The 115,343-nt window shown below is 42.9% G+C and carries 97 protein-coding genes and 1 riboswitch; of the genes, 54 read left to right on the top strand and 43 right to left on the bottom strand.

The features are described 5' to 3' along the window. Nucleotides 1-118: 118 nt before the first annotated feature. A complete protein-coding gene (locus tag VL121_RS09730) occupies nt 119-979 on the bottom strand; it encodes a fumarylacetoacetate hydrolase family protein (RefSeq protein ID WP_325404661.1) in 861 nt (286 codons plus the stop codon). Nucleotides 980-1,113: 134 nt separating this feature from the next. Between VL121_RS09730 and VL121_RS09735 the strand changes: the two genes are divergently transcribed. The 3 genes from VL121_RS09735 to VL121_RS09745 are packed head-to-tail and all read left to right on the top strand — an operon-like array spanning nt 1,114 to nt 5,590. Beyond that, complete coding sequence (locus VL121_RS09735; RefSeq protein ID WP_325404663.1) at nt 1,114-2,550, top strand: cobalamin-dependent protein; 1,437 nt, start codon at nt 1,114-1,116, stop codon at nt 2,548-2,550. After that, nucleotides 2,534-3,628 carry a PDDEXK nuclease domain-containing protein gene (locus tag VL121_RS09740; protein ID WP_325404665.1) on the top strand — a complete coding sequence of 365 codons (1,095 nt, stop codon included), beginning with the start codon at nt 2,534-2,536 and terminating at the stop codon, nt 3,626-3,628. Before VL121_RS09735 ends, VL121_RS09740 begins: the two co-directional genes overlap by 17 nt. 6 nt (nt 3,629-3,634) lie before the next feature. Further along, complete coding sequence (locus tag VL121_RS09745) at nt 3,635-5,590, top strand: methylmalonyl-CoA mutase family protein (RefSeq protein WP_325404667.1); 1,956 nt, start codon at nt 3,635-3,637, stop codon at nt 5,588-5,590. Between the two features lie 97 nt (nt 5,591-5,687). Here VL121_RS09745 and VL121_RS09750 read toward each other — a convergent pair whose 3' ends face one another. After that, on the bottom strand, nt 5,688-7,634 hold the full coding sequence (locus VL121_RS09750; RefSeq protein WP_325404669.1) for an LTA synthase family protein: 1,947 nt from the start codon (nt 7,632-7,634) through the stop codon (nt 5,688-5,690). Nucleotides 7,635-7,700: 66 nt separating this feature from the next. Here VL121_RS09750 and VL121_RS09755 point away from each other — a divergent pair, with 66 nt between their 5' ends. The 6 genes from VL121_RS09755 (at nt 7,701) to VL121_RS09775 (ending at nt 12,720) form a co-directional block, all read left to right on the top strand. Further along, nucleotides 7,701-8,954 (top strand): sterol desaturase family protein, encoded by a 1,254-nt coding sequence (locus VL121_RS09755; RefSeq protein ID WP_325404671.1) that lies wholly within the window; start codon nt 7,701-7,703, stop codon nt 8,952-8,954. 21 nt (nt 8,955-8,975) lie between these two features. Then, on the top strand, nt 8,976-10,028 hold the full coding sequence (gene rlmN, locus VL121_RS09760; RefSeq protein WP_325404673.1) for a dual-specificity RNA methyltransferase RlmN: 1,053 nt from the start codon (nt 8,976-8,978) through the stop codon (nt 10,026-10,028). Nucleotides 10,029-10,060: 32 nt separating this feature from the next. Beyond that, nucleotides 10,061-10,264: a type II toxin-antitoxin system VapB family antitoxin gene (gene vapB, locus VL121_RS09765; protein ID WP_325404676.1), complete on the top strand. Its 204-nt coding sequence runs from the start codon at nt 10,061-10,063 to the stop codon at nt 10,262-10,264. Beyond that, complete coding sequence (locus VL121_RS21695) at nt 10,264-10,599, top strand: type II toxin-antitoxin system VapC family toxin (protein ID WP_414635412.1); 336 nt, start codon at nt 10,264-10,266, stop codon at nt 10,597-10,599. The genes vapB and VL121_RS21695 overlap by 1 nt, the downstream gene beginning before the upstream one ends. Nucleotides 10,600-10,674: 75 nt before the next feature. Continuing rightward, on the top strand, nt 10,675-11,991 hold the full coding sequence (locus tag VL121_RS09770) for a pseudouridine synthase (RefSeq protein ID WP_325404678.1): 1,317 nt from the start codon (nt 10,675-10,677) through the stop codon (nt 11,989-11,991). 6 nt (nt 11,992-11,997) lie between these two features. Next, nucleotides 11,998-12,720 carry an RluA family pseudouridine synthase gene (locus tag VL121_RS09775; RefSeq protein WP_325404680.1) on the top strand — a complete coding sequence of 241 codons (723 nt, stop codon included), beginning with the start codon at nt 11,998-12,000 and terminating at the stop codon, nt 12,718-12,720. A gap of 171 nt (nt 12,721-12,891) precedes the next feature. Here the strand turns inward: VL121_RS09775 and VL121_RS09780 are convergent, their stop codons facing one another. After that, on the bottom strand, nt 12,892-15,270 hold the full coding sequence (locus VL121_RS09780) for a ribonucleoside-diphosphate reductase subunit alpha (protein WP_325404682.1): 2,379 nt from the start codon (nt 15,268-15,270) through the stop codon (nt 12,892-12,894). A 188-nt stretch (nt 15,271-15,458) separates the two neighbouring features. Continuing rightward, entirely contained in the window at nt 15,459-16,427 is a 969-nt protein-coding gene (locus VL121_RS09785; RefSeq protein WP_325404684.1) for a ribonucleoside-diphosphate reductase small subunit, read from the bottom strand. A 124-nt stretch (nt 16,428-16,551) separates the two neighbouring features. Then, nucleotides 16,552-16,838: riboswitch (cobalamin riboswitch) on the bottom strand. Between the two features lie 408 nt (nt 16,839-17,246). On the opposite strand from VL121_RS09785, the gene VL121_RS09790 reads away from it, so the two are divergent. Then, nucleotides 17,247-17,585, top strand: a complete 339-nt coding sequence (locus tag VL121_RS09790) for a hypothetical protein (protein WP_325404686.1) — start codon at nt 17,247-17,249, stop codon at nt 17,583-17,585. Nucleotides 17,586-17,758: 173 nt separating this feature from the next. On the opposite strand, the gene VL121_RS09795 is transcribed toward VL121_RS09790, so the two are convergent. Further along, entirely contained in the window at nt 17,759-18,655 is an 897-nt protein-coding gene (locus VL121_RS09795; RefSeq protein WP_325404688.1) for a helix-turn-helix domain-containing protein, read from the bottom strand. Nucleotides 18,656-18,810: 155 nt separating this feature from the next. Between VL121_RS09795 and VL121_RS09800 the strand changes: the two genes are divergently transcribed. The 8 genes from VL121_RS09800 to VL121_RS09835 all read left to right on the top strand — a co-directional run bounded on the left by VL121_RS09800 (nt 18,811) and on the right by VL121_RS09835 (nt 26,327). Further along, nucleotides 18,811-19,671 (top strand): DUF4440 domain-containing protein, encoded by an 861-nt coding sequence (locus VL121_RS09800; protein ID WP_325404690.1) that lies wholly within the window; start codon nt 18,811-18,813, stop codon nt 19,669-19,671. Nucleotides 19,672-19,705: 34 nt separating this feature from the next. Then, entirely contained in the window at nt 19,706-20,509 is an 804-nt protein-coding gene (locus VL121_RS09805; protein ID WP_325404692.1) for an SMP-30/gluconolactonase/LRE family protein, read from the top strand. Between the two features lie 46 nt (nt 20,510-20,555). Beyond that, nucleotides 20,556-21,722, top strand: a complete 1,167-nt coding sequence (locus tag VL121_RS09810) for a PQQ-dependent sugar dehydrogenase (RefSeq protein WP_325404694.1) — start codon at nt 20,556-20,558, stop codon at nt 21,720-21,722. Nucleotides 21,723-21,796: 74 nt separating this feature from the next. After that, nucleotides 21,797-22,906 carry an alpha/beta hydrolase gene (locus tag VL121_RS09815; RefSeq protein ID WP_325404696.1) on the top strand — a complete coding sequence of 370 codons (1,110 nt, stop codon included), beginning with the start codon at nt 21,797-21,799 and terminating at the stop codon, nt 22,904-22,906. A 15-nt stretch (nt 22,907-22,921) separates the two neighbouring features. Continuing rightward, nucleotides 22,922-23,647 (top strand): carboxymuconolactone decarboxylase family protein, encoded by a 726-nt coding sequence (locus VL121_RS09820; protein ID WP_325404698.1) that lies wholly within the window; start codon nt 22,922-22,924, stop codon nt 23,645-23,647. An 18-nt stretch (nt 23,648-23,665) separates the two neighbouring features. After that, nucleotides 23,666-24,775 carry an alpha/beta hydrolase gene (locus VL121_RS09825; RefSeq protein ID WP_325404700.1) on the top strand — a complete coding sequence of 370 codons (1,110 nt, stop codon included), beginning with the start codon at nt 23,666-23,668 and terminating at the stop codon, nt 24,773-24,775. 8 nt (nt 24,776-24,783) lie between these two features. Next, nucleotides 24,784-25,275: a cupin domain-containing protein gene (locus VL121_RS09830; RefSeq protein ID WP_325404701.1), complete on the top strand. Its 492-nt coding sequence runs from the start codon at nt 24,784-24,786 to the stop codon at nt 25,273-25,275. Nucleotides 25,276-25,343: 68 nt separating this feature from the next. Next, nucleotides 25,344-26,327: an aldo/keto reductase gene (locus VL121_RS09835; RefSeq protein ID WP_325404702.1), complete on the top strand. Its 984-nt coding sequence runs from the start codon at nt 25,344-25,346 to the stop codon at nt 26,325-26,327. Nucleotides 26,328-26,352: 25 nt separating this feature from the next. Here the strand turns inward: VL121_RS09835 and VL121_RS09840 are convergent, their stop codons facing one another. Next, entirely contained in the window at nt 26,353-26,592 is a 240-nt protein-coding gene (locus tag VL121_RS09840; protein WP_325404704.1) for a hypothetical protein, read from the bottom strand. A 284-nt stretch (nt 26,593-26,876) separates the two neighbouring features. Between VL121_RS09840 and VL121_RS09845 the strand changes: the two genes are divergently transcribed. Together VL121_RS09845 and VL121_RS09850 are read left to right on the top strand one after the other, a co-directional pair. Beyond that, the gene (locus VL121_RS09845) at nt 26,877-27,965 is read left to right on the top strand and encodes an NAD(P)-dependent alcohol dehydrogenase (protein ID WP_325404706.1); all 1,089 of its coding nucleotides are present in this window, start codon (nt 26,877-26,879) and stop codon (nt 27,963-27,965) included. A 74-nt stretch (nt 27,966-28,039) separates the two neighbouring features. Beyond that, complete coding sequence (locus VL121_RS09850; RefSeq protein WP_325404708.1) at nt 28,040-28,948, top strand: sugar phosphate isomerase/epimerase family protein; 909 nt, start codon at nt 28,040-28,042, stop codon at nt 28,946-28,948. Between the two features lie 324 nt (nt 28,949-29,272). On the opposite strand, the gene VL121_RS09855 is transcribed toward VL121_RS09850, so the two are convergent. Continuing rightward, the gene (locus VL121_RS09855; protein ID WP_325404710.1) at nt 29,273-29,830 is read right to left on the bottom strand and encodes a hypothetical protein; all 558 of its coding nucleotides are present in this window, start codon (nt 29,828-29,830) and stop codon (nt 29,273-29,275) included. Nucleotides 29,831-29,921: 91 nt separating this feature from the next. On the opposite strand from VL121_RS09855, the gene VL121_RS09860 reads away from it, so the two are divergent. Then, nucleotides 29,922-33,842 (top strand): hybrid sensor histidine kinase/response regulator transcription factor, encoded by a 3,921-nt coding sequence (locus VL121_RS09860; protein ID WP_325404712.1) that lies wholly within the window; start codon nt 29,922-29,924, stop codon nt 33,840-33,842. A 55-nt stretch (nt 33,843-33,897) separates the two neighbouring features. Here VL121_RS09860 and VL121_RS09865 read toward each other — a convergent pair whose 3' ends face one another. Next, nucleotides 33,898-35,571 (bottom strand): hypothetical protein, encoded by a 1,674-nt coding sequence (locus VL121_RS09865; RefSeq protein ID WP_325404714.1) that lies wholly within the window; start codon nt 35,569-35,571, stop codon nt 33,898-33,900. A 33-nt stretch (nt 35,572-35,604) separates the two neighbouring features. After that, the gene (locus tag VL121_RS09870) at nt 35,605-35,910 is read right to left on the bottom strand and encodes a hypothetical protein (RefSeq protein ID WP_325404716.1); all 306 of its coding nucleotides are present in this window, start codon (nt 35,908-35,910) and stop codon (nt 35,605-35,607) included. A gap of 184 nt (nt 35,911-36,094) precedes the next feature. Between VL121_RS09870 and VL121_RS09875 the strand changes: the two genes are divergently transcribed. Further along, nucleotides 36,095-36,865, top strand: coding sequence for a glycosyltransferase family 2 protein (locus VL121_RS09875; RefSeq protein ID WP_325404718.1), 771 nt, complete (start codon nt 36,095-36,097; stop codon nt 36,863-36,865). 65 nt (nt 36,866-36,930) lie between these two features. On the opposite strand, the gene VL121_RS09880 is transcribed toward VL121_RS09875, so the two are convergent. Continuing rightward, nucleotides 36,931-37,155 (bottom strand): hypothetical protein, encoded by a 225-nt coding sequence (locus VL121_RS09880; RefSeq protein ID WP_325404720.1) that lies wholly within the window; start codon nt 37,153-37,155, stop codon nt 36,931-36,933. 86 nt (nt 37,156-37,241) lie between these two features. Here VL121_RS09880 and VL121_RS09885 point away from each other — a divergent pair, with 86 nt between their 5' ends. After that, nucleotides 37,242-38,975 carry an NAD+ synthase gene (locus VL121_RS09885; protein WP_325404722.1) on the top strand — a complete coding sequence of 578 codons (1,734 nt, stop codon included), beginning with the start codon at nt 37,242-37,244 and terminating at the stop codon, nt 38,973-38,975. A gap of 51 nt (nt 38,976-39,026) precedes the next feature. After that, a complete protein-coding gene (gene asnB / locus VL121_RS09890) occupies nt 39,027-40,910 on the top strand; it encodes an asparagine synthase (glutamine-hydrolyzing) (RefSeq protein WP_325404724.1) in 1,884 nt (627 codons plus the stop codon). Between the two features lie 187 nt (nt 40,911-41,097). Here the strand turns inward: asnB and VL121_RS09895 are convergent, their stop codons facing one another. Further along, a complete protein-coding gene (locus VL121_RS09895) occupies nt 41,098-41,538 on the bottom strand; it encodes a hypothetical protein (RefSeq protein ID WP_325404726.1) in 441 nt (146 codons plus the stop codon). A 306-nt stretch (nt 41,539-41,844) separates the two neighbouring features. Here VL121_RS09895 and VL121_RS09900 point away from each other — a divergent pair, with 306 nt between their 5' ends. The 8 genes from VL121_RS09900 to VL121_RS09935 all read left to right on the top strand — a co-directional run bounded on the left by VL121_RS09900 (nt 41,845) and on the right by VL121_RS09935 (nt 49,405). Further along, entirely contained in the window at nt 41,845-42,984 is a 1,140-nt protein-coding gene (locus VL121_RS09900; RefSeq protein ID WP_325404728.1) for a cystathionine gamma-synthase, read from the top strand. A gap of 31 nt (nt 42,985-43,015) precedes the next feature. Beyond that, nucleotides 43,016-43,762, top strand: a complete 747-nt coding sequence (locus VL121_RS09905) for a TIGR02757 family protein (RefSeq protein WP_325404730.1) — start codon at nt 43,016-43,018, stop codon at nt 43,760-43,762. 2 nt (nt 43,763-43,764) lie between these two features. Next, the gene (locus tag VL121_RS09910; RefSeq protein ID WP_325404732.1) at nt 43,765-44,085 is read left to right on the top strand and encodes a hypothetical protein; all 321 of its coding nucleotides are present in this window, start codon (nt 43,765-43,767) and stop codon (nt 44,083-44,085) included. A gap of 23 nt (nt 44,086-44,108) precedes the next feature. Next, nucleotides 44,109-44,453, top strand: coding sequence for a Spx/MgsR family RNA polymerase-binding regulatory protein (locus VL121_RS09915; RefSeq protein ID WP_325405171.1), 345 nt, complete (start codon nt 44,109-44,111; stop codon nt 44,451-44,453). A gap of 278 nt (nt 44,454-44,731) precedes the next feature. After that, a complete protein-coding gene (locus VL121_RS09920) occupies nt 44,732-45,358 on the top strand; it encodes a TetR family transcriptional regulator (protein WP_325404734.1) in 627 nt (208 codons plus the stop codon). Between the two features lie 21 nt (nt 45,359-45,379). After that, nucleotides 45,380-46,705, top strand: coding sequence for a TolC family protein (locus tag VL121_RS09925; protein WP_325404736.1), 1,326 nt, complete (start codon nt 45,380-45,382; stop codon nt 46,703-46,705). 30 nt (nt 46,706-46,735) lie between these two features. Continuing rightward, nucleotides 46,736-47,788, top strand: coding sequence for an HlyD family secretion protein (locus VL121_RS09930; RefSeq protein WP_325404738.1), 1,053 nt, complete (start codon nt 46,736-46,738; stop codon nt 47,786-47,788). Nucleotides 47,789-47,857: 69 nt separating this feature from the next. Further along, nucleotides 47,858-49,405, top strand: a complete 1,548-nt coding sequence (locus tag VL121_RS09935; protein ID WP_325404740.1) for a DHA2 family efflux MFS transporter permease subunit — start codon at nt 47,858-47,860, stop codon at nt 49,403-49,405. Nucleotides 49,406-49,472: 67 nt separating this feature from the next. Here VL121_RS09935 and VL121_RS09940 read toward each other — a convergent pair whose 3' ends face one another. The 4 genes from VL121_RS09940 to VL121_RS09955 form a co-directional block, all read right to left on the bottom strand. Further along, entirely contained in the window at nt 49,473-50,618 is a 1,146-nt protein-coding gene (locus VL121_RS09940; RefSeq protein ID WP_325404742.1) for a glycosyltransferase, read from the bottom strand. A 27-nt stretch (nt 50,619-50,645) separates the two neighbouring features. After that, complete coding sequence (locus VL121_RS09945; protein ID WP_325404744.1) at nt 50,646-51,446, bottom strand: alpha/beta fold hydrolase; 801 nt, start codon at nt 51,444-51,446, stop codon at nt 50,646-50,648. 136 nt (nt 51,447-51,582) lie between these two features. Continuing rightward, nucleotides 51,583-53,070, bottom strand: a complete 1,488-nt coding sequence (locus tag VL121_RS09950; protein ID WP_325404746.1) for a SusD/RagB family nutrient-binding outer membrane lipoprotein — start codon at nt 53,068-53,070, stop codon at nt 51,583-51,585. Between the two features lie 36 nt (nt 53,071-53,106). Continuing rightward, nucleotides 53,107-56,274: a SusC/RagA family TonB-linked outer membrane protein gene (locus tag VL121_RS09955; RefSeq protein WP_325404749.1), complete on the bottom strand. Its 3,168-nt coding sequence runs from the start codon at nt 56,272-56,274 to the stop codon at nt 53,107-53,109. A 580-nt stretch (nt 56,275-56,854) separates the two neighbouring features. Between VL121_RS09955 and VL121_RS09960 the strand changes: the two genes are divergently transcribed. Both VL121_RS09960 and VL121_RS09965 read left to right on the top strand, forming a co-directional pair. Beyond that, nucleotides 56,855-57,691 carry a UDP-2,3-diacylglucosamine diphosphatase gene (locus tag VL121_RS09960; protein WP_325404751.1) on the top strand — a complete coding sequence of 279 codons (837 nt, stop codon included), beginning with the start codon at nt 56,855-56,857 and terminating at the stop codon, nt 57,689-57,691. A 45-nt stretch (nt 57,692-57,736) separates the two neighbouring features. Then, a complete protein-coding gene (locus VL121_RS09965) occupies nt 57,737-58,732 on the top strand; it encodes a glycosyltransferase family protein (protein WP_325404753.1) in 996 nt (331 codons plus the stop codon). 32 nt (nt 58,733-58,764) lie between these two features. Here the strand turns inward: VL121_RS09965 and VL121_RS09970 are convergent, their stop codons facing one another. After that, on the bottom strand, nt 58,765-59,049 hold the full coding sequence (locus VL121_RS09970; RefSeq protein WP_325404755.1) for a hypothetical protein: 285 nt from the start codon (nt 59,047-59,049) through the stop codon (nt 58,765-58,767). 6 nt (nt 59,050-59,055) lie between these two features. Then, entirely contained in the window at nt 59,056-59,655 is a 600-nt protein-coding gene (locus tag VL121_RS09975) for a ribonuclease HII (protein ID WP_325404757.1), read from the bottom strand. Nucleotides 59,656-59,696: 41 nt separating this feature from the next. Here VL121_RS09975 and VL121_RS09980 point away from each other — a divergent pair, with 41 nt between their 5' ends. Together VL121_RS09980 and VL121_RS09985 are read left to right on the top strand one after the other, a co-directional pair. Then, nucleotides 59,697-60,737 (top strand): COX15/CtaA family protein, encoded by a 1,041-nt coding sequence (locus VL121_RS09980; protein WP_325404759.1) that lies wholly within the window; start codon nt 59,697-59,699, stop codon nt 60,735-60,737. Between the two features lie 342 nt (nt 60,738-61,079). Then, the gene (locus VL121_RS09985) at nt 61,080-63,365 is read left to right on the top strand and encodes a patatin-like phospholipase domain-containing protein (RefSeq protein WP_325404761.1); all 2,286 of its coding nucleotides are present in this window, start codon (nt 61,080-61,082) and stop codon (nt 63,363-63,365) included. Here the strand turns inward: VL121_RS09985 and VL121_RS09990 are convergent. Further along, the gene (locus VL121_RS09990; protein WP_325404763.1) at nt 63,292-64,215 is read right to left on the bottom strand and encodes a diacylglycerol/lipid kinase family protein; all 924 of its coding nucleotides are present in this window, start codon (nt 64,213-64,215) and stop codon (nt 63,292-63,294) included. The genes VL121_RS09985 and VL121_RS09990 overlap by 74 nt on opposite strands. Before the next feature lie 62 nt (nt 64,216-64,277). Further along, on the bottom strand, nt 64,278-64,835 hold the full coding sequence (locus VL121_RS09995; RefSeq protein ID WP_325404765.1) for a DsbA family protein: 558 nt from the start codon (nt 64,833-64,835) through the stop codon (nt 64,278-64,280). A 217-nt stretch (nt 64,836-65,052) separates the two neighbouring features. Between VL121_RS09995 and VL121_RS10000 the strand changes: the two genes are divergently transcribed. Continuing rightward, on the top strand, nt 65,053-65,790 hold the full coding sequence (locus VL121_RS10000; RefSeq protein WP_325404767.1) for an LOG family protein: 738 nt from the start codon (nt 65,053-65,055) through the stop codon (nt 65,788-65,790). A gap of 139 nt (nt 65,791-65,929) precedes the next feature. On the opposite strand, the gene VL121_RS10005 is transcribed toward VL121_RS10000, so the two are convergent. Further along, a complete protein-coding gene (locus VL121_RS10005; protein ID WP_325404769.1) occupies nt 65,930-66,340 on the bottom strand; it encodes an OsmC family protein in 411 nt (136 codons plus the stop codon). A gap of 183 nt (nt 66,341-66,523) precedes the next feature. Here VL121_RS10005 and VL121_RS10010 point away from each other — a divergent pair, with 183 nt between their 5' ends. After that, nucleotides 66,524-67,669, top strand: a complete 1,146-nt coding sequence (locus tag VL121_RS10010) for a methionine aminotransferase (protein WP_325404771.1) — start codon at nt 66,524-66,526, stop codon at nt 67,667-67,669. A gap of 401 nt (nt 67,670-68,070) precedes the next feature. On the opposite strand, the gene VL121_RS21700 is transcribed toward VL121_RS10010, so the two are convergent. From VL121_RS21700 to VL121_RS10040, 7 genes are all read right to left on the bottom strand, one after another. Next, entirely contained in the window at nt 68,071-68,196 is a 126-nt protein-coding gene (locus tag VL121_RS21700) for a helix-turn-helix transcriptional regulator (RefSeq protein ID WP_414635413.1), read from the bottom strand. Nucleotides 68,197-68,367: 171 nt separating this feature from the next. Next, nucleotides 68,368-68,511: a hypothetical protein gene (locus tag VL121_RS10015; protein ID WP_325404773.1), complete on the bottom strand. Its 144-nt coding sequence runs from the start codon at nt 68,509-68,511 to the stop codon at nt 68,368-68,370. 88 nt (nt 68,512-68,599) lie between these two features. After that, nucleotides 68,600-69,151 carry a hypothetical protein gene (locus VL121_RS10020; protein WP_325404775.1) on the bottom strand — a complete coding sequence of 184 codons (552 nt, stop codon included), beginning with the start codon at nt 69,149-69,151 and terminating at the stop codon, nt 68,600-68,602. 125 nt (nt 69,152-69,276) lie between these two features. Continuing rightward, the gene (locus VL121_RS10025; protein WP_325404777.1) at nt 69,277-69,441 is read right to left on the bottom strand and encodes a T9SS type B sorting domain-containing protein; all 165 of its coding nucleotides are present in this window, start codon (nt 69,439-69,441) and stop codon (nt 69,277-69,279) included. Between the two features lie 22 nt (nt 69,442-69,463). Continuing rightward, the gene (locus VL121_RS10030; RefSeq protein WP_325404779.1) at nt 69,464-69,766 is read right to left on the bottom strand and encodes an eCIS core domain-containing protein; all 303 of its coding nucleotides are present in this window, start codon (nt 69,764-69,766) and stop codon (nt 69,464-69,466) included. Nucleotides 69,767-69,771: 5 nt separating this feature from the next. Continuing rightward, nucleotides 69,772-70,239 carry a thioredoxin-dependent thiol peroxidase gene (bcp, locus tag VL121_RS10035; RefSeq protein WP_325404781.1) on the bottom strand — a complete coding sequence of 156 codons (468 nt, stop codon included), beginning with the start codon at nt 70,237-70,239 and terminating at the stop codon, nt 69,772-69,774. 134 nt (nt 70,240-70,373) lie between these two features. After that, nucleotides 70,374-72,080 (bottom strand): M23 family metallopeptidase, encoded by a 1,707-nt coding sequence (locus VL121_RS10040; protein WP_325404783.1) that lies wholly within the window; start codon nt 72,078-72,080, stop codon nt 70,374-70,376. A 508-nt stretch (nt 72,081-72,588) separates the two neighbouring features. Between VL121_RS10040 and VL121_RS10045 the strand changes: the two genes are divergently transcribed. Next, the gene (locus VL121_RS10045; RefSeq protein ID WP_325404784.1) at nt 72,589-72,783 is read left to right on the top strand and encodes a hypothetical protein; all 195 of its coding nucleotides are present in this window, start codon (nt 72,589-72,591) and stop codon (nt 72,781-72,783) included. Between the two features lie 404 nt (nt 72,784-73,187). Continuing rightward, nucleotides 73,188-76,067 (top strand): carbamoyl-phosphate synthase large subunit, encoded by a 2,880-nt coding sequence (gene carB, locus VL121_RS10050; protein ID WP_325404786.1) that lies wholly within the window; start codon nt 73,188-73,190, stop codon nt 76,065-76,067. 274 nt (nt 76,068-76,341) lie between these two features. Here the strand turns inward: carB and lysS are convergent, their stop codons facing one another. Both lysS and VL121_RS10060 read right to left on the bottom strand, forming a co-directional pair. Then, complete coding sequence (gene lysS / locus VL121_RS10055) at nt 76,342-77,868, bottom strand: lysine--tRNA ligase (RefSeq protein ID WP_325404788.1); 1,527 nt, start codon at nt 77,866-77,868, stop codon at nt 76,342-76,344. 139 nt (nt 77,869-78,007) lie between these two features. Next, nucleotides 78,008-80,686, bottom strand: coding sequence for an MGH1-like glycoside hydrolase domain-containing protein (locus tag VL121_RS10060; protein ID WP_325404790.1), 2,679 nt, complete (start codon nt 80,684-80,686; stop codon nt 78,008-78,010). A 162-nt stretch (nt 80,687-80,848) separates the two neighbouring features. On the opposite strand from VL121_RS10060, the gene VL121_RS10065 reads away from it, so the two are divergent. Both VL121_RS10065 and VL121_RS10070 read left to right on the top strand, forming a co-directional pair. Continuing rightward, nucleotides 80,849-81,700 carry a sugar phosphate isomerase/epimerase family protein gene (locus VL121_RS10065; protein WP_325404792.1) on the top strand — a complete coding sequence of 284 codons (852 nt, stop codon included), beginning with the start codon at nt 80,849-80,851 and terminating at the stop codon, nt 81,698-81,700. A gap of 47 nt (nt 81,701-81,747) precedes the next feature. Then, a complete protein-coding gene (locus VL121_RS10070) occupies nt 81,748-83,079 on the top strand; it encodes a Gfo/Idh/MocA family protein (protein WP_325404794.1) in 1,332 nt (443 codons plus the stop codon). Nucleotides 83,080-83,180: 101 nt separating this feature from the next. Here the strand turns inward: VL121_RS10070 and VL121_RS10075 are convergent, their stop codons facing one another. Continuing rightward, nucleotides 83,181-83,513 (bottom strand): RNA recognition motif domain-containing protein, encoded by a 333-nt coding sequence (locus VL121_RS10075; RefSeq protein WP_325404795.1) that lies wholly within the window; start codon nt 83,511-83,513, stop codon nt 83,181-83,183. Between the two features lie 223 nt (nt 83,514-83,736). Here VL121_RS10075 and VL121_RS10080 point away from each other — a divergent pair, with 223 nt between their 5' ends. The 3 genes from VL121_RS10080 to VL121_RS10090 all read left to right on the top strand — a co-directional run bounded on the left by VL121_RS10080 (nt 83,737) and on the right by VL121_RS10090 (nt 86,592). Beyond that, on the top strand, nt 83,737-84,423 hold the full coding sequence (locus tag VL121_RS10080) for a DsbA family protein (RefSeq protein WP_325404797.1): 687 nt from the start codon (nt 83,737-83,739) through the stop codon (nt 84,421-84,423). Nucleotides 84,424-84,669: 246 nt separating this feature from the next. Beyond that, nucleotides 84,670-85,482 carry a hypothetical protein gene (locus VL121_RS10085; RefSeq protein WP_325404799.1) on the top strand — a complete coding sequence of 271 codons (813 nt, stop codon included), beginning with the start codon at nt 84,670-84,672 and terminating at the stop codon, nt 85,480-85,482. Nucleotides 85,483-85,608: 126 nt separating this feature from the next. Further along, nucleotides 85,609-86,592: an EamA family transporter gene (locus tag VL121_RS10090; RefSeq protein ID WP_325404801.1), complete on the top strand. Its 984-nt coding sequence runs from the start codon at nt 85,609-85,611 to the stop codon at nt 86,590-86,592. A 48-nt stretch (nt 86,593-86,640) separates the two neighbouring features. Here the strand turns inward: VL121_RS10090 and VL121_RS10095 are convergent, their stop codons facing one another. The 4 genes from VL121_RS10095 to kbl all read right to left on the bottom strand — a co-directional run bounded on the left by VL121_RS10095 (nt 86,641) and on the right by kbl (nt 90,390). After that, nucleotides 86,641-87,255, bottom strand: coding sequence for a tetratricopeptide repeat protein (locus VL121_RS10095; protein ID WP_325404803.1), 615 nt, complete (start codon nt 87,253-87,255; stop codon nt 86,641-86,643). Nucleotide 87,256: 1 nt separating this feature from the next. Further along, nucleotides 87,257-88,252 carry a VWA domain-containing protein gene (locus VL121_RS10100; protein ID WP_325404805.1) on the bottom strand — a complete coding sequence of 332 codons (996 nt, stop codon included), beginning with the start codon at nt 88,250-88,252 and terminating at the stop codon, nt 87,257-87,259. 63 nt (nt 88,253-88,315) lie between these two features. Continuing rightward, nucleotides 88,316-89,131, bottom strand: coding sequence for a class D beta-lactamase (gene blaOXA / locus VL121_RS10105; RefSeq protein ID WP_325404807.1), 816 nt, complete (start codon nt 89,129-89,131; stop codon nt 88,316-88,318). A 53-nt stretch (nt 89,132-89,184) separates the two neighbouring features. After that, a complete protein-coding gene (gene kbl / locus VL121_RS10110) occupies nt 89,185-90,390 on the bottom strand; it encodes a glycine C-acetyltransferase (RefSeq protein ID WP_325404809.1) in 1,206 nt (401 codons plus the stop codon). 158 nt (nt 90,391-90,548) lie between these two features. Between kbl and VL121_RS10115 the strand changes: the two genes are divergently transcribed. Then, nucleotides 90,549-90,758: a hypothetical protein gene (locus VL121_RS10115; protein WP_325404811.1), complete on the top strand. Its 210-nt coding sequence runs from the start codon at nt 90,549-90,551 to the stop codon at nt 90,756-90,758. A 180-nt stretch (nt 90,759-90,938) separates the two neighbouring features. Then, complete coding sequence (locus tag VL121_RS10120) at nt 90,939-91,874, top strand: hydrogen peroxide-inducible genes activator (RefSeq protein ID WP_325404813.1); 936 nt, start codon at nt 90,939-90,941, stop codon at nt 91,872-91,874. A 13-nt stretch (nt 91,875-91,887) separates the two neighbouring features. Here VL121_RS10120 and VL121_RS10125 read toward each other — a convergent pair whose 3' ends face one another. Then, a complete protein-coding gene (locus VL121_RS10125) occupies nt 91,888-92,721 on the bottom strand; it encodes an alpha/beta hydrolase (protein ID WP_325404815.1) in 834 nt (277 codons plus the stop codon). A gap of 68 nt (nt 92,722-92,789) precedes the next feature. After that, entirely contained in the window at nt 92,790-94,751 is a 1,962-nt protein-coding gene (locus tag VL121_RS10130; RefSeq protein WP_325404817.1) for a KUP/HAK/KT family potassium transporter, read from the bottom strand. Between the two features lie 230 nt (nt 94,752-94,981). On the opposite strand from VL121_RS10130, the gene VL121_RS10135 reads away from it, so the two are divergent. Beyond that, entirely contained in the window at nt 94,982-96,511 is a 1,530-nt protein-coding gene (locus VL121_RS10135) for a hypothetical protein (RefSeq protein ID WP_325404819.1), read from the top strand. A gap of 11 nt (nt 96,512-96,522) precedes the next feature. After that, nucleotides 96,523-97,521: a DUF6427 family protein gene (locus VL121_RS10140; protein WP_325404821.1), complete on the top strand. Its 999-nt coding sequence runs from the start codon at nt 96,523-96,525 to the stop codon at nt 97,519-97,521. A gap of 155 nt (nt 97,522-97,676) precedes the next feature. On the opposite strand, the gene VL121_RS10145 is transcribed toward VL121_RS10140, so the two are convergent. From VL121_RS10145 to murQ, 6 genes are all read right to left on the bottom strand, one after another. Further along, a complete protein-coding gene (locus VL121_RS10145) occupies nt 97,677-98,438 on the bottom strand; it encodes a sugar isomerase domain-containing protein (RefSeq protein ID WP_325404823.1) in 762 nt (253 codons plus the stop codon). A 25-nt stretch (nt 98,439-98,463) separates the two neighbouring features. After that, entirely contained in the window at nt 98,464-99,624 is a 1,161-nt protein-coding gene (locus VL121_RS10150; RefSeq protein WP_325404825.1) for an MFS transporter, read from the bottom strand. Next, complete coding sequence (locus tag VL121_RS10155; protein ID WP_325404827.1) at nt 99,625-100,572, bottom strand: ROK family protein; 948 nt, start codon at nt 100,570-100,572, stop codon at nt 99,625-99,627. It lies immediately after the preceding gene. A 101-nt stretch (nt 100,573-100,673) separates the two neighbouring features. Continuing rightward, nucleotides 100,674-102,509, bottom strand: a complete 1,836-nt coding sequence (locus VL121_RS10160) for a RagB/SusD family nutrient uptake outer membrane protein (protein ID WP_325404829.1) — start codon at nt 102,507-102,509, stop codon at nt 100,674-100,676. Nucleotides 102,510-102,517: 8 nt separating this feature from the next. Beyond that, on the bottom strand, nt 102,518-105,946 hold the full coding sequence (locus VL121_RS10165; RefSeq protein ID WP_325404831.1) for a SusC/RagA family TonB-linked outer membrane protein: 3,429 nt from the start codon (nt 105,944-105,946) through the stop codon (nt 102,518-102,520). A gap of 307 nt (nt 105,947-106,253) precedes the next feature. After that, nucleotides 106,254-107,060: an N-acetylmuramic acid 6-phosphate etherase gene (gene murQ / locus VL121_RS10170; RefSeq protein ID WP_325404833.1), complete on the bottom strand. Its 807-nt coding sequence runs from the start codon at nt 107,058-107,060 to the stop codon at nt 106,254-106,256. A gap of 225 nt (nt 107,061-107,285) precedes the next feature. Here murQ and purQ point away from each other — a divergent pair, with 225 nt between their 5' ends. Continuing rightward, nucleotides 107,286-107,966, top strand: a complete 681-nt coding sequence (gene purQ, locus VL121_RS10175; RefSeq protein WP_325404835.1) for a phosphoribosylformylglycinamidine synthase subunit PurQ — start codon at nt 107,286-107,288, stop codon at nt 107,964-107,966. A gap of 69 nt (nt 107,967-108,035) precedes the next feature. Continuing rightward, nucleotides 108,036-108,500, top strand: coding sequence for a protein-disulfide reductase DsbD domain-containing protein (locus VL121_RS10180; RefSeq protein ID WP_325404837.1), 465 nt, complete (start codon nt 108,036-108,038; stop codon nt 108,498-108,500). 91 nt (nt 108,501-108,591) lie between these two features. On the opposite strand, the gene VL121_RS10185 is transcribed toward VL121_RS10180, so the two are convergent. Further along, the gene (locus tag VL121_RS10185) at nt 108,592-109,173 is read right to left on the bottom strand and encodes an RNA polymerase sigma factor (RefSeq protein ID WP_324553693.1); all 582 of its coding nucleotides are present in this window, start codon (nt 109,171-109,173) and stop codon (nt 108,592-108,594) included. A gap of 319 nt (nt 109,174-109,492) precedes the next feature. Here VL121_RS10185 and uvrA point away from each other — a divergent pair, with 319 nt between their 5' ends. From uvrA to VL121_RS10200, 3 genes are all read left to right on the top strand, one after another. Then, nucleotides 109,493-112,384 (top strand): excinuclease ABC subunit UvrA, encoded by a 2,892-nt coding sequence (uvrA, locus tag VL121_RS10190; RefSeq protein WP_325404840.1) that lies wholly within the window; start codon nt 109,493-109,495, stop codon nt 112,382-112,384. A 152-nt stretch (nt 112,385-112,536) separates the two neighbouring features. Next, nucleotides 112,537-114,072 (top strand): glutamine-hydrolyzing GMP synthase, encoded by a 1,536-nt coding sequence (gene guaA, locus VL121_RS10195; RefSeq protein ID WP_325404842.1) that lies wholly within the window; start codon nt 112,537-112,539, stop codon nt 114,070-114,072. A 25-nt stretch (nt 114,073-114,097) separates the two neighbouring features. Next, entirely contained in the window at nt 114,098-115,294 is a 1,197-nt protein-coding gene (locus tag VL121_RS10200) for an ABC transporter substrate-binding protein (protein ID WP_325404844.1), read from the top strand. Nucleotides 115,295-115,343 lie beyond the last annotated feature (49 nt).

Genomic DNA, 115,343 nt, shown 5'->3' on the forward strand with positions numbered 1-115,343 from the left:
CATATATTCTGGTGTATTTTTTTATACTCGGCAATAACAGCAGGCTCATCTTTCAGATCCACGGCAAGGCAATATCGTTTCATTTTTCAACTTTTAAACCTAAAAGAATTAGCGGCAATTACCTGCTCCAGGCTACCAGGGTTTGTTTTGCCTGGCCCAAACCATCAATACCCAGTTCCACCACATCACCGGCTTTCAGGTAAACGGGCATTGGCTTCTGTCCTAATCCCACTCCTGCCGGCGTACCCGTAGTAATAATATCGCCGGGCAGCAGGGTCATAAATTCACTGAGGTAAGCAATTAAAAAAGGTATTTTGAAGATCAGGTTTTTACTGTTGCCGTTCTGCATGGTTTTACCATTAACGGTTAGCCATAAACGAAGATTATTAATATCAGTAATTTCATCGGGGGTTACCAGCCAGGGTCCCACAGGCGCAAAGGTATCGCAGCTTTTACCCTTCACCCACTGCCCGCTTCTTTCTAACTGAAACGCTCTTTCACTGTAATCGTTATGAAGCATATATCCCGCTACATAGTTCATGGCGTCTTTTTCTTCAATATAAGATGCTTTCCTGCCTATAACAACAGCCAGTTCCACCTCCCAGTCTGTTTTGGTACTGTTGCGCGGTATAACCACATCATCGTTTGGACCGGAAACCGCTGTTGTGGATTTAAAGAATATAATAGGTTCAACGGGCAACTGCATATTACTTTCAGCGGCATGATCAGAATAATTCAATCCAATGCAAATCAGTTTCGAAGGACGGCTCAATGGCGCGCCTAATCTTTCCGCGCTGTTCACTTCGGGGCATAAGGCTTCATTTGATTTCAGCCATTCGCCCAGGCGTTTGGCGCCATCTGTTGCAAAAAAATCTTCCGTATAATCTTCTCCAAAAGCCGAAACATCAATACGTTTACCGTTCTTCAATTCTATTCCGGGTTGCTCTTTACCTGACTTTCCAAAGCGAATTAATTTCATAAATCATCTGTTTTTGAGTGGACTAAACTACTTCCATTTTTTGTTCATGCCAAACCATTTTTTACGCAAACGGTTGAAAAGCTAACAAGCATTAGGATTTGGATTAATTTTAGGCATTCGTAATAGTAGCCAATATGAATAATCCATCAACTAATAAAGTACGGATAGTAACAGCGGCCAGTTTATTCGACGGGCACGATGCAGCCATCAATATCATGCGCCGCATACTGCAAAGTAAAGGCGCGGAAGTTATCCATCTCGGTCACGACCGGTCGGCCCGTGAAATTGTGGAATGCGCCATTGAAGAAGATGTGCAGGGTATTGCGCTTACCAGTTACCAGGGCGGGCACATGGAGTTTTTTAAATACATTAAAGACCTCCTTGATGAAAGTGGCAGTGGCCATATTAAAATTTTTGGCGGCGGTGGCGGCACCATCCTGCCGCAGGAAGCGGAGCAACTGCATCACTATGGTATTACCAGGATATACAGTCCTGATGACGGAAGGAAAATGGGGCTGGAAGGCATGATAGAAGACGTAATGGCCCATTGCAGCTTCTCCGTTACTGAAGTACCCGGGAGCCAAACTGAAGCCCTGCCGTTAGGTGAATACAGGGATACGAGGAAGGTTGCAAGAGCGATTACCCTGGCGGAAAAAGGGGAAAGCTATTCCACTATTTTAGCGTATAGAAAAGGTTCTGACCGGACTGATATTCCTGTTATTGGTATTACCGGAACCGGCGGGGCCGGAAAATCATCTGTAACCGATGAAATTGTACGCCGTTACCTGGGTGCTTTTGCCGATAAAACCATTGCTGTTATTTCGGTTGACCCCAGCAAGAGAAAAACCGGCGGCGCTTTGCTGGGAGACAGGATAAGAATGAATTCCGTTTCCGGTCCCCGCGTGTATATGCGTTCCCTGGCAACACGGGAAGACAACACAGCCATAAGTAAGGTGGCAAAAGATGCGATAGCCATTTGCAAAGCAGCAGGATATGATTGCATTATTCTTGAAACGGCGGGTGTAGGCCAAAGTGATGTGAGCATCATAGATTACTGCGATGTGAGCGTATATATAATGACACCGGAATATGGCGCGGCATCGCAATTAGAGAAAATCAATATGCTGGATTACGCAGATATTATCGCGATCAACAAATTTGATAAAGCAGGTGCGGAAGACGCGCTGAACGATGTAAGAAAACAATACAAACGCAATCACCTGTTATTTACAGCAGCTCATAACGAATTACCTGTGCTGGGCATATGTGCCAATACATTTAATGATAAAAGGGTAAATCATTTTTTTGAATTATTGCTACAGAAAATAAAAGCAAAAACAGGTGTGTCATGGGGCAAACTGTCAGCAAGCGTTTCGGGAGATGAGCAGGGAAGACAGGACGCCATTGTTATACCAGCAAGGCGCGTTCGTTACCTCAGCGAGATCAGCGACAGTGTGCGTGCTTACAATGCCCGTGTAAATGAACAAAGCCATATTGCATCACAACTCTACCAGTTAAACGGAGTAATTCAAATATTAAAAACACTACCTGAAAATGAAAAACACCACTAAACAATACCGGGAATGGCTGGTAGAATTAAAAAGGGATATCCAGAATTCAAAATTACAGGCAGTCTTGCAGGTAAACCAGCATATGCTATTGCTGTATTGGTACCTGGGTAAACAAATGACACAGAAAGTTGATGTTGAAGGATGGGGTGCAAAAATAATTCCACAACTGGCTAAAGATTTACAGAAACAGTTTCCGGACCTGCAGGGATTTTCGGCAAGAAGCCTGAAATATATGCGGCAATTTGCCAATACATATCCCGATTTACTAATTGGGCAGCAGCCTGCTGCCCAATTTAACAACACGCAATGGTTCCTGTCGAACCCTGATCTGGTAAGCATTCCATGGGGGCATCATATGTATTTGCTGGATAGAATTTTTGACAAAGAAGCACGCTTATGGTATATACAAAAAACCATTGAGCATAACTGGAGCAGGGCAGTGCTGCAGTACCAGGTACAAACAGATCTATTTCAACGACAGAAAAAAAATAAAAAACATTCTAATTTTCATCTTACACTACCCAAACCTCAAAGCAACCTGGCAAATCAGGTACTGAAAGCCCCGTATATATTTAATTTTCTGGCCTTTGGTGAAAAAATAACAGAACATGAACTGGAAACACAACTCATCAATCACATACAGGAATTTCTAATTGAACTGGGTGCAGGTTTCGCTTTCGTGGGGCGGCAGGTAAAATTTAAAATTGGAAGAAAAGATCATTTCATTGACCTGCTGTTTTATCATTTAATATTGCGCAGTTATGTAGTGATTGAATTAAAAATGGAAGGATTTGAACTTGCTCATACCGGCCAAATGAATGGCTATCTGAATTTTGTTAATGAGCATTTGAAACAGGCAACTGATAACTCTTCGATAGGTAAAATATTATGCGGCTCAAAAGACGAGGTAGAAGTTGATTTTGCTTTAAGCAATATCAATCATCCCATTGGCGTAAGCGATTATCGTTTTATCAAATCATTACCCCGGCAACTAAAGGGGAAATTGCCAGATGCAAAAGCTTTGCAAAATGAAATAAAGAAGTTTTTAGGTAAAAACAAGCGCTCCAAAAAACAATAACAACGCATGCAATCCATATTACAAAAACAATACGAGGCACTCGAAAGGAAATTAAATCCTGAAGTAAAACAATTGCTGGAAGAGTGGAAGGAATTGCAAAAAAAATACGAGGCAGATTTTTTTGAATATACCGTACGCGGCAAAACCATTAAGCAGGAAATCAATACCCTGTCTTTAAGCGGCACAAAAATTCCAAAAGTTGTTTTGCCTAATTATAAAGACTGGGGAGATATTGTACAATGGCAAATGCAGGAAAATGTGCCCGGTGAATTTCCCTATACTTCCGGGGTATTTGAACTGAAACGGCAGGGAGAAGATCCTACCAGAATGTTTGCCGGAGAAGGCGGCCCGGAGCGTACCAACAAGCGTTTCCATTATGTTTCTGCCGGCCAGCCTGCAAAACGGCTGTCTACCGCTTTTGACAGTGTTACCCTGTATGGTGAAGACCCGGCATACCGTCCTGATATTTACGGTAAAATTGGGAATGCCGGCGTTAGCATTGCAACGGTGGACGATGCCAAAAAACTATACAGCGGCTTTGATCTGTGCGATTCTTCCACTTCCGTGAGCATGACCATTAATGGTCCGGCTCCGGTGGTACTTGCGTTTTTTATGAATGCGGCCATTGACCAGCAATGCGAAAAATGGATAGAACAAAAAGGTTTATGGCAGGAAGTGGAGAAAGTAAGAAAAAAGAAATACGGGCATCAACCGCCGCCTGTATACTATAATCCTTCTTCCCCCGAAAGGTTACCGGATGGCAACAACGGGTTAGGATTACAATTACTGGGTTTGAGTGGTGATGAGGTATTACCCCGCGATGTATATGAAAAGATTAAGGCGGAAGCATTGCAGCAGGTACGCGGCACCGTACAGGCAGATATATTAAAGGAAGACCAGGCGCAAAATACCTGCATCTTTTCTACAGAGTTTGCCTTAAAACTGATGGGTGATGTGCAGGCATTTTTTATTGAAAATAAAGTACGCAACTTTTACAGTGTTAGCATTAGCGGATATCATATTGCGGAAGCGGGAGCCAACCCCGTTACCCAGCTTGCATTTACCCTCGCTAACGGATTTACTTATGTAGAGTACTACCTGAGCCGTGGCATGCCTATTGACAACTTTGCCCCCAACCTGTCTTTTTTCTTTAGTAACGGCATGGATCCTGAATACAGCGTTATAGGCAGGGTGGCAAGAAGAATATGGGCCAAAGCCATAAAATACATTTACCATGGCAACGAACGATCACAGAAATTAAAATATCATATTCAAACCAGTGGACGGAGCCTGCATGCGCAGGAAATTGACTTTAACGATATACGCACCACGTTACAGGCTTTATACGCCATTTACGACAATTGCAATTCATTACACACCAACGCATACGATGAAGCCATTACCACACCAACCGAAGAAAGCGTGCGGAGGGCTATGGCCATACAGCTTATTATTAACCGGGAACTGGGCTCGGCTAAAACGGAAAACTTTATACAGGGCAGCTTTGCTATTGAAGCCCTAACCAACCTGGTGGAAGAAGCGGTGCTTGCAGAATTTGACCGCATATCAGACAGGGGTGGTGTATTGGGCGCCATGGAAAGAATGTACCAGCGTAATAAAATACAGGAAGAGAGCCTTCATTACGAAAGCCTCAAACACTCGGGTGAGCTCCCGGTTGTTGGCGTAAATACCTTTTTAAATAAGAAGGGCAGCCCCACCCTTGTGCCGGATGAAGTAATCCGCAGCACCACAGAAGAAAAAGAACAGCAAATCGAAAATACCAGGGCCTTTCAAAAACGAAATGAAGAGCAGGCGGCTGAAAAACTGGAAGCGCTGAAGATAGCCGCAGGCAACGGCGAAAACCTGTTTGCCGTACTAATGAATACCGTTAAGTATTGCAGCCTCGGGCAAATTACCCATGCATTATTTGAAGTGGGCGGTCAATACAGGAGAAATATGTAATGCGCAGTAAAGATCTGCAGCACAAGGGAGTGACACAACGATGTCTTATAGCATTCCAAAGCCTGTTCCAAAACATGCTGTATACACCCTGCCGGTATTAATAGTTTAAAAAAGTATCATACAACACCTGCATATAAGCCTTGCCATCAGTAAGCAAACTATCGTTCATTGCTGCATCTGCACTTTTATGTACAGGAATTAAAAGCCGCTTTGCCCGGTTATCAAATATCAGTGTGTCTTTTGCAGTTAACCAGGCAAAGCCGTCATCGAAGGTATAGAACGCAAAGGGCTTCCTGTTTGGATTCAGCAAATCATTTCCCCATTTAAAAGCGGTATCCGTTATCTGCAATTGTTTAAGCAGTGTAGTGGCGATGTCGGTTTGCGAACCCATGCCGGTGATCTTTTGTCCGCGGTACGCTTCCTTCAGCACATCGCCAAAAAAAATAAGCGGAATATGATACCGTGCGGGTTCGTTAAACTTCCTGTCTCTCGGCAGATGGTGGCCATGATCTGCCACCAAAACAAAGAGGGTGTTTTTATACCAATCCATTGTCTTTACCGCCTCAAAAAAGCTTCCCAGCGAACGGTCGGTAAAATAGCAGGCATTTTTAAACTGCTCATTATGGGAATCTCCTGCAAAAACGGCGGGCATGGGTACAGTAAAAGGCTCGTGACTGCTTGACGTAATGATGTATGAGAAAAAGGGTTGCGCAGGGCGCTGCATTTCCGCTACATATTTATCCAGCAAACTCTTATCATCGGCGCCCCATTTATTAAATAATCCCGCATCCGAAAAATCTTCTAACCCCACAATATGATCAAAGCCGGCACGATGGGCAATGGCATTAAAACGGCCGAAGCTCAGCTCGCCACCATAATAAAACGCGTTATGATAATTTTCATTTTTAAGCGCAAGTGAAAGAAAAGGCATGTGCTCTATCTTCTCGGGCTGATTAACAATATTGGTTTGGGGTTGTGCAGGAAACCCGCTCAGCAATGCTATAATGCCCTGGTCGGTACGTACGCCACTCGCGTATATGCCGGTAAATAAAACCCCTTCCCTGATCAGCTTACTTATGTTAGTCGCCACCCCACTATCTCCTCCAAGTTCCTGTATAACATCGGCGGTAAAGCTCTCCAACTGAATAAAAACAATGTTAGGCCTTTGTTGTGTTAATATAAACCGGGTTGAATCATCGCCGCACTTTTGATATAAATGATTAACCCGTTCGGCCGCTTCACCGGGGGGCAGGTAGCTGTACATATTTTTTTGCCCGCTATGGCGGTTCTTTAAGAGACTGCTGCTGAGATGCCATGGCGTATTTACGGCAGCATGATTGACAACGGGGTAAGCGCTGAAATAAGCCACGCTTTCATTGACCGGTATTTGCTGCCAGCCGCCGCGGATACTTAAAAAAATAAGTGCAGGTATCAGCAGTAACTGAATGGAATAGGCGATTTTTTCATGGCTTAATAATTTTCCTGCCGGTATCTTCATTTTTGCTACTACCAGCCGGTATGCAATGCCCGCAATAACAAGCTCAGCCAGCATAATGAACAATAGCAACAGCAGTGGTGCGGATTTGCTGGTTTCAAAAGCCTCGGCAGGGTGAGCCAGCATGGAAACGGCGCGGTAATTGAGCTTTACACCCCAGTTTTCATATATGCCCAGATCGCCACCGGAAATAAGCGTAGTTATCAAAAGCAATAGCCAGGTATATATTTTTAATGTATTTTTAAAGAACAACGTTTGGGTAAACTGCTGAGCAATGAATAAAAGCAGGGGAATAGCGCTAAAATAGCCGGTCATAGAAAGGTCAAGCCGTAATCCATATACAAAAGCCTGTAGCATTTTCTCCGGTCCGGCTTCTTTAAACTGGCTGTAGTAATACAATACGAATACAAGGCGTTGCAGAAAAAAAATAAGTACCCAAAAAAGGTAGTACCTCAAAAAAAATAAAAAAGGCGTTGTTTTCCGCCAGTTTAATAAAAGGTTGCCCATGAATCGCTCCAATGCTTTACCTGAATAAGTATTTGTCTGCAAATTAAGTGTTATTCGTTAGTGCAGAAGTTTTAAAATGATACTAACTTTAGAGAGCGCTAATAAAGAATGGAAACGTATGGAAAAATATTGCTGATTGCCATGCCGGTGTTTTTGATGCTGGTATTGTTTGAAAAATGGTACGGCTGGAAAAAGGGGAATGATACGGTGTGCAATATGGATATGCTCAGCAGCCTGAGCAGCGGCGTTACCAATGTTACCAAAGATGTGCTGGGACTAAGTATTATCGTCATCTCCTATGAATGGATGTATGATCACCTGTGGCTGGTGCACATAAAAAATACTGCGCTTACTTATGCTATCGCTTTTATTGCGCTGGATTTTTCGGGTTACTGGACGCATCGCATTGCGCACGAATACAATTTTTTCTGGAACAATCATATCATCCATCACAGTAGCGAGGAATTTAATTTAGCCTGCGCCCTGCGCCAGAGCATTTCGGGCATTGTAAGCATATTTGTTATTTTTCTTTTGCCCGCGGCGCTATTGGGCGTGCCTGCACAGGTAATTGCCATAGTGGCGCCCCTGCAACTGTTCGCCCAATTCTGGTACCATACACAGCATATCGGCAAAATGGGTTTCTTAGAAAGCATCATTGTTACGCCTTCGCATCACAGGGTACACCATGCCATCAATAAGGAATACTTAGATAAGAACTATGGGCAGATCTTTATTTTCTGGGACAAATGGTTTGGTACTTACCAGCCCGAACTGAAGCATGTTCCGCCCGTATATGGCATTACCCGGCCGGCACAAACGTGGAATCCTATCAAAATTAACTTCCAGCACCTCTGGCTACTCATTAAAGACGCCTGGCGAACCAAAAGACTGGAAGACAAATGGCGTATATGGTTAATGCCTACCGGCTGGCGGCCTGCCGATGTAAGTGAAAAATACCCGGTATACAAAATTGAAGATGTATATCATTTTGAAAAATACAATCCTGCCACTTCAACGGCATTGCAGGTTTGGAGTTGGGTACAACTGGTTGTGCTGCTTATCTTTGTATCGTATTTATTTGCCCACATCGCGTCCATAGGCAGTCCTGCCCTATTTATTTACGGTGTATTTATCTTCCTGCACGTGTATGCCTTTACCGATTTGGCCGATGGGAATGCTTCCGCACTGGTATGTGAAAGCCTGAAGAATATGTTTGGCATGCTCATTCTCTACCGGCAGGGCAGTTGGTTTGGAGCGGAAGATGGTAATACGGCTATTAATGCCCTGCTGATGGTCTATTTTACAGGAGCCACTTTTATTACCGCATGGCTTGTTTACCGGCAGCAAATTCATCAACCGTAAACCTTTATATATCTTTGCGGGATGCAACCGGCAAAAAAACCAAATATTCGTGATTTAAGTCTGGAAGAAATACAGCAATATTTCGAAAAAGCGGGTGATAAGAAATTCAGGGCTAACCAGGTATATGAATGGCTCTGGCAAAAACATGCCCATCGCTTTGAGGAGATGACCAATTTAAGTAAATCATTGAGAACCAGGCTAAGTGAAGCCTTTATTTTGCCGGCCTTAACTTTGGACGCCTCCCAGTTTTCGGCGGATGGCACTATCAAAAGCCGTTTTAAAACGGTTGACGGACACCTGGTGGAAGGGGTACTTATTCCTACCGAATCAAGGCAAACGGCCTGCGTATCTTCACAGATTGGCTGTAGCCTGAGCTGCAAATTTTGCGCTACCGGCTATATGGACCGGAAACGCAACCTCAACTTTGACGAGATCTATGATGAAGTGGTATTGATTCTTCAGCAGGCGGAAAAAACATATCAAAAGAAATTGAGCAATATTGTTTTTATGGGAATGGGCGAGCCACTGCTCAATTATAAAAACGTATTAAAAGCTATCGAACGTATTTCATCTCCCGATGGGCTGGGGATGAGCGCAAGACGAATTACCGTTTCTACCGCAGGCGTAGCAAAAATGATCAGGCAACTGGGAGACGACCAGGTAAAATTTAAGCTGGCGCTTTCTTTGCATGCGGCTAATGATAAAAAACGGCATGAGATCATGCCTATTAATGATACCAACAACATCAAATCGCTGATAGATGCGTTGAATTATTTTTATAAGCAAACCCACAATGAAATTACACTCGAATATATTCTTTTCAAGGATTTTAATGACGCGCTGCAGGATGCGGACGAGCTGGTAAAAGTATACCGGCAGGTTCCCGCCGACCTGGTAAACATTATTGAATATAATCCTATAGACCTCGCCAGTTTCTCAAAGCCCGATGAAGCCACTACTGAAAATTTCATGCAGTATCTTGAAAAGAACAGGGTGAATGCAAGGCTGAGAAGAAGCAGGGGAAAAGATATTGACGCGGCCTGCGGACAATTAGCAAATAAACAAGGGCATTGATTTTTTAGTTACATTTATAAAAAGAGGCAGACATGAAAAGTGATCTTATCAAAAAAATTGAATCCCTCCCCAAAAATATCCAAAAAGAAGTAGAAAATTTTATTGAGTATTTAAAACTGAAGGATGAAAGTGGAAACGCTTTAATTAAAACACGCAAAGCAGGTTTTGCAAAAGGTATGTTTATTATCAAAGAAGGATTTGATGATCCGCTTGAAGATTTTAAAGATTATCAATAATGGACATCCTGTTGGATACACATTCATTTTTATGGTTTGCTGAAAATGATGAACAAATCAGCAGCAGGGCAAAGCATGAAATAGAAGACACCGGCAACAGATGCTTTTTAAGTATAGCATCTCTTTGGGAATTAGCAATTAAATTTTCATTGGATAAACTAAAACTGAATCGCCCCTTTGATATTATTCCTGAATTATTAAACAATAATAATATAGAAATACTTCCTATTCAGTTCAAACACCTAAGACAGTTACTGATTCTACCACACATCATAGATATCCATTTGACAGGCTTATACTTTCTCAGGCAATTGCGGAAAATTTCGTTATTGTGACAAAAGATGGCATTTTTGAGAAGTATACATCTAATGTTATTTGGTAATAAATTCGTTTGATATTTAAGTCATTTTATGAGCAGAAAACCTTTCGATAAATTCATCAACAAAGTAGAGAGCGGCGCGAAGAAAAAAGAAAGAATACGCCAGGAGAAAAAGAAGATCAGGGCGGAGAAAAACGCATACTTTGATGAACAAAAAAAATTAGCCCGGGAAAGAAGAACGGGGAACAGGGAACAGGGAACAAGTTACAGGGAACAGGTTGCAGGATACAAGACACAGGTTACAGGAGGGCAGGGCGTGAGTTCCAGGGGACAGGGGACAGGGGGTAAAAAAAATGAAAAAGAAGAGTGGGGTAAAATATCCAGGGAGCAGGATACAGGTTACAGGAAGGAAGATACAGGAAGGCGGACAGCGGAAAGGAAAAACGACCCGCCACAAACTAAGCGTTCCGGGGCGCGTACAACGGGTAGCAGAGTCGAAGCTATAAAGCATAAGCCCGGCTTAAAAAAAGATGGCGTACGGCAGCGTGACAACGGCCGCCGCGACAGCACAGACCATACAGCAAAACCCATCCATAAAAAAACGGTACAGACGTCGCAAAAATCTATACCCGGTAATAAGCAACCTTTGCCAAACGATACGGGTAAAGATGAAATGCCATTAAATAAATTTATAGCATGGAGCGGGGTTTGTGGCAGACGTGAAGCGGCAGGTCTGATTAAAGCCGGGAAGGTGATCGTAAACAACCAGGTTATTAAGGAGCCGCCTTTCAGGGTGAGTCAAAGCGACAGCATTAAAGTAAATGGCAAAAAAATAGCCATCCAAAAAAACCTGGTATACATCCTGCTTAATAAACCCAAGGATTATATTACCACCACCGATGATCCCGAAGGACGTAAAACGGTAATGGACCTGGTGAAGCGGGCAACTACGGAAAGGGTATTCCCGGTAGGGCGGTTAGACCGGAATACTACCGGCGTACTGCTTATTACTAATGACGGCGAATTGGCCCAGCGCCTTACGCATCCGAAATATGAAGTAAAGAAAATTTACGAAGTGCACGTAGACAAGCCCGTTACCAAACAGCAATTAGACAAAATTGCCAGTGGCATTACCCTGGAAGACGGGTTTATTCAGCCGGACGCCATAGCTTACGCCGATGCAAAAGATAAAAGCATTGTGGGCATAGAAATTCATAGTGGAAAAAACAGGATCGTAAGACGCATTTTTGAACACATGGGATTTAAAGTAAAAAACCTGGACAGGGTGATGTATGGCATCTTCACCAAAAAAAATGTGGACAGGGGCAAGTGGCGCCTGCTGACGGAAAAAGAGATCCGCTTATTAAAGCACCTGAATACTTCTTTCGGTAACAAAAAAACTTCCTGATCTGCTGTGCAAAAACTAAAACCGGAAATTATTTTTGAAGATGAGGCTATCGTGGCGGTCAACAAACCGTCTGGCTTATTGTCGGTACCCGACAGGGAAGGAAAGGAAATTGCCCTGAAACAATTGTTGCAGCAACGATACGGGCAAATATGGACGGTACACCGCTTGGATAAAGATACCAGCGGCGTTATTGTATTTGCCAAAGATGAGATCAGCCATAAGTTTTTATCGAAACTGTTTGAAGGCAGAGAGGTAGAAAAATATTATACCGGGCTGGTACACGGCGTTCCTTCGGCCGAAAGCGGGTCGGTTGATGCAGCTATTATGGAGCACCCTGTAAAAAGGGGGCTGATGGTTACCAATAAAAAAGGCAAACATGCACTTACAGATTATACCCTCATAGAAAGTTTTGGTAATTTTTCATTGATGCAGTTCCGCATACACACCGGGCGCACGCACCAGATACGGGTACACATGAAACAGGTTGGCCACCCTATAGTATGTGACCCTTTGTATGGAAATGGTGAACCGGTTTTACTATCTTCCATTAAAAGAAAATTCAATCTTTCAAAAAAAGAGGATGAAGAAAAACCTTTGTTTAACCGCTTAGCGCTTCATGCTGAAAAATTGCAATTCACCGATGCTAAAAAGCAAAAGCGTTCGCTTGAAGCACCGCTTCCAAAAGACATGCGCGCCTTCCTGCAACAGTTAAGAAAATGGAAAAGCTGAGGCGAAAAGAAAACTTTACAGCTTTGAGCTTTCAGCTATTAGCTATCAGTTGAGTAACTACTAACAATAGGATGAAGGCTCCATCTTTCACCTCTCACTTTTCTCTTCTCCCCCACATCTCGTTGCGCACGAGCGGGATCAGGCTCTGCAAACGGCTTTACATCAAAAATATTAAGCGCTGCAGGTTACGCAACCTTCTTCCATACTGCATGACGGTCCAGTTGTTTCGCTTTCGTTAATTCCCTGCGCGTCTACTGTAGTCATTAACGGTTCCGCCATTTTGCCTCCCTGCTTTTCTACTGTAAATTGAACGGCTTGTGAAGCAGCTTTTGTACGCAGGTAATACATACCTGTTTTCAATCCCTTTTTCCATGCATAAAAATGCATTGAGGTAAGCTTGCCGGCATTGGGGTTGTCAACAAACAAATTCAGCGATTGCGACTGGCAGATATAAGCGCCCCTGTCGGCCGCCATATCAATAATAGTGCGTTGCTTGATCTCCCATACCGTTTTATAAATTTCCCTGGTATGATCAGGTATCTCATCAATTTTTTGAACAGACCCATTATGCATGATGATCTTGTTTTTCATATCATCGTTCCACAAATTCAGCGCTACCAGGTCTTTCAGCAAATGTTTATTCACCACTACAAATTCACCGCTTAAAACACGCCGCACATAAATATTGGAAGTATACGGTTCAAAACATTCGTTATTACCCAATATCTGCGAGGTAGATGCGGTAGGCATGGGCGCGAGCAGCAATGAGTTGCGCACCCCATGTTTTATTACTTCATCTTTAAGCCTGAACCAATCCCAGCGCATCGTAGGTTCCACACCCCACATGTCAAACTGAAATATGCCTTTTGATACGGGCGAGCCTGCAAATGTTTCATAAGGTCCCTGTACTTTAGCGAGGTCTTTACTGGCCGTCATGGCGGCAAAATAAATCGTTTCAAATATTTCAGTGTTCAGCTTCCGGGCTTCTTCGCATTCGAACGGCAGGCGCAACAAAATAAATACATCGGCCAACCCCTGCACGCCCAGTCCTACAGGACGATGCCGCATATTTGAATTCCTGGCTTCTTCAACAGGGTAATAATTATGATCAATGATCCTGTTCAGGTTTTTGGTTACCTCGTAAGTAACCTCATATAGTTTGTTATGATCAAATACGCCGTTATTCACAAATCTTGGCAAGGCCAGGGAAGCCAGGTTACACACCGCTATTTCGCCGGGCGAAGTGTATTCTAATATTTCGGTACACAAATTGGAACTTTTGATAGTACCCAGGTTTTGCTGGTTCGACTTTCTGTTAGCGGCGTCTTTGTATAACAAGTAAGGCGTGCCGGTTTCAATTTGAGCATCCAGCACCGCAAACCACAGGTCCTGCGCCTTCACCGTTTTTCTTGCCCTTCCCTCCTTTTCATATTGTTCATACAAACTTTCAAAAGCTTCTCCCCAGCATTCATGCAGCCCCGGCGCTTCATGCGGACAGAATAAACTCCAGGCTTCATTAGCTTCCACCCTTTTCATAAATAAATCGGGTATCCATAAGGCATAAAATAAATCTCTTGCCCGCATCTCTTCTTTACCATGGTTTTTCCGAAGATCCAAAAATTCAAATACATCCGCATGCCAGGGTTCAAGATAAATAGCAAAAGCCCCTTTTCGCTTACCCCCGCCCTGGTCTACATAACGGGCCGTATCATTAAACACGCGGAGCATGGGAATAATGCCATTGCTGGTTCCGTTGGTGCCGCCAATATAGCTGCCGGTAGCCCTTATATGATGAATAGACAATCCGATTCCACCGGCACTCTGGGAAATTTTTGCCGTTTGCTTCAGTGTATCGTAAATGCCATCAATACTATCTTCTTTCATCGTTAATAAAAAGCAGGACGACATTTGCGGCTTTGGTGTTCCCGCATTAAAAAGCGTTGGCGTGGCATGCGTGAACCAGCGTTCGCTCATTAAATGATAGGTTTTAACAGCGCTTTCAATATCATCTTTATGTATACCAATAGCCACGCGCATATACATATGTTGCGGACGTTCCACCACCTTACCGTTTATGCGCAGCAGGTAAGATTTCTCCAGTGTTTTAAAACCGAAATAATCAAATCCATAATCCCGGTCATAAATAATAGTAGAATCAAGCAGATCGGCATGCGTATGTATCACCTCCCATACATCATCTGCAATAAGAGGAACCAGCTTGTCTGCTTTCGTATCCCGGCAATTATACAAGAACTGCATAGTGTGCGAAAACGACTTGGTTGTATTTTTATGCAGGTTGCTTACTGCAATACGGCTGGCAAGCAATGCATAATCGGGATGTTTTACCGTGAGGGAAGCGGCTGTTTCCGCAGCCAGGTTGTCTAATTCCGTGGTGGTAACGCCATCGTATAATCCTTCAATCACTTTTTTAGCAACATCAATGGAATTTACAAAACGCCTGTCTAACCCGTAGCATAGCTTTTCAATACGGGCTGTTATTTTATCAAATTTCACGGATTCTCTTTTTCCGTTTCTTTTTATTACCTGCATGAGATGTATTTTAATGAGTTACTATTTTAATGTAAAAAGTGAAAAGACAGAGGTGAAAGAGAAATGCAGGTTCTACGTACTTTCAACCATTTTGGTTAATGGTGCAAAGCAGGAATTAAGAACTGATTGTGCCAATTTTACAAATGCTTTTCACCGGAGCCTCTTTCTCGCATTTCACTTCTCATGTCCTAAAAATCTTCTTCCAAACTAAATGCCTGCACCTCTTTGCCTGCGCCCAGCACGCCAGACTTCTGGTAATCGCCCACACGTTTTTCAAAGAAATTGGTTTTCCCTTCTAATGATATCATCTCCATAAAATCAAAGGGATTGGCTGCATTAAATATTTTAGTATATCCCAGTTCAGCCAGCCAGCGGTCGGCCACAAATTCAATGTACTGCTGCATCAGTTTAGCATTCATGCCAATAAGGGCAGCCGGCAGGGCTTCCGTTATAAATTCTTTTTCTATCTCTACCGCATCCTTAATAATATCATGCACCATTTCCTGCGGCAGTTTATTATTGAGCATACTGTACAACTGGCAGGCGAATTCGCAGTGCAGTCCTTCATCACGGCTTATCAATTCATTGCTGAAAGTAAGCCCGGGCATTAAGCCTCTCTTTTTCAGCCAGAAGAGCGAGCAGAAGCTACCGCTGAAAAATATGCCTTCTACCGCGGCAAAGGCCACCAGCCGTTCCGCAAAGCTTCCATGCTCAATCCAGCGCAATGCCCATTCCGCTTTACGTTTCACTGCCGGTATTGTTTCTATGGCATGAAATAAGCGGTCTTTTTCCACGGGGTCTTTTATATAGGTATCAATCAGCAGCGCATAGGTTTCCGAATGAATATTTTCCATCATGATCTGGAATCCGTAAAAGCAGCGTGCTTCCGGCAACTGCACTTCGCTCATGAAATTCACCGCCAGGTTTTCATTCACTATACCATCGCTGGCAGCAAAGAAGGCCAGCACATGTGAAATAAAATGTCGTTCGCCGTCATTCAGGTTAGCCCAATGCTGCAGGTCGCCGCTGAGATCTATTTCCTCTGCTGTCCAAAAGCTGGCTTCATGTTTCTTATACATTTCCCATACTTTGGGATAGTTGATAGGCAGAATAACAAACCTGTCTTTGTTTTCTTTCAGTAATAGTTCTGTTTCCATGTACCATTCGTTTAAAAATGAAAAATAAAATAACATGGCTAACGAAAGAGAAGGCAGGAAAAGACAAGATTACAGATAGCGATAAAGATGCCTGACCCACCCTTGCTTTTCCTCCGAAAGCAAATAGTGAACGTTCCGCCTGGCAGGTCTTCTGGCTTGGTTTACTGCTGAACACCTTCCCGTGGCGCCCGGGCGCCACAGTGGTATGAAGATTCAGCAAGTGAGTGGTGAATGTCCGCCCGGTTGAAGACCGTTCGGATGGGGTGAGTAGTGCGTAAATACATACGAACTACTGCATATCCACAACTCACAAACCTTACAGCTACGGGGATAGCACCGGATTTACACCGGTTTCCCTTTTAATCTGCTACAAAATAATTTTGTATTTGAACCAATGCGGGCATCAAATATAGAAACGAAATAATCGGTTTATAAAAAGACTTATCAACAGATGTGCAAAACAACCTCATCCCCGCCCGACTGAACATTGTTCGGCCGGGCCTCTCCCCTTCATGCGGTGGCAAGGGATTTTCAATTCCACTATGGTGCGATTAAAAGAAGTTTTGGGCATCTGTAATCGGTAAATAGTAATATACAGTTTCGGTAAATAAGAATGTACAACTTCAGTAAATAGCAATGTACAATTTCGGCAAATAAGGATGCATGATCCATCATTAAAAAATCCAGCTTTACGCTGCCATAAAAACAGGCAGAAAAGCATGGATAAAAAAACGATAGGAGGCTGGATCATGTATCATGAAGTTCAACGATTAATAAGAATGGATTAAGCTTTACTGCAACTGGTAAGGCGCTGCTCAAATGCATGACTGGCTCAAGGAGTATCATCCGGATTTTTTGCATATTGCGCCTAAGACGGTTTACAATTTTGTGATAGCCCTGCGTCAGAAGTATAATATTCCCCTGGAAGAAGTGGGCCGGCAGTATTTTGTTGTGGAGGAACTTCCATACGGACAGCAGGCACAGGCCGATTTTGGTCATCATATTCTCCGGGGTACTGAAGACTGCCGCAAGCGTATTCATTTTTTTGTGATGATGCTTTCCAGATCGAGAATGAAATTCGTTCAGTTCTCGGATTATCCCTTTAATACCCTTACGGCTATTAATGCACATGAAGAGGCCTTTTTTGCACCCTTTTGAAAAATTTTTTCAGGGGGTCATTTTAAAATGGCGCAGGGGGGGGTCACTTTTGCCGGGTTTTACAGAACAAACAGCGTTACTAATTTTGTGGCTGTAATACCAAATATTACGATGATGATGCCATAATTGTTCCAAACGAATTGTTTCAGCAGGCTTTTTAATGATCCATAAATTTAATTCAAGTTCCTGTATGCATTAGGTGTCACCCCTGTTTTTTGTTTAAACAGCCTTGTAAAATGCTGCGGATATTTAAACCCTAAATCATAAGCAATTTCGCTGATGGTTTTATCCGTATCAAAAACCTTGTTTTTAGCAACATCCATAATTTTGTTCTGAATATATTCCTGTGACGATTTCCCCGTTTCTTTTTTGATCAGATCACCAAAATAGTTTGCCGACAAATGTAGCTCCTTGGCACAGTAAGCAACGGACGGCAAACCAATGCCATGAGGTTTGTCTGAAGAAAAATAACCGTTCAATAAATTTTCAAATTTTTCTAAAATTCCTTTATTCACATTTTCCCTGGTTATAAACTGGCGGTCATAAAAACGTTCACAATAATTCAGGAACAGTTCAATATTAGAAACGATCAGCTTTTTGCTATGCTTGTCAACCGATTGGCCTAATTCATATTCAATCTTGGCAAAACAATCGAAAACAATTTTCCGCTCTTTTTCTGAAAGGTGTAATGCCTCATTGGTGCTGTAGCCAAAAAAGCTGTACTCATTTATGCTCTTTGCAAGTGCTGTGCCTTTTATCAAATCCGGATGAAAGACCAAACCGTGTCCCATAGGTTGATAGTAATCCACCTTATTCTCCACATCAATAACCTGGCCGGGAGAAACAAAGACCAATGTTCCCTCCTGGTAATCATAATAACCACATCCATACTTTAAATTTCCGCATTTCACATCTTTAAGAAAAATACAGTAAAGTCCAAACGTCATTCGGGAGCCTGTTCTTTCTTTCGCCTTTGAAAAATCAACAATACTGACCAGCGGATGCAATGTTGCGTGGTTATTAAATTCATTGTATTGGCCTATTGTATCGAAATGATATGCCTGTTCCATAGTTGCTATTTTTTCTACACAAATTTAATTACTCCAACACAACTTCATGCACAGATACAGCTCAATCAGTAATAATGGTAGTAAAAGCAGTAATCCATATACCATTACGCTGGATTTTAGTACTGAAATTTGCAGTATAAATAAAGGAGGAAACCATGAAACGAATATTTTATCTCACCATTGTTTTGTTAGCCGCTGTTACAACCAGCGCAACAGCACAGGAGACAACAATTTTTCCAAAAGGAGAAATTGCAAAAAACACGGATAACTATACCGGAAGGATCTGGCTTAGTATTTTAAGTCATGCAGACAATATTTTTAATTTCAATGTAGATGTTGCAACCTATGCACCCGGCTCAAAATTAGATTGGCATATTCACCCGGCCGGACAGGTTCTGCTGATTACCGAAGGCTCCGGCTATTACCAGGAAAAAGGTAAACCTATACAAATAATCCATAAAGGTGATGTTATCAAGTGCTCGCCGGGGGTGGAACACTGGCATGCATCAGCCCCAAAAAGCAGCTTCGCCTACCTGGCAGTTACACCCACACAAAAAGGAAAAACAATATGGGGAAAGAGGGTAACCGATGCAGAATATAATAGCATAAATCCGCCTGCAGAAAATAGCACAAATGAAGAAGAGGAAATCAAAAATCTCTCAAAACAGAAATGGGATTGGATGGCAGACAAAAATGTGGATTCTTTAAATGTGCTGTTTGATGAAAAATCCATGTTTGTTCACATGGGAGGAAGCTGGGGAAAAACCCGGGAACTTGATGTCATTAAAAGCGGAGGCATCTGGTATAAGAAAGCGGAAGTGTACTCAGTTACAGTGAACATGTTTGGCAACACTGCCATACTACTAAACGATATTGATCTGGAAGCAGTGGTTGGTGGCAATACCGTTACCAACCCTTTTATGGTAACCGAAGTTTATATTAAAGAAAACGGCAAATGGAAGATGGGCTCACTTACATTCTCACGCCTGATGCGACCAGTTAAAGTGAAGCAATGATAATTGGCAGCACTAACTTATAAATGCTTATTGTATGAAACAGTTTTTAATATCAGTTATCGGGATGTTGATTTATCTAACATCATTTGCACAACACAGTTTGGAAAAAATATGGGAATCCGACTCTCTTATATTACAAAACCCTGAATCTGTACTTTATGATTCAATATCAAACGCTCTCTATATATCCAGTATGGGTTCGGGTACTATTGTTCGGATGGACAACAATGGAAAGCTCATTAAAAAAGACTGGGTAACGGGTCTTAATTCAAATAAAGGGGCGGCTTTATTTAACGGCTTACTTTACACAGCAGAAACATCAGCAATTGCTGTTATTGATGTTGATAAAGCATCAATTGTAAAACGTATTCCTATTAAAGGTGCGCAGATGTTGAATGACGTAGCAATGGATGCAAAAGGAGTTATTTACGTAAGCGATACACGGGCAGGGAAAGTTTATAGAATTGAGGATGAAAAGCCTATTGTCTATCTTGAAGACATGCCAGGGGCAAATGGACTGTTAACGGTAAATAAAGACTTGTATGTTTTGACTTCAACAAGCTTCCGGAAAGCAGATGCCAATAAAGTAATTACGAAAATTGCAGATGGCTTTGAAAACGGGCTTGACGGCATTGTGATGATCGCGGAAAATGAATTTATAATTAGCAACTACAAGGGCATTTTATACTATGTACAGGCTGATGGAACAAAACAGCTTCTGTTGGATACCCGTGCAAATCACATCATGTCAAACGATATTAGTTACAACAGTAAAACAAAAATCCTTTACGTTCCCTCATTTGGTACAAATCGTATCATCGCATACAAAGTAAAATAAGCGCTCAATTTTAGCGCATCATTTAGTGAGTTAATATTAAATCATTATGAAAAAGATACAGTGTAAACCTTTCATCGTCTTATTAGGCCTGGTTTTTCTTAGTAGTACAAGTGAAATTGCGTTCTCACAAATAAAGGGCGATGGTTCAGTTGCTGCCATTACCGGCAAAAGCGCTCAACTTCCTTTGAGTAAGATAAAATTACCTCCAGGTTTTTCCATCACTGTGTATGCCGAAGTTGAAGGCGCCCGTTCCATGGTGATGTCTCCTTCCGGAACACTATTTGTAGGAACCCAGAGATCGGGAAAAGTTTATGCAGTAAAGGATACTAATGGTGATAAAATAGCAGACAAGAAATGGACTATTGCATCAGGGCTTAATAACCCTAATGGCGTAGCTGTTAAAAGTGGCGCCTTGTTTGTTGCTGAAATAAGCAAAGTCACCAAATTTGCCAACATCGAACAAAACCTTGCTAATCCTGGCAAGGGCATAATTATTTATGATAAATTTCCAACAGATTGGCCTCATGGATGGAAATACATTGCCTTTGGGCCTGATGGCAAGCTGTACGTACCGGTTGGCGCTCCATTTAACATTGGCCAACCTACCGCACAATATGCATCCTTATTTAGAATGAATGATGATGGAACCGGGTTTCAAAAATTCGCAAGCGGAATACGCAATACTGTTGGGTTCACCTGGCATCCTGCCACCCATGAGTTATGGTTCACAGATAATGGCAGGGACGTGATGGGCGATGATATTCCATTTGATGAGTTGAACACAGCGCCAAAAGCCGGGATGAATTTTGGTTACCCCTATTTCCATAGTGGCACTATCAAAGACCCTGAGTTTGGGGGTACTCATACTGCCTCAGAATTTACTAAACCCGCGATAAACCTTGGCCCGCATGTAGCTGCACTTGGTCTCAAATTTTATATGGGAACGATTTTCCCTGCTAAGTATAAGAATCAAATCTTTCTTGCAGAACATGGCTCATGGAACCGCACAAAAAAAAGCGGTTACAGGGTAAGTCTTGTTACCATTGAAAACGGCAAAGCCAAAGGATATGAACCATTCGCAACCGGCTGGCTGAATGAAGATACCCAGGTATCCTGGGGACGGCCGGTTGATGTACTCATTCTCACAGATGGGTCCATGCTTGTTTCAGACGATGCAGCCGGAGTAATTTACCGGATTTCATATAAGAAGTAAGTTGCAAGGACTACCCTGGAAACAAGAAACACTCCTTTTCCGCTGTCATGATTTTAGTACTCAACATACTATTTATGCATACTTTTAAAATGAAAGATAGAACAATACTATTCGTGCTGTTACCAATAATACTTTTTGTCTTGTATAGTGCATGTACATCAGACAAACGATCTACCCATAACGGTGCATTAACAATACAGGAACAGGGCAGCTTTGCTGTTGGCGGAACAAAAATCTCCGAACCGGGAACTTTCGATTTGACCAATTCCCTTCGACCGCAGGGTCAAACTTTTCACGGCGATCATGCATATACCTTTTATCAAATCCCGGTAAATGCACATACATACCCGTTGGTTTTTTTGCATGGCGCCGGGCAGTCCAAAAAAACGTGGGAATCAACACCTGATGGAAGGGAAGGTTTTCAGCATATTTTCCTAAGACGAAACTTTGGCGTTTACCTGCTTGATCAGCCCAGGCGTGGCGAAGCCGGAAAGAGTACCCTCGCAACAACGATTACTCCCATCCCGGACGAGCAGTTTTGGTTCACACAATTCAGGCTCGGTAATTATCCCGATTACTTTCCCAATGTTCAGTTCCCGAAAGACTCCGCTTCATTAGAACAGTTTTACAGGCAAATGACGCCCAATACAGGGGCTTTTGATGGCGGCATTGTATCGGATGCAGTTTCACAATTGTTTGATAAGATCGGGGAAGGCATTTTAATCACCCATTCACAAGGCGGGGGACCCGGTTGGTTTACGGCTATAAAAAATGATAAGGTTAAGGCTGTAGTGGCCTATGAGCCATATAGCAGCTTTGTTTTTCCAGAAGGCGAATTACCCCCGGCGATAAAATCTGCCGGACTTTTTGGGGAGCTGAACGGAGTGGATATCCCTTTGCCTGATTTCAATAAGCTAACCCAAATACCTATCATTATTTACTATGGCGATAACATTGCTAAGGAGCCTACCGATGTATGGAACAAAGATCACTGGCGTGCCGGGCTTGAAATGGCAAAGGTATGGGCGGCCGCAGTCAACAAACATGGAGGTGATGCAACCGTAATACACCTGCCGGAAATTGGCATCAAAGGTAATACGCACTTTCCCTTTTCTGATTTGAATAATGTTGAAATAGCGAATCTGCTATCCAAATGGTTAAAGGAAAAGGGATTGGATAAGTAAACAAAAACAGCAATAATGATAAGCAAAGGTCTAACATGGATATTATTAGTAATGGCGGTAACTGTTACGAACAGTGTAAATGCCCAAAATGATTCAACACAATATTTAAGCCTCAAACAAGAAGGCATTGTGCGCATTGCCGCAACAACGGCAAAGGGTGATTTATCAAAGCTAAAACCGGAACTGAATTTAGGGCTTGATGCTGGATTAACTGTCAATCAAATCAAGGAGATAATCGTACATCTCTATGCCTATTGTGGTTTTCCCCGTAGTATCCGTGGCTTACAAACCTTAATGGTGGTATTGGATGAACGCAAAGCCAAAGGCATTACCGATGAAGTGGGTGCAGAAGCATCCCAGATAAATGATGATCGCAGCAGGTACGATCGTGGAAAGGAAATTTTGGAAAAACTTACAGGCGTAAAAGAAGAAGTATCCAAAACGGGTTATGCCGCATTTGCTCCCGAAGTGGAAATTTTCCTGAAAGAGCACCTGTTTGCAGATCTTTTTGAACGTGATGTTTTAACCTATGCTGAAAGGGAGTTGGTGACCGTTTCCGTACTCAGCAGTATCGGCGGTGTGGAACCTATGCTGCGTTCACATTTGAATATATGCCTGAAAGTTGGTTTAACCTCAAATCAGTTACAGCAATTCGTAGGAGTTATTAAGTCAACAAGTGGAAAAAAGGAAGCGAAAGCTGCTCAATCTGTTCTGGACGAAATACTAAAAAGCAGGGAGTAAAATTAAAAGATTTAAAAAATGAAAAAAATAACATCAATAATTGCAATAGCAACATCAATAGCAGCTACAGATGCGGTAAGTGCGCAATCTGCTCAGAAGGGATATCAACACAATCCCCGCCTGAATGACGCAGTCGGGCAGGCCTTTACGCTGGTGTATGAAGGAGCCATTACCGAAAATGTAAAAGGAAAAGTAAATATCCATCCTGTGACCTATAAACTAAACGGGATTGATATCGCTGCGAATGTTTATACACCTGCGAATTATGATGCGTCAAAGAAACCTGCCTCCTGGCAGGAGAGGTATCCCGCTATAGTGGTAGCACACCCTAACGGTGGTATAAAAGAGCAGACAGCCGGACTATATGCACAACGTTTGGCAGAGGCGGGTTATATAACTATTGCTGCCGATGCAGCGTACCAGGGAGCAAGCGGCGGAGAGCCACGCCATACGGATAATCCTGCTTACCGTACTGAAGATATTCATGGTATGGCTGACTTTATTATGCAGTACCCAGGGGTTGATGCAAACCGTTTGGGTGTTTTAGGTATCTGTGGTGGCGGGGGTTACACTTTAAAAGCAACCCAATCGGACAAACGGTTTAAAGCCGTTGCAACTTTAAGTATGTTCAACTCGGGCGAGGTAAGACGCAATGGCTTTCAGAATTCCCAATTAAACAGCATTCAGGAACGCTTAAAACTAGCTTCGGATGCCCGTGCGCAGGAAGCCGCAGGTGGTAAAATAATTTATGCAGGCGTGGCAAGCATAACAGACGAAGAAATCGCTAAAACCCCAACCGATCTGTATCGTGAAGGATACGTATACTATTATAGAACTCATGCACATCCAAATTCAACCTTTCTATACAGCATGAGCAGCCTGCTTGACTTGATGACATGGGATGCCACTACCAATATGGATTTAATTGAACAGCCCCTTTTGATGATTGCCGGAAGCAAAGCTGATACAAAATACATGACAGATGAAGCATTTGCCAAAGCAACCCATGCAAAAAACAAAGAATTATTTCTGATTGATGGCGCTACACATATACAAACCTATTGGAAACCCGAATATGTGTCGCAAGCCGTAAATAAACTGGTGAATTTCTACCAGGTAAACCTTTAAAATTTAAGATGATGCACTTTAAAAATACAGCCATACTATTTCTTTTCGGAGTGATGGCATTTTCCTGTAACCAACAAACCAGATCAGCGCAAACTCCGGAAACGGAATCACAGGAACCAACGCTTTTTGCAAAAGGAGAAAAAATTACAAATGAAAATTTTACCGGAACAGCATATCTCCATTCTATGATAGAAGCCGACAGCCTGAACCCCAACAGCGTGGGGAATGTAACCTTCGAGCCCGGGGCGAGGAGCAAATGGCACTTGCATCCGGCAGGGCAAATATTGCTCGCCACCGGGGGAGTAGGATACTACCAGGAGAAAGATCAACCCAAGGTGATTTTGCGTAAAGGGGATGTTATCAAATGTCTGCCCAACACGCCTCATTGGCATGGCGCAAGCGCAGATACTGCCTTTATACAGGTTGCCATCACCGGAAGGCAAAAAGGCCCTACACAATGGCTGGAAGCAGTAACGGATGAGGAATACAGAAGTCAATAGGAAATAAAATACAACCCAAACCACTCAACGGAAAATATTCAAAAGTTAAATCAACAAAATAATAATAAATGAAAAAGAGCATATTAGGAAACAGCGGGTTAGAAGTATCCGCATTGGGCTTAGGCTGTATGGGATTGAGCTTTGGTTATGGCCCGGCAACCGATAAAAAGGAAGCCATCAACTTACTGCACGCTGCCGTTGATGAGGGAATCACTTTTTTCGACACAGCAGAAGCTTATGGCCCTTTTGATAATGAAGAATTATTGGGGGAAGCGTTGAAGCCATTCAGGGATAAAGTGGTGATCGCTACCAAATTTGGCTTTAAGGAAGGTAAACCCGATCTGGGAATGGATAGCCGTCCCGAAACCATTAAATCCGTTGCAGAAGCCGCTTTGAAAAGATTAAAGACGGATTACATTGATCTGTTCTATCAACACAGGGTTGACCCAAATGTGCCCATCGAAGATGTTGCAGGAGCCATTAAGGATTTGATCAAAGAAGGAAAAATAAGACATTGGGGTTTATCGGAAGCAGGTGTACAAACCATTCGTAAAGCACATGCCGTACAACCCGTTGCCGCGTTGCAAAGCGAATATTCCCTGTTCTTCCGTGAACCAGAAAAAGAAATCATTCCAACCTTAGAAGAATTGAGTATTGGCTTTGTTCCGTTCAGCCCTTTGGGCAAAGGCTTCCTAACGGGAGCCATTAATGAAACCACAAAATTCGATCCCTCAGATTTCAGGAATATTGTTCCCCGTTTTTCAGAAGAAAACCGGAAAGCCAACCTTGCATTGGTGGATTTACTGAAAACAACAGCTTCGGAAAAGAAGGCCACACCGGCGCAAATTGCACTGGCCTGGTTATTAGCGCAAAAACCCTGGATAGTTCCTATTCCCGGTACTACAAAACTACATCGCCTGCAGGAAAATATTGGCGCGGCATCTGTTGAACTTTCAGCCGGTGACTTACAGGAAATAGAAACTGCCGCTTCAAAAATAGCAGTACAGGGAGCAAGGTATCCGGAACATTTACAAAAACGCGTAGGTAAATAACCGCGTCAAATTAAAGGGTATACAATCAATAGCAGTAGCTAAAAAAAACTTTCTCATCTTCTGCAATCATTTGGCTGATGACTACTTTTCTTTCTGTATCTGCTTGCTCAAATGCGCAGCCATCACAGGATGATAAAAAGATACTGATTGTGTACTTGTCCCGCACCGGCAACACAAAAGCAATAGCAGAAATCATCAACAGCAAAATATTGGAAGGGTTTTCGGTAAAGGCCGGAAATAGAAAGAGACGGGGGTTTGTTTGCAATGGAAGGAGAAAAATTATCCAATGAATAATTTACCGGCAATACTCAGCAATTATAAGAAGGTACCAACGTAACCTGGCGTAATGCTGTGGCAGACGATGCATACAGTAGCGTGTCAAAATAATGACGCCACAAATGAATCTCGCAATAGCAACTGCTCAAGCCGTACCTTAGCGCCTCCTTTTAGATAGCCCAACGGGCAGGATTGATGCCCCTGCCCGCCTCACAATCTCAGAGGTATATGCCGAACGGTAAAAATGAACGATCAGGAACCTAAAATACTATTATGGAAACGTTTGAAGTAAAAGCATACGGCACGCACGCTGCTGCCGGCCTATTAGAACCACTACATATCGAACGCAGGAAAGCCACGCCGCAAGATGTGGAAATTGATATCCTGTACTGCGGGGTTTGTCATTCCGACCTGCATACAGCCCGAAACGACTGGGGTGGTACCCGCTATCCCGCCGTACCTGGTCATGAAATTGTGGGCAGGGTAGCCAAAGTTGGCAGGGGAGTAACCAAATTTAAGGTGGGGGATCTCGCGGCGGTAGGCTGTATGGTAGATTCATGCCGTGAATGTTTAAGTTGCCGGCATGACCTGGAACAATATTGTATTCCGGGCAATACCGGAACCTATAATGGCAGGGATAAACATTTGGGAGGACATACTTTTGGCGGCTATTCGGAAAAAATAGTGGTAACGGAACACTTTGTTTTAAAAGTACCCGCAAACCTTGATCTTGCCGCTACCGCGCCTTTGCTTTGCGCAGGCGTTACTACCTGGTCGCCGCTAAGGCACTGGAAAGTTAAAAAAGGAAGCCATGTAGCTGTTATAGGCTTAGGCGGACTGGGGCATATGGCTATAAAACTGGCCAAAGCTTTGGGGGCAGATGTTACGCTTTTTTCACGCTCTCCCGAAAAAGAAAAAGACGCGCTTGCATTAGGCGCCGGGCAGGTAATTATTTCTACCGATCAAAAGCAAATGGCAGAAGCCAAAGGCAAGTTTGACCTGATCATTGATACCATTCCGTATGTCCATGATATTAATCTTTATATTCCTGCATTAACCGTTAGCGGCACAATAGTGCTGGTAGGTTATTTAGGTCCGCTTGATCCCATGTTAAATACTGTTCCGATGATCCTGGGCAGAAAATCGGTGGCAGGTTCCGTGATCGGCGGTATTGCCGAAACACAGGAACTGCTTGATTTTTGTGGTGAGCATCATATTGTTTCAGAAATTGAGGTAATCAAAATACAGGATATTAACGAAGCTTACGAACGAATGCTGAAAAGCGATGTACGTTACCGTTTTGTGATTGATATGGCCTCATTAAAAAATGAAAATGCTATAAACCCTGATTTTATCCATTAGATCAGAACCAATAAAAGTGTTACCTTTTGGGTTCAATAATTTGATCTTCCCAAGTCATTTAAACCATTTGCTCCATGTATACCTCACGAAGAAGTTTCCTGAAAAAAACCGCCCTGGCATTGGCCGGTACAACGGTATTGTCCAACGAACTGTTCGCGGCAAAAAATCCCAAAGAACTTACCGGCGTGCAATTGTACAGTATACGCGATGATATGAACAAAGATCCGCTGGGCAGCCTGAAACAATTGGCCCAAATGGGTTATAAAAATGTAGAACATGCAAACTACGGCAACCGTAAATTTTATGGTTACGGGGCTTCGGAATTTAAAAAAATACTCGGGGACCTGGGACTGAAAATGCCCAGCGGACATACCGTGATAAGTAAAAAACACTGGGATGAAGACAAAAAGGATTTTACGGATGAATGGAAAATGACCGTGGAAGACGCGGCCACTGTGGGGCAGCAGTTTGTGATCAGCCCCTGGTTAGACGATTACTACCGCAAAACCTATGATGATTTGAAACGATACATGGAAGTGTTTAATAAATGCGGCGAATTATGTAAAAAATCAGGAATGAAGTTCGGATACCATAATCATGATTTTGAGTTTAGCCAAAAGCTCAATGGCATAACTGTTTTTGATATCCTTCTTCAAAATACCGATCCATCGCTGGTAATACAGCAACTGGATATTGGCAATATGTATAACGCCGGTGCAAAGGCACTGGATGTTATGAAAAAATATCCGGGCAGGTTTGAATCCATGCACGTAAAAGATGAAATAAAATCAACTGCAGGACACGATCCCTACGAAAGTACAATCCTGGGCAAAGGCGTTATACCAGTAAAAGAAATAATTGACCTGGGCAGAAAATCAGGAACCAAACATTTTATTATTGAGCAGGAATCTTACCAGGGCAAAACGCCTATGGAATGCGTGAAAGAAGACCTGGCAATCATGAAAAAGTGGGGGTATAAATAGAGGATGTGTTTAAAAAGTTTTGGGGCGCTGCACTGTATACCGCTGTTCCGGCTACATATGCGGCTGTGCGCTGCTACTCCGCCGCGCCCCTCGCGCACATGCTTCAGCGGGGTATTCGCTCCCATCCGGCAGCCCGTGAGCGCAGAATAGGAATGAGCTGATTGTTACAAAAATGTGGAGTGCCGTAGAAACAACCCTCGCAGACCTGGTAGAAGGGTCAACATGAGAAAATAGCTCTACCTGAAAGATAAAAAAACAATGCTGCAAGTACTATAGAAAGGTGAACGGGTGATTAGCTTTTTTTGATTGCTGAAAGATCCGCTATTATTGCTGTTTTCTTACCTTTTCATATACCCGGCCGTTTCCGTAAGCATCCAGCTTAACGGTATACAAATGCTTGCTGTCTTCCATTTTCACAAAATAGGTCAGGTTTTCACCAGAAGTAATCTCTGTAACGCCAAATGCTGTTTTCGTTGAATACCGCCTTTTAATTTCCAATAAAATATTGGCGGGTAATAAAGCCGGTTTGTAAAAGCGCATAACGCCGGTTACATGTCCATCATTGTTGTAATTCACGATATATCTTATCTCCAACTGAAGAAAACTAACGGAATACTGATCTCCTTTCTCGTGCCAGCTTACCTGCTGGGCGGTTGTATAAGTTTCGCGAAAGGCTTTCAGTACTTTTTCACTTACAGTAGGATTATTGGTATGCGCATCAGCAGGCAATAATGCAGTCATATCCAACTTCTTTGCTTTCTGTTCTGCAGGCAGCAGAACATCTTTGCCAACTGTGCCGGCAGCAAATAAATAGCAACCAATGGTACAAAAGAAAATAGCAGCGCACCCTGTTGATAACCGCAAATACTTTTTATTTTTCATTTTTAATCATGTTGTGGTGATGAAATGTTTTTTATGTATTGTTTCAGGATGAAACAAAGGCTTGCAGCGTTAACATCCATACTGTAATGGATTGAACCGCTATAATGGCTATAGTTTTAAAGTTTTTACCAACGATCCCTACAATCCATACTCTCTTAGCAGCAACACCGTAACTACGCTTTTTGAAGATAGCAAAGGCAGGATTTGGGCCGGTACGGAAAATGCAGGACCGAATGTTTATGATAAAAAAAGTGAGCGGTTTTATCGCATTGGCAACCGCCCCAATGATGCAGGCAGCCTTTCGGGTAACAGGACCAGGAATTCCATAACCGAAACCGCGGAGGGAAAAATATTAATACCTGCCGAAGATGCGGGTTTTAATGTAATTACCCTGCCCGATAACTTTTTTGAGAAAGAATCAACGCCACATATTACAAGACTATCACTGCCAGACAATGCGCAGGTTTACGGAATAGGTAAAGACAAAAAAGGTACAATATGGATCAGTAACCTTGATAATAAAGTATACCGTTTTGATCCCTTTAAAAACAATTTCACCCAACTGAATGAGGGTAAATTTTTTAACAATGGTTATGGCACCGAAGATGGAGGTATCTGGATCAGCGACAATTTTTTTGTTTGGGATGGAACAACCGCTATTCCCTTATTTGATGTCAGCAAAATCACCCCTGGTAATTTACTATTAAATCCGAAGCGTGACCTGTGGGTGAACTTTTTCCATGAAGAATTATTTTTTTACGATGTCAGTAAATGGATGCCCGGCAAGCCTATACAATGGGGTAAAAATTTATCCCTGACGGCAGCATCGAGGGTGTTGTACCCTTTTTTAATTGACCATTCCGGCATATTGTGGGCCGGTACTAAAGGTTATGGGTTGCGAAAATACAATACCGTTCAAAGCAAGTTCAAACAACAGGCGCCGGGCTTTAGTGTAAGATATATCGTTCCTTCGTTAAATGATATTTATTTAGGAGCTTATCCTTACGAATGGTGCAGGCTTAACAATGATTCCATAGAAAAAAATCCTTTCCATAAATTTTTAGCAGACCACCAAATTGATAATGTTATCATTTCTAAAACAGGCGATTACTGGATCAGGACCGATGATAAGGGGTTGTTTAGTTATAGCGTTGCAAACAGAAAACTGACTGCATACACTTCTGTCCAGTTTAATAACGGTGAAGGCGACAAGCAGCCCATGCTGGAAGACAGCAAGGGCAATATTTGGTTTCCGGGCTTAGGTGGTGCATTTACCCGGATAACGGCTACTGGTAAAATTGATACCTTCAGCATTAATAATAATCCTGCAAAGCCAATGCTCACCAAAGCGCTTTGCACGGCGCTGTATGAAGATGCCAAAGGTATATTTTGGATGGGTACCGATGAAGGTTTTGCAAAAGTGGATTTTGCAGGCAATCCGGCCAGCCAACCCAAAATAACCTGGTATTATAATAACCCGGATAACCGTAATTCTTTAAACTATAACCATGTATCCTGCTTTTTGGACGACCCCGCCGAGCCAGACAAATATTTATGGATATGTACAAAAGGTGGCGGGCTTAACAGGTTGGATAAAACGAGCGGCGATTTTTTTTACCTCACTACTAAAGATGGCTTACCAAATGATGTAGTGTACGGCATACTGGCAGATGATGCCGGCAATATATGGGGTAGCACCAATAAGGGAATTTTTAGTTTGCTGGCCAATACCAGCAAAGACAGTACCCACTGGATTTTCAGGAATTTTACAAAAGCCAATGGTTTACAGGATGATGAATTTAATACCGGCGCTTATGCTAAATTACCGAATGGCAATCTTGCTTTTGGCGGAGTAAACGGGCTGAATATTTTTAATCCGAAAGAAATCCTTACAGCGGGCTTTATGCCAAATGTTTTTATCACCGACATCCTGGTAAATAACCAACCCATTTTACCTACCGATAAAAATGGGGTAATGCAAAATACCATTGAGCAATCAAAAGACATTACGCTTACCTATTTACAGGATATTCTTACATTAGAGTTTTCATCGCTTGACTTTACAGCCCCTGCCCAAAATAAATACCGCTACCAATTGGTAGGGGTAGATAAAAATTGGGTAGAAAGCGGTACGCGCCGCACGGCAACCTATTTACATTTGCCGGCAGGTAAATATGTTTTTAAAGTGCAGGGCAGCAACAGCCAGGGTACCTGGAGCGATAAAGTTGCCGAACTAAAAATTACGATGCTGCCGCCCTGGTGGCGCAGTTGGTGGGCTTACCTTTTTTACCTGTTGCTGCTGGGATTGGGCATAAGGGCTTATTTTAAATTTTCCATAAACCGGGCCAAACTAAAATCACAATTAAGTTTCGAACAGCGGGAAGCCAAAAGAGTAAAGGAACTAGACACTATAAAAACACAACTCTATACTAATATCACCCACGAATTTCGTACGCCACTTACTGTTATATTAGGCATGGCACAACAGGTGATCAACAAACCTGAAGAACATTTTAAGAATGGCATGGATATGATTATCCGTAATGGGCAAAGCTTGCTTAACCTGGTTAACGAAATGCTGGATCTGTCAAAATTAGAAACGGGTAAAATGCAACTGCAACTGGTAAATGGCGATGTGATCAATTTCCTGCGGTATATTGTAGAGTCTTTTCATTCCCTGGCAGAAAGCCAGCAGAAGCAATTGCATTTTTTGGCTGAGATGGATTCGCTGTACGTGGCTTATGATCCCGAAAAAACAAGGCAAATTGTAGCCAACTTACTATCGAATGCATTGAAATTTACACCCGAAAAAGGCAACATATATATTAGCGTAAATGAAAGCGCCATGCTGCATGATGAGCATACAGCAACAGTAATGATAAAAGTAAAGGATACCGGCATTGGCATACCCGAAAGTCAGTTGCCATATATTTTCGACAGGTTTTATCAATTAGACAACAGCCTTACCAGGAAAACAGAGGGTACGGGTATTGGACTGGCGCTTACCAAAGAACTGGTGAAATTAATGGAGGGAGAAATTATAGTAAAAAGTCCGCCAACAGGTGCAAACAAAGGCAGTGAATTTACCGTTGTACTGCCTTTAAAAAAAGTAGCTGTTGCAGAAAGTGCAATAACAAACACCAGGTTAAAAAAAGATGTTAATGCACAAAACATAAAAACGAATGCAACAAATACAATAGATTTCGCTGATGAAAGGATACGCAAAGAAAAACCATTGATCCTGTTGGTGGAAGACAATGCCGATGTGGTGGCATATACGGCATCCTGCCTCCCGGATTACCGCCTGGCTGTTGGTACAGATGGAAGAGAAGGTTTTGAAATAGCGGCGGAAATCATTCCTGATTTAATTATTACCGATGTAATGATGCCATTTGTGGATGGTTTTGAATTGTGTTGTCAGTTAAGGAACGATGAACGTACCAGCCATATTCCCATTATCATGCTCACCGCCAAAGCTGGTATGGCAAGTAAAATGGAAGGATTGCAGCAAGGCGCCGATGTATACCTGGAGAAACCATTTAACCGGGAGGAGTTATCATTAAGAATAAAAAAATTACTTGAGCTGCGTCAAAACCTGCAGCAGTATTATCTTAAAAAAGCCGGACTTAATCATTACCCGGCGCCAGCCATAGTTAGCGGGGAAGGAGAAATGAGTGATCCCAAAATTGAAGATACTTTTGTAAAAAAAGTAAGAGAAGCAGTAGAGGAACATGTAACCGAAGCGAACTTTACTATAGAACAATTATGTAAGCTGGTATTCATGAGCCACTCTCAACTGCATCGAAAATTAGATGCGCTTACGGGTTGCTCTCCCAATAAATTTATCCGTATCATCCGTTTAAACAAAGCAAAGGAACTGCTGAAAAATCCCGCCAGCACCATCGCCGCTATAGCATTAGATTGTGGATATAACGACCCCGGATACTTTGCACGGGTTTTTAAGCAGGAGTGCGGACTAACGCCGCAGGAATGGCGGTTGAAATGGCTATAAGCACCCTTTTATTTTTGACAGTTTTCTTTAGCCATGCTTATCATTTTATCTTCCCCTAAAAATTCAATACCATCATATTCCTTTCAGGCTTAATGCGCATAATGGCATCACCAGCAGGGTTTAAAAAATTTCCTTTGGATGCTTTAACCTGGTAATCCATTCCTTCAAACCGGCAGTTTATTACATGCGGGGCTATTTTTGTAAAAGGCAGGGAGGCTGTATCGCCGGCCGAAAGATCCAAAAACCAGTCAACCGTTTTGCTTCCTTCTACTTTTATCTGCATTTGCTTTTCATCCACATCCATTACCAGTATTCCGTTCGCAGATTTCAATGGCCATTCAATATGGAGCTTGCCCGGAACATCATCGTTTATAGTTGGAGTGCCACCTTCCATCAGTATCTCTTTGCCATTGGAAACCATTCTGAACCGCAGCGCCGCGGGTTGTTCAGCACTGCTCCAGCGATAGCCGTCAACAAAAGGAAGGGTAAAAAAAGAACATTCGTTAGATGTGGCCCTGTTCTCTGTATACGCGGAAGGAAAATTTTCATTGAAAATATGAATATCGCGGAAACGCAGGGTATTGTTTTCCCACAATAAATTGAAACGGTAAAAGCGGCTGTTGAACCACACCGTTTTTTTATCGCTTCCATCCAGGTCATTATTTACCGTAACAGATGTTGCCGGCGTAACCGTATATTTTTTACGAAACCATTCGCCGGATGCCGCCAGTGTTTCTACTTTTACTTTTTGCTCATCCCGCAAACGGGCGATCAATGGCATTTGTATTTCAAAACCCTTCGACATGGCGTTCCATGTAAAGGAATTTTCCTGTCCTGCCTGCACATAAGCATATTCCATACTTTGTCCCTCCACAAATTCTTTAAAATACCAATGCACCCAGGCCGAATCACCGCCGCCATATTTATATACGGGCTCCAGTGTTACCACACCCTGCCCATTAGTGCCACTTCCTTTATCATCGTATTGCCGTACAGGGTCGCTGCCCAGCATCCGGAAAATGGGAACGGGCGTTTGGTTCTTTTCAGTTTGGGCAGGCATATAAGCATTTATTTTACTGGGGTAATAGGCCTGGTTCCAGTAGCCGCCCCATAAAGTATATCCATCCGTACCCAACTGGTCTTTACAATTGGTAGAAGCAACAATTTTATATTTCTTATACAAATAATTCAGCGTGTGCGCATCTATAAACCAGGAGCCTACAGACTTTGGATAATAGCCGAATATTTTTTTAAAATCCTGCATATATACATCCGCGAGCTGCTCCCGCTCTTTGGGCGTATAGCCGGTAGAAAACCCCACATCCGCATGCCAGTCCCAGGGATAACGACCCCTCCATTGTAACCCGGCTTTTTCTACCAGCGGCTTTGGAATTTCCCACCAGGCGCCTATTTCAAAAGAAGAAGGAGGAAGATTTTTCAGCAATTGCTGGTAACGCGCATCCATCAGCGCATCGTACTGCAATAAAAAAGTGCCGGGCAAATGATACTGCTGCATGATCTGCACCTGTTTTACCACGGTTTGATACAGCACATCTTCTGTTATCTGTGCATCCCTTGGTTCGAGTAACCGGATGAAATTGATGATGTTTACAATTTTGGGATGCTGCTCCTGGTTTGCCGCATTTTGCGAATGGCTTTTGTAACCGGCAAAACAAAGCAGCAGCAATATTAAAATGAAATCCCTGGAAAAAATGTAGATTGAATTCATAGGATTCAAATATACTGATTAAGGCCCTGAATGCTATTTCCCACCTAACTGCCATATGCTTCCTCTGTTTGTTATCCCACCAAAAATATTATCGTAAAAGTTGGGGGGCTGTACACTATATACCCTGTTCCGGCTATATACCCGGCTGTGCGCTGCTACTCCGCCACACTCCCGCACACATGCTTCAGCGGGGTATGCGCTCCCATCCGGCAGCCCATGGGCAGGAAAATATTTCCCGGCTGCAGAAAGATCCGCTACGTGTAAACCTATAAATGTTGTTTTTTGCCTCTCCCCGGGCAATTTTTCCCCCTTTTTCTTGTTTAACAGTTTAACACTCAATGAAATTCACGTTGAGTTTTTTACGGTGGATGCAACATTTTGCCTTAAGGAATGGTCATGTTGAAAGTTGCGTTAAAGTAAAAGCGTTTTGAAGGATTGGTATAGAAATGGTGTGTTCCTGTGCGGATGCAACACATTGCTGTATAACCGGGAATGATCAGTATATTATAAAGCCTTAACATTTATGAAACCGCTATCCGTTGTTATTATCACTTTTAATGAAGAAAAAAACATTGCCCGGTGCCTTGAAAGCGTTAAGGGGCTTGCAGATGAGATTGTAGTTGTGGATTCTTTATCACAGGATCATACACGGGGCATTTGCCTGCAATATGGCGTGCGGTTTATTGAACAGCCGTTTTTAGGCTATATTGAACAAAAAAATTTCGCACTCGGCCAGGCTAAGTACAATCATGTGCTGTCCTTAGATGCCGATGAAGCATTAGACGAAACACTTTACCGGTCCATATCTGACGCCAAGCAGGCAGGGTTCCCTTATGACGGGTATATGATGAGCCGCTGCGCTAATTATTGCGGCAAATGGATAAGGCACGGCAAATGGTATCCCGACAGGAAGCTGCGTTTATTGAACAGGCATAAAGGGAAATGGGGTGGCACTAACCCGCACGATAAAATTGAAATGGATGCCAGTGCCGGTATTTTCCGCTTGCAGGGAGACATCCTGCACTATACGTACTACACCATAGACGAGCACATAGCGCAGATGAACCGGTTTACTACTATACAGTCGGAAGCCATGCTGAAAAAGGGAAAGAGATCCACCATATTTCATGTGATCTTTAACCCGGTATCCGCTTTTATAACAGGTTATATCTTTAAAAGGGGCTTTTTAGACGGGATAGATGGCTTCCTCATCGCGAAGAGTGTAGCCTATCAAACCCTCCTCAAATATGTAAAGCTATTGCAGCTTCAGCGAAAGCATAATGTTACCAACTAAGTACTATGTGAAAAATGAAATTTCCGGGAGCGGCGTAACCATAATTACAGTTAACCGGTTACCTGTTAAACCTTATCCGTTTTGTTTTGCTTCCACAAGCGATAGCCTATAAACCCCACTACGGCAAAGGGGGTAACCATCAGGTATAAAATGCCCGCGTTTAATGCTTTAGCCGGCTTTTCTCCCATTTGCTGCGCGGTTTTAGTACATATAGAACATTGAGCGGAAACGGAAACCACACTCAGCATCATAAACACCACACCCAGCAAAACAGCTGTTATCCTTTTCATAGCATTTCAATTATTGATGGAGTAGCGAAGGTACAAACAATTAATTATTTTTTGTATCCGTTGATGCTGCCTTTAATTTTGCAGTTATGAGGATAGCATTAGCGCAGCAAAATTATCATATCGGCAATTTTGAAAGCAACACAAAAAAGATCATATCGGCCATTGAACAGGCAAAAAACGAGGGGGCCGAACTGGTTGTTTTTTCTGAATTATGTGTATGCGGTTATCCTCCCCGCGATTTCCTGGAATTTGATGATTTTATTAACCGGTGCTATGCTTCAATAGATGCCATAAAACAACATACCGAAGGTATTGGCGTAATTATAGGCGCTCCCCAAAAAAACTTAGATGCTCCCGGCAAAGAACTTTTTAATGCGGCATGGCTGCTGTATAACACGGAAATACTGGGCGTATCGCACAAAACCCTGTTGCCCACCTACGATGTATTTGACGAGAACCGCTATTTTGAACCCGCATTTGAGTGGAATAGTATACCGTTTAAAGGCTATCGCATTGCCCTTACCATTTGTGAGGATATATGGAACCTGGGCGATAATCCTTTATACCGCGTTTGCCCGATGGATATACTGGCGAAGCAGCAGCCCGATCTTATGATCAACATCTCCGCCTCGCCTTTTGATTACGATCACGATGAAGACCGCAAGGAAGTGGTAAATGCCAATGTACTCAAGTACGGCTTACCGTTAGTGTATTGCAATGCCGTAGGCTCACAAACAGAAATCGTATTTGACGGGGGAAGCCTGGTATATGATGCAAAAGGCAATTTGCTCAAAGAACTCGAATATTTTGAAGAAGCGTTTTGCGTGATGGATATTGCGGTAAACAACCATCAGCCCGAACAACAAAGTGAGGCCCGGGATAGTTGGCCGGCCGTTATTTTGGAGGAAACAAACAAAGAAATGCGGGTTGCTAAAATAAGTGACCCCGATAAGGTAATTGACTTTCTTACAGACACGAATAATATCCGGCAAATACACCAGGCACTTATACTGGGCATACGCGATTACTTCAGCAAAATGGGATTTTCCAAAGCTATACTGGGCAGCAGCGGTGGTATAGACAGTGCGGTAGTGCTGGCACTGGCCGCTGAAGCATTGGGCGCCCAAAATGTACGCGCTGTTTTAATGCCTTCCCCGTTCTCAACCGGCCATTCTGTAAAGGATGCTGAACAGTTAAGCAAAATCCTCGGTAATCCCTATGATATTATACCTATTGAAGCGGTGTATAACAGTTTTCTTACCAGCCTGAAGCCTGTATTTAAAGACCTGCCATTTAGTGTTGCGGAAGAAAATATTCAGAGCCGCTCACGCGGGAATCTTTTAATGGCTATTGCCAATAAGTTTGGATATATTTTGCTGAACACTTCCAATAAAAGCGAACTGGCAACAGGTTACGGCACTTTATACGGCGATATGGCGGGCGGCCTGAGCGTGCTGGGCGATGTATATAAAATGCAGGTATATGCCCTGGCAAAATACATTAACCGCGATAAAGAAATCATCCCCCTCCATATTATTACCAAAGCGCCTTCTGCAGAATTACGCCCCAACCAAAAAGACAGCGACAGCCTGCCTGACTATAATGTATTAGATAAGGTATTATACCAATATATAGAAAAAAGGCAGGGACCAAACGAAATCATAGCTATGGGCATTGATGCTGCACTGGTAAACAGGGTGTTGAGGCTGGTAAATAGGAATGAATATAAACGCAGCCAGTTTTGTCCTGTTATACGTGTAAGCTCCAAAGCTTTTGGCGTAGGCAGAAGAATGCCGATTGTGGGAAAATATTTAAGCTGATATGTCGAAAAAATTCGTATTTGCCTTAAAGATTTTCGATATTTACCTGCTATGTGCGGCATTGCCGGTATAATATCACCCAACCCCAGCTTAATCAGTACTGCCCAACTTCAAAAAATGGCAGGCGCTTTAGCGCACCGCGGCCCCGATGGTGAAGGATACTGGATCAATAATAACCAATCAGTTGGCTTTGCCCACCGCCGGTTATCTGTTATTGATTTAAGCGAAGCCGCGGCACAGCCCATGCATTATTCTACCGGTGGTTCCCCCGCATCAGCCCAACGGTATACCATAACCTATAATGGGGAGATCTATAATTATCCTGAGATAAAAAAAGAACTGCTATCCAAAGGATACATTTTCCGTACCGAATCGGATACGGAAGTAATACTGGCGGCATACGATTGCTATAAAGAAGACTGCCTGCAATATTTTGACGGCATGTTTGCCTTTGCCATTTGGGATGAAGCGGCGCAAACCCTATTTGCGGCAAGAGACAGGTTTGGGGAAAAGCCTTTTTTTTATTTTTTTGACGAAGCCAATAACACTTTTCTTTTTGCCAGTGAGATGAAGGCCCTGTGGGCAGCGGGAATAGAAAGAAATGTGGATGAGGAAGCCCTGCTCTATTATATCGGGTTAGGGCTTACACAGTTCACGGTGGAAAAGCACCGCACTTTCTATAAAAAAATATACGCACTTTCACCCGCACATTATATGAAATGGCAGGTTAAACACAGGCATATAACAGCCTGCCGCTACTGGGATATTGATAAAGACAACACGAATCCACGCACTGAAAAAGAAGCGGTAGAAATATTCAGGTCGCTTTTTTTTACCTCCGTAAAAAGAAGACTGAGAAGTGATGTACCCGTAGGAACCAGCCTGAGCGGAGGTTTAGATAGCGCATCTATTGCAAGTGTTATACACAGCCTGATGCCGGGAGATAAAAGGTATAAAAGTTTTTCAGCCGTTTTCCCGGGTTATGAAAAAGATGAATCGGCACTTATACAGGAAGTAGTATCTGCGTTTGGATTAGCGCATTTCACGGTTTCGCCTACGCATTCCTGTTTGATTGATGCCCTGGAAAAACTGTGTTATCACCATGAGCAGCCTATAGGATCGTCCAGCGTGTTTACACAGTATACCGTATGCCGGTTGGCCAAACAGCATGGTATTAAAGTGCTGTTAGACGGCCAGGGGGCCGATGAAACCATTGGCGGGTATCCAAAATATATACACTGGTGGCTGCAGGAAATGCTAAGGCATAGAAAAATGGCACAGTTTAAAAGCGAAAGAAAAAAATTAACAGATAATCGCATAGCTTTTGAGTGGGGCTATAAAAATCATATAGCGGCATATGCACCCGGACTCACCGCCCTGCTGCTTCAAAAAAGAGAAAATAAAAGGTTAAGCGCCAATACGGAAATAGAACCTGCGTTTTTACGTGCGTTTAATAGCGGAGATGCCTCATGTAAACCTTATATCACCAGCCTGAATGATATACTGTACCACAATACCATGCAGCACGGGCTGGAGGAATTATTAAATTATGCAGACCGCAATTCCATGGCCCACGGTATGGAACTGCGCCTGCCGTTTCTTAATCATGAATTAGTGACCTTTCTTTTTTCCCTGCCTGGCAATTACAAAATAAGGCACGGCTATACCAAATGGATACTCAGGGAAACAATGAAAAAAGAATTGCCCGCAGCCGTTACCTGGAGAAAAAATAAAATTGGTTTTGAACCTCCTCAATTGCATTGGATGCAGCAGCCCGCTTTGCAGGAGCGCATCCATGATGCCAGGCAAAAACTTTCGGCTGCAGGCATTCTCAGCAAAGCTGTTTTAAAAACGCCGGTTCGGCCACAATCCGCTTATGCACCGGAGAATAACGACTGGCGTTATCTTATCGCATCCACTTTATTGCAGCAGTAAGAAAACGACTACATAGACACAGTAGAAGCACAATAGAAGAAAGTAACTCATGTGTATCTATGTGCCTATACTCCTATGTGTTGAGAAAAAATGGCCACAAGGACACAGTAGAAACATAGCAACACAATAGAAGAAAGCCAATCCCTATGTGCTTCTATGTGGTGTTCACTAACATCCAAAACGCACGTTATTTTTGCTTCCGCAGCGTTTCATATATTTCGCTGTTGCCATAAGCGTCTGCCTTAATGGTATGCCAATGTTTGCTGTCTTCCACTTTTATAAAATAAGCCGTATTATCTCCGGAAGTGATTTCAGTAACGCCAAACGCTTTTTTGTCAGGATAAGTTCTTTTGATCTCCGACAAAATATTCATCGGAAGTAAAGAAGGGTCGTAAAAGCGCATAGAAGCGGTGATTCTTCCGTTTTTATTGTAATACACAATATACCTTACATCTGACTGAAAAAAACGAACGGAATATTGATCATTCGCTTCGTGCCAGCTTACATTTTGGGCATCGCTAAACGTTTCACGAAAAGCTTTAAGTACTTTTTCTGTAACGGATGGCGCATTGGCATACGCGCCTGCCGACATCAGGGCAACAATGGCCAGAACAACTATCTTTTTCATAACATTTCATTTACTTGAATAATTAAAAATCAATTAACGGATCAAAAATAGAAAGCGCCCGTTTATTTAAAAATGATACTACGCCAGCGGAAGCATCAAGATAAGATGCCGCTCACAGAAAACAGGCACGCTCTGTTAACGCCTGTGCATGAGAGGCTGTAACCCTTATCTGCAAAGGATTTCAGCAACATTGCCGATTGTTACTCAGCCCGGGTTAACTTTGTGTTAAACTGGAATTCCGGAAAAGAACTTGATAAGTTGAAACTCATTTCATTTTCGCATCTTTGCATTTCATTCTATACAAATATGAAACCAGCTACAAAATTCATTCACGCCGGTGTGCATCCCGATCCTTCCACCGGCGCTATTATGACGCCCATTTATCAAACATCAACTTTTGTGCAGGATGGCCCTGGCAAACACAAAGGATACGAATATGCCCGCACGCAAAACCCTACCCGCACACAATTGCAAAACGCACTTGCCGCCGCGGAGAATGGAAAATATGGCATCAGCTTTGGCAGCGGACTTGCAGCAACAGACACCTTGCTGAAACTTTTTAAGCCGGGCGATGAAATTATCAGTACCAACGATTTGTATGGCGGCACGTACAGGCTCATGAGAAAAGTGTGGGAACCCTACGGATTAAAATTCCGGTTTATTGATATGAGCGATGCCGGTAACATCAGTACATACATTACGCCCGCTACTAAAATGATATGGTTAGAAACACCTACCAATCCATTGATACGGATCATTGATATTAAGGCCTGTGCGGCTATTGCAAAGAAAGCAGGCGCGGTGCTGGCAGTAGACAACACCTTCGCGTCTCCCTACCTGCAAAACCCGCTTGACCTTGGGGCCGACATTGTAATGCACTCTGCCACCAAATATATTGGCGGGCACAGCGATGTAGTACATGGATGCATTATTACCAATGATAAGGAAATAGCGGACCGGTTATATTTTTTACAAAACGCGTGTGGCGCGGTGCCCGGTCCGCAGGATTGTTTTCTTTTGCTGCGCGGATTAAAAACGTTGCATGTACGTATGCAGCGGCATTGCGAGAATGGGGAGCAGATCGCACATTTCCTGCGCCGGCATCCCAAAGTAGACAAAGTGCACTGGTGCGGTTTTGAAGATCACCCTGGTTATGCGATAGCCAAAGCACAAATGCACGGCTTTGGCGGTATGATCAGCTTTGAGCTGAAAGACAATACGCTGGCTGCGGCAGAAAAGGTACTGTCATCTACAAAGCTTTTCGCCTGTGCGGAGTCGTTAGGTGGTGTGGAATCGCTCATCGGCCATCCGGCCAGCATGACGCATGCTTCCATTCCAAGAGAAGAAAGGATAGCAAACGGCCTGGTAGATTCCCTGATCCGCCTGAGCGTTGGTATTGAAGATGCGGAAGACCTGAAAGCAGACCTGGCGCAGGCATTAGGATAAGGGTATGATGGATGATACCATTAAAGATTTTATGAACAGAAAGGCGGATGAATACAATCATCCTTCCTTTATTACCGGTGATCCTGTTTGTATTCCCCATGCCTTTACCAAAAAGCAGGATATAGAAATAGCAGCGCTGTTTGCCGCCATTTTGGCCTGGGGCAACCGTACCACTATTATTGCCAAAAGCAAATTCCTGATGCAGCTCATGGATAATGCCCCGCATGATTTCTGCCTGCATGCAGGTGAAAGGGAATTAAAAAGGTTACTGGTATTTAAGCACAGAACATTTAATGCAACAGACATTTTATATTTCGTTGAATTTTTAAAATACCATTATACACATCATGCTTCTTTGGAAGCAGCTTTTACCCAATGGATGCTACCGGAAGACAGTACTATAGAAAACGCCCTTCGTGGTTTTCATCATTATTTCTTTTCCCCCGAAGATGCACCCGCACGTACGCGAAAGCATATTGCCTCTCCGGAAAAAAAATCTACCTGCAAAAGGCTCAATATGTTTTTAAGATGGATGGTAAGAAATGATAACAGGGGCGTTGACTTTGGACTATGGAAAAACATATCTCCCGCACAACTCATTTGCCCTATTGATGTACATGTAGCCCGTGTGGCCAAACGTTTTAACATGGTAACGCGCCATCAAACCGACTGGCTGGCGGCATTAGAATTAACGGAACATTTACGGCAACTTTGTGCAAATGATCCGGTGAAATATGACTTTGCTTTATTTGGATTAGGTGTTGTTGAAAAATTTTAATCATGGATAATAAATTAATTACCTTACTGCAGAACTACCTGTCAATTGATCTGCACGATCCGTTAGATGAAAAGGAGCTGCTACTGCGTATACAGAAAAAAATAAGTGAACTGATTGAAAATAATTTCCGGGGATTGATCAATATATTGTACCGCATAGATGTTAGCGAACAAAAGTTAAAGCAATTATTACAGGAAAACGGGGATGAAGACGCGGCAGCTATTATTGCCGGCTTAATTGTAGAGCGACAAAAAGAAAAAATAAAAAGCCGTTATGATACTAAGTATTTTGATAACCCCGATGACACAGAAGACAAATGGTAAGTTATCTTAAAACCAATACACAAATGATCGTTTACGGAATACCGAATTGCGACTCAGTGAAAAAAGCAATCCTGTGGCTGAAAAAAGAAAAAATAGACTTTACGTTTCACAATTTCAGGGAATCGGGCATAACAGCCGCTAAGCTCAATGCCTGGAGTAAACAGGTGGGCTGGGAGCAGGTACTCAACAAAAAAAGCACCACGTGGCGCAATTTAACACCCGGGCAACAGGCCGCGATAACCAATCAAAAAGCGGCAGTTCAGGTAATGCTAACGCATCACAGCATTATTAAACGCCCGGTTATTGAATATAGCGGGAAAATAATGGTTGGTTATAATGAAGCACGCTATGTACAGGAGCTCAAATAGAGTACTACGTCCTGGTAAATGGCAAATATGTTTTACTCCTGTGCCAGACGTGAAAAGAGAGACGTGAAGGAAGTCCTCCTTCATATAGTCAATCATTTTTGACCTCCTGCGGTTATTGCCCAATCTCAGCTACGGTTCTGTTTTTATATAGGATTTTCTTTTAAAATTAAGGAGTACTTTATCTGTGTGCCGATAACAAAGGGTTAACGAAAGAATAGAGTTAAACGGTTGTTTAATTTAAACGATTGTTTAATTTCGCGCCCGGAATAAAATCTTTTATGAAAGACAAAAGGGTACACATATTAGATGCCGCGGAGCAGCTTTTTGCGGAGAAAGGGTTTGAGGGTACTTCTGTAAGAGATATAGCAGGGCAGGCAGGGGTCAATCTTGCTATGATCTCCTATTATTTTGGATCAAAGGAAAAATTACTGGTAGCGCTTATTGCCCACAGATCGAGCTACACCCACGGTATTTTGGAAGAAATAAATAAGGATGACCAGTTGTCTCCCTGGGATAAGGTGGAACGGCTTATTGACCTGTATGTAGATAAGATCGTAAACAATTACAAATTTCATTGCATCATGACGCTGCATCTGCCTACCATACAATCAGATGATATAAGAGAAATGATCACTGATATTAAACTGAAGAACTTCGAACAGATAAAAAAGATCATTACGGAAGGTCAAAAGCTGAAAGTGTTCAGGAAGGTAGATATGGAACTTACTGTTGGCTGCATAATGGGAACGCTTACCCAGGTTACTTTATCCAAAAGCTTGTATTGCAGGTTAATGCATATTGACAAAAATGATGAGGAAACGTACAGCAAAAAAATGATCCCCAAACTAAAAATACACCTGAAAGCATTGCTGAAAGCCCACCTCGATATAAAAAGTCAGCATTAAAAAGCTCAACTATAGTACAATATGAAAAAATCAGCAGCCGTACTACTCTTTTGGGTAACGGGAATTTTTCAATTATATGCTCAAACCAAAATATTAAATCTCCGGGATGCAGTAACAATGGGCATCCGGAACAGCAAACAATTAAAGCTCCGCACACTGGAAATGGAGCAGGCTATATCGCAGGAGGAGCAGGCTAAAGACGCTTCACTCCCATCTGCCAAAATAAGTGCTGGCTACAACCACGCACTGATGCTTTCGCAAACATTTTACCTGCCAAGCACTAATAGTAATGATCCTCAGAAATTAAGTCTGCCTTTTGATAATATTTTATACCAGTCTTCACTCGGCATTAACCAGCCTGTTTTTGAAGGCAACCGGTTGCGGTATGCCAGGCAGTCGGCAAACCTGCTGCTGCAAATAAGCAGGCTGAATGTTGAATCGGATAAAGAAGAAGTGGCTTTTGATATTATTCAATCGTATATCAATTACTATAAGCTGCGGCAGAACCAGAAGATACTTGTACAAAACCTTAAAGACATAGAAAATAAACTCGCTGAAATTAAAAAGTTTGAAGCGCAGGGGCTGGCCACAAAAAATGATGTATTGCGGTTTGAACTGGAAGCATCAAAAATGAAGCTGAACGCAATTGAGCTGGATAATAACCGGAAAATAGTTAACTATAACTTAGATATATTGTTAGGTCTGCCCGACAGCATTGTTATTGAAGAAGAAGATGTGGGTTATAAGCTGGGGGTAAATAATTCGTTTGAAAATTTCCTCGAGCTGGCATTGAAAGACCGTAAAGCATTAACAGCGCTGCAATACCAGTTGAAACTTACTGACATCGGCATAAAAAAAACACAGGATGAAAAATTGCCAACCGTAAGTGCGGGTGGCAATTTGTACTTCATTAATCCATCCGGAAATATTATTCCCAAAAACGGCGGCTACCTGGCGCCTTTTATAGTGGGCGTAAATGTGGCCTGGGATATTAGCAGCCTGTATAAAAATAAAAACAAGCTAACCGAATCAAAAATTCAGAAACAGGAAGCTGCCGGCAGGTATGATATGATGCGGGATCAGATCAAAACGGAAGTAAATCAAAGTTACCGGCAGTATAAACAGGCACTGGAAAAAATAAGTGTTCTACAGGACGCTATTGCACAGGCTACGGAAAACGAGCGCATCATGGAATCGAAGTTTCGTAATAACCTGGCTACTACTACCGACCGGATTGATGCACAAACCTTATTGTACCAATCACGCATTGGTCTGGAGCTCGCTAAGTGTGATGCAACGGCAGCCTGGTATACGCTTTTGAAATCAACCGGGCATATTGAGCCATAACCTAATCCAAACAAGGCTTAAAGCTATTTTATGAGTGAAAAAAAACAAGCGGAAAAAAGCAAAGGAAAAAAAATCATCTTCCCTGTTATACTGGCGCTCGTTCTGATTGTGGCGTTGATATTTACGCTGAGAGAATATTTTTATTTTCAAAGCCATGAAGTAACAGACGATGCGCAGATAGATGCCGACATCAGCCCTGTAATAGCAAGAGTGAGCGGGTATGTAAAAGAAATACGCTTTACCGATAACCAGGAAGTTAAGGCCGGTGATACGCTGGCTATATTAGATGACCGGGATTATAACATCAAACTGCAACAGGCAGAAGCAGGCCTGGCATCGGCCAGGCAATCGGTAATCGTATCCCGTTATGCGGTACAGGAGTCCGAATCTGGTATTGCTACCGCCAGGGCCAATGTGGAAGCCGCGAAAATAAAAGTATGGAAGGCTTCTGAAGATTACAACCGTTATAAAAACCTGTTCAGCGATCATGCGATTACCAAAGCACAATACGATGGCGCAAAAGCCGAAAAGGAATCGGCGGAGGCAGCCTTGCTTGTTGCTCAAACCCAGGTGCCGGTAGTTAATAAAAAAGTAAGCACCAACGAACAGCAGACTATGGCAATGGCGTCTAATATCGCCGGCAGGGAATCTGATGTAGCATTTGCCAAACTGCAATTATCGTACACGGCTATCATTGCCCCTGCAAATGGCATCGCCTCCAAAAGAAATATTCAGTTAGGTCAATTAGTGCAGGCCGGTCAGCCCATGCTTGCCATTGTAAATGATAAAGGCATATATGTAACTGCCAATTTTAAGGAAACACAAATGCAAGACCTGAGGATTGGTGAAAAAGTAAACGTTCGTGTGGATGCTTATCCGGATTCGGCGGTAAAAGGAACGGTAGCATCCTTTGCAGGCGCTACCGGCGCAAAGTTTTCTTTACTTCCGCCCGATAACGCTACCGGTAATTTCGTAAAAGTGGTGCAGCGCCTGCCGGTAAGGATAGAACTGGATCCGAATCCTGCTTTAATGGAAAAGCTGCGACCCGGAATGAGTGTAAAAGTTGTGGTGCATACGAAGTAGCGGTGAGTAGTGAGTGGTGAGTGGTAATACTGGGTTTAGTTTCATAGAAAAAAATATTCAAAAAAAGCGATGGCGGAGCATGGCTTAAGAAAATGGATCATTACGCTTACGGTAATCATGGCTTCATTACTGGAGCTAATTGATACTACCATTGTGAATGTGGCGTTGCCGCAGATCATGGGCAACCTGGGGGCAACGCTCGAAGATGCGGGGTGGCTGGTAACGGGTTACGCGGTAGCCAATGTAATTGTGCTACCCATGTCGGGCTGGCTGGGCGACCGGTTTGGAAGAAAGAACTATTTCATAACCTCTATCATTTTATTTACTATCGCTTCCGTGCTTTGCGGTAATGCCACCGGATTGTATGAGCTGATCGCTTTCCGCATATTACAGGGGCTGGCAGGCGGTGGAATACTTTCTACAGCGCAGGCTATATTATTAGAAACCTGGCCACGCGAAGAGGTAGGTATGGCTACCGCGCTGTTTGGACTGGGCGCAGTGGTTGGTCCTACCATAGGACCCACTATCGGGGGCTATATTACCGACCATTTTAGCTGGCCATGGATCTTTTATGTAAATGTGCCTGTGGGCGCCCTGGCAGTATTCCTGGTTTCGATGTTTGTAAAAGAATCTCCCAAATATGCCAAAGGACAACCCATTGACTGGTGGGGTATCTGCTTTCTGGCCATTGGGGTGGGAAGCCTGCAGGTGGTGCTGGAAAAGGGAGAGACCGAAGACTGGTTCGCTACACCTTATATAGCGGTGCTTACCATTAGCGCTGTTGTTGCCGCTGTTGCTTTTATCTGGCGGGAACTGCGTACCAATCACCCGGTAGTAAACTTCAGGATACTAAAATACCGAAGCTTTAGTGTGGGCATCTTCACTTCCTTTTCGCTGGGCTTTGCTTTATATGGCTCTGTATTCATCTTCCCGGTGTTTTGCCAGAACCTGCTTGGTTTTTCGGCGCAGCAAACCGGCGAATTATTGTTTCCCGGTGGTGTGGCAACCATATGTATGATGCCTTTTGTAGGTATGATGCTGAAACGCGGTGTGCCTGCCCAGTTTATGTCTACTATAGGATTCGTATTGTTTTTTGTGTTCAGTCTCATTATGTCAAATGCTACGCTGGAGTCGGGTACCCATTATTTTTTCTGGCCTTTGATTATACGGGGTATTGGCATGAGTATGCTGTTTGTTCCGCTTACTACACTGGCTGTGCAGGATTTGCACGGAAAAGATATTGGCCAGGGCACAGGCTTGAACAATATGATGCGGCAGTTAGGCGGCTCTTTTGGTATCGCCATTCTTACCACGCTCATTCATATTAAAAGCGGCATCAACAGGAATATTTTATTAGAAAATATTAACCCTTACAACCCGGCTTTTATAGAAAGACAGCAGGCCTATATACAGGGTTTCCAGGGCAGGGGCTATAGCGCTTTCGATGCGCAGCAAATGGCCAACAGGGCCATAGAAGGAGCTGTTGCAAAACAAACCATGCTGGTAACCTATGATAATATTTATTTACTGGTAGGACTGTTTGTGCTTTGCTGCATCCCGATGATCTACCTGCAAAAATTTAAAAAGAATATAACGCTACCGGTAAATGCGCATTAAAAAATCATCGCACAGTATTTTTTTGACTTCTCTCCATTTTCACACTTTCACACTTTCATACCCCTCTTCATCTCACCCTCCTTCCCTTCCATTCATAACTGCTGAAGCTGCCCAAAAAACCCGCTATAACGGTATAGGCTATATGCAATGGCTGAAACAGCGGGAACCAGCGCATAAGCTGCTGAAGGTTAAAATAGGCTAATATCTCTTTTACAAAATGCCATTCAATAAGTGTTTTATAAAAAACAGCCACTGCAAAAAATAATAGCCAGCCGGGGTATACTATACTTCCGGCCAATAAAATAAAAAGGCACAGGTTAAGTATATATACAAGCGCGAGTACAAATACAATGTGCTTGTCTTTATACTGCCCGGTTTTACTGGCCCAGCGGATCCGCTGGTTAATAAAAGCTTTCCAGCTAAGGGCAGGTAAAGTTTCCACGATAACTTCCGGTGCATTCAGGTAAGCAATTCCACCGGGGTACCTGCTGTATATTTTTTGCATAAGCAGCATATCATCGCCTGAAGCAATATGATCAATGTTTTCAAAACCATTTACTTCGTTAAAAATTGTTTTTTTGTAGGCAAGGTTGGCGCCATTGCACATGCTGTGAAATTTTGTATGTACGGAAGCTCCCGTTATACCCTGCAGAATGGCAAAATCTATACTTTGAAAAACGGAAAGCAATGTATTGCCGGGTTTTATTTTTACAGGCGATGCAATGAAAACCGCTTTACTATGCTGGTGAAAAGCGGCAATGGTGCTGATCCAGTTTTTATGGAACGTGCAATCCGCATCGGTAGTAACTATTAAAGTGCCGGTTGCCGCCTGTATGGCCGTTTCTATTGCTTTTTTCTTAAAAGCCATTATTGGCCGGGCGGAGATGGTTTTTTCCTGCAGGGATAATAATTGTATGTTCTGGTTGCGGTAGCGCTGAACGATAGCGGCCGTGCCATCGGTTGAGTGGTCATCCGCTATAATAATTTCTAATAATGCTTTTGGGTAGGATTGCTGTAATAGGGAAAGGATACATTGTTCTATTACGGCTTCTTCATTTCGCGCCGGAACGATCACTGAAATTTTTTCTGCAGCAATAAAATCGTTTGTTATTGTATTATCGAAACGGGGAACCTGTTTCCACCCTTTATGATAATAATGTATCAAAAAATAATATGCGCTCAGCAAAACAAAACTGATGATAAATAATATCATACACACAAATTAGGGCAAATTGCGCTACTATAATAAAGCGGCAATAGCCGCCGTGTTTTTTTCGTGCAATATCCTGTGACCGCAGGGAAGGATATGCACCGTGCAGTAGTCTTCTATACCTTTTTTAAAATGACTGCCTGTAGTATGGCGTATTATCCTGTCGTACCGGCCGTATATTAAAAGTACGGGTGTATTATTCTTTGGAATAAGCGCTTTTATCATTTTTACCCGTGGTCTCAATTTACGCATGGTAGTCCATATGGTATACAATTGCGTTCGCTTATTTTCCTGGTTGAGGTACTGGTGTACATAATTGTATACGCCCATATTAATCATCCCCCTGTTTTTGAGCGTAGTGGTAACTCTAAAAAAAATACCGGGCTTTTTCATAAAGTATTTAAACAACCTGTTGCCCCAGATGGTTTGCGTTGCCAGCCGGTACCAAAAGTTGATTTTCAATCCGTCTGGCGCCAGCAAAATCAATTGCCTTATCCGTTGGGGGATAAGCTGGTATAAATGCAATGCTATCCTGCCGCCCATGCTGTAGCCCATCACCAAAAAAGAGCGCTTATGCATTACAGGTATGGCGTCAATAATCGCTACCAGGTTTTCAATGGTAAATGTCATTCCTTCCTTCCATACCGTTTTTCCGTGCAGGGGAAGATCAACAGCTATAATGGTATATTTATTTTCAACCTGCCGGGCAATAGGTATAAAACTGTCAGCGGTTTCACCGAAGCCATGAAAACAGAGTAATATTTTTTCACCTGTTCCCCATTGCAAACAATGTATTTGCGAACTTTTGTATGGAATGAAAAATGATAACATGCGGTATTTTCAAATGTAGATGAAAACAGGGAAATAAGCATTTGAAACGGGTAGCAGTAATAAAAAAAGAGGCTGCCATGAATGACAGCCTCCTGGTTTCCCAAAGGGGTATAAAAATTCCAAGTTGCAACTTTGTTTACTTAACCCACCACGGTTCAGCGCTGATTTTATCATTTCCCTCGCCAAACTGATTTTTAATTGCCGCGGAAACGTTGGTAGCATTATTGTTATATTCTGCCTCCGGATAAATCCAGCGAAAAGGTATGGCAACCCCTGCAGGCCTGCGGAACGAGGGATAGCCGGTTCTGAGATGGTCAAAAAACGGTCCCCACGGAGATTGCTGGAATGCGCGTAAATAACGCTGCATAATTATTTTTTCAATCTTTTCTTCCGGCGTGGCCGCAGTTGAAAGGTTATTAATTGCTTTGGCAAGATAAGCATCTGCCTTAGCGGGTGTTACATAGCTCCCCAATCCTTTGGCATACGTTTCGTAAAACTTAAAGGATGATTTTACGCCCTGGTTGTAATAATCCACTTCATTTCCTGCAACCCAGCCCCTTACAATGGCTTCTGCAATAATCAATTGTTGTTCGGCATATCCCAACAGCACCAATGGCTCTGTAGTTGGATCTTTATGGTACCTGTTATTTACTTTAGAAGTTTTACCGTTGGCTGCCTTGGTATTTACTTCCGCATAAGGAGCGGCAGGGTCTCCACCCTCATAGGCAGCAAAGTTATCAATAGCCAGGCCACCATCTTCCGCATTTTTGGTTTGCGTACAATAAATAAACAACCGCGGATCTTCACGATCCTGCAGGCGGCGTATAAAAGTAGAATCCATATACATACCGGAGCCATATCCGCTGGAATTGAATTCAGGATAGCGGTTTCCCTGCTGATCAAGGAATACTAATTTTGCATCATCTTCATTACCGGTAAAAAGGGGTTCACTGGTAACAATCTGTGCAAAGGTTGATTTCAGGTTGAAATCAGCATCAGCTTCTTTCTTAGAAAGCAGCAGTAACACTTTCAAACGAAAAGCATTTACCAGTTTACGCCATTTTGTAACATCACCTCCATAAATAATATCCCCTGCAATAATGGTGTTTTCGGCCGCTAATATATCATTAGCTTCTTTCAGTTCGGCCAGGATGCCTTTAAATACATCTTTTTGGGCATCATATACCGGCGGAGCATATTCCGCCTGTGTTTCACCCTGCAAAGCCTGCGAATAGGGCACATCTCCGAAGGTAAGCGTCAGATTAAGAAAATAAAAAGCTCTGAAAAATTTACCCAGTGCAATATAAGCCTTGCTGTTAATGCGTTCGGCTTCTTCCATCATTTTGGTTACATCCCGCATACGGGAATACGCCCCAAAGTCGGAACGATCCCATTTATAATATTGGCCACTGCTTTCGCCATCAGTTTGCACCAGCATTTTCATAGCATAAAGCGAACCGGTACCTGTGTTATATTGAAATGCGTTCCATTGAATTTGAGTGAGTTGAAGCTGAGGGTGCGTTTCCGTTACCCGGTTAGGGTCAACATTTATTTCTGCCAGATCTTTTTTGCAGGAAGCCAAAGCAAAAAAAGCAGCAGTAACTATTAATAGTATCTTCTTCATATCGTTCTAATGCTTTAAAGTGTTTATAAACTTGAACTATAATTTCACATTCAGCGAAAAGCCTACATACCTGGGTGACGGGTCTTGTAAGTCGCCGTCATTACCAGTACCATAATCAGGATCAAGCAATGGAATTTTTTTCCATATCAGCAGGTTATAACCAAATACCTGGGCATTCAGTCCTTTAATCCAGGTACCCAGATTAATTACTTTTGCCAGATCATAACCAACCGCAACTCTTCTTAGTTTAAAAAATGAACGGTCGAAGGTATTAGCGAATTTCTCGTTCTCTTTTTCAGTTACCCTGGCCCTGTAAGGATATTGCTGCCCCCAGGTTTGCCAGCTCACGGCTGTTTTATTAGGTGTGTAAGTTCTGGTATCGGATATTACATTACCCAATACGTCACGCTGCAGTTCTCCGCCTGTAACCACTACTCCCTCCGGAACGTAAACCGGTTGCCCCGCGGCATATTCGGCTGCCCGAAACTCTGTTGAACTCGGATGTTTTCCTCCCCACCACATTTTTTCTACGGTAGTTGAGTTCATAATACCACCCCATACGCCATCTATATCTATTCCAATATCAAAGCCTTTGATATTGAACTTATTCATTAATCCTAATCGCCAGGACGGATCCAGGTGACCGAGATTCTGTGCAAAAGCATCTCTGATAGGCAATCCATTGGCACCCAGGATCAGCTCTCCTGTTGCGCTTTTTTGCCAAACCGTAGCATAATAGCTATCAACTCTTTCACCCAACTTAAGGTTGCCAAATTTGGGCTGATCTCCATAAATCTCTGTAATTTTCTTTACATAGGTAGACCAGTTAGCCGCAATACTCCAACTGAAATTTTGCCTTTTTATAGCTTTATAACCAGCTACTATTTCAAAGCCATTGGTTGTATAAACATTGCCATTAACCTTCCGGGATGTAAAGCCGGAAGCCTCTGAAATTCCCAAATCAATAATCTGGTTTTCATCCTTTATATTATAATAGGTCAGATCTAAGCTCAGCCTGTTATTAAGGAAGGCAGAAGACAACCCGATTTCATAAGAAGACGATTTTTCCGGAAGAATGTTCGGATTAATAATGCCTGCAGGATAATATACCGAAGGCGTACTACCGTAAGTAGTCCCTTTATTGTAGGCGGAATATATACTGTATGGATTTAAATCGCTTGATACCTGCGCCCATGAAGAGTATAATTTCAAATAATCAACAAATGACGGCATCTTGATATACTCAGAAACCATAGTACTCAACGAAACGGATGGGTAAAAATAAGAATTATGTTTCACCGGCAAGGTGGATGACCAGTCATTTCGGGCTGTAAAACTTAAGAAAACTGCATTGTAAAAATCCAGATTAGCGGCTCCATAAACGCTTCGGATTGATTTTTCCTGCAAATAGTTACTTGCCTGTACCGGTCCTTGTGTATTGTTAAGGCTGTATACAAAAGGAACGATCAAACCATCGGATGATTGGTATTCCTGTGAATAGTTACGGTTAAATACCGAAGCGCCGGCATTGATACCTACCTGGAAATTCTCTGAAACCTCTTTGCTGTAAGATGCCAGTACGTCTGCATCAATATTCAATTGTGAAGAGTTCCATATTTTGTAATCACCATTCCTCGAATCGCCATAGTTCATATAAGACTTGGGACTTTTCATAGACTCGAAATTGGAAACATTTCTGCCTGTTCCGCGCACCTGGATATTAAGGTCTTCTGTTACCTTCCACAACGCTTTCATTTGCAAATCCACTACATCCCTGTCCTGTTTCTGCTCCAGTTCGTACGAAGCAAAGTATGGATTGTTATACCAGGCGTAGTTATAATTAGCCTGACGGTATCCTTCAAGTCCGGGTACGTACATATGATTTTTCAGATCCTTTCCGTTTACGTCATCACTCATCCAGATCAGGATTGTATAAATGTGATTTTTGGGACCATATCCATATCGCGGATAATTTGGAGAAGATACCTTATTATAAGAAAGCGAACTTTCAATTGTTAGATTTTTAGAAATATCAAACGCGGCATTGAAGTTAAGGCTACCTGTAGTGAGAGACATATTGGGAACCTGCCCCTTCTGGTAAGCATATTTTCCGGAAGCGTAGTACCGTGCTTTTTCACCTTTGTAAGCAACAGAAAAATTATTGGTAGTTACAAAACCTGTTTGCAGGAAATCTTTAAGGTTGTTATGGTAAACAAAGTCAGTAGGCACACGCTCATATTTTGAACGGTCATCATATATGGTACCTTTTACATCTCCGTACCATTCTATAGTTTCTCCGGTTTGTTTATTCCTGATTGGGCTGTTCCATTGCGGAACTTTAACACCGGCGTTGAGTTTAGGACCCCAGGTCATGTCACCATCGGAGATGCCACCATCGGCGCCATCCCAGAATTCATATAGTCCGTTCGATCCGCTACCATATTCCGTTTGGGTTTTTGGGAAGGCGGCAAAACCGGCTGTGAACATGTTATTGGTAGTAAAATTAACTTCCATCCCTTCTTTTTTTGCATTCTTAGTGGTGATTAGTATGGCTCCATTCTTCCCTCTTGAACCATACAAGGCAGATGCGGCAATACCTTTCAGCACATTAATGTTTTCAATATCTTCACCGGAAACATCATAAAAATCCGTTTCAACCGGAACGCCATCAATAACAATGAGGGGATTCTTTCCCCTTAATACAAACGAAGGTTTCTGAAACATACCCGTAGGATTGGTGACAGTAAGACCTGCCACCTGCCCGGATAAGGCAGTGCCGAGGTTCATAGTACGGGAGTTGGACAATTGCTCCGTATTTACTTCCTGGGTAGTAAAACCCAATCTTTTTTTCTGTTGTTTGATTCCAATCGCAGTCACCACCACTTCACTGAGGTTACGTGTATCTTCTTTGAGTTCTACAGCTACAACAGCTCCACTAACTGCTACTTCAGTGGATATATATCCTATTCCACTTATTACAAGCACATCGCCTCTTTTGGCATCAATAGAAAATTGTCCTTCCGATGTGGTTAAAGTACCCCTGGTCGTGCCTTTTATCGTAACGGATGCACCCTCCAGCGGGTTTTGGTCTTTGGAAGAAGTTACTCTTCCGGTAACGGTTTGTTGCGCGAGAGACAGTAATGGCAGGGCCCATAATGCCAGCATGGCGATGCCTATTCGCCAGATACCTAACTTTTTGCTCATAAGCGTAGTTTTAAATTTTAGAATAATAAAGGTCACAGGTGAATGTAAAATAATGGTTAAGGGAATTGGAAACTATTATTAATTGTTTGTTAATACTAAAAATAGGTATTTCTTTGAAAAACAATAAGTAAACGTTAAAAAATAACTCAAATATTTTTTTTATTACTAAGAAACTGACCTAATGAGTATTACACTAATGTTAAATTAACCTCTCCTGAATGGATTAAATTATAAAGTCCAGGAATAGTTTACCCTTTGTAAACATTAGCCCATTCTTTTATTTTTTAATTAGCGTCCCTTCTGATATAAATAGTAACTCTTTTTTACTTTTTTGCTGCATGGGAGCAGACGTTTTATTGTTGGGTACTTTTTTGAGGTTTAGCTTTCTATACCTATACAAGGACGAAGCGTAGAACTTCCTGCTTTTCAGCATTAAAACCGCATATTTAAATTTATATGTTCTCCGGGCAGAAAATATCCCTCCAAGCTTTTCAACTCTGCACCAATTCCTCACTATTTCTTAACGCCGGCTTAATATCATAGTAATGTGAAGCAGCGAAATTTGAGAAACATATTTCTCATGGATAAACGCCCCGTTGATGTTGTTGTTATATCCGATGTGCACCTGGGTACCTATGGGTGCAAGGCTAAAGAACTAAGCGCTTATCTTAAAAGTATTGCGCCTTCCGTGCTTATTCTTAATGGCGATATTATTGACGCATGGCAGTTCAGCAAAAGCTATTTCCCTGCCGCTCATCTCGGTGTTATAAAAGAGCTCATTCATTGTATCACCAATGGTACAAGCGTATTTTATATTACGGGTAATCACGATGAAGTGCTAAGGCGCTATTCCGGTTGCAGGGCGGGTAACTTTATGCTAACCGACAAGCTGGTGCTGGAAATAGACAATAAAATGACCTGGGTATTTCATGGTGATGTATTTGATAACACCACTAAAGGGAGCGCTAAATTCCTGGCCAAGCTGGGAAGTACCGGTTATGGCGCATTAATACTGGTTAACCGGTTTATCAATACGGTTCTAAGATGTATGGGGCAGGAGCGGGTCTCGCTTTCAAAAAAGGTAATGGAAGGTGTAAATAAAGCGGTTACAAAAATTAATGATTTTGAATTGACTGCCGCGGAACTGGCGATTAAGAAAAAGTACGATTATGTTATTTGCGGACATATTCATAAACCGCAAAAAAGAGTAGTACATAATGAAGAAGGCAATGTTACTTATATGAATAGCGGCGACTGGATAGAGCATTGCACGGCATTGGAGTATTATAAAAAGGAATGGAAGCTGTTTCAGTTTGAAGCGGCTGATTTCCCGGAAATAAAAGTGGAGAAAGAAACACCTCAGCCTAATGTAGTTACAGATGAGGTTAGCTATTATACCAGTTCGCTAACGGGATAGGATGGGAGAGTGGTGAGTAGTAAGTGGTGAGTAAAAATTGATTGTATGAAGATATTCTATGCTATTCAGGCAACGGGTAACGGGCATATCAGCAGGGCCATGGAATTATTGCCTCACCTGCAGCAATATGGAACGGTAGATATATTCTTAAGCGGCGCTAACAGCAGTCTGCATCTTGATGCACCCATAAAATACAGGAGCAAAGGGTTAAGTTTGTTTTATACCTGTAAGGGAAGTCTTGATTATTTTTCAATGATAAAAAAGATTTCGCCGCTTCATATCAAAAAAGAAATAGCGGCTTTACCTGTGGAAAAATATGATCTTATAATAAATGATTTTGAATGTATAACCTCGCTGGCCTGCCGGCAAAAAAAAGCACCTTCCATTCATTTCGGGCACCAGGCGAGTTTTATGTCGGCAAAAACACCCCGTCCGGTTCAACGAAGCCATATCGGTGAGTGGCTCCTGAAAAGCTATGCGGGCGCCACACAATATATGGGACTGCATTTCAAACAATACGATGATTTTATTCTTACGCCGGTTATTAAATCTGAAATATGGAATGCCCGTCCGTTCAACGATAATCATATAACCGTTTATTTACCCTCTTACTGCGATGGCGATATCCGTAAATTTTTTGGGAAACTTACTTCGTACCGGTTCCAGGTTTTTTCAAGAGAAGTAAAGGTTCAAACAAGGCAGGGGCATCTCACTTTTATACCGGTAAGCAAAGAAAGATTTGGCGAAAGCCTGATCCATTGCGCCGCGATTGTTTGTGGAGCGGGTTTTGAAACACCTTCGGAGGCCCTGCATTTAAAGAAAAAAATAATGGTGATGCCCATCAAAGGGCAATATGAACAGCAGTGCAATGCGGCTGCCCTGCGGCAACTGGGAGTAAAAACATTACCACAACTTCCTGAAAATTTCAATACCATTTTTGAAGAATGGTATGCTGATGCACAGCCCGTTGATATTTCATTTCCATACGATGCCGGCCAAATTACTGCGTTGATGATGCAGAAAGCCGCTTCATACCTGTAGTTTTTCCGCACAACCACCTTTTCCTGCAAACATTACAGGTGTACCAGTCCGGCTTGCGGTAATAAAACCGCAGCCATCCCCAACACACCGCCTGTTACGGAAGCCACGGCATCCATAAAATCATACCTGCCTTTCCCGGTAATTTTTGAGAACAATTCAAAACCATAGCTAATAGTAATGACCATTGCCAGTGCCATTATGGATGATAAAAAGATATTTGTTGGCCAAAGCCACCAGCTAATTGCCTGCAACAGGGCGCCCATTGCAACACCAACCAGGAAATGCCTCCATTTATCGGGAGCTATTTTTTTGATCATGCGTTTTTATTCCCACATTCCCATTTGAGCAGGGATGCATTGAAAACTTTTCCGGTGAAAAGGACTTAATCCATGTGCAATAATGGCTTTCCGGTGTGCCATTGTTCCATACCCTTTATTATTATACCAGTTGTACTGCGGAAAATCTTCATGCAGCTTCATCATGTATGCGTCCCTGCAGGTTTTGGCCAGTACGCTGGCAGCAGCAATTGAGGCATAAATACCATCGCCTTTTATGATGCAACGGTGATCAATTTTTTGATAGGCATGAAACCGGTTACCATCAATTAATAGCAATTCAGGTATAATGGTCAGCCCGTCTAAAGCCAGGTGCATGGCTTTAAAAGAGGCATTTAATATATTGATCCGGTCAATCTCTTCATGGTCCACGCTTGCCACATTCCAGGCTATCGCCTTTTCTTCAATATATGTTCTCATTTCGCTGCGCTGTTCCGCGGTTAGCTGTTTGGAATCATTGAGCACAGGGTGAAAAAAATTGCGGGGTAATATTACGGCTGCGGCAAACACAGGCCCGGCCAGGCATCCGCGCCCCGCTTCATCGCAACCTGCTTCAATATATATATCCTGGTAAAACGCCTGTAACATATAATCGTGCTGCAATGTTAAGAATAAATACTTTTGCAGTTATGAACAAATCGCTTTCACCCTCACCCAACAGGGCGGTGGCCTGGTGGTTATTAACAGGTGCGGGTATGATTATGATACAGGTATTGATTGGGGGCATTACCCGTCTTACTGAATCCGGACTCTCCATTACAGAGTGGAAACCCATTACAGGCATGTTACCGCCTGTGGGCGATATAGCCTGGCAGACTGAATTTGATAAATACAAGCAAACCGACCAGTTCAGATACCTGCATTCCAACTTTTCATTATCCGACTTTAAATTTATTTTCTTCTGGGAGTGGTTTCACCGCTTCTGGGCCCGGTTGCTGGGCATTGTTTTTATGGTGGGGTTTGCATGGTTCGTGCTGAAGAAAAAATTTAAAAAAGAAATGATTATTCCCCTGGTTATCCTTTTTTTGCTCGGCGCTTTGCAGGGCGCTATTGGCTGGATAATGGTAAAAAGCGGGCTGGTACCTGAAAAATACTTTGTAGGGCATATTGAATTAACAACGCATTTTGTAGCGGCCTTAGGCTTACTGGTATATACTTTATGGTTTGCCCTCCGTTTGCTGGTACCGGAACAACAAACCGTGCATAACCCTGCGCTAAAAAAATTTACGGTTGCGCTGCTGTTACTACTATTTGTTCAACTTTGCTATGGCGGCTTTATGGCGGGGCTTAGGGCAGCCACTGTTGCGCCTACCTGGCCTACGATTAACGGCGAATGGCTTCCGGCAACATTATTCAATGTACAAGGATCAGCAAACCTGGTAAACAACCCCTTCATGGTGCATTTTATTCACCGCGGCTTGGCTTACCTCATGGTTATACTCATTATTGCCTGGTTTGTTACCATACAAAAAACCGCTGTATCACCCTGGCTGAATAAAACCAAAGTGTTACCGCTGGTACTGGTGCTGGCGCAGGTGCTGCTGGGCATATGTACCATTTTGTATTCGCCTGCTGCTAATGCATTGGTTTGGTTTGGCGTATTACACCAGTTTACCGCCATGCTGCTGCTGGTATCACTGGTGTGGGTGCTATACCTGGTGCGGAAGTAAAAGGGGCATTCACAGTATAGCGTTATGTCAAACATGAAATGAGGCTGCCCCAAAAGGACTGGCATAGAAGATGTGCCACTAAGACACAAGGATGCAAAGTCCTAACTTCAGGTTTTATTTTTTTCGTGTTCCTGCCTAAAGGCAGGTTGGCTTGTGGCAAAATATTACTTTTCAGACAGCCCCTATAATATACAGGCATAATTTGATTGCCTTAACACTATTGTAATAGTTATACAGGGTCGTTGTTTTGTTGGCCCCTGTTAATAAGGAAAGATAATAGCGGTTAACGGTATATTATTTTAAGGTCTTCTGCGTTAAATATCAAAGTATTATATTGCGTTAATGCCTGCTGCTTCCAACATAAAAGTATATATAAAGGGTTTTTATTACTCCTTTCCTGTTCAGCTTTTCATTCTTCATCTCAGGCGTTACCAGTTGCTCCTTGTTTTCTGGTTCATTTTAGCCAGCGCTATCCATGGCGATTTTATGAGCGCTTTTGGCGCCGATTCTCTTTTCCTGGCGCCTGAATACCTCGGGGAAGTGAACGGGCTCAGTATGGCCATAGTGGGCATGGCTACAGGTATTTTTATTATGAGCTGGAACATCACTACGTTTATTTTACACAGCAACCAGTTCAAATTTTTAGCTACTACTTCCAAGCCTTTTTTAAAATACTGCATCAACAACGCGGTTATCCCGCTGCTGTTCCTCCTTTTCTATTTCTGCAAAAGCGTTTATTATGATGTGCATAATGAACTGCTCCCCATAGGGAGCGTTATGATACTGGTAATGGGGTTTTTATCAGGACTGAGCTTCGCTTTCATCATTTCCTTTTTATACTTTTTCAGAACGGAGAAATCCATGATGCGTACGATGGAACCTGTTTTCAGGGATCCCAAAGCATTTGCCGCACAGTTTGGCATAGGCGGCAAACATTTTCATGAGAAAGGAATATTGCGTGTTGACTGGTTTTTTAATACGAGGATGAAGTTGAAAAAACCGCGTAACGTAGCCCATTATTCGCAGGAGTTTATTGATACTGTTTTTAAAAGGCACCATTTTTCCGCTGTCATATCCATCATCGTGGCTTTCCTGTTCCTGGCCATTATAGGTATGCTGATGGATAAACCTTTTTTTATTATCCCTGCCGCCGCGGCTATCCTGTTATTCTTTTCTGTACTGATTGCCGGTTCCGGGGCGCTCACCTACTGGCTTAAAAGCTGGGCATTTCCTACTTTACTGCTGTTGGGCATAGGATTGAATTTTTTATTTGAAAAAGAGATTATTGATCCGCGCAACAAAGCTTACGGTATCAATTATACGAACCGCACGGAGCGTCCTGTTTACGACAGAGACAGCATCATGCAATTGTGTACGGTTGAAAAAATGGATGCAGACAAGAAGAACATGATTGGAATCCTGGAAAGATGGAAGCTCCGGCAAAAAGAAGCGCTGCCTTTATTGTATGTAATAAATGTAAGCGGAGGCGGTACGCGGTCGGCTACATTTGCCCTGAATGTAATGCAGCAGTTAGACAGTATAATGGGTGGGGAGCTGCTCAAAAAAACCTTTATGATCAACGGTGCCTCCGGAGGTATGCTGGGGGCCGCTTATTACCGCGAACTGTTTCGTTTAAAGCAACAGGGCGATTCCATTCATTTGCAGGATCAGCAGTATGCCGATAATATATCCAAAGACCTGTTAAACGCGCTGTTTTCTTCCTTTGTAACCCGCGATCTTTTTGCTCCTGCGCAGCAATTCAGGGCAGGGCGCTTCAGTTATATTAAAGACAGGGGCTATGCTTTTGAAGAGCAATTCAACCGCAATACAGGCAAAATACTCAATTACACTTTAAGAGACATAATGGAAGATGAAAGCGATGCGAAAATCCCGCTTATGCTTTTTAATGCCACTATTACCAGGGATGGCCGTAAAATGATCTTCAGCACCCAGCCTGTTAGTTTTATGATGCGCAATTGGCCCGATTCGGCAGCCGGTATAACCGCCGAGCCGGATGCCATTGATTATGCCGCTATGTTTAAAAAGCAGGATCCGTTTAGCCTCCGGCTGCTTTCTACCTTACGCATTAATGCCACTTTCCCGTATGTGCTGCCCAATGTATGGCTGCCTTCCACACCTATTATTGATGTAATGGATGCGGGCATGCGTGATAATTTTGGGCAGGAATCTTCCCTTCGCTTTTTGCATGTTATGGAAGACTGGATAACGGCTAATACAGGCGGAGTGGTATTTATACAAATACGCGATCGGAAGGACAGTGAATGGGATGAAGGGTATGAAGATCCCAGCATTACAGGAATGTTTACAAAGCCCATTATGACCCTGCAGCATAACTGGATGAAGATGCAGGACTATTATCATGATGAAATGATCCAGTATGCGCATACCGGGTATACGTTTCCCTTTAACAAAATTACCTTTTCCTATACCCCATTGCCTAAGCAAAAGGGAGCGGCCTTAAATTTTCATCTTACCCGCAATGAAAAATTAGATATCAGGAGAGCGCTGCACTCGGCATCCAATATAAAAGCGTTTAAAAAGATTGGTTTTTGGCAAGCCGGCGCGCCGAAGGCCGTATCAGGCGGAAGGCATCCGGAACAACCCTGATGTCAAAGGATGACGCCGTAGGCTTAGGATCGCCATCAATATGAAGCGGGGCTAAATCAGGGTTTTTGATATGAAGGTGCTTTGTCTGATAATAGATAATTCCCTCTTTCTTATAGTGTGTTTCGTTTACTTTTCCCATCCTGATCTGGCGCAGTACCGCAAGCAGCATATGCGGCTTGTTCATTTTCTGCACAATTACAATATCCAGCAAACCATCGTTAAGATTAGCTTTGGGAGCAATAGTAAACCGGTTGCCAAACTGGTTGCTGTTGGCTATGCTGATAAAAAAAGCCTCGGTAAAAAGGGGCGTATCATTTGCTGAAATTTCAAAATGATAAGGCGTGGCTTTTAAAAAATTGCTGTAGGTCTGCCTGATATAGGTCAGTAACCCTCTCCTGTTCTGTTTTGCAAAATCATGGGCTACCTGTGCATCAAAGCCCAGTCCGCTAAGCATGCACGAAAAGTTATTGTTGATTGTAAAAGCATCGGTAAGTACCGGTGTGCCGGTAAAAATAAGGTCAATAGCCCTGCGGGGATTCTTTGAAATGCCGGCGCAAAAAGCAAGTCCGTTGCCGGAGCCGCAGGGAATAAGTCCAAAATTAACGTGGGTATCTCTCAGGTTGTGTACTACACTGCTTATGGTGCCGTCACCGCCAGCCACTACAATGTCTGTTACACCCTCGTGCAATATTTTAGTGCGGATAGCACTGTAATTGCCTTCCCCATTGGTAGGATAAATTTCAAAATCCACTTCCGCCGCAGTAAGCTTTTTTTCAATCAGCCTCCCTATGCGGGACTTATTGCCTGTACCTGCAATTGGATTGAGCAAAAAAATTATCCTTCGTTTCATTCCTTCAAACTGTGCAGCTTAAATAGCAGTAAGGTAAGATGCATGGCATGAACAGGATGAACTTAAGCTCTTTGAGAAACTTTTTTCTTGCTCTTCAATGCCTGGGTAATAACCGCTGACAGGTTTTGCAGCGTAGGTTTTCCTTCAAAGCGTTCTCCATTAACAAAAATGGCGGGCACATCTGTAACCCCTGCATCTACAGCCTGCATCTGGTCATCTCTTACATACCATCCGAACTTTGAATTCATCAAATCATCAAGGAAGTGTTTGCGCGTAACGCCTACATCACGGGCATAGCCTTTGAGGCTGATAGTACCTAAATTACGCTGGTGATGCAGTAAAATATTATGCATTTCCCAAAACTTTCCTTCCTGTCCTGCAGCAATGGCAGCTTCCGCAGCTTTGAATGAGCGCTGGTGAATACGGGTAAGCGGAAAATGGCGAAAGTTGTATTTTATCTTCCCCTTATATGTTTCCAGCAATTGCTGCATTACATCGTGAATTTTGGCTGTATCAGCACTTTCATAATCACCATACTCCACAATAAGTACTTTTGCATCAGGATCGCCAACAATCATCTCTTTTGGTGGTATTATCTTTTCTTCAACTTTAAACTTCATAACCCAATCTTTTTATGATTAACCCAATAATGTCAAAATAGATGCCATTTCATCCTTCCTGACGTAAACCTGTATAATATAAGGTAAAGATCAACAATTTTATATGATTTTCAGCATATTAACCGAATATACAGTATAATGACATATTGTCTTAACATGGTTACCGCTTTTTAACAAAAAATCTGGTAGGTTTGGAAGCTTAAATGTTTAAATAGTTATGGCCAACGGCACAAAATCCGAGATCCGCTTTTTAGAAGGACCACAATCGAGGTGGGAAGAGTTTAAATTTGTTGTAAAAGTTGCCCGGGAGTTTATTAAAGGGTTCAGGGCTTTACATTTTGCGGGACCCTGCGTTACCATATTTGGATCGGCAAGATTTAGGGAAGATCATGAATATTATATACTTACACAGCAACTGTCGGCAGCTATAGCAAAGCTTGGTTTTACTATTATGACGGGCGGCGGTCCGGGCATTATGGAAGCCGCTAACCGGGGAGCCCGGGAGGTTGGCGGAAGATCAGTTGGATGCAATATTGTTTTGCCTCATGAACAGCATCCCAATCCTTATCTTGATAAATGGGTGAATATCAAATATTTCTTTGTTCGCAAAACACTGCTGGTAAAATACTCCTATGCTTTTGTAGTAATGCCGGGTGGGTTTGGCACCCTTGATGAACTTTTTGAAGCGCTGACCCTCATCCAAACCAAAATGATCAAAGCGTTTCCTATTATTATTTTTTGCAAAGATTTTCACAGGGAACTGATGGATTATATAGAAAAGCTGAAAGTAGCGGGTACCATTTCACCTCCTGATCTGGATCTTGTATTGCTCACCGATTCTGTTGAAGAAGCAGTGGAACATATCAGGGCTGGCAGCATTGACCAGTTTGGGCTAAAATACGCCGAACCCAAACCTGCCAAATGGCTGTTTGAGAAAAGGTTTTTTAATTTCTGACCCATTGAAGCAGGCATGCGGTGTTGCAGGGTGCACCTTACAAGGTGCAGGAGCGGCTTATAACAATAATGCCACCTTGCAATGGCACTATTGTTGAATTGTTTAATACCCTGATAACCTGTTGCAGCAAATATTTTTACTACAGTAGCGTGGCATCCAGGGTAATAGTCGTATTCAGTAATTTACTGATCGGGCAATTGGCCTTTGCATCTGCTGCGGCCGCATCAAACTTCGCTTTATCAATACCGGGTACTTTTGCTTTTAGTACAAGGTGAGAAGATGTAATGCTCATGCCTTCCAGTGTAATCGTACAGCCGGTATCAATTTCATCGGCAGTAAACCCTGCTTCATTCAGTGAAAATGCCAGCTTCATGCTAAAGCATCCCGCATGGGCGGCAGCAATCAGCTCTTCCGGATTGGTGCCTGTGCCGTTCTCAAAACGCGACTTATACGAATACTGTGTTTTACTGAGCACACTGCTCTGTGTACTCACTACGCCATTGCCATCTTTACCTGTGCCGTTCCATACGGCGGTTGCTGAACGTTTCATACTATATTATTTATTAGTTACAAAAATGCAAATTGCACCAGGAAGGAATTACGGATCGCAGCATTAAAATAACAAATTCTAATAAACCATCCGTCCATTACAAGTTACTAAGTTCCGAAATCTTTCCGAGCCTTTGCCCTATAACAAATAATTTTGCGTTTTTCGAAAACCAAATTATTTTTCATGCCATCCGTTATTTCCAAGCTTCCCCAGGTGGGCACAACCATTTTTACGGTTATGAGTTCCCTGGCAAAGAAATATGATGCGGTTAACCTTGGGCAGGGTTTCCCGGATTTTGCCATGAATGAAGCGCTGATCGCAAAGGTAAATGAAGCCATGTTAAACGGATACAACCAGTACACCCATATGAATGGTTATATGCCACTGCGTGAAGTGCTGGCGGAGAAGATACGGAATTTATATGGAGCTGCCATAAATCCGGATACGGAAATAACCATTACCCCCGGTGGAACCTATGCTATATATACAGCGCTTACCAGTGTTTTGCAACCGGGCGATGAAGTCATCATTTTTCAACCGGGGTACGACAGTTATATACCCAATGTGGTGATCAATGGCGCCACACCTGTGCTTATTCCTTTGCACTACCCGGATTATACAATTGACTGGGAGGAAGTGCGCCACGCTGTTACGCCGCGTACCCGCATGATCATGCTCAATTCGCCGCATAACCCCACGGGCGCCATATTGGGGCAGGAAGATATAGCAGCATTAAGAACCATAGTTAAAGGAACGGATATTTTTATCCTGAGCGATGAGGTATACGAGCACGTGATATTTGATGAAATGCCACACCGGAGCATGCTGCTTTACCCCGATTTACTGGAAAGAAGTTTCGTATGTTTTTCTTTTGGCAAGATTTACCATTGCACAGGCTGGAAGATCGGGTATTGCGTAGCCCCGGCAGCCGCCACAGCCGAGTTCAGGAAAGTACACCAGTTCAATTGTTTTTCTACAGATACGCCAAAGCAGGTGGCGCTGGCTTCCTTTTTGAAGCAAAAAGACCAGTACGAATCGTTAGGCAGTTTCATACAACAAAAAAGAGATTATTTTCTGCAAATGATGAAGGATACTGGATTTAAAATGCACGCCTCTTACGGCAGCTATTTTATACTGGGCAGCTACGGTCATTTCAGTGATGAAACGGAAAAAGACATAGCCATCCGCATCACCAAAGATTATGGCGTAGCCACTATCCCCGTTTCAGCATTTTACCAAACGCCCACCGATAACAAAGTGCTGCGTTTTTGTTTTTGTAAAAAAAACGAAACGCTGGAAAAAGCAGTGGAAAGGCTGAGGAGGGTGTAGGTGTAGACAAAAGGTAACAAGCTGTTTAAAGCGGATAAACAGGTTATCGCGGCAAAACAGATTCAGCTTCTCTAAACTATTTACAGGCTGTTCGCGCTATAAGAAATTGATCTCCCTGCAGGTATATTCTTTCCTGTTTTTTACTGGCAATTTGCCACCTGCAGCTAATACTTTTTGAAGAAAATGATTACATTTCGATTCATCAAATATACCACCCGTTAGCGCGGCACACAAAAAATCCATAGTGGTTAGGTAATCTATCTTATGAGTGATGCAATAATTCTTTATATCCCGTAAATTACTACTGGCTAATATAGTTTTATTATACCTCACCACAGCAAGGCACGCACTTTCACCATCTCCTTTAAACTGCATTTTCTTTAGCCAGAAATATTCTTTTTTTATTGCCTCGTTGTCTCGCGTGAAATTCCCAGGTAAAGCGCGAGAGCCTCTTGCGTTAGCCCCATTTTTTCACGAAGGGCTTTAATGTTATGACCAATAATGTTGTTAGATTGTGAGGCAGCCATATGAAGTTGTATGTTACAAAAGTAGAATCATTTATCGGTTTTTCTAATTTTTGTAACATCATTTTAGCACTATATTGAATTTAATTTAAATGTGTTATGCTTTTTTGCAGGGATAAACCTGCATGCAATAAAGAGACCGGAGATTTAGACCTGCTGCAAATAAATACTCTTTTACTCCCTCTCCCATAGCCGCACATATTCCACCCCCATTCTTGGGTACAAATCCTTTTCGTAATTCCATTTGGTGGAATCGGGGATACCATCTTTATTAAATTCATCACTCCATACCAGGCGATAGCCCTTTTTCCTGGGCAAACAGATGATCAGCAGTTATTATAAATATAACAGGCAGGATGATGCAATATAAATGCATACGCACAGACATAATTTGCTTAACTTAACACTATTTGTTTGCAGGAAGAATAACAGGACCGGCTGTTGTAGCCATCGGCTGAAACGGAAACACAGGATAGGTGCTTCTTTGAACGCCTATGCTGCCTGAAATAGAAAAAGTCCTATCATCATTTATATACATCAGTCCCAGTTCCGCCCTGGAATACACGCCAAAGGTGCCGGATTTGAATACGCTATTGTTTGGATTGACTTTATGATCAGCAAAAGACCGGAAGGAATGATTGATGCTTATATAGGAAGGGGCTGCGGATACACCGGCAAAAGCATACAAATTGTTATTTAGCCTGCGGTTAAGCTGCAAGCCCAGTGGAATACTTACAAAATTTGCATTACCGCCATTAAAAAAACCAACCCCGGTTGAGAGTCCGCTGTACCTGGTAATGAACCATTTTTTAGCTGATAAATGGTTAGCGGTGGTATACGTGTTATTATTTTTAAAGCCGCTTCGCTGCGTATAATCCATAGCACTTAACGGCAGGGTGGTTTGCGCACCTGCGGCTACGGCAAAAAGAAATGTACTAAAGAATAATAAGAAGCGCATATTGCTTGGCTTGTACTATAAAAATACGGATTGTTCAGGCATTAAAGCTAAAAACGAAAATAGTAAAAGTTAATAATGGTTTTATATCCGGATATATAAATGCGTATTACCTGTTATATGCGGTTTTACCTGATCAGGGTCACCGCTCCCGTCCTGGTAAATATTTCGCCTGATTCACATTCCATTTCTGCAAAATACACAAAACTCCCGGTGGGTAACCGCTCTCCTTTTAATGTGCCATCCCAACCCAGGCTGCGGTTGGCCACTATATAATTCCTTCTTTCAAACACTTTTTTCCATAGCGGTTATAAATTATATTATTTCATTTTCCGCCATACGGGCTTCTACCTCATATTTGTTATTGTGGTACCCTTTTTTTAAGGTTTCAAGGGTATACCTGGCTATAAACAAAATGAAGCCGTAGCGTTTAAACTGTTCCACATGCTTCAGCTCATGCTTTACCCAGCGGGTATCGTGCAAAAATTCCCGGGTGGTAGCATTATACAGGTGAATGGTTTTGCCCAGGGTAAAAGCCACATTATCTACCCCCAGCCACCTTGCTGCCAGCTTTGCCTTCCACGATTTTTCTTTGATCCTGATATCTGAAACATCCATAAACGCTATTGCTGTTCCCAGAATTTTATTATTTCTTCCGCATGTTGTTTATTCTTCGGCCGAAAGAATATTTTCCTGATCACCCCTTTTTCGTCAATTATAAAAGTAGTGCGATGCAGCCCCATGTATTTTCTTCCATACAACTGTTTTTCACCCCATACGCCGTATTTGTCAATGATTGTATGGGCGGGGTCAGCCAAAAGGGTAAAGGGAAGGGAAAACTTTGCCTCAAATTTCTGGTGCGATTTTTCATTGTCCGGACTTACGCCAAGTATTTCAAATCCTTTTTGCTTTAACAACGAAAAATTATCCCGAAAATTACAGGCTTGTATAGTACAGGTGGGCGTATCATCCTGCGGATAGAAATACAATACCAGCTTTTTCCCTTTATAATCCGATAAGGTAATTTTTTCTCCTTTCTGATTCTTTCCCGAAAAGGCCGGCGCCTTGTCGCCTTCTTTTAACGTAATCATATGAATGTGAAAATAGGAGAAATGTGGGAAATGCGAAAATGGAACAGGATTAAAGGATGACAGCATGCCAGCATGGCTGCAGGAAGAAAAGGTAGCATAGCCTCATACCTTATGCCTGCTTCTTCCCGGTTACCTTACCTGCTGAATGTAAAAACCTGCGCCGCAGTATTGCCCGCCTCATCTGCTACGCTTATTTTTAATGCGTGTTCGCCCGGCGTACATTGTTCATCAAAAATATATATAAAATTTTTGCCCTTATCGTTAGTAAACCGCAGCCATTTTCCATCCAACTCCGCCCTGAAATTTTTAATGCCACCCATATTATCCGTTACGGTAAACAGCAGCCTCGAAGCCTTGCTCATATCCTGTCCGCTTTTAAACCCTACCGGAATAATTTCGGGAGGAGTTTCATCCGGCACTAATTGAAAACTACCGAAACTGTTGAATTTGGCTACCGCCCACCCGTTTTGCCATTCCACTTTCCTGGTTTCTTTTTTTGTTCCTGCAAAGCGTTGCATCAGCATCCTGTTCATTTTTTCAGGAAGTAGCGCAGCGTTGGGCTTTATGCGTACCACCAGTCCTTCCTGCAAAGGAATATAGGCGGCGCCAATAGTATGTATGGCAGACAGCACCGCGGGGTTTGCTGAAGCCGATCTGCTGTAAGCAATCTGCACAGAATCATATAAGCCGCTTTCGCCAATATAAAATTCACAATCCGCACTTCCTTCTCCCACATTTATCATAAAAGGATAATACATTTTGCCGGCAGGGGCCGCCGGGTTCGTAGCGGAGGGTTTGTACTGAATTGTAAAGTTCAATGCAGCGGTATTGTTAACCGCGTCTTTTGTTTCAATCCGGATGCTGCGTGCTGCTCCTTCCGTTAATGTTAATACCCCGTTACCTTTTTGCTGGCGGTAGATACTATTGATATACCCCGGCAGTTCGGATAAATGTTGCAGGTAGGGACCGCCATTGGCTTTGGTTTTATAGTCAATATGCGCGTTCAGATAACGGGTAGCATAGTAACTGATGGTATCCATGGTAAAGCGAATGACTTCTGCCCCGTTATCATACAAAATACCCTGGAAAATGCCATTGTGATTGGGTGCGGCCGATTGCACATCGTAACTGGTAACTGCAAAACTCACTTTATCGGAAGATACGGTTATAGTGGAGGGAACAGTAATATAACCTCCCGCCGTTTTTTTAACGGTAACAATTTTGGGCGATTGCTCATAGCTGCTTTTGTTGCGGTCGTATATGGCTAACCGTTGAATAACCGGGGGTACATTATCCGCTATTGGAAAACCGAACAGGATAGGATTAAGGTTCTTATCCGTTTGGGTATTGCGTATTTCAAAATGCAGATGCGGCCCCTGCGAGCCCCCTGTATTGCCGCTGTAGGCAATAACATCTGCTTGTTTAACCGGAAACAATTCCATCGGAATATCCAAGTAAACGCTCCACGATTCCTGACGGTATTGCTGCTGCTTTACATATTGTTCCAGTTTTGGAAAGAAAGCGTTCAGATGCGCGTATACTGTGGTTAAGCCATTAGGATGATTGATATAGATAGCCCGCCCGAAACCGAACGGTTCAATCTTAATTCTGGCTATATAGCCATCCGCGGCTGCATGCACGGGCAGGTTTTCTAACCGGTTAGTTTTAAAATCAAGTCCCATATGATAGTGATTGGGACGGAGCTCTCCGAAATTGCCCGATAGACTTGCAGGAATATTCAATGGCTTAATAAAATATCCTTTGGGATAACTATTGAGCGAAAGGTTTTGGGCGAATAAATGGGAAGCTGATAAAAGCAACAAAAAGAAAATACATCTCATCAATAAAATAATTCGTGCGTATTAGGTAACAAATCTACCCATCATTGGTTTAACCGTAAAATCATTTTCCCTTGTACCGTTGTAATCCGTCTTATTTTATAGGGAATACTTAACAATGATTTTTTGTTTTTAAAAAAAATATTTATAAATGTTGAAATATGCCGGGCATTTGAAAATCTGGCATTCTCTTTGACAAATAAAAAGATAACTGCCCCTGGAAAAAATGACATTGTTTTACCCGCTCTGTAAAGGTTATTACGACTATATTTTTCAAATTTGATTTTGAAGTTTTCCAATACTTTGAAGAACCGGTAAAGAAAGTATGTGAAAATAGCTTTCTATACCCTAAATGGGGTATGCAAAATGAAGGTATTGATTTGATTTTTGATAATAATCTTTGAAAGTACCAAAATACCCTTAGAAGAGCATACTATTTTTAAACTATAATACAGCGTTTTTCGTCTATATATTGTCTACTATATATTGTTGAATCTATAAATTGAATGTTATGAAAGGGATGAAAAGAAAAATTATACTGGCGTTGGCCATCATGACAGGAACTGTAATCGGCACTTTTCGCGGAGAAACCGCGAAACAGCGTTTTATTACAAAGGTGAAGGCTAAATATGAAGATCATAACAAGATTCGACAACAGGAGATCATGCTTGACGAGTTTGAACTTTCTGCGTTTCATACCAGTTAGTACTGTTTTAATATTGTTAAAAGACACTGGCATACACCAGTGTCTTTTTTTATGTACATAAGGCACCGCTTCCATGCAAACCATCTATCTATGCTAAGCTAACCATAATAATACCGTATCATTTTGTAAAGGGTGAGCCGGTATACCTGCAATAGGAGGGGGATAGATAATAGCGAATCTCACTTTTCACCTCTGAAAACAATACAACATATTATAATTAACGCAGCACTATCAACCTCTAACACGGTCCCGTTTTAGAATAAATTGTATATCTCCGAAATATTAACCCCCGGAGTTTCGCATTTAATTTTTCAACCCGTACCTTTGCCCGGTTTTTTCAGTGCCAACCTTAGGAGGTTTATACGGAAAATACCTGCCAGATTCTTTCAAATCTTTATTAAGCAATGCCTAAAGACAATTCTATTAAAACGGTCCTGATCATTGGTTCAGGCCCCATTATTATCGGACAAGCATGTGAATTTGATTATTCGGGAACGCAAGCCTCCCGGAGCCTGCGTGAAGAAGGGATTAATGTAATACTGATCAATAGCAATCCTGCCACTATCATGACAGACCCCATGATGGCCGACAAAGTTTATTTGTTACCATTAACGGTGGAAAGCATTGAGCAGATACTGGAAGAGAACAAGATTGATGCGGTTTTGGCTACCATGGGCGGACAAACCGCGCTGAATTTGGCCAAGGAAGCCAATGAACTGGGCATTTGGGAAAAACACGAGATTAGGTTAATTGGGGTTGATATTAAAGCTATAGATAAGGCAGAAGACCGGGAACTTTTTCGCCGGTGGATGATTGAACTGGGAATAGCAGTGGCGCCTGCCCGGACCGCTAACTCATTTTTAGAGGGAAAGGAATTTGCCCAGGAAATAGGATTCCCTTTAGTAATACGGCCCTCTTATACCCTTGGAGGTACGGGCGGGGGCTTTGTACATAGTAAAGAATTCCTGGATGAAGCACTTGAAAGAGGTTTATCTGCCTCCCCCATACACGAGGTGCTGGTGGAAAAAGCGGTACTGGGCTGGAAAGAATTTGAACTGGAACTTTTGCGCGATGATGCCAATAATGTAGCTATTATATGTACGGTAGAGAATTTTGACCCCATGGGTATACATACGGGCGATTCTATTACAGTAGCCCCGGCCATGACGCTGAGCGATACCGCTTTTCAGCTCATGCGCAATACCGCCATCCGCATGATGCGCGACCTGGGAAACTTTTCCGGGGGATGTAATGTGCAGTTTGCCCTTAACCCTGCAACGGAAGAAATTATTGCCATCGAAATTAATCCGCGGGTGAGCCGGTCATCGGCACTGGCTTCCAAGGCCACGGGCTATCCCATTGCTAAAATAGCGGCAAAACTGGCTATTGGCTATAATTTAGATGAGCTCAAAAACCAGATCACGCAATCTACTTCCGCGTATTTTGAACCAACGCTCGACTATGTAATTGTGAAAATGCCCCGCTGGAACTTCGATAAGTTTAAGGGAGCCAATGATACGCTCGGACTTCAGATGAAATCGGTGGGTGAAGTAATGTCTATTGGCCGCAGCTTTACCGAAGCCATTCAAAAAGCATGTCAGAGCCTCGAAAATGAAGCGGTGGGTTTAGGTTATTACGGAAAAAGCATGATGCGGCCGGAAGAGGTGCTGGAATACCTGAAAACACCGAAGTGGGACAGGATATTTCGCATTAAGGACGCCCTTATGATGGGTGTGAGTGTAAAATCCATTTGCGAAGCTACCTATATTGACCGCTGGTTTATTTACCAGATACAGCAAATTGTAAGCATAGAGAAAAAGATAGCGGAACATAACCGCGAAACATTACCTGATGATTTATTGATACAGGCCAAGCACAATGGCTTCAGCGATGAGCAAATTTGCCGTATTATGAAAGATGGCAAAGACGAAGACATTTATGAACGAAGAAAAAAGATGGGGCTAACCCGTGTATATAAAATGGTGGATACCTGCGCCGCCGAGTTTGAAGCCAAAACCCCTTATTTCTATTCCAGCTTTGAAACGCCCTCCTTTTCAAATAATGGGAAAGCCACTGTAATGCATAATGAAAGCATTGTACATTCGGCTAAAACAGCTTCTTCAAAGGCTTCCAAAGGATCTGTGCTGGTGCTGGGTTCCGGCCCCAACCGTATAGGCCAGGGTATTGAATTTGACTATTGCTGTGTGCATGGCTTACTGGCAATAAAAGAATGTGGTTATGAAGCCATAATGGTAAACTGCAACCCGGAAACGGTTTCAACTGATTTTGACATAGCCGATAAGCTGTATTTTGAACCGGTATTCTGGGAGCATTTATGGGAAATAGTGGAATATGAAAAACCCGTGGGCGTTATTGTGCAGTTGGGCGGGCAAACCGCTTTAAAATTAGCCAAACGCCTTAACGAAAAAGGGATCCGTATCATTGGAACATCCTTTGATAGTATGGATATTGCCGAAGACCGCGGACGTTTTAGCGATGAGTTAAAAGCATTAGGTATTCCTTATCCCCAGTATGGCACGGCATTTAATGCGGATGATGCTATTGAAATAGCCAAAGAAGTAGGCTACCCGGTGCTGGTACGCCCCAGCTATGTACTGGGCGGACAAAGAATGCGTATTGTGCTGAATGATGAAGAACTGGAAAAAGGAGTGCTGAGCTTATTAAAACATCTTCCGGGAAATAAAATCCTGATAGATCATTTCCTCGACCGCTGCCAGGAAGCGGAAGTAGATGCCATTTTTGATGGAGAAACCTTTCATGTAATGGGCGTAATGGAACATATAGAACCGGCGGGTATACATAGTGGCGACAGCAATGCCGTACTGCCTGCTTTTAATCTTAGTCCGCTGGAAGTAACCACAATGGAAGTGTATTCGGAAAAAATTGCCCGCGCACTGGATATCCGGGGATTAATTAATATTCAGTTTGCCATTAAAGATGGTGTAGTATACGTAATAGAGGCTAATCCACGGGCTTCCCGCACCACACCTTTTATAGCTAAAGCCTACCAGATACCCTACCTTAATATAGCTACCAAGGTAATGCTGGAAGAAGTGAAGCTCAAAGATCTGAAGTTTGAAAAAAACCTGAAAGGATTTGCTATTAAAGAACCCGTTTTCAGTTTTGATAAATTCCCTGGTGTAAATAAAGAATTAGGACCGGAGATGAAATCCACGGGTGAAGCTATCCGCTTCATTAAGGATTTGCGTGACCCTTATTTCAGAACCCTGTACAAGGAAAGAAGTATGCATTTGAGTAAGTAGAAGGAGTCAGGTGTGTCAGGTATCAGAACAGGTATCAGCCGCCAGGTGTGTAACTACTACCGATAGACTGAGTACTCCTTCTTTCACCGCACACCTTTTTCTTCTCCCCCCGGCTTCGGATTTGCAGCGGTCAGGTGAGTTAGTACTAACAACAGGGTGAATACTCTTTTTTATGCGGCCAGCAGTTCAAAGCCTGTTGTTCATTGTCAAATCATAAACGGCAAACTCCATATTGAAACAGGGCATATCCTGTAACCCGAAACCTGAATCAATCTCAAATCTCGAATCCTTCTATTTTCTCGGGCCGCATTTGAGGAAAGAAAAGTACATCCTGTATAGAAGGTTGATTGGTTAAGAGCATGCACAAACGATCAATACCTATACCAATACCGGCAGTAGGCGGCATGCCATATTCCAGTGCTCTCAAAAAATCGTGATCAATGAACATGGCTTCTTCATCGCCGCGTTCCATAAGCTTTACCTGCTCTTCAAAACGTTCGCGCTGGTCAACAGGATCATTCAATTCACTATATGCGTTGGCTATTTCCTTACCGTTGATCATCAGCTCAAAACGCTCTACCAGCCCTGGTTTGCTGCGGTGCTTTTTGGTAAGGGGGCTCATCTCCACGGGGTAATCAATAATAAAAGTAGGTTGTATATAATGCTTCTCACATTTTTCACCAAAGATACTGTCAATCAATTTTCCGCGGCCCATACCCGGCGTAGTTTCTATATGAAGCTTTTTACAGGTATCTCTCAGCGCCGCTTCATCCATTTCACTAATGTCAATACCCGTGTGTTCTTTTACTGCGTCATATATAGAAATTCTTTTAAAAGGCGCTTTAAAATGTAATACTTTATCACCTGCAGGCACATCAGTAGTATTGTGCAAAGCAACAGCAACCTGTTCCAGGAGGTTCTCCGTAGTATTCATCATCCAGAAATAATCCTTATAAGCCACATAAAATTCAAGGATGGTAAATTCCGGGTTATGTGTGCGGTCCATCCCTTCATTACGAAAGTTCCGGCTGAACTCATATACCCATTCAAAACCGCCAACGATCAGCCTTTTTAGGTACAGTTCATTGGCAATGCGCAGGTACAAAGGAATATCCAGCGCATTGTGATGTGTAATAAAAGGGCGTGCCGCAGCGCCTCCGGGAATGCTTTGCAGTACGGGCGTATCTACTTCAAGCGCTCCATGTTCATTTAAGAAACCGCGGATGGTATTGATTAGCATAGTACGTTTGGCAAAAGTATCTCTCACCTGCGGATTAATGATCATGTCGGCATAGCGCTGGCGATATTTAAATTCCGGATCGGTAACAGCGTCAAAACTTTGCCCTTCCGCTTCCTTTACTACGGGTAAAGGTTTGAGCGATTTGGAGAGTATGCTGAATGAAGTAACATGGATAGAGGTTTCACCCGTTTTGGTAATAAAGCCATATCCTTTTACACCAATGATATCACCAATGTCTAATAATTTTTTCCATACAATGTTATACAGTGTTTTGTCTTCACCGGTGCATATATCATCGCGCTTTACGTATATCTGTATCCGGCCCGAATGATCCTGCAACACGCCAAAAGAAGCTTTGCCCATATCCCGTATGCTCATGATGCGCCCGGCGAAACTGATATCCGCAAACTGATCGTTATTTTCGGCTGAGAAATTATTTTTTATTGCCACCGCAGTATGCGTAACGGGGAAAGCATCGGCGGGATACGGATCAATACCCAGCTTTTCCAGCTCCTGCCTTTTTTCTCTCCTGATGATTTCCTGCTCAGACAAATGTTGCATACACGTTACATTTTTTTTAAAAAAAGTGGAGCAAAGGTACTGGTTACCCTGAAGCCCGCAAAGATTTTAGCGTTGCATCTCCTCCAATAACCCCTTCTCCGCTTCTTCGGGGGTAACAGCAGTGTAAGAAAAGCGCCGGTTAAACGGCGGTTTCTCTTTCGGCAGTAGCTGCTTCAGAGGCCAGTCCTGTTTTATGCTTTCCGTTACTGTGGTGCAGTTCGTTAATCAGTTCTGCCACCAGGGAGGTCCACCCGGTTTGATGGGAAGCGCCCAGCCCGTTACCATCATCGCCATGAAAGTATTCATAAAACAATACCAGGTTTTCATTGCCGGGCTTTTGGTAAAACCAGTTATGCGTTCCAAATAATTTCCGTTTTCCTTCCTCATCTTTCTTAAAAATACTTATTACCCGTTTGGTAAGCTCATCTGCTACCTCGCCCAGCGATAATTGTATGCCCGAGCCCGTTGGGCATTCCACTTTCAGATCATCGCCATAAAAAGCGCCATACCGGCGGATAGATTGTATGATCAGGTAATTAATAGGCATCCACACCGGCCCGCGCCAGTTGGAATTACCTCCATAAAAATCGGAAGTAGAATCTCCGGGATCGTATTGCGCGGTATAATTAATTCCGCTGATCGTAACACTGTAAGGATTTTTTTCGTGATGCTTTGACAGTGCACGGATACCTCCTTCGGAGAGGAATTCATTTTCATTCAGCAAATGTTCCAGCAAATACACGAGGCGTTCCCGTGGTACTAACGACAACAACATGGCTTCTCCATCGCTTCTTTCCTCATTAGGCCAGAATTTACCGTTTTTTTTGCGGTAATTTTCAAACCAGCCAATACGCTTTTTAAAATCAGTTAGTTTGTCAAATACTTTTTTCTCTATAGTAGATACCGCAAATAAAGTGGTAAGTCCAACAATAGACTGTATACGCAACTGCAATGGTTCGGAGCCGGCTATGGACAATATATCATAAAAGAATTTATCTTCTTCATTCCACAACCCATGTTCATTAATGGCTTCCGCGATGAGTACGAACTGCTCAAAAAACTTGGTGGCGGTATCTTCAAAAGCAATATCATGCACGGCAATCTCCAGTGCCATATCCAGCATATTCAGCGCATACATGCCCATCCAGCTGGTGCCATCGGCCTGCTCCAACTGCATATCGCTGCCCAATTGCGAACTGCGGTTAAATACGCCAATATTATCCAGCCCCAGGAAGCCGCCTTCAAAAAGATTATTACCACTTACATCTTTGCGGTTCATCCACCAGGTAAAGTTGATCAGCAGTTTCTGAAAAACTTTCTTTAAGAAAATGATATCCCCCTTACCGTCCCTTTTCTTTTCAATATAATATACCTGCATGGCAGCCCATCCCTGCACAGGTGGGTTAACATCGCTAAAATTCCATTCATAGGCGGGCAATTGACCATCCGGCTTCATATACCATTCGCGCATGATCAGCAATAACTGGTTTTTTGCAAAGCAGGGATCAGCCACCGCCATTGAAATACAATGAAAGGCAAGATCCCAGGCTGCATACCAGGGATACTCCCATTTGTCGGGCATAGAAATAACATCCTGGTTTTTAAGATGCTTCCAGTCGTGATTACGGCCGCTTTGTTTGCCTGCATTTGCCGGGGTAATGCCATCGCCTGTAGTAAGCCATCGTTCTACATCAAAATGATAGTATTGTTTGCTCCATAGCAAACCAGCCAGCGCCTGGCGCTGTATTTTGGCCATATCTTCATCCATCCCTGCAGGTAATATGGCGGCATAAAAGTCATTGGCTTCATTTTTACGGGTTACAAACACTTTTTCAAATCCCCTGTCAAAAGGCTTATCTGCAAGCTGGTCGGTGAACCTGCAATAAATGGTTTTTGTTGCGCCTGCGGGAATTTTTAATTTATACACCGGGGAAAATTTCGTTCCCGTTTTTTTGTCGCGTAATGCCTGGAGGTTTTTTCCTTCAATAATGGCATCATGAAAAGCATCTTTCACAAAAACCGTGGTATTGGGTGTTTGATTAACCTTCTCCGTATTGGTTTCATTTTCAGTAAACAAACAATCATCCGCATTTTGAAAATACAGGTAATAGTTACCCAGTTTATAATGCGAAGCCTGCACCGCGTTTTTATTCAGGTACTTTATCTCAGGTTTTACCTCCATACCGGCATAGGCCCAGCGGTTATAAAACCAAAGCGTTGGCAATACGGTTATGGGAGCGGGTTTACCGGCACGGTTGGTAATATCCATTTTAATGAAAATATCCTTTGCGCTTTGTTTTGCATAGGTAACCTTAACATCGAAGTATTCATTATTATCAAATATACCGGTATCTAAAATTTCATATTCGGGTTCCTGTTTTGAACGTTTGCCATTTTGTTCTAATAAATCTTCATACGGAAAAGCCTGCTGGGGATACTTGTATAAGTACTCCATATAATAATGTGTGGGCATATTATCTAAGTGATAGTACAGCTCTTTTACATCCTCACCATGATTGCCCTCGTTGTTGCCCACACCAAACAGCCGTTCTTTTAATATCCTGTCTTTACCGTTCCACAGGGCAATACCAAAACAAAGATTTCCAAAAAAGTCGCAAATGCCGGCCAATCCGTCTTCTCCCCAGCGGTATGCACGGCAATGTGAATGGTTAAAAGGAAAATAGTTCCAGGCATCGCTGTTGGTACTGTAATCCTCCCGTACAGTTCCCCACTGGCGTTCGCTTAAATAAGGACCCCATTGTTCGAGCGGAATTGGTTTTTGCGCGTTAACGGAAAGACGTTGATGTTCTGCAGTCATAGCCTGTGTTTATTAAGATGTACACCCGGTTAGTCGTTATTGTTGAATGAAAATACGAAGCAAAACTAACGGTTATGGCGCATATGGCTGAAAGAGGCTCCGGACAAAACAATTAAGGTCTTGATTTTTTTCTTAATTTCATTTCCTTAAACTATTCTTGCCATGACTACCCGGAGAACATTCATTAAGCAGTCCGCGCTGTTTTCGGCTGCAGCCTTTGTAACGCCATCATCTCTTCTCAAAGTAAATAAGCGTATCGGACTACAGCTATATACGCTGCGCGGAGATATAGCGAAAGATCCTGCAACCGTTATCAAAAGTGTGGCCGCTATCGGCTATAAAGAGGTAGAATCTTTTGGTTACAATGCAGGGAAGTATTTTGGTATGGCGCCAAAGGATTTTGCCGCACTATTAAAATCTAACGGACTTGCACATCCCAGCAGCCATTATATGCTGGCCAACCTTTCCGGTAACTGGCAAAAAGCGGTGGAAGACGCGGTAGCGGCAGGCCAGAAATATATGGTAGTGGCCTACCTGTTAGACACAGAAAGAAAATCAATAGATGATTATAAAAAAATTGCCGCTCAGTTTAATACCGCTGCGGAAACATGCAAAAAGGCCGGAATACAATTCGGCTACCATAATCACGATTTTGAGTTTATAGATATGGATGGCCGGCATGGCTTTGATGTATTGTTAAAAGAAACCGATCCGAAACTGGTACAATTTGAGCTCGACCTGTATTGGGCAAGTTTCGCGGGCAAAGATCCTGTTGAAATGTTTCAGCAGCATCCCGGCCGTTTCCCGCTCTGGCATGTAAAGGATATGGACAATACCCCGAAAAGATTTTTTACGGAAGTGGGCAATGGCGTTATAGACTTTAAAAAGATATTTGCCCATGCCAAAGCATCCGGAATGCAGCATTATTTTGTGGAACAGGATGTATGCCCGGGTCCTCCCATAAAAAGTATTGAAAAGAGTTATCAATACATAAGTAAAAACCTGGTTGGCTGATACTCCGCTTTATTTGTTTAATCAACTTTTCTTATAAACTAACAGGTATGTCAAGCAGAAGAAAATTCTTAACGGATGGCTCCCGTATCGCAGCCGGCGGACTTTTACTGTCTGCACTCTCCCCAGAGGTGTTTGCTATTCATAAAAGCCGGCTATCTCCCGGCAACCAGATCAACATTGGCGCTATAGGTATTAATGGAATGGGCTGGTCGGACACAAAAGCCGCTTTAAAAGTACCGGGTGTACATTTAGTGGCATTATGTGATGTGGATAAAAATGTGCTGGATAAGCGGGTAAAAGAGCTGGCTGCGCTTAATATAGATGCCGCCAAAGTAAAGCTATACGGAGATTACCGTAAACTTTTAGATAATAAGGATATTGATGCCGTAATTATTGGTACACCCGATCACTGGCATTGCCTGCAAATGGTGGAGGCCTGCCAGGCAGGCAAACATGTATATGTTGAAAAGCCTATTGGTAACTCCATTGTGGAATGTAATGTAATGGTAGCCGCGCAAAAAAAACACAACAGGGTAGTGCAGGTAGGACAATGGCAAAGAAGCCAGCAGCATTTCAGGGATGCTATTGAATTTGTGCATTCCGGGCAGTTAGGCAATATAAGAACCGCAAAAGTGTGGTGCTACCAGGGATGGATGAAGCCCGATATGGTACGGCCCAACAGCGCGCCTCCGGCAGGTGTTGATTATGCCGGCTGGCTGGGCCCCGCACCTGAAAAGCCATTCAATGCAAGCAGGTTTCATTTTAATTTTCGATGGTTCTGGGACTATGCCGGCGGGCTCATGACCGACTGGGGGGTGCACCTTATAGATTATGCGCTCTTTGGCATGAAGGCTGATGTGCCTAAAACAGTTATGGCTTTAGGCGGCAGGTTTGCTTACCCCGAACTGGCGGAAGAAACGCCCGATACCCTTACCACCTTATATGAATTTGACAATTTTAATATGGTTTGGGATCATGCCATGGGTATTGATAACGGACAGTATGGACGCGACCATGGTATTGCATTTGTAGGCAACAATGGTACACTGGTGCTTGACAGGGGAGGCTGGGAAGTAATGGAAGAAAAGAATGCAAAAAATAAAGTAAGCAGGCCGCATGTGAGTCCTTCAGAGAGCGGACTCGACAAACATATGCAAAACTTTATGTCTGTAATACGTTCCGGGAAAATGGAGGAACTAACAGCCCCCATACAAATAGGCGCCGATGTGGCTATTGTAGCACAAATGGGAAATATTGCCTTTAGAAGCGGAAAACGCCTGGCCTGGGATAAAGCCGCAGGAAAATTTACAGACGATACCGTAAATAAAGCGTACCTGGCAAAGGCCTATAATAATGGATATAAAATCCCTAAAGTATAAAATAACAAAAGGAGAACAGTGATTGTAACACAATGCGTTGTTCTCCTTTTAAAGAAATACTTTCCTGCTGTTATATTTAAACAGTTGGGGAAGACAGTATTTTAGTAGCGACCACCGCCACCGCGGTTGCTGCCGGCAAATGAACGCCTGTTACCACCGCCGCCGCCGTTGCCGCCGCTATTGCTGCGTTCTTCACGGGGTTTAGCTTCCGTAACAGTGATAGGCCTGCCTTCAACAACGCCTTTGTCTAATTCGGTAATAGCCTTTTGTGCTTCTTCATCGTTAGGCATTTCAACAAAACCAAATCCACGGCTGCGACCCGTAAATTTATCGGTTATAACCCTGGCAGAAGATACTTCTCCGTATTCTTCAAAAAAAGCTTTTAAGTCCTCGTCTACGACGTTGAAACTTAAATTGGAAACATAGATGTTCATACTAAGTGATTAAGTTTTACAAATGTAAATCTGAGAAAACAGGGGAAGTAAGGACGACTGAACTATTAGCAGAAGATGCGTAGCAGATTGAATCATTTCATTACCGGAACTGTACAAACTCAAATTTGAGGCGCAAAGTTAGGGATAAGTTTTCATATACCAATAACTATTTTTTTAAAAATTAAACTACTGAACGGGTAAGTTACCTTAGCTGCAAAAATGGATGATGAAGCCCCTGCTCATTTATTGCTATGATGCTTATTGCGGATGGTGTTACGGGTTTAGCCCCGTAATACAAAAAATGGAGGTGCAATACCGTAATGTCATTGATTTTGAAGTATTGTCGGGAGGCATGATCCTTCCGGAAAAGCCGCGGCATATAAGGGCAATAGCAGATTACATCAGGGAATCATACAAAACAGTAGAAGATCATACCGGCATATTGTTCGGCAGGGATTATTTATGGCATATCAATAACCCGGAGGACAGCGACTGGTTTCCCAACTCTGAAAAACCCGCTATTGCTTTATGTATAATTAAAGATGAGCAACCCCGGCTTGCCGTTCCATTTGCCTCCGCCCTTCAGTATGCTTTACATTTTGAGGGCAGGGATTTGTGCGATGATGAAGCGTACCGCCATTTGCTGAATAGCTATCAAATATATCCGGAACTATTTTATAAAAAGCTGCACAGTGCGGAATACAGGGAAAAGGCATATTATGAATTTGCGCTGTGCAAACAGCTTAAAGTAACCGGTTTTCCCGCCGTTTTTTTGCAGATCACCGGTAACCAGTTCTATGCCATAGCCAAAGGGTACACGGATTACAATACATTGAAAACCAGGATTGAAAATGTGCTGAAGGAAACCGGGAATTTGAAACCCGGAGATAAGCACCAAGAAACCAAATAACAATGGCCAAATAAAACCTGCCCGCCGTGGCGGATTCAAATCTCAATTCCGAAGCCGGAAATCCGAGATCCGAAGGAATGCCCTGTAACTTGCAACCTGAATCAACCTCAAATTCCAAATCATACCTATCCTATCTCCCGTGGATATTCGCAGGCAGGTTTACCCGGAACGTGCAACGTTATGGTTGGCTGCGGTGTCAGTTCAATAGTTAATTCCCGGTGTATGCAGATATTAATAAGGCCGTTTATGAAGAATCAATTATATGTTCTGGCATTTACACTGTGCTTTGCCGGTTGTAAAAAAGACACGGTAAGCCGGCAGGATACATCAGGTCCGAAACTGATGTTTGTAAAGGCAAAAACGAACGGTGCAGATATTATACAAAATGAAAACAGGTATAATGAAAGCGGAAATATTCAAACCCGCATCAGCTATAAAAATTATGCCGCAGGATTGATTAGTGCTAAAACCGAGTATAAATACCAGGATGGCAGGCTGGTTCAAAAAGAAGACCAGATGGATGTTTCCAGCAGCAGCTTTGCCAGCCAGTATATCAATAGCCGTTCGGTGTTTGAATATAGTGGAGGCCGTATTATACAAAATAACCACTATCTGAAAACAGGCAACGATTATGAACTGAGGTCCTTTACTGTTTTTTCGTATGATGATGCGGGTCATCCGGTTAAACAAACCCGGTATTCGGCAGACGGAGCGCTGTTTGGATATACTACTTACACTTATAACGGCAACAACATCATATTAAGTGAAGAATACAATCAAAAACAGCCTGACCCCGAACCTGTACTTACGTTGAGGTGTAGTTACCAGCATGATAACAAAAAAAATCCCTACAGGAATGTTTACCACAGCATAGAAAATATTCCGTTCTCTGTAAACGGGAATAATATAACAGCCACCACTACAGTTAATTATAATAGCTACCCTCCTTCTACTTCGGGACTAAGCATTACTTCCTCGACCACCTATGTGTATAACAATTTAAGTTACCCGGAACGCATGAATGAAAGTGGCAATGAATTTGTGCTGGAATATAAATAGTATTTTTTAAGACAATACGCCGCTTTTGCACTTCCCGCAGTGTTAATAATCACAATTTTCCTATAGGTTTGCCGCTCTAAAGGAATTCCGTATCGTGCAACATGCCTATTTCAACGCCCCCGGTATGTGAAATACACAGGAACCGTTAGTATACATAAAAATAAAAGAGAAGCGAGAATGGAAGAGCCCGGTACACCACAGGTTTCCGCTGCAAAAGTAATTGCAGCTTTTGCTGTTATCTATATCGTATGGGGGTCTACCTACTTTTTTATTCACATGGCCATCCAGGACATGCCGGTAACCGTGATGGGCGCTTTTCGCTTTCTTACCGCCGGATTGCTTATGACAGGCTGGTGTTTGATAAGCGGCGAGAAGCTGTTTGTATGGAAGGATATACTGTTCGCTTTTTTTATCGGGTTCCTTTTACTTTTTATTGGCAACGGGGCAGTAGCGTGGTCGGAACAATTTTTAGCCAGTTCGGTAGTAGCCGTTTTTTTGGCATCTACGCCTATCTGGTTTGTGCTGCTCGACTTCAGTAAGTGGAAAGCAAATTTTACCAGTGCGGGTATTGTAGCCGGTTTAATAACGGGCTTTGCAGGCATCATTTTCCTGTTCAAAGAAAATATGAGCGGGGCTTTATCGGGCAATGGCAATAAATGGGAAACAGTTTCAATAGGCGTGCTGGTTATCGGTTCTGTGTCCTGGGTAGCCGGATCGCTGTATTCCAAATATAAAACTACTACCTTCAGCGGCGCCCTTAATTCGGGCTGGCAAATGCTGGGAGCCGGACTGGCCTATAGCATTACGGGAGGTATACGGGGCGACTGGAAGAATTTTAACTGGCACGAGGTTTCTACTTCGGCATGGCTGGCTGTTTCGTATCTTATTACGATGGGGTCTTTACTCGGGTACAGCGCTTATGTATGGCTGCTCAAAGTTCGGCCGGCAACGCAGGTAAGCACGCATGCATATGTAAATCCTGTAGTAGCGGTATTACTCGGTGTGTTTTTGGGTGCTGAAAAGATATCAGCTTTACAAATTGCGGGACTTGGTGTTATACTGGTGGGTGTATTGTTGATGAACCTGGCCAAGTACCGCAAGCAGCAGTAAAGCTTTTGCTATTATGTACTATTTTAAAAACCGCCGCCAAGTGTATCATTACCAGTCCTTTTCAGGCTGACCGGGAGCCGGAGCCCTTTTCATCATTTTATCATGCAACTTTCTCTCCTGCTCTTCTAATGCTTTAAGCAGTTGTTCTACCTGTTGCTTATTGAGCTTATTGGGTTGAGGTTTGGGGCGATCTTCTTTTTGTTCTTTCTTCTGGTTTTCGTTTTCCTGTTGCTGCTGCTGCTGTTGTTTTTCGTTTAACGCTCTCTGCAGGTTTTCGCGGGCAAGCGTATCGGAGGAGTTAAGACGTAAGGTTTGCTTATAAGCAGCAATACTTTCCTCCAGTGCTTTTTGCCGGGTTAGCGCTACCCCCTTATTATAAAGCAACTGCGACTGTAATCTTTTATCATTGGTAAGTTGAACTGCTTTATCAAAAGTATCGGCCGCTTCTTCATATGCTTTATTTTTAAACAGGGCATTGCCCATATTAAATGAAGCAATGCTGTTGCGGGGATCTGCTTTCAGCGCTTCTTTATAAGCCGCCACCGCTTTATCGTATTGCTGCAGGCGGTAAGCTTCATTACCTTTTCCAATTAAACGGTTTGTGTTTTGTGAAAAAGCCGGAGCAGCCAGCAAAAGCATTATATAAAAGAGGGCAGTCCGCATGCTATGTTATTTTCCTTTTTTCACTTATAAACAGTTCACCCGTAAGCCCTGCAAATGCCAATACCAGGAACCATTGAAAAAAACTGCGGTAGTTAAGCAGCCGGTTATCCTGGATCGTTTTCTGTTCCATGCCTGCAAACTGTGCTGTTATTTTGTCTGCCACCGTTTCTATATCGTTTAATTGCTGGTATATACCATTTGCCGCATGAGCAATATCCGTTAACTCCTGCTCATTAAGCCTGGAAATAACGATATTACCGTGCAGGTCGCGCCGGCTTTCACCCGTAATGGGGTTTACTATAGGCGCTCCCTGGGTGGAACCTACTCCAATGGTATGTATAACTACTCCGTTTCCGGCTAATTGTTTTGCCATTTTAAGGGCCTGTTCATCATGGTCTTCACCATCTGTTATCAATATAACCGCTTTGTACTTTTTATCTTTTGCATTGAACCCGCTGTTAGCTACTTTTAATGCATCAGCAATTACTGTGCCCTGCGCGGGTACAGCATCCGGGCTGGCATTGCTTACATACAATCCGGCAGCCGTGTGGTCGGAGGTAAGCGGCATTTGCACATAGGCTCTTCCCGCAAAAATAACCAGCCCTACCCTGTCGTTTTCCAGTTTGTTCATTAGTTTGCTAATAAACTGTTTAGACCTTTCTAAGCGGCTGGGTTTAATATCTGCGGCAAGCATGCTCCTGCTCACGTCTAAGACGATCATAATGTCTATACCCTGCCGGTTTATTTTTTCTGCCCGGGTGGCAGATTGCAGGTTAGCCGCGGCAATAATAAGGCAACTGAAAGACAGCAGTACAATAATAAAACGGGCTGTATATTTTTTGGGAGAAAAGCTGCGGATGAGCTGCCTTACCAGCATTTCATCACCAATTTTTTTTACCGTATTTTTTTTCCAGCGCAGTACTGCCCTGAACAGTAATATCAATACCGGTATCAGCAACAGCAGTAACAAGTGTTCAGTATGTTCAAAACGAACCAAAGGAATAATATTTGTTTATAATGCAAACCTGCATGAATTATTGTGCAGCCGGTTACGCCCCTGCTACATTTTGCCTTCAAAAAATCCTTCCTGTTTAAGGATGCTGTTCAGGATATTCAGGCGTATGTCCGGGATAGCTGCTTTGGTATCCGCTGTTTCAATGTTCAGCACAAAAAAATACGGATGCCTGTTTTCTTCTATCCATCCCACTACCCATCCCACGGCGTGATTTTCGCTGTTATATCCCCAGCCTGTTTTGTAGCTTATGCTATAGTTGCTGTTATCTTCCTGCAGCATCATGTTTCTTACTGCCTGCTGTACACCTTTTCTAAAAGGCAGTTGGTCGAAGTAGAGTTTTTTAACCAATCCCAGTTCTTCATCGGGAGATATTTGCAGCGAATTATCGAGCCAGAAAGAATCTATAGCCGGTCCTATTTTCATATTGCCATAGGTAAGGCTGTCTATCCATTTCTGCATAGTATCCCTGCCAATGTTCCGGGCTATTTCCTGGAAATGGGGAACAGCAGAGTACCGGAAGGCCTGCGCTAAGCTCAGATCCTGGTTCCAGTTGCTTACATCTCTTTGTATTCCATCCCATTTAATGATGGTGCTGTCGGTTGTTATTACGCCCGTTTGCAGCGCCACCAGGGCGTTAACTATTTTAAATGTGGAAGCGGGCAGCATGCGGGTGGTATCCCGTTTAAGATTATATATCACAAATTTTCCCCTGCCGTTATCAAACAGGGCAAAACTGCCGTCTACATTATTTTCATCAAAATATTTTTTAAATGAGTTATCCTGCTTCACATTATTCATAGAACAGGAGGAGATCAAAAAAGCCGCCGCTAAAACACAAAATGACGAATATTTTATTTTCATTATAACAGTATAAGTTTTTAATTCTATAACAACCAATATATGCAGGAAATCCTTTAGTTAAGTACGCCCAGCGCTTTGCCTGTTTTTACAAAAGCGGCTATTGCCTTATCTAAATGGTGCTGCTCATGCGCGGCGCTTATTTGCACCCGTATACGTGCTTTATCTTTAGGTACAACCGGGAAAAAAAAGCCTGTTACATAAATACCTTCCTCCAGTAGCCGGGATGCCATATTTTGCGCCAGTACTGCATCGTAGAGCATAATCGGAACAATAGGATGATCGCCCGGTTGAATATCAAAACCGGCAGATGTTATTTTATTGCGGAAATAGGTTGTATTCCATGCTAACTTATCTCTTAATGCAGTGGTTTCGCTCAGCATATCCAGCACGGCAATAGAACCGCCTACAATACTCGGCGCCAGGGTATTGGAAAAGAGATAAGGCCGTGAGCGTTGCCGCAGCATATCAATAATGGCTTTGCGGCCACTGGTAAAACCTCCCGATGCACCGCCAAGTGCCTTACCCAGGGTGCCGGTAATAATATCTATCTTACCCATCACACCCCGGTATTCGTGCGTGCCTCTGCCGGTTTTACCCAGGAAGCCGGTAGAGTGACATTCATCCGTCATTACCGCCGCGTCATATTGTTGCGCCAAAGCGCATATCGTATCTAATTGGGCAATAGTGCCATCCATGCTAAAAGAGCCATCGGTTACAATGATGCGGTTTCTGGCCGGTTGCGCTTCTTTTAATTTTTCTTCCAGGTCGTGCATGTTGTTGTGATCGTACCGGAAGCGCTGCGCTTTACAAAGCCTCACGCCATCAATAATGGAAGCATGGTTTAACGCATCGGATATAATCGCATCCCGGTCATTAAACAAAGGCTCAAATACGCCGCCATTAGCGTCAAAAGCGGCGGCATACAATATGGTATCTTCTGTTCCCAGGAAGGCGGAGAGTTTCTGCTCCAGCTCCTTATGTATATCCTGCGTGCCACAAATGAACCGAACGCTGCTTAAGCCGTATCCTCTCTTATCAATATACTTTTTTGCAGCTTCAATAACTTTAGGATGCGAGGATAGCCCGAGATAATTATTGGCGCAGAAATTGACAACCATTTTTTTGCCGGACCCGCCGGGAACAGACACCGCTATATCAGCACCCTGCGGACTTTCTATAATACGTTCCGTTTTATAAAGACCGTCCTGACGGATGTCTTCCAGTTCTAACCGGATACGTTCGGTAAACTTTTCGTTCATATACCATTGTTTAAGCTGCAAACCTACGTGCTTTTTAAAAAATAAAAGGGAATGTAACATTTTACAACCCCAATCGTTTTATTCACACTTTAACAGTAATTAACATCTATAGTTTTGGATATATATTATTTGAAATTAATTTCGTAGCACTTTACAAGATGAAGAATCGAAAGAAAGTTATTTTTATACTTGCCTTACTGGCGGTTGGCGCCTTAATTATTGGTTATGCTACGCATACTTATAAAAGGGCGATGAATGATGTTGCTTGTTCGCGAACCGGCGAAGCGGCAAAAGAAGAAGAAATATTACAATCGGATATTCCTTTTTTGGAATCCTTAACAAGACGTTTCTTAATTTTACAGTATTAAATAGATAAAGGGTATATAAAAAATCTACACAAGATGCCCGGCGTTTTCTAACGCCGGGTTTTTTTGTTCAGGCGCCAGGTATCAGTTTTGGCTTTACCAACCGTAAACTTCCAAACTCCCAGCGCTTCCATTGGTCAAATTGATTATTTTGTATACCTTAATAAATAAAATTGATCAGCAATGACCTTTATTCAACTGGAATATATAGTAGCATTAGACACTTTCCGGCATTTTACCTTAGCCGCAGATCATTGTCATGTTACGCAGCCCACGTTAAGCATGCAGGTGCAGAAGCTGGAGGAAGAACTGGGGATTGCTGTTTTTGACCGCAGCAAACAGCCTGTTATACCTACTGCAATGGGTATGGAAGTAATAGCACAGGCGAAGTGCATTCTTGTACAGAGAGATGCGCTCCGGGAGTTAATTGAATATAAAAAAGGTACGCTTACGGGCGAACTGCGGATAGGCATTATTCCTACCCTGGCGCCCTATTTATTGCCTTTGTTCATTCAGCAGTTTGCGCAGCAGCACGCGAAGGTGAAATTGATTATTAGTGAAATGACTACGGACCGTATTATCCATTCGCTGAAAGAGGGAGCAATAGACGCGGGGATACTGGTAACGCCGCTCCTGCAAAAAGGAATAAAAGAGTATGTGCTTTTTTATGAAGAGATGCTCGTATACGTGTCAAAGAAAAACGCGCTTTACCAAAAGCACTATGTGCTGGCCCAGGATATTGACCCTAATAAATTATGGCTTTTGGAAGAAGGGCACTGTTTCCGGTCGCAGATAGAAAATCTTTGTGAATTACGAAAGCAAAGCCGTGCGGGCAGCCACTTTGATTATGAAACCGGGAGTATAGAAACACTCAGGCGTTTGGTAGATCTTAATGACGGCATTACCATTATGCCTGAATTGGCCACATGGAATATGCCGGCAAAGCAATTACAGCTCATCCGCAAATTTAAAAACCCTGTTCCGGTACGCGAGGTAAGTGTGGTGGTACAGCGCGATTTTGTAAAGAAGCGGCTAATAGACGCGCTGCGCGAATCCATTCTGCTGGCCGTTCCGGAGAAGATCAGGAAAAACAAGAGCGCTAATATAATACCGATTTAAATGTATATCCCTGTTACTTGCTTTGTAATATACTGTTTATAGCGGTATGAAACTGCGGGTAATCATTGAGGTTATTATGCCCGGCATTGTCAATGGTTATGAATTTGTCTTTGGAATGTATGGCTGCTGTTAAACGGTGTGCATTGCTGTACGGGATTACTTTATCTGCCGTGCCGTGGAAAATGGTAACCGGTGCATTAACAAGGCCGAGATATTTATACACCGGTAATTTGTATTTGAGCAGGGTACTAACAGGGTATATGGGTATATAATGCTGTACCAGCGATGTCATACTGTAATAAGGCGTTTCCAGTATAAGTGCTTTACAGCTTCTTTTAGCTGCTAACCAGGAGGCTACACCGGTTCCCAGTGATTTTCCGTATACAATAATATGGTCAGCAGGAAATGCCGTATGCGCCATAATATATAGTTGCGCCGCATCGTTGTACAGCTTTTGTTCGGTAAGGCGGCCCGTACTTTTGCCAAAGCCGGGATAATCTATCATCCAAACTTCGTATCCGTTTGCAGTAAAATGGGATGCATACGCGGCATACCAGCCAATATTTTTTCGGTTGCCATGAAAATACAATACCACACCCCGGGGCAGGCTGTCTTTGGTAAGGAATTGTACAATGTTCATATTGCTTTCTTCATCTGCAGCCACATTAATTTCCCGGTTAACAGCAGAAAAGCCATAGCTCTTGTTGCGCTGCACTGCTTCGGGGTGAAATAACAGGCGTTCCTGCAACAGGTACAGGGCGATACCCCCCAGCAGGTAAATAACCAGTGCAATGTTCAGCCATTGTAACCATTTTTTCTTTTTGTGTAATTGCAGCGGGTTCACCATATGAATATTTCAAAATATCCCTTATGAAATTGTGATATTCGGTAACAACAATGTTTCTTTTTAGCGGTTCAGTCGCTGTGTATCCTTACTAAGTTCAGGTTACTTAAAGGCGCTACGATAAGCGGAAATTTTTCAACGGTTACATAGCTGGCGTCTAATCCGAATCCTCTTTCTTCTGATAAGCTTACTTCCTTAATCCAAAAGTATCCCCGCATGATAAGCGTTTCCCAGAAAGGTAATTCGTTGTCCATGCTAAGGAACTTTTCCATTACAATAAACTGAAAATCACCCACCACATTATTACGCTGCAGGCTTTCATAGCGGCTGGTTATATTTACTTCCTTATTGGCTACCATATCTTCCACTACTTTCCTGAACATAAGGTTAATGCGCGGCTCAACGCGAAAGCCCAAACGAAATTCAACACGAATCACCTCGTTGGGTATAATGGTTTGTACTTCATATTCGCAGGTATAGGGATTGTCTAACGTATCTACATGCACGAACCAGTAAATGTCGGCCCGCTTGGGCTTCCTGTTTAAAATAGAATAAATGATCTTATGTTCTATTTCTTTAGGATTGTTGGCGCTGGTAAGGTATACCAGGTGTGTGGCGTATTTGGTAACAGAAGTATCATTACTGAGTTCCTGCAGCATGGGTATATAATCTTCCAGCCGTACAAATTCCACATAACGGTTTTTGATCTTCCGGCTTCTGAACCATATATACATAATCAGGAACATTACCCCGCCAATGACTACCGTAATATAACCTCCGTGGGTAAATTTTTGAAGCAGGGCAAATAAATAGCCTCCTTCAATAATAGCATACCCTATCAGGAACAGCCATACCCATGCAGATTTTACCCGGTGGCTTACTAAGTAGTTCGCAAACAGTATAGTGGTCATAAGCATGGTAATGATAATGGCCAAACCATATGCCGCTTCCATCCGCGAAGACGTTTGAAAATACAATACCACACCCGTGCAGCCTATAAACATCATGGCGTTGAGCCAGGGAATAAACAACTGACCTTTTTCTTCAGACGGGTACCTGATCTTTAACCGGGGCCATAAATTCAGGCGCATAGCCTCACCTATGAGTGTAAACGAGCCCGATATCATTGCCTGGCTGGCTATAATAGCCGCAACAGTAGCTATAATAACGCCGGGAATGATAAACCAGTCCGGCATCAGATCAAAAAAGGGATTAATAGAGGAGTGAATAGCTGCCGGAACGTCCGGGTGATTCTTTAATAAGCTGGCTCCCTGCCCGAGATAGTTGAGCAGCAGGCAGCTTTTAACAAAAATCCATGATATACGTATATTTTCCCTCCCGCAATGACCCAGGTCGCTGTATAATGCTTCCGCCCCGGTGGTGCATAAAAAAACCGCGCCTAAAATCCACAATGCGCCCGGATTAGAACTTAAAAGCTTAACGGCATACCAGGGGTTGAACGCTTTTAAAATAGTAATATCATCAAAAAGATGCCATAGTCCGAGCACCGCCAGCATGGTAAACCATATGCTCATTACAGGCCCAAAAAACTTACCTATGGATGCTGTGCCAAATTGCTGCAGGAAAAAGAAAGCCGATAAAATGAATATAACAATGTAAATAATGTACTGGCTGAGATTATGAAAGGCAGGAACTTTTTGCAATCCTTCAATGGCGGATGTGATCGTAATAGGGGGCGTGATCATACCATCTGCCAGCAGGGCGGCCCCGCCAATCATAGCCGGCAGCACCAGCCATTTTTTTCGCCGGCGTACAAGCGCGTACAGCGCGAATATTCCGCCCTCACCTTTATTGTCCGCCTGCAATACCAGTATTACATACTTGATGGTAGTTTGCAATGTAATCGTCCAGATGATACAGGAAAGGCTGCCAATAATCAGGTCTTCAGTAATGGCCCTACCGCTGATAATGGCATTGAATACATACAGGGGAGAGGTTCCAATGTCGCCATAAATGATTCCCAGTGCAATAACCAGGCCGGCGGTGGTAGCTTTATTAGTATGTTTGCCCACAACTGAAATACGGGTTAAGTGATTGTATTTTTGAAAACAAACGGCAAAGGTATAGGCTAAATTATAATCGCAGATAGAAAATTGGGTGTCATTTTATGCAGACGGGATCGCCCTGCCGGAAATAATATTTTTATATGTTTGGTTAAAAAGATGCGCGGGTCATATGCAATCGCCAAAAACCATCTAATTTGCAACCGGATGTGTATATTTAAGAACAAAATTGATGTAAAATGGGGCATAACAAAATAATCGTATCAGTTGTTGTCATGCTGGCCCTGCCCATTTGGGCTTTAGCCCAGCGTATTCATTATTCTGATCCGGGAAGAGATGATTACCGCCAGGTGAATTTCGAGATCATTGGTAAAGTAAGCAGCAATATAGTGATCTATAAGAATTACAGGTCAAAAAATGATCTGTCTGTATTCGACAACGAAATGAAATTAAAGGACAAAATAAATCTTGATTTTTTGCCGGATAAGCTCATTAATGTGGATTTCGTTCCATATCCCGATTTTTTTTACATGATATATCAATATCAGAAAAGAAATATCGTGTACTGTAATGTAGTAAAAATGGATGCGGCCGGACAAAAGCTGATAGGTCCTGTAGAAATTGATACTACCCAGATTGGCGGCACAAGCGACAATAAAATTTATTCCACCATATATAGCGAAGACAAGCAGCATATCATGGTGTTTAAAATCAATAAACGCAACGAAAGGAACTACTTTTTTACCACCCTCCTGTACAATGATAAAATGGAGTTCAGAAAAAAAAGCAGGTTACCGGTAACTATGCCTAAAAAAGATGCCGTATTCAGTGATTTTGTGGTAGACAATGAAGGTGATTTTGTTTTTACGCGTTGCAGCCGGAATGGCAGCCGCGATAATATTTCGCAAATGGATCTGCTGGTGAAGCAGGCTATGTCAGATAGCTTTCATATTAATAATATACCCCTTACCAATAATTTCTTAGATGAGGTTAAAATTAAAGCGGATAACATCAACAAAAATTACCTTATCAGTTCTTTGTATTACAAGCAGCGCAGGGGTAATGTGGAGGGCATATATATAACCGTATGGAATAAAGCGGAAGGCCGGGTAAAAGCCGAAAATTATAATATATTCAGTGAGGAGTTAAAAGAAGATGCTAAGTCTGAGAATACAACGGCCAAAACGGCTTTTAATGATTATTTTATACGGCAGGTTTTTCCTAAAAAAGACGGCGGCTTTTTGATTGCAGCCGAGTTATTCTTTACTTCTTCCCGCGGTAGTAACTGGAACCGCTACGATTACCTGTACAGTCCTTACAGCATGTATCCCTACTCATCATACAACAGCTACTGGAGTCCTTACGGCATGTATGGCAACCCCTGGAACAGGGGGAATTATGGTTCCAGCACACGGTATTACAGTGAGAATATTGCATTGTTTTCTTTTGATCCCAATGCCACTATGGAATGGAGTAATATATTGCATAAAAGCCAGTTTGATGATAACTCTTCCGATGCCTTGTCGTACATGGTATACAATACCGGAGGCGAGATCAGTTTTTTATATAACCAGCTCGAACGCCGGGTTAGATTATTATCTGAGCAAAGTGTAACGCCTAATGGCGTTGTGAAACGATCGCCAACGTTAAAAAATTTGGATAAAGATTTTGAATTTTTGCCCAAATACGGCAAGCAGGTAGGCGCCAGGCAGGTAGTAATGCCATGTGTTTACAGGAATTATATTTCCTTTGCAAAAATTGACTTTTAAAAAACATTCCTTTGACAGGCGCTTTCAAAACCAACAACCCGGTTAACATTGTTTTATTACTGGCATATGCTTTTGCGCTGAAATGGCATTCCTTTTTGTATCCCCATATTCCATTGCCACAGGCAACAGACGGTTTTTTATACCTTAAACTTTTGAATTTTCTTGCGCCTGCCGGGCAATCTTTACCTGTTATTTATCCTTTCATTGTGCTGGCGCTTATTTTAACGCAGGCCATTACTTTTAATAACCTCATCAATAATGAAAAGCTGCTGCCTAAGCCCAATTATTTGCCGGCAATGGCGTATATGCTTATTACCGCTCTTTTTCCGGAATGGTGGCAGTTATCTTCCGCGCTCATCATAAACAGTTTACTGGTTTGGGTGTGGGCTATGCTCAGCAGGTTGTTTAATCACCCCCGGCCCAAAACCCAGGTATTTAACGCGGGTATGGTAGTAGGACTTGCTTCTTTCCTTTATTTTCCGGCTATAGGCTTTTCCCTGCTTATATTTTTTGCTATCATTATATTAAGACCTTTTCATTTGAGTGAATGGCTGGTGGCGATACTCGGGCTGCTGACTCCTTATTATTTTTTGTTCGCGTTTCTTTTCCTGGGCAATACTTGGAACCCGCTTACCTACCTGCCCTCCATTTCTGTTAGCTTTCCAATATTTCAGCAGGATGCATGGGCCTTAGGCGCTATTATACTGCTTATTGTTCCTTTTTTGATCAGCGGTTTTTATATACAGGGCAATATTTTACGCATGCTGATACAGGTACGCAAAAGCTGGAGTCTTATGCTTTTCTACCTGCTCATTACCATACTTATTCCGTTCATTAACTTTACTTCCACATTTGAATATTGGATTTTGTGCGCCCTGCCTTTTGCCGCTTTTCACGGCTATACTTTTTTTTATGCCACCAAAAAATGGCTGCCGGCCATGCTCCATTGGGTTATCGTTATTTTTATTGTGGCATTAAATATATGGGTAGGCGTATTCCGGGCATCATGATAGTTGCACTGCGTATTATATTCCCAGCATGCGCGGAAATACATCATTTTATGATAAACATAACACTATATTAATACTTCCGGGTTTGACTTGTTTATATCTCAATTGTGAAAAGCATCCGATGGTTTTAGCCTGAATGCCAAACTCAAATTATATTATACCCCAGCCACTCTTTTTTTGTACTCTGCCAATGCTTCTTCAAGTCTTTGTTTCGCGGTGGTATCGCCGGGTACATTATGTGAAGGATGGATATGCAGTTTTACACCTCTGTCAGCCAGTATCTCGGCCACGGTAGTAACGGTCATCCACACACAGGTTACAAAAGCCATGGTGGAAACCGGTCCTATTTTATCCTGGTGATTTTTTAACGGCACACTGGCATCGCCGGCTGGTGCGCAGGTATCTACTACCAGGTCGGCGATTTCAAAAATATTTTTACCGCTCGAATGGCGGGTTTGTTTTCCTGTGGCCTCGGCGGCAGATCCAAATGCAATAACTTTCATACCCTGCTTTTGGGCTTCTAAGGCCACGTCAATATTTACATTATTAATGCCCGAATGCGAAAACAGCCACATGGTATCGCGTTTATCAAACGTATATCCTTTCATAATCTCTACGCCATATCCTTCTACTCTTTCCAAAAATACAAACTGGTGTACGCCCATTTGCCCGGTAATGTTCGTAAAAAAAGTAAGCGGCAGCTCCACAATAGGGTGAAAGCCTACAAATCCGCCGATCCGCGGGTACATCTCTTCAATAGGTAAAGTAGCATGTCCGCAGCCAAACGTATGTACCCAGCGGCCGCATTCAATACTGTTGGCCATTATTGCGGCAGCCTTTTGTATGTTTTCTAATTGTGTTGTTTCAATTTGGGTCATAATATCCCTGGCGTTTTTCAGCCATTCTAATGCTAACATGTGGTGAAAATTTTAAAGTGAAGATTTATTTTATTTTTTTAAAAATGGAAATGAAAAGCAATACCATTACGCCAAGTTCTATATACAGCAAAGTAATAAAATGTTGTATGCCATACGTTGCCGCCACTACGCCCATCAGGTAATTAACCAGTATATTGCCGGTAATAGCAATTACCAGCACCAGGCTAAAAGCGGTGCCCGATAAGGCAGCATAACGGCTACCCACCAGCCCCAGCATAATGGGGAAGCCACCAGCAATACCGGCGCCCAGTAATAATAATCCCGAAAGCGCTGTAAAAAAGGAGGCGGTTATTTGCAGCAAAACGATCCCGCACAGGAACAAGCCGAAAGAAAACAATAGAATCCTTTTAGCGGTTATCTTTCTAAACACCGTTCCCGTTAGCAGGCGCATCAGCGTCATACCGGTAATACCCGCCGAAAGCGCATACAGCGCATTACTTTGTGAAATGTTTTTTTGTTCAGTAAGAAAAGTAGTTGTCCAGTTGTTCACAATTGCTTCCAGGCTGCTCTGGCAAAACAGGTAAAAAGCGATCAGCAGCAGCACCACGTCTTTTAATAACCCGAAACTGCTTTTCAAAGGCACAGCCCGGGTTATTTTGGGTAGTGGGAACCGGATAAGCAGGTAAAACAATGCAACGCCACATGCTATAACGGCTGCTCCAGAAAGAATGATAGGGTAGGTGTAATATTGCTTCAGCATGCCGAGCACAAACGGTAAGCCCAGTGCCCCTATCCCAAAAGATACACCCAGCAGGCTGAGGTTGGCGCCTTTGTATGCACCACTAATATCCGCAACTACGGCATTGGTAGCCCCGTTGATGATTCCGCCGGCTAATCCAAAAATAAAAATGGAGAACTGAAGCCAGCCGGTGGATGGCGAATAAGCGATACCTGTAAAACCTGTTGCCAGCAACAGGCAGGCACTTACGAGCAATATCTTATATCCGTACCTGTCGCATACCGGGCCAAAAAAAAGCGAGCCTGTAAGCAGTCCGGCAGGAAGAATGGCAAACAGGGTTCCTGCCTCCAGTTTATCTAATTTAAAATTTTGCTGCAGTCCCTGCGCTACGCTGCCCAGCGTAAGCAGCGCGATGCCAAAAAGCAATAAGCCGCAGCATGCGGAAATGAAAAGCGTTGTTTTATTATATGCGGCGGAAGCTGTCATTTATTTATTTTTTATCGCTAAATATGCGGCGCCATACAAGCATGCTTCCTCACCTAATGCAGAGGGCTCAAACTTTGTGTGTTTAACGCCAACAGGCTGCGCCCACAGGCGGGCTTCTTCCATAATATCGGGCAGGAACTGCAGCGCGGGTCCAAACACACCTCCCCCAAAAATAATTTTTTCGGGGTTGAACAAACTTACCAGGTTGGCTGCTGCCATTCCCCAGTATTGAATACACTGGTGCAGGACTTTTGCCGCTATGCGATCACCGGCGTTATACGCATTAAATACATGATGCGCGGTAAGCGCAGCAGGGCTGGTATGGCTGAGTAAACTGGCTGTGTTTTTTTTATGCAGCAAATGCGCACGGGCCATTTTAGCTATCCCCTCCCCTGAAGCATGATGTTCAAAACAGCCGCAGGATATGTACTCCCTGCGAAAAGGAGTGCGCAGCGCCATCCATCCTATGGCGCCGGCTATACCCTGGGCGCCGCTGATGATATTGCCGCTGGCCATAATGCCTGCACCTATTCCTGTACCTACAGCAAGAAAGATAACGTTGTTGCATTGGCGTGCATTTCCTTTCCATAATTCTCCCAGGAGGCTGCATGACCTGTCGTTGTCAATAATGACACTGGTGTCTTTACAGTTTTGCCGCAATTCATTCAAAAGCGGGTACGCTTCCCACCCTGGTATATTGGGTGCCCACACGGTGCCGTTTGCCGCATTACTGATACCTGGTACAGCCACACCTGTAGCCAATATGCCATCACCCTTTTGCTGCCATTCAGATTGCAGTATGTTTATTTTTTGAGTGATGAATGCGCTCACTTCCGCACCCTTTCTGTTTGCAAGCGGCAACTTTTCTTTATGTAATAATTCGCCGCTTTCCGAAAAAATGCCCAGCAATAATTTTGTTCCACCCAGGTCAATGCCAAGTACTGCCATAAGGGATACATTTTTTTAATGATCAGTAAAAGCAATAAAGGGCAAATATTTTTAGTTGCATAGAATAGTAGTGTTGTTTTTTTAAAAACGGATAACTGCTTTTACCAACCCGGAGTTTGGCTAAGGGTATATCCTTTTTCCTCGTATTGAATAATCTGAGACTGCCCTACAGGCGCCAGGTAAGATTTATCTGTAAAAGCATTTCTGTTTTGCGCATTATCCACCATCCAGAACCCAACAAGGGAAGCAGCGTTTGTTCCATCGTAAGTGATAATAGTACCATCCAGCAACTTAACTTTTGTTCTGCCTGTATAGGTATTGGTTAAGTATGCGGGCGCTTCCTGCTGCACATTTACCCACGGACCGAGGAAATAATCCGGATTGGTGCTGAAATCCATATAATCAAGCTTTTTCCACCTTTTCAAATCTAAAAGCCTTGTATTTTCAAATACGAACTCCATTCTTCTTTCTCTGCGTATTTCCCATATTAAAGATGGAACATCTGCATCCCTATCCGGATCAACCGGTAATGCAGCTAACTGCAATGCTGCTGTTTGCTGAACGCCTTTGGCAATAGCTGCCGCATCAAGCGGACGCAGGCGAATGGCATTAATGGATTTATTAATATCCTCCTGTGTAACAGGGTTGCCACCAAGATATTCGGCTAATACTGCTTTTGCTTCTACCCAGTTTAATACAACTTCTGCAAGCCGCATAACAGGCGCATCACTTGTATTTGTATTGCTACCCCAGGCGGCAGGATACGTTTTACCGATATACGTTATGGCTTCTCTTGAGGCGAACTTATAGCCATATAAAAGTGTAGCAGATGAAGTAAGCGCCCTGTCTACAAATGAAGCCTCAAAGCGCGGGTCTCTTGTTTTTATCAGATCAGCAATTTTAAAGCTTTCAACATCAGGTACAGCAGCGTTTTGCCACACTTTTCCATCATTTGCAATAAAGGATTTAATCAGCACAAGATTTGGGTCAACGCCAACTACCTCCGTACCATTTTGATATGAGCCAATACAGTGAGTTATCGTTAAAGCTGCATCATATGCCCTATACAACAAGATTTCAGGATGTCCTGCCAAACTTTCTGAAGAAAACAATGACTTGAAGTCTTTTCCGAAACTATATTTATTGCTGTTCATTACAATTTCTGCAGCTTCTACCGCAAACTCCAGGTATTTTTTTGCTCTTGCGGCGTCTAACCCATGATAGTGCTGATAGGTGCCTTCAAACAACATAAACCTCGATATAAATGCAGCAGCTATGTATCTGTTCAATAGCTGGGCGCCGTCATTTTCGCGTATGTTTTCCAGGGAATATTTAAAATCATCATACACCTTATCCATCACAACGCCGCGGTCATCCCTGTTTTTGTACAAAGCAGGTAAATCATCATCAGGTACCACCTTGTCAAAATAAGGAACTGCACCAAAAACGCTTACTAATCTGCTGTACTCAAATCCCCTGAAAAAGCGGGCAACTGCTGTCCAGTGTTTGTAAGCCTCTTCCGAAATTTTGGGTTTAACTATAAATTCAAGGCGGTCAAGTAGAATATTTGACTTTCTCACCCATGTGAAATTCCAGGTAGGGCCGGCATATGTTTGCAACCACTCAGCACTTTCGGCAGTAGATCCTCTTGATGTGGGTACACTGCTCTCAAAGTTAGACTGTACGTTTTTACCTGTAAGATCGTCTGAAAATGTATATCCTCTTACCGGTGTATAATCAGCAGTGAAAGAAGTGTTATATCCACTGAAGTAATAAGAATAATAGCTATTGGCATACATGCGAATATCATCTTCATTTCTCCAGTAATTATCGTCAACAATGCTGGTTAAAGGCAGCCGGTCCAATACGTTTTTATTACAGCTTATCAATAAGGCAGCTGCCGCCAGGCTATATATTAATTTTATATGCTTCATCATAAATAAGTTTAAAAGTTGAGTTGAATACCTGCAGAAAAGCTTTTAAAAGCCGGCACCCCAGCGCCTGTTCGGCCTAAGTTATAATTGGTTTCGTTCCACATAGAATAGCCGCTTATACTTTCGGGGTCAATAGGTAATCCGTTTAAATGATCCCAGGTTATAAAGTTCTCCAGCGCTATATATATTCTTAGGGTTGTTATTTGCGCTTTGTTGAGCAAGGGTTTTGGCAGAGAATAGCCGACTGTTAAGTTTTTTAAACGCATATAGGCCATATTCAGCAGGTACCTGTCCTGCACCTGCATATTATTAGCGGTATTGCTGCCGGCATTATTATAAGCTGCCGGGTAAAAAGCGTTGGGTGTTTTTGGTGTCCAGTAATTGCCTGCAATAGCTTCCGGCATGGCGCCATCTGAAGATTGAAAGCCCGGGATGCTTAAAAAGCCCTGTCCCCAGATTTTACGACTGCCTACACCCTGGAAAAAAGCGCTGATATCAAAGCCTTTATAATCCGCCCCTATTCTGAAACCATACTCATACCGTGGGTTGGAGTTACCAATTACCTCCAGGTCGCCATGATCTTCCAGCGTGCCTTTACCATTGTTGAGCTCTCCATCGCCATTTAAGTCTTTAAACTTCACATCGCCCGGGCCAAACCTGAAGTTGGCAGAATTTTGTAAAAACGCCTGGTAAGCCTGCTTCTTGCCATCCGACCCTGCTTTTAACTGATAAGCCTGTTTGCCGGCATACAAAGCGGTTTCAGCATTGGTTAATGTGATCAATACAGGATTGTTTGAGCCATCTAATACAAAATCGGCTGTTTGATATAACCTGTCTGTGCGATATCCCCATATTTCACCAATCACTTTACCATTGTAATTTCCTGTAACCTGGGTGCCGGAGCCATAGGCTGTTAAAATGGTTTTTGAATCAGAAAGATTGCCACTTATGTTTATGCCTAAGCCATTTTCAAACCTGTGGTTGAAAGACAGTCCGAGATCCCAGCCTTTGGTCTTTAAGGCGCCATAGTTGCTCACAGGTGCACCCGTACCAAAAGTTAATGGAATGCCTTCTGCCGGCACAATCATATTATTGGTATTTCTCCGGAAGATATCAAAACTCACACTGAGCTTACCATTCCAAAATCCCGCGTCTATCCCAAAGTTGGTGGTTACAATATCCTGCCAGCGTATGGTAGGAGAAACGGCAGTAGGCGATCCTACATAATTAACCCTTGCTCCATTGGCGCCAATCCAGGTAGATTGCCCGCTGGGCATTATTTCGATATACAAATTATTGGGAACACTCTGGTCCCCGATAGAACCCCACGAACCTCTGAATTTAAGAAAATTCAGTACCGGCCGGCTCCACTGCATAAATGCTTCTTCGCTGGCTATCCAGCCTGCCGAGAAGGAGGGGAACCAACGCCATTTAAGATTTGCCGGAAATTTTGAAGAGCCGTCATAACGCAGGTTACCCTCCAAAAGATATTTTTCTTTAAAGGCGTAGTTTATACGGCCAAAATAGCCTAACTGAGATTCCCATGTTTTATTCCCGTCAATCGTTTGGGTTCCGGTTCCAAATCTGAACTGTGGGTTAATAATATTTGAAAGATTAGTGATTTGCGAAAATTGCCATTCCGTAGTAACCGTAACGCGGTTAATACCGGCAATAAATTTGAACCCATGGTCAGCGCCCAGGTCAAGATTGTACGTTGTGTACGCATTGATGGTATTACTGGAAAAATTGGTGGCAGTCCGGGCAAAATGATCAGGGTTAGCGCCATACGAAGTGTACATATCATAAGATAAATCATAAGCCGGAGTGGCACCGGGGTCGGTAGATGATACTACCTGACCTTCATTATTTACATACACCTGGTTGCCATCCGCATCTACTCTTAATTTGGGTGCTACCCAGGAATTACGTGCGGTGTACCTGGTTCCGGGCCGCTTCCACAACTCCTCCTGGTTGGTATAGGTATAGTCAAAGTCTGCTTTCCAGTGGCTTTGAATATTTACGGTAGCGCCCAGGCTTATGTTTGTATAATTCTGAAGGATATTGGCGGTATTGGCTGCCGCCATTTCGCTTACCGGACTGCGGATAGGATCGCCGTTTTGATCATTGCCAAACGGATATAAAGGCCCCCAGCGATACAGGTACAGCCAGGGATCGGCAGTGGTAGAATTGGTTACATAAGGATATTCTTTATTTCTCCTTGAGTATAGTGCGCCTCCGCGTACAGTCAGGTATTTATTAACCTCGCTGGATATTTTTAGCGAGGCGTTATATCTTGTAAACTGGTCTTTTTTAGCAGGTTTTATCATACCGCTCTGATCCAGCAATCCCAAACCCAGGTTATAAGAAGTTTTGCCTGTGGTAAGTCCGAATGAAAGATTGTGCTGCTGTGTAGGCGCCCATTCCCTGACTATATAATCGTAAGGGCTGTAGGTACGCACGCCCATTTTTTGATTGGATCCCTGCACAAACCAGTCTCTTCCAAACACAGTAGGATCGTCTTTACCAATGGAGTTGCCGTATTTTTTTTCCCACTCAGCGGCTTTTTCGTAGCTCGCTCTGTCTACATAGTAAAATGCACCCGTTGGCGTAAAAGTACCTGTACGCTCGGCCGCATCAACTGTATATTTTAAACCATTAACACGGGCCATATCAAGATCCTTCCATACGTTCTGCCACGAAAAGTTATTGCTGTAGCTCACCTGTGGCTTGCCGCCTGCTGCACCTTTTTTAGTGGTGATCAATATCACACCAAATGAAGCTTTGGAGCCGTAAATAGAAGCAGCGGCCGCGTCTTTCAATATAGTTATGTTGGCAATGTCATTAGGGTTTACCAATTGTATGCTTGGTATCTCAACGTTATCGAGTAATATTAGCGGTGAAGCACCTCCCTGGAAGGAACCCAGTTGGCCGCGAATTTTTATAATAGGATCTGAACCTATCTCACCACTTGGAACAGTAACACTCAACCCGGCTGCTCCGCCCTGTAATGCCCTTCCTACATCCGCTATAGGCCTGTTTTGCACAGATTTCTGTATATCAATTGTAGTAACTGCACCAGTAAGATTTTCTCTTTTCTGTGTGCCATATCCTACCACTACTACTTCACCCAGCAGATTGTCTGCATTTTCCAGTTCAATGCTGAGTGTACTACTCCCGGCTGCTACCGTAGCAAAAGTGGTTTTAAACCCTACAAAGGAAAAGCTCAGCCGTTGACCGGTTTGGGCGGTAATACTAAAGCTTCCTTTTTCATCGGTGATCGTATTGCTGTTGGTAGCCATATTGGTTACCGATACGCCGGGGAGCGGTTCTTTTTCAATTTTAGATATAACGCGGCCGGTAATGGTCTTTTCCTGTGCCTGTAGTAACAGGTGGCAAAGCAAAATGCCCGCCAGGAACAAAAAGCGCTGAATTTTGATCATAGCAATTGTTTTGGTTTTAAAAAATGAAGAGGGTTTACCCGCTATTTATATGTTAAACCGGTTGTTAAACCAGTACTTTTTAAGAAACCAGTAAATGGCGATTTTTGTTTAGGGGGCGGAGGATAAATAAAAAATAGTGCTGTTGCTTCTACAAACTAAAGCCTGTCTGTAAACTACCTTTCCTGGAACAGGTTTGCTAATTGAGCTATAACCATTGAATGAACAAGATAAAAATAAAAATGCAATAAACCGCAAAATAAAGTACAAAAATGCAAATTTTATTTTTAAAGCTGCAAGAAATTGAAATTCAGTTTCGTTTCCGGTTTTCTATAGCTTTTCTTACATTCTTATTTTTTTCAATAAGCTGTTTAGCCGTTTTATGATCCACGTTCAGTTCTTTCATTACAATATTTACCCCCCTGGCTATTAATTTATTATTGCTGAGTTTCATATCCACCATTTTATTACCTTTTACCCTGCCTAATTGTATCATTATGGCTGTGGAAATCATATTGAGTACCAGCTTTTGAGCGGTTCCCGCCTTCATTCGGGTACTGCCTGTTACAAATTCCGGACCGGTAACAACTTCAACAGGGTACTGCACTGCCTTTGCCAGCGGGGTGTTCAGGTTGCATGTAATACAGCCGGTAAGTAATCCTGATTTCCGGGCGCTTGCCACACCCCCAATAACATAGGGCGTAGTGCCGGAGGCGGCTATACCAATAATGGAATCTGATTTGCCGATCGCATATTCTTCTAAATCATCACTGGCTTTTTCCTTATTATCTTCGGCAAATTCTATCGCTTTCCTTATCGCGTCATCCCCTCCGGCCATAATGCCAATTACCCAGTCTTCAGGCACACCAAATGTTGGAGGGCATTCAGATGCGTCCAAAATACCCAGTCGGCCGCTGGTGCCTGCGCCAATATAAAAAAGGCGCCCTCCCTTTTTCATTCTTTTTACAATAGCCGTTATCAGCGCTTCTATTTGAGGAATTGCTTTTGCCACTGCCGCGGGAACAGTCTGGTCTTCACTGTTTATGCCTTCCAGTATTTCTTGTACTGACATCTTTTCTAACCCGTCAAAACCTGATGGCATTTCTGTAGTAAGCATCCTGTACTATAATTTAGATTGATATGCGTTATGCTCATATAAAATAGCATAAAAACGCAAATTATAAATGTTAAGCTATGTAAAAACCGCAAATAATCAAAAAATAATGCAATAAAACGTAAAAATTAATAAAAAACACGCAGCATCATCGGTAATGCTGATGGTACCCGCCCGGTTTGCCATATCCCTGCAACAACATACCTTTGTAGTTTATACTATTCAGTTATGAAATTCGGTGTAGTTATTTTTCCCGGCTCCAATTGCGATAGCGACATGATATACGCGCTGAGAGAAGATCTCGGTTATGAAGTGATTGAGCTTTGGCATAAGGATAAGGACTTATCTGCTTTTAATACAACAGATTGTATTGTTTTACCCGGAGGCTTCTCTTTTGGGGATTATTTGCGCTGCGGCGCTATTGCAAGGTTTAGTCCTATGATGCAAAGCGTAATTGCTTTTGCCCAAAAAGGCGGAAAAGTATTAGGTGTTTGTAATGGATTTCAAATACTATGCGAAGCCGGTTTATTACCCGGCGTTTTACTGCGCAACGAGAATATGAAATTTGTTTGCAGGAACATATATATAAAAGGAGAAGACGGTGTGCCGGCAAAAATTCCATTGGCGCATGGCGAAGGCAGGTATTATGCAGATGAAAAGACGCTGGATCTGCTGGAAAACAATAACCAGGTTATGTACAGGTACTGCAACGAATTGGGTGAAATAACCGCTGCTGCCAATCCTAACGGTAGTTTGCGCAATATAGCCGGTATTGCCAATGCTGCCCGCAATGTTTTTGGAATGATGCCGCATCCCGAAAGGGCATGCAATGCGGCGCTGGGTAACACAGACGGAAGAAAAATACTGCAGGATTTATTATTAGCCGGGAGTACCGTATCGGCACATTAGTTTTTTGGGAATTATTTAAGTCTTTTTGTATGAACTTTACCGTGTAGCCACATTTAAAAATCGTTCTTTATGATGCAAAAAATTATACTGTTTATAGCCGTTTTGTTTTCCGTGAATATGCTTTTTGCACAAAGCGGATCTGCAAAAATGGTAAACTGGAGCTTTGCTTCTAAAAAGGTGGCAGACGATACCTATGAAATCCGTTTCACGGCCGACATCAACGGTAAGTACCATATATATGCGCAAAATGTTGGTGTTGAGGGACCCGTACCTACTTTATTTACCTTTACACGTAATCCGCTCATTGACATCAATGGTAAGGTTAAGGAGATGGGTAAAATGATCAAAAAACACGAAGAAGTGTGGGGGGGCGATGTAAACTACTATGAAAACAAAGTAGAGTTTGTGCAAATGGTGAAATTAAAAAAGAAGATCAAAACCCATGTGGGTGGAACCGTGGAATTTATGGTATGCGATGATAAAGAGTGTTTACCGCCTGCAGAAATTCCTTTTAAGATAAATATCGGGGGATAGCAGGCACAAAATTATTCAGGGATAAAAGGGTCAGGAAACAAAAAAGGGGTTGTATATATTATACAGCCCCTTTTCATTTGAGTAAATGTTGTTATAGTGCAATTTGTTTTTCCTGCATCATTTTCCGCAGGTTAATTAAACCATAGCGCATACGGCCCAAAGCGGTATTAATACTGCAATCGGTTAACGTAGCAATTTCTTTAAAACTTAATTCGGCGTAATGTCTTAAAATGATCACTTCGCGCTGATCTTCAGGAAGGCGGTCAAGCATTTCACGAACGCGGCCATGACTTTGGCGCTGCATCATAAGCCGGTCAACGCCATCTTCCGAAAAATTGATCACTTCAAAAATGTCGCGGTCATCGCCGGTTTTAATAGCGGGGGTACGCTTAACCTTGCGAAAATGATCTACACAAAGATTGTGGGCGATACGCATGGCCCAGGGCAAAAACTTTCCTTCTTCCGTGTAACGACCACTACGGATGGTGTCAATAACCCTGATAAAAACATCCTGGAAAATGTCTTCAGCCAGGTACTTGTCCTTAACAAGAAGAAAAATGGAAGTGTAAATCTTGTCCTTGTGACGGACGATAAGATTTTCAAGTGCAGACGCGTCACCGCTCATAAAGAGGTGAATCAATTGCTGGTCAGGCAAATTGGTTAGGGATTTCATAAACTTCTACGGTTTTTAATGGTTGGGATTTTGATATCCCCAATAGCATAACAAGAGAAGTAGAAGTTAATACCAAATAGGCGGTAATGTTTTAAATTCTAGTTTCTTTCGTACGATATTGGGACTGCTAAAGTATTGCTTTTTTTCATATAACCAAATTTTCGTTAAATAATTTTCGATTAACATTTGAAAATCTTCGATAAACGACAAAATATTAAATACACGGAAGCAAAAACAATAATACCATTTCTTAAACGCGGCTTATTTCTTACACCTTTGATTAAGCTAAACAATTTAGTATTAATTTTGAAGCACTTTTATGATAGCTACATCAGGAAAAAAAAAGAAGCCATTGGCGCAGCGCAGTAATAATAATATTTTAATAAAAGGCGCGAGGGTACATAATTTAAAAAACATAACGGTTGAAATTCCCCGTAATCAACTGGTGGTGGTAACGGGCGTTTCCGGCTCCGGTAAATCGTCTCTTACTATTGATACCCTGTTTGCAGAAGGACAACGCCGCTATGCGGAAAGCCTCAGCGCATACGCCCGCCAGTTTCTGAACAGGATGGATAAGCCGGACGTGGACTTTATTAAGGGCTTATGCCCTGCCATAGCCATTGAGCAAAAAGTAATTACACGCACCCCACGCTCCACGGTAGGCAGTATGACGGAGGTATATGATTACCTGCGCCTGTTATTCGCCCGTATTGGTAAAACCATTTCACCGGTAAGCGGGGAGGAAGTGAAGAAAGATGACGTGAAAGATGTGGTGGAAGCCATTAGCACACATAATACCGGCGATAAGATACTAATACTTGCCCCGTTCAGGCTGCAGGGTAAAAGAGATACCAGGGAAGAATTAAATATACTGCTGCAAAAAGGATTTTCGAGATTATATGTTATCCCGGGATCTGCCGGAGGCGAAATATTGCGTATTGAGGATACGCTTGAACAAAAGGATACAGAGTTAAAAAAGCGGTTCATCAAAAATCCTCCGGCAGACCGTATGTACATTTTGATTGATCGTATAGTGGCAAAGCCATTTGATGAAGCCGATATGCATCGTTTGGCCGACTCTGTTGGCACTGCTTTTTTTGAAGGAGAAGGAGAAATGATGCTTGAAGTGAATGGTGCAAAACAGTTACCCTATTCCAGCAGGTTTGAAAAAGACGGCATTACATTCGAAGAACCTGTTCCCAATCTTTTTTCGTTTAATAATCCTTACGGCGCATGCCCGGTATGCGAAGGCTTTTCGCAGGTGCTGGGTATTGATGCGGGACTGGTAATACCCGACCCGCGGTTAAGCCTGTACGAAGGCGCCGTGGCGCCGTGGAAGGGCGAGAAGCTCAGCCGCTGGAAAGATGAGTTCATACGTGGCGCCAAATATTTTAACTTTCCCGTACATAAGCCCGTTATTGATCTTACCCCGCAGCAATATGATGAGCTATGGAACGGTAATGCCCATGCAAAAGGCATTAACGACTTTTTTAAAGAAGTAGAGCAGAACCTATATAAGGTACAATACCGGGTATTATTATCCCGCTACCGCGGAAGAACCACCTGCCCGGAATGTAAGGGTTACCGGTTACGGAAAGAAGCCTTATATGTAAAGGTTGATGGAAAACACATTGGAGAACTGTGCGAACTGCAGGTAAAAGACCTGAAACAATGGTTTGATGCACTGCGGCTCAGTGATTATGACCGGCAGGTTGCAAAGCGTGTGCTTATTGAAATCAGGCAACGGTTGCAGGTATTGCTCGATGTAGGACTGGGTTACCTGAGTTTGAACCGCCTGGCCAACAGCATTAGCGGCGGAGAAAGCCAGCGCATTCAGCTCACCAGGAGCCTGGGCAGCAACCTTACCAACTCTTTGTATATATTAGATGAACCCTCTATAGGCCTTCATTCCAGGGATACGGCACAACTGATAAAAGTATTAAAGGAGCTGCGCGATTTGGGTAATACCGTTGTAGTTGTGGAACATGACGAGATGATGATGCGCGAAGCCGATCACATTATTGATATGGGTCCCCTGGCCAGCCACTTAGGTGGCGAAGTAACCGCGGAAGGCGATTATGATGCTATCATCGGCAATAAAAAAAGTCTTACCGGGAAATATCTCAAAGGCGAATTAAAAATTGAAACACCCGCAACGGTTCGTAAATGGAAACAGTCGGTAACGGTGGAAGGCGCCCGTGAGCATAACCTGAAGAACATTACAGTTGAATTTCCGCTCAATGTTTTATGCGTGGTAAGCGGCGTAAGCGGTAGTGGAAAAACCACCTTAGTAAAGCAAATTGTGTATCCCGCTTTAAAAAAAATAAAAGGAGAGTTCACTGAGAAGGTAGGTATGCATAAGGCAATTACCGGCGATGTGGATTATATTACGCAGGTAGAGCTGGTAGACCAGAATCCTATTGGAAAATCATCACGCAGTAACCCGGTAACGTATATTAAGGCCTACGATGAAATAAGGGATTTATATGCCAAACAACCGCTGAGTAAAATAAACGGATTCCAGCCAAAGCATTTTTCTTTCAATGTGGAAGGCGGCCGCTGCGATGCCTGTAAAGGAGAAGGGGAACAGGTGGTAGAAATGCAGTTTCTTGCGGATGTGCATCTTACCTGTGAAGTATGCCAGGGCAAACGCTTCAAGGAAGAAGTGCTGGAAGTAAACTATAAGGATAAAAATATTCATGACGTATTAGAAATGAGTGTAGAAGAAGCCTTACAATTTTTTAGTGACGAAAAGGACATCCTCGCCAAATTAAAGCCGCTTGCCGATGTTGGCCTCGGGTATATAAAGCTTGGGCAATCGAGCGGAACGCTTTCGGGTGGTGAGGCTCAACGGGTAAAGCTGGCCTCCTTCCTGGGAAAAGGCAGATCACAAGCCCGCCCGCCTGCCCGACTGGGTCATTCAGGCGGGGATGACACGGCCGGACGGGGGCATATCCTGTTTATTTTTGATGAACCTACTACGGGCCTGCATTTTCACGATATTAATAAATTACTTACTTCCTTTCGCGCATTAATAGCGCAGGGACATTCCATATGGGTAATAGAACATAATACCGATGTAATAAGAAATGCCGATTGGGTAATAGACCTGGGACCGGAGGCAGGCGATGAAGGAGGGAATCTTGTTTTTGCAGGTATTCCGGAGAACTTGAAGAAGGTGAAGGAGAGTTATACAGGAAAGTTTCTGTAGCACTACCGGCGGTTAATGCATTGGCTTTTACCAGGCCAGTTTTCCCGCGACAAAGCCCCGGGAGAACATATTAATAACGCAGTCCGGAGACTTTGTACAGCCGCACTATGTAGCTGCTTCATATAGCCGCATTTTATTACCTTCGCATCCAAATGACAGAAAAGATCATTATTCTTGACTTCGGTTCCCAATATACCCAGCTTATAGCGCGGGCTGTACGTGAAGCCAGCGTATATTGTGAAATTACCCCGTTTAACAAGCCCATCAGCTATACACCCGGATTAAAAGCCGTTATTTTATCCGGCTCTCCTTTTTCGGTAAACGACAGCAATGCACCCCTGGTGGATATTGAAGCCATCAGCAAAAAAGTGCCGGTACTCGGCATTTGCTATGGTGCGCAGCTTACTGCCAAAATATTTGGTGGCAAAGTTGAAAAGTCGGAAAAAAGGGAATACGGACGGGCCCTGTTAAAAGTTAAGCAGGGGGATGTGCTGTGGACGGATGTACCCGCAGAATCGCAGGTATGGATGAGCCATGGCGATTCGATATTAGAAACACCGGCCGGCTTTGAACTGCTGGCAGCAACGGATACCATACCTGTAGCCGCATTTAAAAAAAATGGTAGTGCTGCACATATTATTTACGGTTTACAGTTTCATCCGGAGGTATACCATTCTACCTATGGGAAAAAACTGATCCGGAATTTTTTAGTGGAAATATGTGGCTGTAGCCAGGATTGGACAGCGGCGCATTTTGTAAGTGACACTGTAGAAAACCTGAAAAAGAAAATCGGCGACCGCAGGGTAATTATGGCATTGAGCGGGGGAGTAGATTCAACGGTAGCCGCCACATTAATACATAAGGCCATCGGCAACAGGCTGTTTGGCATTTTTGTAGATAACGGCGTATTAAGAAAAGATGAATTTGAACAGGTGTTGAAAACCTATAATGAATTTGGACTGAATGTTAAAGGTGTTGATGCCAGCAATCGTTTTTATGCGGGGCTGGCCGGCAAAACAGATCCCGAAGAAAAAAGGAAGGTCATAGGTAAAACCTTTATTGACATATTTGATGAAGAAGCGCATAAAATAGAAGGTATAGGATTGCTTGGACAGGGAACCATTTATCCTGATGTAATTGAAAGCGTGTCGGTACACGGTCCTTCCGTTACCATTAAGTCGCACCACAATGTGGGCGGACTTCCCGAAAAAATGCACCTTGAGCTGGTAGAACCCCTGCGTTACCTGTTTAAGGATGAAGTAAGAAAAGTAGGGCTTGAATTAGGGCTTCCTTCGGCTATGCTTTTCCGTCACCCTTTCCCGGGCCCCGGGTTGGCCATTCGTATACTGGGAGAAATAACACAGGAAAAAGTACGTTTGCTGCAGGAGGCCGATGCGTTATATGTTAAAGCTTTGCGATCTTTTGATTTGTATGATAAGGTGTGGCAGGCGGGCGCTATTTTGCTTCCGGTAAAAAGTGTTGGCGTTATGGGTGATGAAAGAACTTATGAGTATACTGTTGCATTAAGAGCGGTTACTTCTGTAGATGGTATGACGGCAGACTGGGCACATCTGCCTTATGAATTTCTTGCACATATCTCCAATGAAATTATAAATAATGTAAGAGGCATCAACCGGGTGGTATATGATATCAGCAGCAAGCCGCCTGCAACTATAGAGTGGGAATGATACGTCTTATGGTAAAGCTGAACGTATGACTAAAGCCGGATTTCTGTTTTTGAATATTTTACTGTGCCTGGCAAATAGTATCGCTGCACAGGATAGTGCAACAACGCACCACGCCATAAAAGTGCCCCGCATCGCTGTTTTTGCGCCGTTGTATCTTGATTCGGCTTTTGATGCATCGGGTAATTACAGGTTTGCTAAAACCGTTCCCCGCTATATGAGTGCAGGGTTGGATTTTTACCAGGGTGCAGCTTTCGCTTTGGATTCATTAGACAAAGAAGGCTTACACTTACAGGTTCACGTATACGATACCAAAAGTAAAACCTCCGTTTATAAACTGGCGGATAGCGGCGTGCTGGATAGTGTTGATCTTTTGATTGGCGCCGTTAGTGGCAGCGAATACCTTGATCTTGCCAGTGTTGCCAGGGAAAAAAAGATTCCTTTTGTTTCCGCAAGCTACCCCAATGACGGGGGCGTGAGCGGAAATCCCTATGTAATTATCGTCAACTCCAGGTTAAATACGCATTTGCTTGCGCTGTATAATTATGTTTTACGCAACCACGGTACTAATAATATTATCCTGTTCCGCAGGAAAAGCGCGGCCGATGACCGGGTAACGGAAGTGTTTAAATCACTTAATGCATCTTCTTCCGGCCCTGTACTGAATATCCGTGAGGTTACATTAAATACAGGCGTTACTCCCGAAAACATAAAGGCTGTATTAGATAAAGAAAGGGAAAACGTTATCATTTGTGGCAGCCTCGATGAAAGTTTCAGTAAAGTACTCATTTCAGCCGTTGCCCCGCTGTCTGCCAGCTACAAAATTACGCTCGTAGGCATGCCTACCTGGGAAGGACTTCGTGAGCTGGAAATTCCTGAGTTGAAAACCGTTCCCATCATCTATTCTTCAACCTTTTTTGATCCTGGACAAACAGATGCATGGGTTGCCAACTTTTCACAGCGGTACGCCAAAGCCAGTTACACCTACCCTTCGGAAATGGCTTTCCGTGGTTATGAAGTGATGTACCTGTTTGCCCATATGCTTGATCAGTACCAGGATGGACAGTTACAGGACTATCTTTCCGATAAAAACTACCGTGTACTTACCAGTTTTGATTTTAAGCCTATCCACCTGGGCAGGAATAGTACAACGCCCGATTATTATGAAAATAAACGCATCTACATATTAATGCGGCTGAACGGTACGGTGTCAAAAGCAAATTAACTGCGTATCTGCAATAACTGTCTCTGAGCATGTACACGTTTAAAACACA

This window comes from Agriterribacter sp. (genome assembly GCF_035497235.1).
In the GTDB taxonomy this organism is placed as follows: domain Bacteria; phylum Bacteroidota; class Bacteroidia; order Chitinophagales; family Chitinophagaceae; genus Agriterribacter.

What these genes read in the sequence shown, in the direction of transcription:
- VL121_RS09805 (WP_325404692.1), top strand. Translation starts at nt 19,706, where the DNA reads ATGAAACAGTTTTTAATATCAGTTATCGGGATGTTGATTTATCTAACA.
- VL121_RS10060 (WP_325404790.1), bottom strand. Translation starts at nt 80,686, where the DNA reads ATGACTGCAGAACATCAACGTCTTTCCGTTAACGCGCAAAAACCAATT.
- vapB (WP_325404676.1), top strand. Translation starts at nt 10,061, where the DNA reads ATGAAAAGTGATCTTATCAAAAAAATTGAATCCCTCCCCAAAAATATC.
- VL121_RS10160 (WP_325404829.1), bottom strand. Translation starts at nt 102,509, where the DNA reads ATGATGAAGCATATAAAATTAATATATAGCCTGGCGGCAGCTGCCTTA.
- VL121_RS10165 (WP_325404831.1), bottom strand. Translation starts at nt 105,946, where the DNA reads ATGATCAAAATTCAGCGCTTTTTGTTCCTGGCGGGCATTTTGCTTTGC.
- VL121_RS09935 (WP_325404740.1), top strand. Translation starts at nt 47,858, where the DNA reads ATGGCGGAGCATGGCTTAAGAAAATGGATCATTACGCTTACGGTAATC.
- VL121_RS10020 (WP_325404775.1), bottom strand. Translation starts at nt 69,151, where the DNA reads ATGCGCTTCTTATTATTCTTTAGTACATTTCTTTTTGCCGTAGCCGCA.
- VL121_RS09915 (WP_325405171.1), top strand. Translation starts at nt 44,109, where the DNA reads ATGATCGTTTACGGAATACCGAATTGCGACTCAGTGAAAAAAGCAATC.
- lysS (WP_325404788.1), bottom strand. Translation starts at nt 77,868, where the DNA reads ATGCAACATTTGTCTGAGCAGGAAATCATCAGGAGAGAAAAAAGGCAG.
- VL121_RS10185 (WP_324553693.1), bottom strand. Translation starts at nt 109,173, where the DNA reads ATGAAATCCCTAACCAATTTGCCTGACCAGCAATTGATTCACCTCTTT.
- VL121_RS09940 (WP_325404742.1), bottom strand. Translation starts at nt 50,618, where the DNA reads ATGATATTATTTATCATCAGTTTTGTTTTGCTGAGCGCATATTATTTT.
- VL121_RS09825 (WP_325404700.1), top strand. Translation starts at nt 23,666, where the DNA reads ATGAAAAAAATAACATCAATAATTGCAATAGCAACATCAATAGCAGCT.
- VL121_RS10005 (WP_325404769.1), bottom strand. Translation starts at nt 66,340, where the DNA reads ATGAAACGTTCAGCAACCGCCGTATGGAACGGCACAGGTAAAGATGGC.
- VL121_RS09925 (WP_325404736.1), top strand. Translation starts at nt 45,380, where the DNA reads ATGAAAAAATCAGCAGCCGTACTACTCTTTTGGGTAACGGGAATTTTT.
- VL121_RS10065 (WP_325404792.1), top strand. Translation starts at nt 80,849, where the DNA reads ATGACTACCCGGAGAACATTCATTAAGCAGTCCGCGCTGTTTTCGGCT.
- VL121_RS10000 (WP_325404767.1), top strand. Translation starts at nt 65,053, where the DNA reads ATGGCCAACGGCACAAAATCCGAGATCCGCTTTTTAGAAGGACCACAA.
- VL121_RS09955 (WP_325404749.1), bottom strand. Translation starts at nt 56,274, where the DNA reads ATGAGCAAAAAGTTAGGTATCTGGCGAATAGGCATCGCCATGCTGGCA.
- VL121_RS10085 (WP_325404799.1), top strand. Translation starts at nt 84,670, where the DNA reads ATGAAGAATCAATTATATGTTCTGGCATTTACACTGTGCTTTGCCGGT.
- VL121_RS09960 (WP_325404751.1), top strand. Translation starts at nt 56,855, where the DNA reads ATGGATAAACGCCCCGTTGATGTTGTTGTTATATCCGATGTGCACCTG.
- VL121_RS09980 (WP_325404759.1), top strand. Translation starts at nt 59,697, where the DNA reads ATGAACAAATCGCTTTCACCCTCACCCAACAGGGCGGTGGCCTGGTGG.
- VL121_RS09875 (WP_325404718.1), top strand. Translation starts at nt 36,095, where the DNA reads ATGAAACCGCTATCCGTTGTTATTATCACTTTTAATGAAGAAAAAAAC.
- VL121_RS10115 (WP_325404811.1), top strand. Translation starts at nt 90,549, where the DNA reads ATGAAGAATCGAAAGAAAGTTATTTTTATACTTGCCTTACTGGCGGTT.
- VL121_RS09740 (WP_325404665.1), top strand. Translation starts at nt 2,534, where the DNA reads ATGAAAAACACCACTAAACAATACCGGGAATGGCTGGTAGAATTAAAA.
- VL121_RS09920 (WP_325404734.1), top strand. Translation starts at nt 44,732, where the DNA reads ATGAAAGACAAAAGGGTACACATATTAGATGCCGCGGAGCAGCTTTTT.
- VL121_RS10145 (WP_325404823.1), bottom strand. Translation starts at nt 98,438, where the DNA reads ATGTTAGCATTAGAATGGCTGAAAAACGCCAGGGATATTATGACCCAA.
- VL121_RS09855 (WP_325404710.1), bottom strand. Translation starts at nt 29,830, where the DNA reads ATGAAAAATAAAAAGTATTTGCGGTTATCAACAGGGTGCGCTGCTATT.
- VL121_RS09800 (WP_325404690.1), top strand. Translation starts at nt 18,811, where the DNA reads ATGAAACGAATATTTTATCTCACCATTGTTTTGTTAGCCGCTGTTACA.
- blaOXA (WP_325404807.1), bottom strand. Translation starts at nt 89,131, where the DNA reads ATGAAAATAAAATATTCGTCATTTTGTGTTTTAGCGGCGGCTTTTTTG.
- VL121_RS09880 (WP_325404720.1), bottom strand. Translation starts at nt 37,155, where the DNA reads ATGAAAAGGATAACAGCTGTTTTGCTGGGTGTGGTGTTTATGATGCTG.
- carB (WP_325404786.1), top strand. Translation starts at nt 73,188, where the DNA reads ATGCCTAAAGACAATTCTATTAAAACGGTCCTGATCATTGGTTCAGGC.
- murQ (WP_325404833.1), bottom strand. Translation starts at nt 107,060, where the DNA reads ATGCTTACTACAGAAATGCCATCAGGTTTTGACGGGTTAGAAAAGATG.
- rlmN (WP_325404673.1), top strand. Translation starts at nt 8,976, where the DNA reads ATGCAACCGGCAAAAAAACCAAATATTCGTGATTTAAGTCTGGAAGAA.
- VL121_RS09815 (WP_325404696.1), top strand. Translation starts at nt 21,797, where the DNA reads ATGCATACTTTTAAAATGAAAGATAGAACAATACTATTCGTGCTGTTA.
- asnB (WP_325404724.1), top strand. Translation starts at nt 39,027, where the DNA reads ATGTGCGGCATTGCCGGTATAATATCACCCAACCCCAGCTTAATCAGT.
- VL121_RS09995 (WP_325404765.1), bottom strand. Translation starts at nt 64,835, where the DNA reads ATGAAGTTTAAAGTTGAAGAAAAGATAATACCACCAAAAGAGATGATT.
- VL121_RS10125 (WP_325404815.1), bottom strand. Translation starts at nt 92,721, where the DNA reads ATGGTGAACCCGCTGCAATTACACAAAAAGAAAAAATGGTTACAATGG.
- VL121_RS09865 (WP_325404714.1), bottom strand. Translation starts at nt 35,571, where the DNA reads ATGAATTCAATCTACATTTTTTCCAGGGATTTCATTTTAATATTGCTG.
- VL121_RS10040 (WP_325404783.1), bottom strand. Translation starts at nt 72,080, where the DNA reads ATGAGATGTATTTTCTTTTTGTTGCTTTTATCAGCTTCCCATTTATTC.
- VL121_RS09845 (WP_325404706.1), top strand. Translation starts at nt 26,877, where the DNA reads ATGGAAACGTTTGAAGTAAAAGCATACGGCACGCACGCTGCTGCCGGC.
- VL121_RS09945 (WP_325404744.1), bottom strand. Translation starts at nt 51,446, where the DNA reads ATGTTATCATTTTTCATTCCATACAAAAGTTCGCAAATACATTGTTTG.
- VL121_RS09930 (WP_325404738.1), top strand. Translation starts at nt 46,736, where the DNA reads ATGAGTGAAAAAAAACAAGCGGAAAAAAGCAAAGGAAAAAAAATCATC.
- VL121_RS09965 (WP_325404753.1), top strand. Translation starts at nt 57,737, where the DNA reads ATGAAGATATTCTATGCTATTCAGGCAACGGGTAACGGGCATATCAGC.
- VL121_RS10075 (WP_325404795.1), bottom strand. Translation starts at nt 83,513, where the DNA reads ATGAACATCTATGTTTCCAATTTAAGTTTCAACGTCGTAGACGAGGAC.
- VL121_RS09785 (WP_325404684.1), bottom strand. Translation starts at nt 16,427, where the DNA reads ATGGAAACAGAACTATTACTGAAAGAAAACAAAGACAGGTTTGTTATT.
- VL121_RS09755 (WP_325404671.1), top strand. Translation starts at nt 7,701, where the DNA reads ATGGAAACGTATGGAAAAATATTGCTGATTGCCATGCCGGTGTTTTTG.
- VL121_RS10135 (WP_325404819.1), top strand. Translation starts at nt 94,982, where the DNA reads ATGGGGCATAACAAAATAATCGTATCAGTTGTTGTCATGCTGGCCCTG.
- VL121_RS09780 (WP_325404682.1), bottom strand. Translation starts at nt 15,270, where the DNA reads ATGCAGGTAATAAAAAGAAACGGAAAAAGAGAATCCGTGAAATTTGAT.
- VL121_RS09900 (WP_325404728.1), top strand. Translation starts at nt 41,845, where the DNA reads ATGAAACCAGCTACAAAATTCATTCACGCCGGTGTGCATCCCGATCCT.
- VL121_RS09910 (WP_325404732.1), top strand. Translation starts at nt 43,765, where the DNA reads ATGGATAATAAATTAATTACCTTACTGCAGAACTACCTGTCAATTGAT.
- VL121_RS09895 (WP_325404726.1), bottom strand. Translation starts at nt 41,538, where the DNA reads ATGAAAAAGATAGTTGTTCTGGCCATTGTTGCCCTGATGTCGGCAGGC.
- bcp (WP_325404781.1), bottom strand. Translation starts at nt 70,239, where the DNA reads ATGATTACGTTAAAAGAAGGCGACAAGGCGCCGGCCTTTTCGGGAAAG.
- VL121_RS09905 (WP_325404730.1), top strand. Translation starts at nt 43,016, where the DNA reads ATGAACAGAAAGGCGGATGAATACAATCATCCTTCCTTTATTACCGGT.
- VL121_RS10030 (WP_325404779.1), bottom strand. Translation starts at nt 69,766, where the DNA reads ATGGATGTTTCAGATATCAGGATCAAAGAAAAATCGTGGAAGGCAAAG.
- uvrA (WP_325404840.1), top strand. Translation starts at nt 109,493, where the DNA reads ATGATAGCTACATCAGGAAAAAAAAAGAAGCCATTGGCGCAGCGCAGT.
- VL121_RS09950 (WP_325404746.1), bottom strand. Translation starts at nt 53,070, where the DNA reads ATGAAGAAGATACTATTAATAGTTACTGCTGCTTTTTTTGCTTTGGCT.
- VL121_RS10155 (WP_325404827.1), bottom strand. Translation starts at nt 100,572, where the DNA reads ATGGCAGTACTTGGCATTGACCTGGGTGGAACAAAATTATTGCTGGGC.
- VL121_RS09795 (WP_325404688.1), bottom strand. Translation starts at nt 18,655, where the DNA reads ATGGAACAGGCATATCATTTCGATACAATAGGCCAATACAATGAATTT.
- VL121_RS09885 (WP_325404722.1), top strand. Translation starts at nt 37,242, where the DNA reads ATGAGGATAGCATTAGCGCAGCAAAATTATCATATCGGCAATTTTGAA.
- VL121_RS10070 (WP_325404794.1), top strand. Translation starts at nt 81,748, where the DNA reads ATGTCAAGCAGAAGAAAATTCTTAACGGATGGCTCCCGTATCGCAGCC.
- VL121_RS10095 (WP_325404803.1), bottom strand. Translation starts at nt 87,255, where the DNA reads ATGCGGACTGCCCTCTTTTATATAATGCTTTTGCTGGCTGCTCCGGCT.
- VL121_RS09985 (WP_325404761.1), top strand. Translation starts at nt 61,080, where the DNA reads ATGCCTGCTGCTTCCAACATAAAAGTATATATAAAGGGTTTTTATTAC.
- VL121_RS21695 (WP_414635412.1), top strand. Translation starts at nt 10,264, where the DNA reads ATGGACATCCTGTTGGATACACATTCATTTTTATGGTTTGCTGAAAAT.
- VL121_RS10120 (WP_325404813.1), top strand. Translation starts at nt 90,939, where the DNA reads ATGACCTTTATTCAACTGGAATATATAGTAGCATTAGACACTTTCCGG.
- VL121_RS09990 (WP_325404763.1), bottom strand. Translation starts at nt 64,215, where the DNA reads ATGAAACGAAGGATAATTTTTTTGCTCAATCCAATTGCAGGTACAGGC.
- VL121_RS09735 (WP_325404663.1), top strand. Translation starts at nt 1,114, where the DNA reads ATGAATAATCCATCAACTAATAAAGTACGGATAGTAACAGCGGCCAGT.
- VL121_RS10045 (WP_325404784.1), top strand. Translation starts at nt 72,589, where the DNA reads ATGAAAGGGATGAAAAGAAAAATTATACTGGCGTTGGCCATCATGACA.
- kbl (WP_325404809.1), bottom strand. Translation starts at nt 90,390, where the DNA reads ATGAACGAAAAGTTTACCGAACGTATCCGGTTAGAACTGGAAGACATC.
- VL121_RS10080 (WP_325404797.1), top strand. Translation starts at nt 83,737, where the DNA reads ATGATGAAGCCCCTGCTCATTTATTGCTATGATGCTTATTGCGGATGG.
- purQ (WP_325404835.1), top strand. Translation starts at nt 107,286, where the DNA reads ATGAAATTCGGTGTAGTTATTTTTCCCGGCTCCAATTGCGATAGCGAC.
- VL121_RS09790 (WP_325404686.1), top strand. Translation starts at nt 17,247, where the DNA reads ATGCATGACTGGCTCAAGGAGTATCATCCGGATTTTTTGCATATTGCG.
- VL121_RS09850 (WP_325404708.1), top strand. Translation starts at nt 28,040, where the DNA reads ATGTATACCTCACGAAGAAGTTTCCTGAAAAAAACCGCCCTGGCATTG.
- VL121_RS09970 (WP_325404755.1), bottom strand. Translation starts at nt 59,049, where the DNA reads ATGATCAAAAAAATAGCTCCCGATAAATGGAGGCATTTCCTGGTTGGT.
- VL121_RS09830 (WP_325404701.1), top strand. Translation starts at nt 24,784, where the DNA reads ATGATGCACTTTAAAAATACAGCCATACTATTTCTTTTCGGAGTGATG.
- VL121_RS09770 (WP_325404678.1), top strand. Translation starts at nt 10,675, where the DNA reads ATGAGCAGAAAACCTTTCGATAAATTCATCAACAAAGTAGAGAGCGGC.
- VL121_RS09730 (WP_325404661.1), bottom strand. Translation starts at nt 979, where the DNA reads ATGAAATTAATTCGCTTTGGAAAGTCAGGTAAAGAGCAACCCGGAATA.
- VL121_RS10150 (WP_325404825.1), bottom strand. Translation starts at nt 99,624, where the DNA reads ATGACAGCTTCCGCCGCATATAATAAAACAACGCTTTTCATTTCCGCA.
- VL121_RS10180 (WP_325404837.1), top strand. Translation starts at nt 108,036, where the DNA reads ATGATGCAAAAAATTATACTGTTTATAGCCGTTTTGTTTTCCGTGAAT.
- VL121_RS09820 (WP_325404698.1), top strand. Translation starts at nt 22,922, where the DNA reads ATGATAAGCAAAGGTCTAACATGGATATTATTAGTAATGGCGGTAACT.
- VL121_RS09745 (WP_325404667.1), top strand. Translation starts at nt 3,635, where the DNA reads ATGCAATCCATATTACAAAAACAATACGAGGCACTCGAAAGGAAATTA.
- VL121_RS09975 (WP_325404757.1), bottom strand. Translation starts at nt 59,655, where the DNA reads ATGTTACAGGCGTTTTACCAGGATATATATATTGAAGCAGGTTGCGAT.
- VL121_RS09835 (WP_325404702.1), top strand. Translation starts at nt 25,344, where the DNA reads ATGAAAAAGAGCATATTAGGAAACAGCGGGTTAGAAGTATCCGCATTG.
- VL121_RS10200 (WP_325404844.1), top strand. Translation starts at nt 114,098, where the DNA reads ATGACTAAAGCCGGATTTCTGTTTTTGAATATTTTACTGTGCCTGGCA.
- VL121_RS21700 (WP_414635413.1), bottom strand. Translation starts at nt 68,196, where the DNA reads ATGGCTGCCTCACAATCTAACAACATTATTGGTCATAACATTAAAGCC.
- VL121_RS10010 (WP_325404771.1), top strand. Translation starts at nt 66,524, where the DNA reads ATGCCATCCGTTATTTCCAAGCTTCCCCAGGTGGGCACAACCATTTTT.
- guaA (WP_325404842.1), top strand. Translation starts at nt 112,537, where the DNA reads ATGACAGAAAAGATCATTATTCTTGACTTCGGTTCCCAATATACCCAG.
- VL121_RS09810 (WP_325404694.1), top strand. Translation starts at nt 20,556, where the DNA reads ATGAAAAAGATACAGTGTAAACCTTTCATCGTCTTATTAGGCCTGGTT.